The sequence below is a fragment of the Hyphococcus luteus genome (assembly GCF_002943565.1).
Lineage (GTDB): Bacteria > Pseudomonadota > Alphaproteobacteria > Caulobacterales > Parvularculaceae > Hyphococcus > Hyphococcus luteus.
In genome coordinates this window covers 293927-409269 of record NZ_PJCH01000003.1, presented here as the reverse complement: position 1 = coordinate 409269, position 115343 = coordinate 293927, and the positions used below count along the sequence as shown (strand labels likewise).

Below are 115343 nucleotides of genomic sequence, written 5' to 3'. Positions count from 1 at the left end.
TGAAAAAAGTTTAGCATGCGTTTTGCCGCCGGCGATCTTGCGTCGGCGGCGGACTGGCAAGCGTGGGTGATAATATGAAACGTAAGATCGTGGTCGTGCTTCTTGCGATTTCCATTCTAACAAGTATGACAATAGAGGCCGGGGCGATCAGTGGTTCCGGCGAGGAAGATGCAACTGCATTTGCTGCTCGCCTCGAAAAAGACCGCGTGATCTTAACGGTACCGCCTGCCGAACTGGATAAAGATTTCCTCGTCGTAAGAGCAGGGATTGGCCAAAAGCTTGTGCGCTGGGTTCGCGAGGGCGACAAAATATTACTCATTGCGCCGATAGTTGAGAAATCGATAGGTCGTGACGCCCACGTCGGCGTTAAACTCAGAAATGACCTTTTTGATGCATGGCGGCCTTCCATATTGGCGACCTTTCCGATCCGTACGCAGAGTAAAAAAATTGGATACGAGATCGATGTAACGGACCTTTTCTTGAAACGGATTGAAGGGTTGCCTTCTATAGAAGGCGTGATCGATTACGATAAATGCAGGGTAAACAAAGTTTTTTCTTACAAAGGGTTGGTTGAAATACGCGCGACGATGACGCGTTCAGCAGCAGGTCTTATAAAATATGACCGGGACCGCTACGAAGAGGAACCGCTTACCATATCTGCATTTTGGAGTTTTCTGAAATTGCCGGAAACGCACATGCGACCCCGGCTATACGATACACGCATGGGATTTTTTTCCGATGCGTGGGACTTGAGAAGTCCTGTGTCTCCAGCTGGGATTGCGAGATGGCGGCTGGAAAAGAAAGATTCCGGACAAAGTCTAAGCGAGCCAAAAAAGCCGATTGTATTCTATTTCGCAGAGAATACCCCCGCATGGATGAAGCCTTGGCTAAAGGCTGGAATTGAATCCTGGCGAAAAGGATTTGAGGCTGCGGGGTTTAAAGACGCGGTGATCGTGCGGGATACGCCTGATAACGGTGCAGAATTTGACGGGCGCAGTATGCGTTACTCCGTTGTAAAAGTCAGGAATAGAGAACACTTCTGGCGATATCGGGACCCACATGATGAAGCGAGCGGTGGCGGAACCGTGGATGTGGTTATCGATCCACGCAGCGGAGAAATCTTGAAAGCAGATATTATTGTAACTGCGCCGCACGAATTGATGCAAAATCTTTATTTTGCCTTGTGTGGTGTTTTGGATTCCAGGGCGCGACGCGCGCCTTTTCCCGAATCATTGGAGGGAGCGTTCTTGCAAAACACCGCCGCCCATGAATCGGGGCATGCGTTTGGTATCATCGATGGAAATTATGGTGAATTTGTCTACCCGACGGAAAAATTGCGCGATAAAGAATGGCTATCGCGTATGGGCTTTACCCCAAGCGTGATGAATTACTCGCGCTGTAATTATGTTGCACAGCCGCAAGATAAGATTCCGGCTGAATACCTGCTTCCCAGAGTGGGTCCGGCCGATATTCACATGATCAAATGGGCCTATACACAGTTTATTGAAGCGGATAGCTGGCAGGATGAGTCGCCGTTTCTTGAGGCGATTATCAAAGAAATGAAAGCCAAGCCATGGTATACTTATATTGAAGGTCGAAGAAGCAATATCCCGCAGCGATACCATAATGCGGTCGATAGCGATGATCCTGTTATGGCGACGAAGCTTGGCCTCAATAATCTGAAAAATGCAATCAACAGGCTGCCGGAGGCCACGCTGCATGAAGGGGGCGGGCAATTCCTCCTTGAGCAGATGTATTTTGACGCTACTGGCTATTGGGTGACCCTGATGAGTCACGTCGCGACTTTGGTCGGCGGTTATACGATCGCCCCCAAAAGCGCGACTGAGCCTGGTCCGGTCCACACCCCCATTCCGGCAGAACGACAGCGTGAAGCCATGGCCTATCTTGGCGAGGCGGCCTTTCATACGCCTGCTTATTTGATAAATCCTGCAATCTCTAACCGATTTGAGCCCCCTCTAGGTAGCGTCGATCATGTTGTCGGCCTGCAATCCCGTGTTTTGAAGGGGCTTGTAAGATATGAGCGGTTGAAGGCTCTGGTTGAATTTGAGCTTTCCGCCCCAGCGAATGTCGATATTTACAGTCAGGAGGAATTTTTGACCGATGTTCGGCATGCGATCTGGTCGGAGCTCGGAGATGAAAATGCCGAAATTACGGCCTATCGCCAGCAGCTTCAAAAGGAGTACCTCGCGGTTCTTGATCAACTATTCAAATTCAGAACAGGGGACAAATCATATGCCGTGGTTGCGTTTGCCATTCATAGTGATCTCAAAAGCCTGCGCCATGATTTGGATCGTGCGTTGCAACAAGCGCGCGATCGGAAAAGACGTGACTACTTGGAATATGTCCTCGCTGAACTAGATTTGATCTTGGCTGCGAAGCGGTAGCACCACTAATCTAATCGGAAAAGCTTCGAGATCGTTCTCAGAACCGATTGCACCCCCAAGACTCGCACATGGCGATTCAATTCGTCCTATAAGCTAATTAGGAGGCACCGGCGGCAGGCGTACCAAGCGAGGCGCCAATAATTTTCGTCACTAGGCATGTAGGGCTCTCTCACGCTAAAAAATGCATTAACACGCCGATATTTGGCATCATGTTAGAATATGGCTTCGCTCAAAAAAATGCCCTGTAATATTGTTTATTGTGTCAGAGAGGTGCAGTCCATGTTCGCAGCGAGTTCAAATGGCATTTGAAGAGTGGGATACTATAGTGCCAATCATACGCTGACGCATTTGCCACCTTAATTTTTTTTCGAACAATTATTTCGATTAAGGGCTCAACCTGTCGGATAGCAAGTCATTTACAAACGTTCCAGAAATAAACGAACAGTTTGCGCGCTCGTGTAGGCCGCACACCGTTGCCAAGTGTCATCTTTGTCTGGGCCTGCAAAATCGCACGCTGATTTCATTGATATGACTTCCGGACGCGGCTGACGAGCTTCTCGGGCTGCGCCATACACCCCATATGTTTCCATATCGACGCCGCATAGATCGCGATGATGCTTTCGTATCTCGGAAATTACCTCATCATCGGCGATCACGGCAGACCCTGAAGCCATAGGACCGACAACCATTGAGAACTTCTCAAGACCACCACCATCCCAACCGTCAATAATAGAACGGACTGTCGAAGTATCTTGAGACAATATTTCGAAATGTGAACGTAAATCACTTTTGATTGGAAGGTGATGAGGGGAAACAGCGAAACGTTCTGGTACTTTGCTCGAGTCAATCTTTCCGCATTACGGCGTCGCCGTCGCAATCGACGATGCGCTCGACGCGACTTTCCTCGACATCCTGCGGGAGGTCGATAAACGTTTTTCGCCCGTGCCGCATATTTCGTCACAGACTGCTGCAACGACCTACGCCCGCCCAGGCGGTTACCGGGTTGACGTACTGACGACCAATCGCGGGAAGGACCGCGGCGCCCCCCGTCACGCTGCCCAGCCTTAAGACTGACGCAGCCCCACTACGATTCCTCGACTTCCTCTTAAAAGAGACAGTCCAGGCGGCAGTGCTTAGCAAGACGGGCGTTCTGATCAATGTACCGACGCCTGAACGATATGCGGTTCACAAGCTTATCGTTTCAACTATGCGGCATTCGGCAGGCGAAAGCGCGGCCAAGGCCGACAAGGATGTTGCACAGGCGGCGACGCTGATCGAAGCATTCTCGATCAAGCGCCGTCTTGACGATTCCAACGAAGTTCTTCGCGAGACGAAAAAGCGCGGCGCCGGTTGGCGCGAACGTCTGCAAACAGGCACAAGCCGCCTACCGGAAAAGATAAGGGCTCTTTCAACACCGCTTACTTGATATCTGAATGTATCCGTGCGTGAAGAGGAGGCAAGCTTGCGAAGCAGCGCCCGTTACGTAACTGCAGAAAATATTTGATCTCGCTACTGACAAACATCCGCAAACGTGGTATAGAGTATGCAAAATCTGGAACTGTATCGCTTCAACGATTTCAGATTTTGGCAGATTGATTGGTACACGTTATTTCTGCAAAGCGGTAGGAAATTGATCGAAAACGTAAAGCCATGACGCGCGATTCCGCCCCTGGGCACCATTTCCACAGACTTTTACCGCCGCGAGAGCGATCCTGGTCTTCCAGCAGGGCCGCCGAGAATTTCATGACCAGCGGCAACGGCGCGACGCTCTCCTATGATGCGGCGGGCCGGCTCTACCAGACCTCGAAATCGGGCTTTACGACAACGCGCCGGCTCTATGCCGGCGACAAGCTTATCGCGGAATATAATACGGGCGGAACCGTGCTGCGCCGTTACGTCCATGGCGCGGGCGGCGACGCGCCGATCGCCTGGTATGAAGGGACGGGGACGTCCGACCGGCGCTTCCTGATCCCGGACGAGCGCGGCTCCATCGTCGCGATCACCGATTCCTCAGGCGCCGTCACCGACGTCAATGCCTATGACGCCTACGGACAGCCCGGCGCGAACAATACCGGCCCCTTCCAGTATACGGGCCAGGTCTTCGTCGAGGAGGTCGGCCTCTATTACTACAAGGCCCGCTGGTACAACCCGGAGCTCGGCCGCTTCATGCAGACCGACCCCATCGGCTATGGCGACGGCATGAACATGTACGCCTATGTCGGCGGCGATCCGGTGAACGGCGTCGATCCGAGCGGGCTAAGCGACAAAAAGCAGAATACACAACCGGATGATCCCGTAGGCGCAGACCTTTGGGAATTTGTGACTAACTCTCCTGGCGCGAATGTTTCGTGCAGCGGGCAATGTAACAGATCGCCGCGAGTATTGCGTGGTGGAAGCGCCGGCGCCGTGGGTCCAAAAGTTATCGGTCACGTTTTTATTGGTAACGCAGTAGTAGGTGATGACGCAAAATGGCTTACGCAAGATCATCTTGTCGTCACAGCTACTCGAAAAAGGCCAATCTTCGTAATGCCTTTTCTATCCTATTCAACTTCTCAAACTTATGCTAGCGCAAGCGATGGCAGTACTGAAGCGATCGGTATTGAGCCTTGCGTGACTGCGGTTGAATCTTGTTTAACGGCTCGATTAGAAACAGGCGGGCCAGGGGAAAGGCTTTATGGGGAAGTAGAAGGTGGAGGAGTGATGGGGGGGCCTATAAGCGGCAGAAACAATATAGGAATTCCTATTCGTACCGTTGGGTCCGTTGATATAATGGGAGACATAGTTGATGCTGGCGGGGTGATTGTAGGCAGCTTCTCTGTAGGTGTGAGTTACGGCGCATTCGGCTCCACTGCTTTTTCTGTGCCTGCGGCATGGAATGGCAAAGCATATATTTGGCAGCCGAAGCAATCGAACCTGTGGAAGGTTTCAGTTTTTAGCTCAAAATTTACATTACCCGGAACAACCGTCCGCTTGCTTGGAGTGAAATGAGCAATGTTAAAATCATATACGCTTATTTCTACAGCTTTTCTTCTTTTGGTCTGCGGAACAATATATTCTTGCGCGAACGAACAGAGGTTGTTGGCTTCTCCTAATCCACTGGCGGCAGAATTGTCAGGAGCGAAATATGTATTAATCCGCAATACAGAATATTGTTCGCTGCGCGTGATTTTTAATAATAAAGGCGTAGATTCGAAAGATGTTTTTTATGATAACATTTCATTCTTCTCGAAAAATCTTCCGGGCACGATATTCAATGCTGATCACAAAAACCTAAACCAGTTCCGCATTTTGCTTTTGGACGCGTGCACGGAAAACAAAGGGGAAATCGAGGAGATAAGAAAGGTATTAGCACAGCGTTTCTCTAAAGTAGTATATGAAGAAGAAAAATGTTCTACCGTGTCGTTGCAGCGCGACGAGGCGTGTCTTTGGGGGAGTCCGCATGATGACGAGGTTGTAGCCGATGCGCACTTTCTAAAAGCTTCAATTGAAGAAAGACTCAACGTGCTTGGTGGCGAAAGTCAGCAACAATGTACTGTTCATTTGGAATACCGAAAAAAACCCAATCAAGATTTTTCGCAGGCAGAAGCGGTTAAAATCAGAGACTCCGTCAATACATTAACGGTATTATCGGAGCTTTACGCATTTCCGGTATTATTGGTCGATTATCAAAATCGCTCGATTAGAATACTATTCTATGCGGACTGTGAATTTAAGGCGTTTTACACAAAAAGGCTGCTTGAAGTGGCCCGAACGATTGGTCAGGATGATTTACTTCACGAGTATCACATGGTCGTGCGCTAATTTTGGAGGAAGGCGATATTTAACGCTTTTTAACTCCAAACTCCTTAGCAACGTCACTCGATAACTGCCTGTCGGAATATGCAGCTGTGCACTTGACGAGACCCCGATTGTTCCCCGTCAGCGTGTGAGGGACATTTGAGGATTTTTGCTTAGGGAGGATTTCTGGTTCATCGTAGCCCATCGAGGGAGCGAAGATGAAACAGCAATCCGGGCCGCATGAGACGGCTGAACAGCACGTAAAGAATATTCGCCGCGCGACGCGGAAGAAATACTCGACCGAGGACAAGATCAGGATCGTCCTGTCGGGCCTGCGCGGGGAGTATTCAATCGCCGAGTTGTGCGGCCGCGAGAACATTGCGCAGAGCCTTTACTACACTTGGTCGAAGGAGTTCCTCGAAGCTGGCAAACGCCGTCTGTCTGGCGATACCGAGCGCCAGGCGTCGACAGGTGAAGTGAAAGACCTACGCGCTCCCGGCGCGAACAATACCGGCCCCTTCCAATATACGGGCCAGGTTTTCGTCGAGGAGGTGGGCCTCTATTACTACAAGGCCCGCTGGTACAACCCGGAACTCGGCCGCTTCATGCAGACCGACCCCATCGGCTATGGCGACGGCATGAACATGTACGCCTATGTCGGCGGCGATCCGGTGAATAGTGTGGATCCAAGAGGCACTGATGAAATCGTTGTGACCGGGACGCGTAGAAATTACACAGGCAGCTTTGGTGGCCCGGGCGCGTCAAGCAGCGGTTATGCTCCAGGGTCGCTTGCAGTGGAAACGGCGGGGCAGGATGGCGTTGACAAGATAATTGTTAGAGTTAAGAGACGTAAAAGGAGCAGTGTCGCATCCTACTCTCCGCCGAATTATAACTCCAGCGATAGATCAGAAGACTCGGAGTGCGCGAGTTCGCCTTATTTGCCAGGCAGCATCCCTGGGGGACTAATTGCCAAGGTAATTGGAAATTTTTTAAAACAAACGTTCGTACTTCAAGGCGATGTTATAGCTGGAGATGTGGTAGAAGGTGAGTTAAGTGTCTTGGGAATTTTTGATATTGGCGGAGGAATAGATAGCGGGAGTGTGCGCTTTTCAGGTGGAACAGAGGGCTTTAGCTTTACTTCAAATAGGGGGGGTACCTCACAGGGCAGGCTTTATCTGGTGATCTCCCGTTTCCAAACGGCGGGACTGTGGCGTATGGGGCGTCAGGGCCTGTAACGACAAGAAGTAGCTTCCCTTTCTTAGGTGTTTCGGAAGTGCCGAACGAATTTTCCACTTCTGTTGACAATTTAATCGGTTTAGACGTAGGTGCGGCCGCTATTTTAGGTGCACATCTTCGTGTTGGTTTCGATCTGGACAAATATGAAGGTTTGAAACCAAATTGTGATTAAGAATCGTAGAAAGGTCGGTTTTGAGGGGCGTGTAATCGAACGAGGTTTTGATGGCTTCAGTTATTGTAACTATATTTTGCTTCATTTTCTATGTTTTGATGAGCATTCTTCACGCTTCATTTCAAGAAAGTAGCGTATTGCTTATATTTTGGATAATTTCACTTTCTTTGCCAATGCCGCTATATTATTATTGGTTTGCGAGAATTAATCTGGCCACACCAGATGATTCTCGACCGCTTTTTCTGGGGTTGCAGTATTTTCAAGTTTTAGGACTGCTTTTGATTTTACTTCTTATCGGGGGAAATATACTGGGATTTTCAATGTCAATTAGCGTGCCGGATGAGACTCAAATTGGGATTCTTCTAAATGTTTTGTCTTTTTTGTTTGTCTGGTGCTTCTTAGCTAATGCATGGCAATCAAGCAGCCGACTCGGAAAATTTTCCTCCAATAAAGAAACCCGAAGAGCTAACCGACAAATATCAAACTTTCTTTTAATTTTACTTCTACCATTTTCCGTCTTTTATTTGAATAAAGTAATTGAGCAACAAGCAAGGCTGTCGGCTGGTTGAGTGCTGAACTTGATCCGGGGTCGTCGGTGGCGGCCTTCGGCCGTAGAGCGGGTCTTTGTCCGCCGTTTTCGATGGCGCCTTGCGGAGTGGCTCTGCCTATAGCTCGGTCAGGCGCTTCGCGTCGCGTAGGGCGGGCTTTAGCCCGTCAATCACATTCGGTCGCCGGGATGGCGCGGCTTCCAGTCCTCCGGCGAGCTATTGATTGGCCTGCCGACTTCCCTTTTCCATTCCTTGTATGTCTTAGGGCCAGTCGCCGGGCTCATCGGCGAGGCCATGCTTGACCGGATTGAAGTGACGATAATCACTATGCCGGTCAGGATCGCCGCCATCGCGGACAGACCTCGAAATCGGGCTTTACGACCACGCGCCGGCTCTATTCGGGCGGCGCGCTGATCGCGGAATATAATACGGGCGGAACCGTGTTGCGCCGCTATGTGCATGGCGCGGGCGTTGACGAGCCCATCGTGTGGTATGAGGGCGACGATGCGTCCGACCGGCGCTTCCTGATCCCCGACGAGCGCGGTTCTATCGTCGCGATCACAGACTCGTCAGGCGCCGTCACCGACGTCAACACTTATGACGCCTACGGACAGCCCGGCGCCAACAATGCCGGGACGTTTCAGTATACGGGCCAGGTTTTCGTCGAGGAGGTGGGCCTCTATTACTATAAGGCCCGCTGGTACAACCCGGAGCTCGGCCGCTTCATGCAGACCGACCCCATCGGCTATGGCGACGGGATGAATATCTATGGATACGTGTACGGAGATCCAATTAATCTCACTGATCCATCCGGCAAATGTCCGTGGTGCGCAATCGGAGCGGGAATCAGCTTAATTCTCGAAGCAAGAGCGCTTGGCCGAGATGGCGTCAGCCCGCTATCTGGGCAGGGATTGACGCGGTTAGCGATTGCCGGAGCTACAGGGTTTGTAGGAGTTGGCGCCGGCGGGCTAATTGCGAGAGCCGGAATTGGCGTTGCTGTAAGGGCCACGAGCGGCGCTATAGGCGGCGGGGTCGCAGGCGCGATTGCGGAGACCGGGCTTCAAATCAATCAAGCCATAGGCGGCAACGGGTTTGATGTTGGCGAAGTGGGAGAAGCTTTCAATATAGGTTTCGTTTACGGGGGTGGCGCTGGTGCGTTGCTTGCCAAGGCACCAGCCTCTGCGGGAACATTGGTTTCGGCGATTGGTGCTTACCTTGAAGCGCTAACTAATCTACTCATTGACAATGCGTATGGCGAGGAAACACCGGGAACCAATGTAGAAATACATGATATACAGACTTTCGACCCAGAACTTTATAATCGTGGCTATTATGACTCACAACTCTATGGTTGGTCATCAAATTTGTGGGTGACTGTAAGGAATAATCAAATATCAGAGGAGTCGAAACGTAAGGGGCGTTTAGCTGGCTCATCCACAGTTGAAGACATTCCAACTACAAACTCTAGCTTTAGTGGGGGATTGATTCGTTCACATCGGAACATCAACCATCATTAGGGAGCCAAATAAAAAGCCTTTTTTAAGAGTGTGGCATCTTATGTGGCCGGTTCAATGAGACAACCTCATTGTTACATGAATAAAGGCTGCACTATATTACGGCTACGCTATCGAGGTTTCGCTGGCTCCTGTAGAAGCGCAAATTCAGGGCAGGTTCTAATGGCTGGAATTGATTGATCATGAATCAAAAAAACAAAAATTCAATCCTAATACACCTACTAAAAGTCCTTGTGGTTTGTGTGCTGTTTTTCGTGCTGGGCCTGTTTTTTGGTATGCCGCTTATAAAATTGGTGATCGGTTTCCTATTAATTATGGTCATCGCCGGCGTTTATAACTTTCTGTATTTTAACGGATTTTTAGAAAAGCGTAACAGGAAAGATTAAGGGGTCCGCGCAACGGGTGGCTCTAGTCAAGCTCTTCGCGAAGCGTAGCAACTGTTTTGCTCAAGCGGTTCTGGTTTCGTAGTTTCGTTCGTCTCTGATGATGGCGTTGATCTGTGTAAGGAGTCGTCTGGCGCAAGCGATGATAGCGACCTTGAAGGGTTTTCCGGCGTCGTCGAGTTTTCGTCGGTAGGCTTTCAATTCGGGGTCATGCCGGCTGGCGATGAAAGCGGCGGCGTATAAAGCGCGCCTGACCTCGGCCCGCCCGCCCCATATCATCCGCTTGCCGCGCATCTGGCCGCTATCGCAGGCATGCGGCGCGAGACCGGCGAGGTTGGCGATGGCGCGACGATTGATGCGGCCGAGTTCCGGCAATTTCGCCAGGAGCGTTGCGGCGACGACGGGCCCGACGCCGGGAACGGAACGCAGCTGCTCATTGCGTCGCTTGAGGCGGCTGCAGGTTTCGATATGCGTTGCGATATCGGTTTCGATCCTGGCAATGCGGTTCGTTAGCACCGTGATCAGACTGGCGATATCTTTGACGATGAAGGCGTCCGTCGCCTTGACCCGACCCCTTTGAACGCAGCCGTCCGAAGGTAGTAAAATGGCTGCATCAAAGGAGAAGAGCGATGTCGGGAAAGCGATATTCACCCGAAGAAATCATATCGAAGTTGCGTGAGGCGGAAGTGTTCTTCGCAGAGGGCGTCAAGGTCGGGGAAGTGATCCGCCGGCTGGGCGTCAACAAGATCACATATTACCGGTGGCGCCAGGAGTATGGCGGGATGAAGGTCGAGCAGGCCAAGGTCTGAAGAGCGTTTGGTGTACAGCCGAAATTCGGGATTTCGAACCCCAAAAACGACCTTACCTTTCAAGGCTTTAGGTGCATTTTGTAGTGGTAAAAAAGCGATGGCGCACCGGAGCGGGTGAAAAGGGGAACTGGGTGGTTTTGAAAGCAAGGCTATTATGACTTTGACGTCTGCTTTTTTTTCTTTTTGTCTATCAACACATCCTGCTGCCATTTGCTGGGTTTCTTATCGGTGCGATGAATGCAGCCGGCCCAACAGCATGGGCGTTTTTGCCCATCGAGGAGTTCCTCAACAGTCCGCTTGATCCGCCTTGAGCGCGTCTTTTCTTGTTTGGCGTCTTCAACCCAACAAATAAATTCATTTCTGGCGATAGGCGTCAGGTTTTCCCAGAGGTCCGTAATTTCTTTTGTTTCGGTCAGCGCATTGACCAAGTCAGTGGGAAGTTCGTGTACCAGACCGCCTGAAATTTTCGTTCTCATATATACCGACTATCAAATATGCCTTACCGGTCAATCATCTGCTTTGGACTATAAACGACCATCAAATCCGAACAGTTCTTGGCTGTTTCTATGGTGATCCAAAAAGCTTTGGAAATTCAGTTGGTTGAAAAGATGGCGCACCGGAGAGGGTGAAAAAAGTACTGGGAAGCGGTGCAGAAACGGACTTTAGAAACTGCATAATGCCTGATTGGCGCAACCTTTGTTTGTATTATGCCGATATTTTCACGTTTGCGACGAGTAAAGGGCGGCTTTCCCCAGTTTTTGTTGGAAAAATGTACAATTTCATGCTTCAAAAAAAGCTAGCGTTTCGATGGGGTATGGAGGGAGATTGCATCATGAACCGATTTACGATTGCCGCGTTTGGCGCCTTGTCGCTTAGCCTCTTGCCGACGGCGGGGTCAGCGACTTTTGTCAGCCTTGGGGACTGCACTGGCGCAGTCAGCTGCTCCGTGACGGATACGCCGCCCAATCCTGTAACGACGAACCCGAACGACGGTCAGCTTCTCGCCTGGAATGAAGTCCAGAATTTCGTTCTGACAGAAGATCTGCGCGTTGACCGCGTCTTCGACACGACGGCTTCTTTCGTAGAAGATGCCGGCGGCGGCGATTATTTTATCAAGGCTGGCACGATCGTTTCCAGTCACTATCTGCAATGGGATCCGGGCGAAGGCAGCTCATCGACCATAGACACGACTATTGCTCTCGATTCTCAAATCTTCGCTTTTATAACGGCGGACTCTAACCTCTTCGCCAGCGATTTCCTCGGCCTGCCGGGCCTCGACTATAATGACTTCAGTCTTCGCGGGCTGGAGTCTGGCGACACGACGGATTTTAACGGTCTGGCTGTTGACATAAATTGGACTGCCGGCAGCCCGGGCGACTGGACGCGCCTCATCACGGCTTATTCGCCGGGCGGTGTTTCTGAAGTTCCGCTCCCGGCTGGTGCGCCTTTGATGATTACTGGCCTTGCGGCGTTTGGTTGGTTCAAACGCAAGCGCAAATAAGCAAAAAGCCGCCTTTTGGAGATGAGCACGTCGACAAGGCGCGCTTTTCCGTAAGGCGGCAATACGCATGCGTCTTTATCAAGGCGCTTCACTTTGCCTGTTGCGGTTCAAGAAAAACCTAGAGAACTCAGTAGATTGAGTATGGCGCACCCGTGAGGATTCGAACCTCAGACCCCCAGATTCGTAGTCTGGTGCTCTATCCAGCTGAGCTACGGGTGCTGGCCGGCCGCTTAGGCGCGGAAGCGCGGGTTTAACCCCAAGCGGGCGGCAATTGCAAGCGCCCCCTGGCGATCTCTTCGTCTTTCCTTCACCCGGCTGATTTGCGGCGGTTTTTCCCGCTTCACGCCCTGCCGGAGAGTGCGTTCCGCCGCCGGGCGCAGGGCGGGCCGATTGCCGCTGTCCGGCCATAGGGGTCGAAAGACGGGACGGCCTCGCGTAAGAATGTTGCGGTAGCGAAGATGAGACAGCGGGGCGGGCGATGACAATCGACATGAAACGGATCTGGGCGGCGGGCGCATTGACGCTGGCGGCGGCAATGACGGCCGCCTGCAGCCGCGAGGCGGCGCCGGAAAAAGAGGCCGGGACAGAAGCGCAGGCTGCGGCCGCCGCCGCTGCGGACGTGCCGGTGGAAACGGGGCGCTGGTTCATCGCCGCAGCGAACCCGCATGCGGCCGAAGCAGGGGCCGCGATCCTCAAAAAGGGCGGCTCGGCGGTGGACGCCGCGATTGCGACCGAGACGGTGCTGGGCCTTGTGGAGCCGCAATCCTCCGGCCTCGGCGGCGGCGCCTTCATGCTCTATTACGATGCGGCCAGCGACACGCTCGAGACCTATAGCGGGCGGGAAACCGCGCCCGCCTCGGCGACGCCGGAGCGCTTCCTCAAGGAAGACGGAACGCCGATGGGCTTTTACGACGCGGTGGTCGGCGGCATTTCCGTTGGCGTGCCGGGCGCCGTGCGCATGCTGGAAATGGCCCATGAGGCGCATGGCGCGCTGCCCTGGGCGGAGGATTTCGAAGCGGCGATCGCGCTTTCCGAGGAAGGGTTTGAAGTCTCGCCCCGGCTCAACGGCTTGTTGGAGCGCATTCCGCGTCTGAAACAATTGCCGGCGGCGGCGGCTTATTTTTATGACGAAGAGGGCAATCCGTGGCCCGTGGGTCACGTCCTGAAAAATTCGGCTTACGCCGAAACGCTGAAAACCGTTGCTGAGGGCGGCGCCGAGGCGTTTTACGAAGGGCCGATCGCCGAGGCGATTGTCGAGGCGGTGAACGGCGGGCCGCAGCCCGGCGGCATGACGCTCGAGGACCTCAAAACCTACACGGCGGAAAAGCTTGATCCGGTCTGCGGGCCTTACCGCGCCTATCAGGTCTGCTCCATGGCGCCGCCGAGCTCCGGCGGGGTGACGCTGGTGCAGATTCTGTCGCTCCTGGAGCCTTTCGACATGGCGGGCGCCGGGGCCGGGTCCATCGAGGCGCTGCATCTTATTTTCGAGGCCTCGCGGCTCGCTTATGCGGACCGCAACCAGTATCTCGCCGATAACGAGCATCTCTCCGACGAGGGGCTGTCGCCGGAGGCGGTGATCGCCGGGCTTTTGAACCCGGCCTATTTGCAAGCGCGCGCCGCCCTCATCGACAAGACGAAGGCCGCCGAAAGCGTCGAGCCGGGCGATCCGTCCGCCTATGACATTGAAGACGGCGCCGGCCAGTGGAAGCGCTACGGCGCCGACGCCTCGCCCGAACCGCCCTCGACCAGCCATTTCGTGATTGTCGATGTTGAAGGCAATGTGGTGTCGATGACGGCGACGGTGGAATTTGCTTTCGGCAGCCATCTGATGGCGGCGGGCATGGTGCTCAACAATCAGCTTACGGACTTTTCTTTCCTGCCGGTGCGCGACGGCAAGCCGGTCGCGAACGCGGTCGCGCCGGGCAAGCGCCCGCGCAGCTCCATGAGTCCCAGCATCGTCTTCGATGAAAACGGCGAAGTCTGGTCCGCCGTCGGCTCGCCCGGCGGGCCGGCGATCATCGGCTATGTGGCGAAAACCATTATCGCCATGATCGATTGGGACATGTCGGCCCAGGAGGCGATTGAATATCCGAATGTCGTTTATCCACGCGGCGCGCCGCTCCTGGAAGAGGGCGGCTTCGACTCGCAAGTGGTCGAAGGGCTGAAAGCCATGGGCCATCCGGTTGAAGTGCGCGGGCTTAATAGCGGCGTCCATGCGTTCAAGCGCCTGCCGGACGGCTCTTTCCAGGGCGGCGCCGATCCGCGCCGGGAGGGAATATGGCTCAGCGGGACGTTGGAAACAGAATAGGTTCGCTTTGCGCTAATCGTCCTGCGGAAGGCGGAGACGGAAGGCCGCGCCTTCCTCGTCGCTTTTATGCAGCGTCAGCGAGCCGCCATGGGCCCGCGCGATCTCTGCGGAAATCGCAACGCCAAGGCCGGAGCCGCCGGGTTTTTGCGATCCCTTGAACGGCTCGAACAGCTCTTCCTTGGCGTGGTCGGGCAGACCCGGCCCGGTGTCGGCGATGGTGATCAGGATATCGCGCCCGTCGATATCGACGTCGATGCTGACCTTTCCAAGGTCGTCTTTGTCTTCGTCGTTCGCCGCGCCGGTCATCGCCTCGATGGCGTTGCGCACGAGGTTGAACAACGTGCGGTAAAGCTGCGTGCGGTCGGCGATGAGGGTGAGGTCTTCCGGCGTGTTGTTTTGCGCCGTCACGCCCATGGCCGCCGTGTCCTCGAAGACTTCCTCCACAAGCTCGTGCAGAACGATGGGTGACTTTTCGAGCATGCGCGTTTCCATCCGCCCATAGGTCAGCGTGTCCCGGCTGAGCCCGATGGCGCGGTCGAGCGCCGAAATGAGGCGCGGCGCCAGCTTGCGAACGCTTGGGTCGTCGGATTTGGCGAGCCGGTCCGACATCAGCTGCGCCGAGGCGAGAACGTTTCTGAGATCGTGGCTGATCTTGGAGATGCCGGCGCCGAGCGCGGCGAGGCGGCGCCGCTCGCCCAGAAGCCCGCGCACGCTTTTCTCCATGGCGGCGAGGCTTTCCTCCGCCGCGCCGATTTCATCGCTCCGCCCGGACGGCGTCAAAATGCCTTGCGCGTTTTCGGGATCGGCGTCGAAAGCCATGATATTGGCGGTGAGGCGTTTCACCGGCCAGACGATGATGCGGTTCAGCGCCCAGTAAACGAAGCTGGCGGTGAGGGTCGAGATGATGAGCGAGAGGAGAAAGATGTTGCGCGCATAGGAAAGCAGGTCGTCGCGCAGCGCCCCTTGCGACACGATGATGTCGACGGTCTGGCTGGGCGCGAATTGCGGCGCGCCGGTCGCCTGAATCAGATGATCGCCGCTTGACAGCATGGTGCCCCAGGCATTGGCGATCAGGTCGAACCAGTTTTCGCTGGTAAGGTCCACGGTGACAATGTCCGGCGCGCCATGGGGATTGATTTCCGGGGCCAGGATCAGCATGCGCATGTCGTCGCTGTTGATGGTGACGCCGAGAATGTTCGCGGTGTTGAAGAGCCGGCGCACCAGGGTTTCGTCCGCCGCGGCTTCGCGCGGGCCCTCAAGCGCAAGGCTTGCGAGATAGGCTTCCTCGAAGCGCAGATTGAACCAGTCGCGCCGCTGTTTGGCGATGGACGGGACCAGCACCACGAATTCCGCCACGAATACGAAAACGATCGTCAGCAGAAGCAGTTTGGTCGAAAGCGATCGTTTGGCGATGGCGGACATGAGGCTCTAATCGAAAATTGAAAGCAGAGAGATAAGCCTTCGGGCGCCCGGCGAAAAGAGCTTGTCGGCGTACCAGTCCCCGGCGGCGCGCTTGCTGGCTTCCCCGCGCGTGGGATAGGGCGCAATCATGGCCGTAAAGTCGCGGATTTTGAGCTTCGAGGAAAGGGAGAGGACCCAGGGCTGAAGAAGGTCGCCGGCGTTATGGCCGACAATGCTTGCGCCCAGGATGCGGCCCTTTTTATCGGTCACGGCCTTGACGAAGCCTTCGGTTTCGCGCTCGGCCTCGGCGCGGTCGTTCTTGGCGAACGGCCAGCGCGCGATCCTTACCTCGCCATGGCGCTCGCGCGCCTGCGCTTCCGTAAGGCCGACATGAGCGAGTTCGGGGTCGCAATAGGTGACGCGGGGGCTGAGATGTTCGTTGTTTTTCGCGGGCGTCTTGAAGAGGATGTTCCGGATGAGAATTGAGGCGTGATAGCCCGCCACATGCGTGAACTGGCGCCCGCCCGCGACATCGCCCGCCGCATAGATGCGCTTGTTCGTCGTCCTGAGGCGGTTATCGGTTTTCAGTCCCTTGTCGTCATAAGCGACATTCGCCGCTACGAGATTCAAACCGTCGACGACGGGCTTGCGCCCGACGGCGATCAGCAAATGCGAGCCGTCGATCTCGCGCGCGCCGATGGAAATGCTGACGCCGCTTTCCGTCTTTGAAATTTTCTCCGCTTGCGCATCTTCGATAATCTCGACGCCTTCCCGGACGAGACGCGCGCGCACGACCTCCACACATTCGGGATCCTCGCGGCCTAAAATTCGGCCGCCCTCGATGATCGTGACTTTGGCGCCGAGGCGGGCATGCGCCTGCGCCATTTCAACGCCGATAGGCCCGCCGCCGATGATGATGAGATGATCGGGGCGTCTGCGGTTTTCGAAGATGGTTTCATTGGTGAAGTAAGGGACGTCCTCAACGCCCTCGATGGGCGGGATGAACGGCGTCGAGCCTGTCGCGATGACGAAGTGCTTTGCTTTGACGGCCGCATCGCCGGCTTTGACTTCGCGGGGGCCGGTAAACTCCGCATGCGCGCGCAAAACCGTGACGCCGAGGCCTTCGAAGCGCTCCTGGCTGTCGATGGGCGCGATCGCTTCGATGACGTCGTGCACGTGTTCCATGACGGCGGCGAAATCGATGTCGGGCTCGACGCTGGCGATCCCGAATTTCTCCGCCTCGCGCATCGCCTGCGCGCGCGCTGCGGCGGCGATCAGCGCTTTTGACGGCACGCAGCCTGTATTGAGGCAGTCGCCGCCCATGGCGCCTTTTTCAATGAGCACGACCTTGCGGCCGAGCATGGCGGCGCCCGCCGCGACGGAAAGCCCGCCGGAGCCTGCGCCGATGATGCAAAGATCCGCCTTGATGGTCCGCGTCATGATTGCTCCGCCTTCGGGACGGCTTTGCGTTTGAGGAAAACGGGGATCAGCGCCAGCACGATAAGCCCGATGATCGGGGTCAGGACTTCCGGTTTCAAAAGAACGCCGGAAAGGGAAATGTCTTCGCCCGCGTCAAGTGTCGCGCCGGCGCCCGCGCCGATGCTTGCATAGACGAAAGAGCCGGGAATGATTCCGAAAAACGTGCCGACAAGGAAATTACGCAAGGATACGCCCATCAGGCCCGCGGCGATGTTCACCGCCCAGAACGGAAAGACCGGCGCCAGGCGCAACACGAACATGTAGGAAAGCTCGCCTTTTCGAAAACCTTCTTCCATGCGTTTGGCGAACCCGCCGGCGCGTTTTGACAGAACGTCGCCGAGCGCGGTTTTCGCCGCGAGGAAGATGATCGTCGCGCCGAGGGTCGCGGCGAAAACGATGAGCGGCGTTCCCGGCCACAGGCCGAAAAGGAAACCGCCGAAGATGGTGAGAATGCTGGCGCCGGGAAAGGAGATCGCCACCGCCGCCGCATAGACGATAAAGAAGACCGCCATGGTCTGAAACGGGTTGGCCTCGACCCAGGCGCGCAAGGCCTCGCGGTTGTCCCTCAGCGCATCAAGGGTGAAATAGCGCTGGAGCCCCAGGGCGAAAAAGAAGGCGAGAGCGGCGGCGATGATCAGCAGCGGCGCGGCGCGTTTCATCAGGCTGTGGGCGGGGGAGGTCTCGGACATGGGCGCTCTTTTTAAGGGAGAAAACGGGCGGGTCTCACAGAATCAGCGGCAGGACGAGCATAGACCAGCCATAAGGCCCTTTGCGGCCCTTTCTAGCGAAGGCGAAGGCGATTGCGACTCACGATCGCCGGGAAGGCGGTCACAAGACCGGGAACAGGACCTGTTAGAGGAGGGGTCCCTGAGGGCGAAATCGTCAAAATCGGCTGGAAAGGCGCTGGATATGGCCCCGCACGGTGTTGACGTCAGGCCGCCGCCGGTCTATCTCCCCGCCTCTTGTTTGACTGCTGAAGAGCGGCGCGCGCCGCGATTCCACCCGTCTTGAGGACTTGAACCATGAAACGGACCTTCCAACCGAGCCGGCTGAAGCGCAAGCGCCGTCACGGCTTCCGCGCGCGCAAGGCGACCAAGGGCGGCCGCAAGGTGCTGGCCTCGCGTCGCGCTAAAGGCCGCAAGCGGCTCTCCGCTTAAGCGCTGGCGAAAAACTTACAATCAAATCAATCAGATAGCGTCTCCGGCGCGAGGATTCCCATGGGCGTCATCAAAAAACGCCGGGATTTTCTGGCGATGCGCGGGGCGGCTAAAGCCCATGCGCCGTCATTCCTGATGCTCGCCCGGGAAAATCCCGAAAACGGCCCTGAAAGCCGGCTCGGGCTTACCGTCACCAAGAAACTGGGCGGCGCGGTGGTCCGCAACCGCATCCGGCGGCGCCTGAGGGCCGCGGCCCGGGAGGTTTTCCCGGCCCATGCGGCCCCGGGGACCGATTATGTTCTGGTGGCGCGCAAGGCGGCTTATGCGCGCAATTACGCTATGCTGCTTGACGATATGAAGCGCGCCCTTTTAAGGCTCTCGCGCAGCACTACATAACAACGAATGGCGCGGGGCGAGGGCGCTCGCGGGCTTTCAGCAATTCATCGGGATTTTTCATGGACCGCAATGTAATCTTGGCGATTGTCCTCTCAATGGGCGTGTTTCTGGCTTGGGATTTTTTCGTTCTCTCGCCCCAGCGCGACGCCCAGCGGGCGGCGCAGGCCGAGCAGGCGACGCAAGAGGCCGAAGCTGAAGCCCAGAGCATGGACCCGAATATCAGCGGTCTGACGGATGAAAAGGCCGCGCTTACGGTCGAAGAGGCGATTGCAAACTCCACAGCGCGCGTGCCGATCAAGACGCCCACCCTTGAAGGGTCGATTAATCTGAAGGGCGGACGCCTCGATGATCTGAAGCTGATGCAATATCACCAGACCGTCGATGATAAGAGCCCGCCAATCCGCCTTTTAAGTCCCGCCGACACGGAGCATGGCCATTACATGCAACAAGGATGGGCTGTCGGCAGGGACACAGCCGCCCATGCGCAATGGACCGTCGCCGAAGGCGATGTCTTAACCCCGCAAACGCCGGTGACGTTGAAACGCGAAAGCGGCGGCGTTGCTTACGAGAAGACCATTTCGGTCGACGATAAATATATGTTCACGGTGACCCAGACCGTGACCAACACGTCCGGCGACTCCAAAACGCTTCTTCCTTACGCGGCGGTGGTCCAGAGAAACATGCCGCTCGATTACATCCATCGGATGATTCTGCAGGAAGGCCCGCTTGGCGTCATCGGCACGAAGCTTTACGAACGCAAATATAACAAGCTGAAAAAGAACAAAGACGCCAAGATCGAAGAATCCGGCGTTGGCGGCTGGGTCGGCATCACCAATAAATTCTGGCTTGCGGCATCCATCCCGCCGGCGGATGCCGAGATCAAGGCGACCCTCGCCAATACAAGCAAGACCGACGAACCTGTTTTCCAATCTTATTACGAGATGAAGCCGGTAACGCTCGAACCGGGCGAAACGCAGACCATGCAGTCTTATATGTTCGGCGGGCCGAAGGACGTCGATCTTCTGCAGTCCTATGAACACAAGCCGGAAAACGGCGGTCTTGGGATTTACGATTTCGACAAGGCGGTGGACTGGGGACACCTCTTTTTCCTCACCCGGCCGATTTTCTATACCCTCAACTTTTTCGGCGATACGATCGGCAATTTCGGCGTCGCCATTCTTCTTCTCGTGCTCATCATCAAGCTCATTTTGTTTCCCTTGGCGAACAAGGGTTATGAGTCCATGTCGAAGATGAAAAAACTGCAGCCGGAAATCAAAAAGCTTCAGGAACGGTATGAAGACGACAAGATGAAGCTGCAGCAGGAGATGATGGCGCTCTATAAGAAAGAGCAGCTCAATCCCCTGGCGGGCTGTCTGCCGATCCTGTTGCAGATGCCGATTTTCTTCGCGCTCTATAAAACGCTCTTCGTCACAATCGAGCTGCGCCACCAGCCTTTTCTTTACATCAGCGATCTCTCGGCGCCGGACCCGACGACGATTTTCAATCTCTTCGGCCTGTTGCCTTTCGATCCGACCGTGCTGCCGATTATCGGCGGGCTTTTGGGCATCGGCTTTCTGCCGCTGTTGATGGGCGTCGCCATGTGGTTCCAGACCAAGCTGAACCCGCCGCCGGCGGACCCGGTGCAGGCCCAGATTTTCGGGCTGATGCCGTTTGTCTTCGTCTTTATCTTCGCGTCTTTTGCGGCGGGTCTTGTGCTCTACTGGTTCTGGAACACGACGCTCGGCATTTTCCAGCAATGGTACATCATGAAGAAAAACGGCGTGAAGGTTGAACTCGGGCAAAGGCTGAACCTGCCCTGGGCCAAGAAAGACGCCGCCGCCGGCGACGCGAAGGCGAAGTGACGCAAAGCGACGACTTTACGCCTGAAGAAATCGAGGCCGGCCGGCTGTTGTTTGCGCGGCCGGCCGTTTTCATGCTCGGCGTTGTCGATCTCGACAGCCTGCCTGATGAAGGCCCGGCGGAAGTCGCCTTCGCCGGTCGCTCCAATGTGGGCAAGTCGACGCTTTTGAATGCGCTTGTGGGCCAGAACGGCTTGGCGCGCGCTTCGAACACGCCGGGCCGCACGCGCGAGCTCAATTATTTCGACATTGAAGGCCGCTTACGCCTCGTCGATCTGCCGGGCTATGGCTATGCGAAAGCGCCGCGCAAGGATGTGGCGCAATGGACGGCGCTGACCCGGGACTTCCTGCGCGGGCGCTCCGTGCTGCGGCGCGTCTGTCTGCTGGTCGATTCGCGTCATGGGCTGAAAGCCGGCGATCTGGAGGTCATGGATATTCTCGACGAAGCGGCGGTGAATTATCAGATCGTCCTCACCAAGACCGACAAGATCAAGCCGACGGCGCTTGCGCATTTGATCGACGCGACTGGAAAACAGATTGAGAAGCGGCCGGCGGCGCATCCGGTGATTCGCGCCACCTCCGCGGAAAAGGGCGACGGGATCGACCTTTTGCGCGCCGAACTCGCCGCGCTCGCCGTTCAGTAAGCTTTTGTTAACCTCGTCAGCGCGAGCTAGGGGAATGACCGACGCCGCCGACAGCGATGACAGGATGCTTTCCCATTGGCGCGATGCTTTTGCGCGCCATCTGAAATCGGAAAAGCGGGCGAGCGCCTATACGCAGCGCAATTACGGCGCGACGCTGGAGCGCTTCGATGCGTTTTTGAGAGGGCATATCGGCGCCGCCGCGACGCTCGATCATCTCGCTGCGCTCGAGACGCGGGACTTTCGCGCCTTTCTCGCCGAGCGCCGCAATGAGGGCCTTTCGCCGCCGTCGCTCAAGCTTGAGCTTTCGGCGCTCAAGACCTTTTACAAGTTCTTGAAAAAGCGCGCCGACATCGACAATGACGCCATCGCCGTGATGCGCGGGCCAAAAGCGAAAGAACGCCTGCCGCGCCCGGTGAACGAGGCCGACGCCGAAGCGCTGATCGAAGCGGCGCAAACGCAAAAAACGTCCGTGCGTAAAGAAACATGGGAGCAGGCGCGGGACGCCGCGCTGATGACCTTGCTTTACGGGGCGGGCCTTCGCATTTCCGAGGCGCTGTCCTTGCGCTGGGGCGATGCACCGCTTGGCGAGACTTTGCGCATCAAGGGCAAGGGCGCGAAGACGAGGCAGGTTCCGGTGGTGCCGGCCGCGCGCGAGGCGGTGGAAGCTTATCGGAAGCTTTGCCCTTATGGCGGGGAGGCGGACGGGCCGCTGTTTTTTTCGACGCGCGGCAAACCTTTGAGCGCCACGCTTGCCCAGCGCACCATGGCGAAACTGCGGGCCGCGCTTGGCCTGCCGGATTCGGCGACGCCGCATGCGTTGCGCCACGCCTTTGCGACGCATCTTTTATCGGCGGGCGGGGACTTGCGCGCCATTCAGGAGCTCTTGGGCCACGCCTCGCTCGCCGCGACCCAGCGCTATACCAAGATCGACCGCGACAACCTCATCCGCGCTTACGACAAGGCGCATCCGCGCGCCTAGAAATAACAAGGTTTAAACCCCGTATTTCGCCTTATAGGTTTTCATGTCGCGCTTCAGCTCCGGCAAGAGGATGTAAAGCGCGATGATGTTCGGAATGCACATGCCGAACAGCATGGAGTCGATGAAGTCGATGATCGACGACAGCGACACCGCCGCGCCTGTGGAGAGCGCGAGACACAGCGAAATCTTGAACAGAACGTCCACCTTCTTGGTGTCGCCGAAGAGATAGGCGGCGGCCTGCGCCCCGTAAAACGCCCAGCTGACGAGCGTCGTGAAAGCGAAGAGGACAGAGGCGGCGAGAAGGATGTAAGGGAACCAGGCGAAAGCGCTGGCGTAAGCGGCGGAGGTGATTTCGATCCCCACGGCGTTCTCGGCGTAAAGATATGGCTCATAAGCGCCGGTGACGATGACGACGAGGGCGGTGATCATGCACACGACAATCGTGTCGATGAACGGTTCGAGCAGCGCCACATAGCCTTCGGTCAGGGGTTCGTTGGTCTTGACGGCCGAGTGCGCGATCGCCGCCGAGCCGACGCCCGCCTCGTTTGAATAGGTGGCGCGCCTGACGCCGTTGATCAGCGCGCCCACAAGGCCGCCGCCCGCCGCGTCCAGGCCGAAAGCGCTTTTGAAGATGGTTTCGAAAGCCGCAGGCACATGGTCGATATTCATGAAAATGATGATCAGCCCGGCGCCGAGATAAACGGCGCCCATGATCGGCACGAGGAGGCCAGTCACCTTGCCGATGCGTTTAATGCCGCCGAGCACCACATAGGCGACGCCCGCCGCCATGATGACGCCGAAGGTGACGGGAATGTCGATCCCCGTGACATTGGCGAATTGCGCGTGGGACTGGTTCACCTGCAGGATGCTGATCGATCCGCCGATGGCCATGACGGCGAAAAACATCGCCGCCGCCTTGCCCAGCGTTTTCATGCCGAGGCGGCGGAAGGCGTCCTCGATGTAGAACATCGGCCCGCCGAGCGTCGAACCGTCGGGCCGCACCTTGCGGTATTTCACGGCGAGGGCGCATTCGGCGAATTTCGACGACATGCCGAAAAAGCCGGCGACGATCATCCAGAAAACGGCGCCCGGCCCGCCGAGCGCGATGGCGACGGGGACGGAAGCGATATTGCCGAGGCCGACCGTGCCGGAAAGGGCGGAAGAGAGCGCCTGAAAGTGCGAGATTTCGCCATGGGCGCCCTGCTGGTCCCGGGGATTGAGAATCAGCGACCAGGCGTGGCGGAAGCCCCTGATATTAATGAAGCCGAAAGAGACGGTGAGGATCAGCGCCGCGGCCATCAGCCAGATCACCACCAGCGGCAGCGAGACGCCGAAAAAGTCGATGGAATAGAAGATAATCGAGGAGACGAAATCGCTGACCGGCGAGAGGAAATTATCGATGCGGTCAGCCAGGCTGATCTGGGCGTCGGCCATGTAATATCCCCGATTGGCCGCGCGCCGCGGCGGAACAAGCGGGGCAGTCTAGCAAGATCGTTTGTGTTGTCACTTGCGGCGTTTAGGGGCCTGCCGCCTGACGGGGCGCCGCCTACAGGCCGGCGAGGGCGGTGTCGAGGTCGCGCTTCAGGTCCTCAATATCCTCGACGCCGATGGAAAGCCGCACCAGCGAATCGTCGAGCCCCATCTCCTTGCGCCGCTCCGGCGGGATCGAGGCGTGGGTCATGATGCCCGGATGCTCCACAAGGCTTTCGACCCCGCCGAGGCTTTCGGCGAGGGTGAAAAGCTCCACGCGCTCAAGCATGGTCTTGGCCGCATCGAGCCCGCCCTTGAGGAAGATCGTCGCCATGCCGCCGAACGCGCTCATCTGGCGTTTTGCAATCTCGTGCCCCGGATGGGATTCAAGGCCCGGATAGGTGACGCGATCGATAGCGGGGTGGGTCTCCAGCCACTCGGCGAGCGCCAGCGCGTTGGAAGAGGAGCGCTCAAGGCGCAGCGCCAGCGTCTTCAATCCGCGCAGCGCGAGAAAGGAATCGAACGGGCCCTGAATGGCGCCGACGGAGTTCTGCAGAAACCCGATACGGTCGCCGAGCTCAGCATCGTCGACGACGAGGACGCCGCCGATGACGTCGGAATGGCCGCCGAGATATTTCGTCGCCGAATGCATGACGATATCGGCGCCGAGATCGAGCGGGCGCTGGCAATAGGGCGAAGCGAAGGTGTTGTCGCAGCCGACCGTGATCCCGTGTTTTTTCGCGATCTTGGCGATCGCCTCAATGTCGACGATTTTCAAAAGCGGGTTGGTGGGCGTTTCGAGCCAGACGAGTTTCGTTTCCGGCGTGATCGCCGCCTCGAATTTCTCCGGGTCCGTCAGGTCCACATAGGTGAAGGACAAATTCGCCGACTCGCGGCGCACGCGTTCGAACAGACGGAAGGTGCCGCCATAGACGTCGTCCATGGCGACGATGTGCGAGCCAGCCGGAAAAAGCTCCAGCATGGTGGAGATCGCCGCCATGCCCGAGGCGAAGGCGAAGCCGCGCGCGCCGTTTTCAAGATCGGCGATGCAGCGCTCATAGGCAGCGCGCGTCGGGTTCGTTCCGCGTGCGTAGACAAAACCTTTGTGGACGCCGGGGCTTTCCTGGGCGAAGGTCGAGGTCTGGTAGATGGGCTGCATCACCGCGCCCGTGGTCGGGTCATGCCTCTGGCCCGCATGAATGACGCGTGTTGCGAAAGCGGGGCGGTTTTTCTTGTTGTCGTGCATGGGGCTGTCCTTCAATCTCATGAGGGACTTAGCCCGCGCGCCAGCGGATTTCCAGCGGCCCGGAAGAGCCGCCGGAAAGACGCCATATTATCGCTCTCAGCCTTTCTGGACCGCGATTTTCTTCGTTTTGGCTTCAAGTTCCGGCGGTTTCGGCAAGGTGAGCTTCAAAACGCCGTTCTTGAATTTCGCCTCGATGGCGTCGGGGTCCACGTCGAAAGGCAGCGACATGGAGCGCTGGAAGGAGGCGTAGGCGCGGCGCGAGACGCCTTCCTTTTCCTCCTCGTCCTTGCGTTCGCCGCGGATGGTGAGGAGGTTGTCGTTAAGCTCCACATCGATGTCGTCTTCCGCAACGCCGGGAAGTTCGGCCTCGACTTCAAGGGCGTTGCCCTTGTCTTTCACGTCCACATGAATGGCGCGCGCGCCATTCTCGCCCGCCGAAGCGAACAAAGAGCGCGAGCCGAAATCGGAAAAGAAATCGTCGAACAGCCGGTTCATCTCGCGGTGAAGCTGGAAGAACGGCTCGTCCGCCCCTTCCGACAGGGCCGGCGCGTTGCGATTGCGATTGAAAAGCGTAAGCGGTCTGAACATGACATTGTCTCCTTTTCGTCAAACCGAAACAGACAACGTCAATCGGGAACGCCAACCGGGCGAACTCCCGTTGACGACTGAAAGATAGAAACGCGCCGAGCGCCGTCAAGTGCGGCGTTTTCGTCGCGGCTTAAAAAGGCGCTTACGCCTGGCGTTTCAGGCGCACCAGCGTTTCGTCGAGGGCCTGGAGAAAGCGCGAGCGGTCGGCTTTCTGGAACGGGGCCGGGCCGCCGCCAGCGCCTTCGGCCCCGGCGCGCAAATCCGCCATCAGCGCGCGCGCCGCGATGGCGCCGCCGATGGAATCTTTCGTGAAGGGCTCGCCGCGCGGGTTCAGAACCGCGGCGTCTTTTTTAAGGCAGCGTTCTGCAAGGAGAATGTCGGCGGTGACGACGACGGCGAGGGGGTGGGCGAGCTCCGCCACATGGTCGTCGGCGGCGTCATAGCCGTCCGTCACCGTGACTCGGGCGATCAGCTCGTGTTTGGGCACGCGGATCGGCTGGTTGGCGACGACCGTCACCGGCGTCTCATGGCGGAAGGCGACCTTGTAGATCTCTTCTTTCATCGGACAGGCGTCGGCGTCGACCAGGATTTCAACGGGGCGGCTCATGGCCTGCTGTCGTGCCCCTAAAGACGGCCCCGGTCAACGTCTCCGAAACGGGCCGGCTAGTCGCCGGCGCGCCAATAGGCGATCCAGCGTTTGGCGAGCGCCTTCGGTTTTTCCGCGCAGAGCGCGGCGCCCATGTCGAAAGCTTTCGCCTCGAGCGCTTCGCGGCGGGCTTTCAAAAGTCCCCGGAACAAGTCGCCGGCGGCGCCGTCGGCTTTGAGCGCGCCGTTTTCTATTTTTTCTTCGAAGACGACGATGTCGTGGTGGTCGCCGAGAATGTCCGACAAGGCGTCGGCGGCGTCGGCTTCCGCCTCCATCAAAGGCGGCCAGGCCCGTTTTAAAAGGCGCGCGTGATACCAGTGATATTTGACGCGCTTGCGCCAGTCATGGAGCGCTTCGCCGGTGCGTTTGTCCTCAGCCTCGGCCATGGCTTTGACGGCGCGGGCGTAGGTTTTTTCAACGCCGCCCTCGACGGCGTCGGCGCCGGCGCACTCGATGGTCCAGCCTTCGGCGCGTTTGCGCGCGGCGAGCATGGCGGCGCGAAACCGGGTCAGGTTTTCGCCGACCGCGTCGTCGTCGAGATCGTCGCGTCTGTCTTCCAGCTGGCGGCGAATGGGGGCGAGGGCGTCCGCCTCGAGTTTGTCTTCGAAATGGCCGGCGATGCGGTCGAAAGCCTCGATCATCGCCGTCCGGTCGCGCGCGTCGGAGAGAAGCCGCGCCGCGTCGCGAAAGGCGGCGTTTTCCTTGGCGTAGGCGGGAAAGCCGGGCCGCACGAGGCGGATGAGGCCGCGCAGCTTCTTGCAGCGCTTGCGGACCTGGTGAATGGCTTCCGCACGCTCACGGGTTCCGAGCTCTTCCAGCGCCTTGTCGATCTGCGAACAGGCGATGCGCCTCAGCCCCTTTTCGAAGGGTTTGTCGGAATGTTTGAACGAATAAGCCATGTCTTGCCAATGCGGCGAAGGGCGTCACGGTTCCCGATTATCGCGAGGCTAGCTTAACACTTCGTTCTGGACGTCTTTCGACCAGCCCACAAAGACCTGGGTGGGCCCTTTATCTATAATGGTTTCGATGACCGGGCGCTTGATCAGGGTTGGGTGCTCGGCCATCAGGGCGAGGGCCTTTTTCTCGGTGATCCCGGTCTTTTGCGCCTCGTCAAGGTTGCGCCAGGTGGTGGAGCTTTTGTTCAGGAGCTTCTCCCAGCCGGCGGCCTTCGCCCAATGCCCGACTTGCATCTTTGTCGGCGGCTCTTCGCGAATGTCGTGAAACGCATAGCGCACCTGCGCGCCGTCCAGCGCTTTCTTCGCCTTCCGGCATGTGTCGCAGTTTTTGAGGCCGTATAATTCCATCACGCCACCTGAAGCCGCAGATAGTTCAAGAGATCAGACCGTGTAATCAGCCCTTCGAATTTCCCGTCATTCAACACGACCGCCACATGGCCCTTGGCGAAGATGGGGAGGAGCGACTGCATGTCCTGCTTCGCCTCGACGGTTTCGACGCGATAGGTCATGGCGGATTTCACCGGGTCCTTGAACTTGTCGCGGTTTCTGACAATGGCGAAAAGCAAGTCTTCTTCATCGAGCAGACCGACAACGCCGCCGTCTTCGTCGAGCACCGGCAATTGCGAGATGTCGTAAAGCTTCATGCGCCCGTAAGCCTGCATCAGCGTGTCGTCGGGCTTCACCGTGATGGTGGCGTGTTCGGAATGGCGCCGCGAGATAAGGTCGGTGAGGTCGTCCTTGGGCGGGCGCTTCAAAAAGCCCTGATCGTACATCCAGTAATCGTTGAACATCTTGGAGAGATATTTCTCGCCCCGGTCGCAGACGAACGCGACAACGCGTTTCTTCTCCTTCTGCTCGCGGCAATATTTGAGCGCCGCGGCGAGGATCGTGCCCGAAGAAGAGCCGCCGAGAATGCCTTCTTTCCGGAGCAGCTCGCGCGCGGCTTCGAAGCTTTCTTTGTCGGTGATGTCATAGGCTTTTTTGACATGAGAAAGATCGGTGACGTCGGGGATGAAATCCTCGCCGATGCCTTCCACGAGCCAGGAGCCGACCGCGTTCGGCGGCGCGCCCTTGTTGACGAAATCCGCAAGGATCGAGCCTTCCGGGTCGGCGAGAATGATTTCGGTGTCAGGCGATTTCTTGCCGAAGAAATGCGACAGCCCGCTGATCGTGCCGCCCGAGCCGACCCCGGCGATAATCGCGTCCACGTCGCCGTCGAGCTGGCCGTAAATTTCCGGGCCCGTCATGTCTTCATGGGCCTGCGGGTTTGCTTCGTTCGAGAACTGATTGACATAAAAGGCGCCGGTTTCTTCGGCGAGGCGCGCGGCGACGTCCTGATAATATTCCGGGTGCCCCTTGCCGACGTCCGAGCGGGTGAGGCGCACATCGGCGCCGAGGGCCTTCAGGTGGAAGATCTTCTCCTGCGCCATCTTGTCGGGCACGACGATGATGATCTTGTAGCCCTTTTGCGCGGCGACAAGCGCCAGGGCGAGACCGGTGTTGCCCGCCGTCGCCTCGATGATGGTTCCGCCCGGCTCGATCTTTCCGGCTTCTTCAGCGGCCTCGATCATGGCGATGCCGATGCGGTCCTTGATGGAGCCGCCGGGATTGGACGATTCGAGTTTCAGATAGAGCTCGCAAGGTCCCGTATCGAGAGCCGAGACCTTCACCATCGGCGTCTTGCCGATGCTTTGCAGGATATTGTCGTAAACCGGTCCGTAGGGCGTTTCGCGCATTTCGAGCGCTCCTCAATGGCTTTCGAGCGCGGCTTAACCCATAGCGATCCGCCCCTGCAAGGCGGGGCATCATCGGGCGCCGGCGCGCTTTAAATCGCGGATAAAAAAGCGCGCAGGGTGCAGCGCCTGCAGGATTGTGCTGTCCACAGGCGCGCCCGAAAGCGCGGCGGCGAGAAGCGCAGCGGCGTAAGGCGCGGTGACGAGCCCGCGCGAGCCGAGCCCGGTCAGAACAAAAAGGCCGGGGCGCAATTCCCCCGGCGGATAATTCTTGCGCTTGCCGGTTCTGAGATCGTCATAGGCGCCGCCGTAAAAGCCCCAGTCGGGCAAAGGTCCGCAAACGGGCAGGCGGTCCGGGGTCGTGCAGCGGACGGAAGCGCGGGGGCGCGACGCGTCGGCTGCAAGCGTCGATGCAAAATCGGGAAGCGCACGCGCCATGGCGGCGATATTCGACCCGGTCGCCTCTTTCGTGAAACGCGCCTTGGCGCCGATGGCGCCGATGGCGGCGGGGGCGTAGGTTGCGCCGATGATCGCGCCGCCGCCTCTTTCACCGAATTTGGGGCAAGGCGCGGCGTAAGGGCCGAAAGCATGGGCGTTCGCCGGCGGCGCGGCGTCCGGGAACCAGTCGACCTGTCCGGCCGAACCGCCGAGGGGCAGGGTGCGCGCCTCGGCGAAACGCAAAGCGTCGAGCCCGTTGGCGATGACGACGCCGTCAAACTCTTCTCGGCTCTCATCCGTGATGACGCGCCATCCGTTTTCGGTCTGCATGAGGCGGCGGACCCGTTCGGCGATGAGCGGCGCATCGCCGAGAAGCGCGGCGACAAAACCGGGCGGGTCGACGACGCCTCCTTGCGGGAAAAACAGGCCTTCCTCGCGCCGCGCCATCCAGCCTTCCGGCAGCGCGCCTTGCGCCAAGAGCTTCTCCTGCCGCGCGCGCTCTTTCTCGCCAACGGCGTGAAGGAGAACGCCGCAGGGCTCGAAAATCCCGCCGCCAACCTCTTTCAGAAGCTTCACGGTATGGAGATAGGAAAGGGCGTGAAAGGCGCCGGCGGGCGTGTCGCCGACATCGAGACGCGGCATCACGAGACCCGCCGGGTTTCCCGACGCGCCTGACGCCGGCGCCAATGCTTCGTAAACGGATGGATTAAAGCCTGCCGCCTTCAGCGCATGAGCGAGACTGGCCCCGGCGATCCCGGCGCCGATTACCGCAATGCGCGCGCCGGATTTCAGCGGGGCGCCTTCTGTGAACCACGGCGCGCGTTTTGTCTCGTCGGGCGGGGCCGTGATGCGTCCGGCCAGCATTTGTTTTTTGCGCCCGAAGCCCGGCCGCTTCTCCCAATCGAAACCGGCGGCTTCGAGGGCGCGGCGCACGCCGCCCGCGACCGTGAAGGTTGCGAAACTGGCTTGCCGCTTCGACAGTCTTGCAAGTTCTTTGAAGATGTCTTCCGACCACATGGCGGGGTTTTTCGCCGGTGAGAAACCGTCAAGGAACCAGGCGTCGACGCCGCCTTGGGTTTGTGACAATCCGGCCAGCGCGTCGCCGTAATAAAGCGTCAGGGAGACGTCGCCGAAGGCGATATGATGAAAGCCCGGATGGGGCGGCGGCAGCTGCTCGCGCATCCGCGCGGCGAGCGGTTCGAAGTCTGGCCAGGCCTCATGCGCCCGGGCCATGTCGCCGGCGCTTAAGGGAAAGGCTTCGACAGAGAAGAAGGAAAGTCGCGCGCCTTCAGGCTTTTCCGCCTTGTTCCAGGCGGCCCAGGCGCAAAGAAAATTGAGCCCCGTGCCGAAGCCGAGCTCGCCGATGGAAAAGCGGGGCGCATCGAACCGCGCCGGCAGGCCGTTTCCGGCAAGGAAGATATGCCGGGTCTCCGCCGCGCCGTCGCCGGAAAAATAAACATCGTCGAACCCAATCGAACGCGGCGCCAAAAAAAAGGGCGCGTCCCCGTCGCCAGGCGCGCCCCATTCGATCGCCGCTTCATCCATGTGCTTGCCGCCGCTCATGGGCGGCAAGCCTTAAACGAATCCGGCGAAGATGTCTTCCTTACGCTTTCACCGAAAACGGGAAGAATTTCTCGAACGCTTTCATATTCGCGAAGGGAAACTCAACCGGCGTCATGGTTTCGCGTGCGGTTTCGACCGTGGTTTCGGCCAGCTCCTGGGCGCGGGCCATGCGGGTCTCGAACAATTTCGTCCAGTAGGACTGTTGAACCGCCATTACGTCGGTCAGCGTTTTTGCTTTGCCGAGATCGGACGCGAATTGCACCGCGCTCGACATTTCTTCCTGAGCGGCTTCCATCAGGCTGGCGTTGGTTTTCGCCGCGCAATCCTGAACGGTTTTCATGCGGGTTTGCGCGGTTTCGGCGATCTCTTCAGCCTGTTCGCGCATTTCATCGAAGTTGCCGGTGAAAGACGACATCATCGTCTCGAACTGCTCTTTCGACTTCTCGACCCATTCGGCGCCGGTGGAAAAGGACATCACGTCCGATAGATCCGGCGTTTCGACGGTCTTCGTTTGGGTCTTGGCGGCGGGGGCTTTTTTCGCCGCGGTTTTCGTCGTCGTCGCCATAAAGGCCTCCTACATATCTCCCTGGACTGGCCGCAAATGTTGCGGCGCAGCACGGGCGGTATACGGCCTTTTGTGCGGCGCAACAAGAGGCCTGTTGGGTTTTCTCCCACCATTCTCAGGCGCAGCGGCGCGGGCGCGCTCGCGTTTCCGCCCGTTCCAGGCAGGTCATTGAATTCTATGGAATTTTTAAGGCAGGACGGCGGCCGGTCCGGGCGAAGGCTAGCTTGTGAGGGCTGCCAGCATCGCTGCAGAGGCGTAGCCGTCGGCCGGAAGGCCCGCCTGTTTCTGCCAGGCCCGGAGCGCCCGTTTGGTGCCGGCGCCGATGATTCCGTCTACGGGACCGGGGTCGAAGCCGCGGTCTTTCAGCGCCTGTTGCAGGGCTTTGCGTTCCTCCAGCGAAAGCGGCCGGTCGTCCCGCGGCCAGGTCTGGACCACTTCGCCGCTGCGTCCGGCGATTTCCTCGCTGAGGAGCGAGACCGCGAGCGCATAGGCGGTGGAGCGGTTGTATTTCAGGATGGCGTCGAAATTTTCGAAGACGAGAAAGCCGGGTCCGCGCGCGCCGGCGGGCAGGATGAGCCGGCCGCGCATATTCGGATCGACGCGCTCGAGAATGCTCGGCCCCCGCGCCGCTTCGACGCCGCCAGCGGCCCATTCGACGGCGGCCTTTTTAATATTGTTGTCGGCGAGGGCGTAATCGAAATCTTGCGGCAGGATGACCTCAAGGCCCCAGAGCTCGTTCGCGCGATAGCCCGAGACGCTCAGATAATTGGCGGTGGAGGCGAAAACGTCGCCGAGATCGTTCCAGATATCGCGCCGCCCGTCGCCGTCATGATCGACCGCATAAGAAAGATACGTGGTCGGAATAAATTGCGTATGACCCATGGCCCCCGCCCAGGAGCCTTTCAACTCGTCGCGGGCCGCATAACCATGCTGGATGATTTTCAAGGCGCCAATGAGCTGGCTGCGGCCATAGCCGGTGCGCCGCCCTTCAAAGGCGAGGGTGGCGAGCGCCTGGATCGCATCATAGTCGCCCATGATCGCGCCATAGGAAGACTCAAGCCCCCAGATCGCAGCGACGATTTCAGCGTCGACCCCATAGGCGTTTTCGATAAGCGTTAAGAGCGAGCGGTTTTCGTTATATTTCGCCCGGCCGTTCTCGATGCGCGTTGTCGAGAGCGCGCTGTCGAGATAGTCCCAGATCCCGCGGGAGAATTCCGGCTGATTGTCGTTGAGCTCGTAAACGCGCGGGTTCACCGTGAGGCCCGTCAGCGCCTGATCGAGGACCGCATCGGAAATCCCGGCGGCCGAAGCCTCCGCCCGGAAGCTCTGGAGCCAGCGCTGAAAATCGCCCGGCTCGGCGAATGCAGGCGCTGCGGCCAGGAACGCCGCCGCCAGTCCAGCAAGGCTTCTTGTGAGCCAGTTTTTCATGCCGTCCCCCATTTTCTCACGCGAATCAAACAATCGGCCAAAAACCATAGGGCCAAAGCAATATTCAAACCCTAACGGCCCCGCAAGGCCGGATTATGGCAAGCTTTGCGAGCCGCGGTCCGGCAGGCTAGATTGCATTAACGATTGGGGACGCCCGCGCGTTCCCCCCGCGCAATTATATAAGGGATACCCCCATGCTTCAGCGTTTCGTTTTTTCCGCCGCCGCCATTTCCATGCTGGCGCTCGCCGCAGCCTGTTCCCAGGAAGCGCCGCCCGCTTCGCCGGACGCCGAAGCGCAGGCGCCGGCGGCCGAAGAGACGGCGGCGGAGGCAAAGGCGGCGAGCAAAGACAAGCTTGAAGCCATGCGCGCGCAATTCGCCGTCGTCGACATGGATGCGGACACCTCCTTCCTGACCGATGAACAGCGCCAGGTCGTCAACAAGCTCAACCAGGTCGGCAATCTCATGTCGGAGATTTACCTGCGCCAGCGCAGCGAGATGAATCCCGAATGGCGCGCCGAGATCGCGGCGGGCGGCGACGAGCTGCTGCTTGAAATGTTCGACCTGCATTTCGGCCCCTGGGACACGCTCGATCACAACAAGCCGTTCTATGGCGACCAGGAAATGCCCGAAGGCGCGGCGTTCTATCCGGCGGACATGACCAAGGAGGAATTTGCGAAATGGGTCGTCGACCATCCGGAAGACGAGGAGGCGTTCACCAGCGGCTACACCGTGATCCGGCGCACCGAGGACGGCGGGCTCGAAGCCATTCCCTATTCGGAATATTACCGCGAATGGCTTGAGCCGGCGGCGGCGCTGATGCGCGAGGCGGCGGCGATCACCACCAATGAAAGTCTCAAGAAGTTCCTCACTCTGCGCGCCGAAGCCTTTCTCACCGACGATTACTATGAATCCGAGATGGCGTGGATGGATCTGGAAGGCCCCATCGAGGCGGCGATCGGGCCTTACGAGGTCTATACGGACAATCTCTTCGGCTACAAGACGGCGTTCGAAGCCTTCATCACCATCAAGAACCCGGAGGAAAGCGCGGCGCTCGCCAAATACAAGGATTATCTGCGCGACATGGAGGCGAACCTGCCCGTCGAGGAGTCCTACAAGAATTTCAAACGCGGCTTCGAATCGCCCATCGCCGTCACCTATCAGGTGCATGGCGGCGGCGACAATGTGCCGGGCGTCCAGACCATCGCCTTTAACCTGCCCAATGACGAGCGCGTGCGCGAGGCGAAAGGCGCCAAGAAAGTCCTCCTGAACAATGTCCTCGGCGCGAAGTTCGAACGCATCCTCGCGCCCATGGCCGAGGATATCCTCGTCGCCGACCAGGCGCCGCTCTTGATGAAGAAATACATGTCGGGCGAGACTCTGTTCCACGAGCTGTCGCACAGCCTCGGGCCGGGCACGATTGTCGTCGACGGCGAAGAAACGACGGTCAGTGCAAGATTGCAGGAGCTCTATACGATGACGGAGGAAGGAAAGGCCGACGTCATGGGCGCCTATAACATCCTTTACATGATGGAGCGCGGCGAGCTTCCCGAGGCGGAGAAAAACAACTTCCTCGCCACTTATTTTGTCGGGCTGTTCCGCGCCATGCGCTTCGGCATCAACGAGGCGCACGGCAAGGGCGCGGCGTTCCAGTATACTTACTTCAAGGACGCTGGCGCATTCACGGTGGAAAGCGGCAAATACCGCCTCGATTTCGCCAAGCTGGAACAGGCGATTTCGGATCTGACCCGCGACATCGTCGTCATTCAGGGCGACGGCGATTATGAAAAGGCGAAGGCGTTTCTGGGCGAGTACGCCAAGCTCGACGCAAATGCGCAAAACGCCATCGCGTCTCTGACGCATCTGCCGGTAGACATTCAGCCGGTTTACGAGGATGAGATTTAAACGCTGAACCATGCCGCGGGATCCCGGCTTTCGCCGGGATCCCGCGGCGGCTATGCGGCGCCAATTCTGGATCCCCGCCTGCACGGGGATGAGCGGAGGGGATTATGTACAGACTCGTTGTCTCGTCTTTAAGCTTGGGGCTGCTCATGGGTGCGGCCCACGCCCAAACGTCAGACCCCGCCCATCTCTCTCTTGTCGCCGGCTACAAGGCGGCGTTCACCTGTTCGGCGCATTTCAATGCGGGCCGCAGCGTGGAGCAAATCGCCGGCGACGAGCTGCACCGCATCTATCCCGGCTATCGCGAGGCCATGGCGGCGCTTCCAGACGCGGTGATCGATGAAGACGCCAAAACCGTTTCCGTTTCCTATGAAGGCGGCGCGCGCATCGCCGCCTGGCGCCCTTATCTCGGCTGCGCGCAATTGCCGACCATGGCGTCTATGGACGTCGCAGACGATCTGCCGGTCATTGCGGCGAAATGGGACCGCGCGGAGCCGGAACCGCTGGCGGAGAATCTCAGCGACGATCCGGCTTTGTTCGAAACGGTCGACGCCGCCTTCGATCGCGCGACTTACGGCGAGGGAACGGAAACGACCGCCATTCTTGTCGTGAAGGACGGCGCAATCGTCGCGGAGCAATATCGCGAGGGCTTTGACGCCCAAACGCCGCAGCGCACATGGTCGGTTGCAAAATCCATCGCAGCGACGGTGATCGGTGCGGCGGTGGAAGAAGGGATCATCACGACGGACGAACCGGCGGGCCTTGAAGCGTGGTCCTCGCCCGGCGATCCGCGCGGCGCCATCACGCTTGAAAATCTCCTTCACATGTCGAGCGGGCTTACTTCGTCTGCGGCGGGCAACCGCACGGACGATATTTATTTCGGCGGCGGGCGCGTCGTCGATCACGCGATCACGAACCGTCTTGTCGCCGAGCCCGGAACGCGCTGGCGTTACGCCAATAACGACACCATGACGGCGATGCGCGCCCTGCATGAGCGCATGAAGAACGACAAAAAGTTTCTCGAATATCCGTTTAAAAAAGTGCTCAATCCCCTCGGCATGAACCACACTTTTCTGGAAACCGACTGGAACGGCGACTTCGTGATGTCGAGCCAGGTCTGGACGACGGCGCGCGACCTTGCGCGGATCGGACTTCTTTATCTGGGCGACGGCGTCTGGGAAGGCGAACGCATCCTGCCGGAAGGCTGGGCCGATTATGTGGCGAGCCCCGCCCCGGCGCAGCCGCCAGCGACCCGCGACGACGGCTCGCAGATTCCGGGCTATGGCGCGCAGTTCTGGCTTTTCGGCGAGCGCCACGGCCTGCCGGAAGGGAGCTACGCGGCCATGGGCAATCGCGGGCAATATCTGATGATCACCCCTGCGGAAAACATCCTGATCGTGCGCCGCGGTTTCGACGATGGCGGCGGCTTCGACATTGCGAAATTCTCCGCCGATGTGCTCGCCGCGCTGGATGAATAAGTCTTAAGCGAGGCGGATGCAGCCTGCGCCCGCGATCCCTTACGAAAGTCAGGGACGTCTATATCCATTCGCCAGTAACGGCGGATGCGCCGCCTGCCTATTTCCCGCGCTCAAAAGAGAAAAGGGAAACATCATGGCGATATACAGAAAAAACCCGCCACAGCTCGGCGAGGAGATATTCCTGACCGACAGCGGCATGGAGACCGACCTCGTCTTCAATAAAGGGTTCGATCTCCCATATTTCGGGGCTTTCATGCTCTTGAAAGACCCGAAAGGCCGCGCCGCTATTCGCGACTACTGTCTTGAGCATGCGTTGCTTGCGAAACGGCGCGGCCTTGGGTTCATCTTCGAAAGCGCCACTTGGCGGGCGAGCCCCGACTGGGGCGACAAGCTCGGTCTTGATCGGGCGGCGCTGGAAGCGGCGAACCGGGATGCGATCGCTCTCGTAGAGGAAGTTCGCGACGAAGCGGCGCTTGAAACGCCCTTCGTGATTTCCGGCAATCTCGGCCCGCGCGGCGACGGCTATCAGCCGGGCAGCTTGATGACGGCGAAGGAAGCGGAAGACTATCACTCGTTCCAGGCGGAGATCCTCGCCGATACTGCGGCCGATCTCGTCACCGCGCTCACCATGAACAATGCGCCGGAAGCGATCGGCGTCGCGAATGCTGCAGCGGCGGCGGGCATGCCTTGCGCGATTTCCTTCACGGTTGAGACGGACGGGCGTTTGCCGTCCGGTCAGCCGCTCGGCGAAGCGATCATGGAAACGGACTTCGAGGCGCGCAAGGCGCCGGCCTATTACATGATCAATTGCGCGCATCCTGCGCATTTTACGTCCGTATTGCGGGAGGGTGGCGCGTGGACGCCGCGCCTTCGGGGCCTGCGCGCCAATGCGTCGAAGTGCTCTCACGCGGAGCTTGACGAGGCGGAGACGCTGGATGACGGCAATCCGGGCGAACTTGGTCTTGAGAATGCGGCGCTGAGACGTCTCGTTCCGTCGCTGACAATTTTCGGCGGCTGCTGCGGCACCGATCTGCGCCATGTAGCGGCGATCGCCGCCGAGCTCGGCCGGATGGAAAAGGCGGCTTAGCCGGCCGTCCTGGCGAGCGTCACTTTCGAACCCGGCTTGCGCCCGAGCTTTTCGGAAATCCACACGCTCGTCTCGATCAGCGCGTCTAGATCGACGCCGGTGTCGTAACCCGAGCGGGCGAGGGAGTAGATCACGTCCTCGCTCGCCACATTGCCGCTCGCGCCTTTGGCGTAAGGGCACCCGCCCAGTCCGGAGACGGAAGAGTCGAAAACGGCGACGCCCTCATCGAGGGCCGCCCAGATATTGGCGAGCGCCTGTCCGTAAGTGTCGTGGAAATGCCCGGCGAGGGCTTCGACCGGCACGGCCTTGGCGACGGCGCGGATTAGAGCCTTGGTTTCTTCCGGGGTTCCGACGCCGATGGTGTCGCCGAGGGAAATTTCATAGCAGCCCATTTCATAGAGCGCCGCCGCGACCGGAACCACCTGCGCCGGCGAAATCTTGCCTTCGTAAGGACAGCCCAGAACGCAGGAGACATAGCCGCGCACGCGAACGCTGTCCGCCTTCGCCGCGTCGATAACGGGACGGAAGCGCTCAAGGCTTTCCTCGATTGAACAGTTGATGTTTTTCTGGCTGAAGGTCTCCGACGCGGCGCCGAAGATCGCTACCGTGTCGGCTTTCGCGGCGCGCGCGCCCTCATAACCTTTCATATTCGGCGTCAGGACGGGATAGGAGACGCCGGCTTTGCGCTTGATCGCCGCCATCACCTCTTCGGTCGCCGCCATCTGCGGCACCCATTTCGGCGAGACAAACGCGCCGGCTTCGACATTTTTCAACCCGGCGTCAGCGAGCCGTTCGATCAGTTCGACCCTGGTCGCGACATCGACGACCTGCTTTTCGTTCTGAAGCCCGTCGCGCGGGCCCATTTCGACGATTGTGATTTGTTTGGTCACGCGCTTTCCTCGAACTCCACCAGAAGCTCGCCGTCTTTCACCTGATCGCCGGGCTGGAACTTGTACGCTTTCACGATGCCGTCGAAGGGCGCCTTGATGGCGTGCTCCATTTTCATGGCCTCCATGACGAGGAGCGGCTTGCCCGCCTCGACCGCATCGCCGACCTCGGCCGAGAGCAGCGTCACGACGCCGGGCATGGGCGCGGTGAGCGAGCCTTCGCTGGAATGATGGGCGGAAATGCCGGCCAGCGGGTCGGGGAAGGCGATATCCCAATGATCCGCGCCGATCCACACGCGCAAATGATCGCCATGAGGCGCCGCGAAAGCCGTGACGTTGTCTCCCTCGACGGCAAGGCGCATGGCGCCGTCTTCCGCTGTTCCGAAAAAGGAAAACGTGACCGGCGCTTTCGGCTCGCGGCCTTCGCGGCGCGCGGCGGCGGAGGCTTCGGGTTCGAGCGTGGCGTTGAATTCGTCGCCCGTTTTCGAAAGCCGGAGAAGGGCGGCGGCGCCCTCATGCTCAATCCACATCACTTCATGGCGCGGGCGGTTGAGGCGGAAGCCGGTGAGCGCCCCCCATGGATCGTTGTCGTTGCTGGCGTAGGTCCCGCGCTTCCACAGCGCCGCCGCCGCCCATTGCTTCGGCCCCGCCGGGTGTTCCGCGAACAGCGCTTCTTCATGCTCCTCGATGAATTTCGTCGAGACGTCGCCCGCGATGAAATCGGGCTCGGCGGCGAGGGCGTGCAGAAACGCCGCATTGGTCTCGAGCCCCGCCACCCGGGTTTCGGCGAGCGCCGACCGCATGGCGCCGAGCGCCTCTTCGCGCGATTGCCCATAGGTGACGATCTTGGCGATCATCGGATCGTAGAAGGGCGCAATCTCCTGGCCCTCTTCGACGCCTGAGTCGATGCGCGCTGTATCTTCAGGCAGGCGCAGCGTCGTCAGCGTTCCGATGGAGGGTGCGAAATTCTGGTTTGGGTTTTCCGCGTAAAGCCGCGCCTCGAAGGCGTGGCCTTTTTCGGTGATGTCGTCCTGCGCGAGCGGCAGGCCTTCACCAGCGGCGATGCGCAATTGCCATTCGACGAAGTCCTGGCCAGTGATCATTTCTGACACCGGATGCTCCACCTGAAGCCGCGTGTTCATTTCCATGAAATAGACGGCGTCATTGTCGGCGTCGTAAAGAAACTCGACCGTGCCCGCGCCGCGATAATTGACGGCCTTGCCGGCGTCGACGCCGGCTTTCAAGAGCGCGGCGCGCGTGTCGGCGGGGAGGTCCGGCGCCGGCGCTTCCTCGATGACTTTCTGATGGCGTCGCTGCACGGAGCAGTCGCGCTCGAACATGTGGACGACGTCGCCCTTGCCGTCGCCGAAAATCTGCACCTCCACATGGCGCGCGCGGGTCACATATTTCTCGATCAGGAAGCGGTCGTCGCCGAAGGCGGATTTCGCCTCGCGCTGCGCGGAGACAAGCGCGTCTTCAAGGGCGCTTTCCTTTTCGACCATGCGCATGCCCTTGCCGCCGCCGCCCGCCGTCGCTTTCAACAGCACCGGATAACCGATGCGCTCCGCTTCGCGTTTGAAGGTCTCCACCGACTGGTCCTCGCCCTGATAGCCGGGCGTCGTCGGCACATTGGCGGCTTCCATCAGGTCTTTCGCCGCCGATTTCGAGCCCATGGCGCGGATCGTTTCCGCCGTGGGGGCGATGAAGACGATCCTCGCTTCATCGAGCGCGTCAGCGAAGCCGGAATTTTCCGACAAAAAGCCGTAGCCGGGATGCACCGCCTCGGCGCCCGTCATTTTGCAGGCGTCGATGATCTTGTCGGCGACGAGATAGCTTTCCGCCGCCGCAGAAGGGCCAATGTGAACGGCCTCATCGCAGGCTCTGACATGCGGCGCGTTTTTATCCGCGTCGGAATAAACGGCGACGGTTGCGACGCCCATCTTCCGCGCGGTTTTCGCGACGCGCACGGCGATCTCTCCGCGATTGGCGATCAGGATTTTCTTGAACATGGCTCAGCTCACTGCGTCGAAAGCGGGGTGATAATGAATGGTGCGGATGTCTTCCGGCGAGACGCCGTCCAGGTCGTCATCCTCCGGCGCGATGATGCGGAAGGCGTCGCCGGCGTCGAAGCCGGCCCAGGTAAATTTGCGTTTCGCCGCCGGCTCGAACCCGAAGCGCTCGTAATAATCAGGGTCGCCGAGAACGGCGATCAGCCGCGCATTGTTTTCGCGGCAGAGTTTGAGGCCTTCCTCGACAAGCGCTGCGCCGATCCCCTGATTCTGGTGGTCGGGCGCGACGGCGAGCGGCCCGAGGCCGAGCAAAAGCCCGGAAAGCTCCGGCTTGCAGGTCACGCTTGTGAAGGCGCAATAGCCGACGGGGACGCCGCCGATCTCCGCCATGCGCTCGAACCTGATGGCATGTTCGTCCCAAAGCCGCTTCACGAGCTCGGCTTCGTCCTTGCGCTTGAAGGCGCTGGCGATGAGCGCGGAAACGGCCTCGCGGTCTTCCTTTTTCACCTTGCGGATGAGGAGCCCTAAGGTCATTCAGTCTTCAGCCAATTGGGTTTGCGTTTTTCGAGGAATGCGTTGACGCCCTCCTTGCCTTCATCGCTGGCGCGGGTCTTGGCGATCATGCCGGCGGTCTCCTCCATCACCGCATCCCCGAGCGGGCGATAGGCGACCTTGCCGATCAGTTCTTTCGCCAGCGCTTGCGAATGCGGCCCGCAGACGAGGAGGTCGCTAAGCATTTCTTCGAGCGCGTCATTGAGTGCGTCTGCGTCGACGACCGTGTGCAGAAGGCCGATGCGCTGCGCTTCGGCCGCGTCGAAGCGTTCGCCGGTGATGAAGAGCCGGCGCGCCTGGCGCACGGTGATCGCCTGAATGACGAAAGGCGAGATCACGGCGGGGATGAGGCCGAGCTTGACCTCCGACAAGGAAAAGAACGCCGTGTCGGCGCCGATGGCGATGTCGCAGGCGGCGATGAGGCCAAGCCCGCCGCCCATGGCCGGGCCGTTGACGAGCGCCACGGTGGGTTTGGGCGCATGATAAATGGAGGAGAGCATGTGGCCGAGGCGGCGCGCGTCGTCCTTGTTCTCCGCGGCGGAATATTTGGCGGCGCGCTGCATCATGTTGAGATCGGCTCCGGCGGAAAAGGCCTTGCCCGCGCCGGTCAGCACGATGACGCGCACATTCGGATCGGCGTTCAGCCGGCCAATGGCGTCGCAGATGCCGCCGACAAGCTCTTCGTTGAACGCATTGCGGATGTCCGGCCGGTTCATGGTCAGCCGCGCGACGCCGCGCTTGTCGATGGTGGTGATGAGAACTTGTTCGCTCATATTTCAATCCTGGTTGTCTTTGTAGTCATTCGATTTCCGTCTGCGCCATGATTCCAAAAACAGGTTTGCAAGGCCGAACCAAAGCAACAGAAAGATGAAAGCAGCCGTGAAAAGCGGATGGAAAAGAGCGATGACTGTATCAACCCTGTTTTTCCCGCCACCGAAAATCACCATGGCGGCGGCGATGGCGACGGCAACGAGCATCCCCCGAAAAAATGCATGTAACCGCCAGCCCATTGTTTTCCTCACCTCACATCCTGAACACGCCAAAGCGCGTTTCTTCGACGGGCGCATTCATCGACGCCGACAGGCACAAGCCTAACACGTTCCGCGTCTCGGCGGGATCGATAATCCCGTCATCCCAGAGCCGGGCGGAGGAGTAATAAGGCGAGCCCTGTTCTTCATAGCCTTCGCGGATCTTGGCCTTGAATTTCTCTTCGTCCTCGGCGCTCCATTCCTCGCCTTCGCGAAGGCCGTCGCGTTTGACGGTGGCGAGAACGCTCGCCGCCTGTTCGCCGCCCATCACGGAAATGCGCGCATTCGGCCACATGAACATGAAGCGGGGCCCGTAAGCGCGCCCGCACATGCCGTAATTCCCGGCGCCGTAAGAGCCGCCGACGACGACGGTGAATTTCGGCACGGCGGCGGTGGCGACAGCGGTGACAAGCTTGGCGCCGTCTTTGGCGATGCCGCCTTCTTCCGCCGCGCGGCCCACCATGAAGCCGGTGATGTTCTGCAGGAAGACCAGCGGGATTTTGCGCTGGCAGCAAAGCTCGATGAAGTGGGCGCCCTTCTTGGCGCTTTCGGAAAAGAGAATGCCGTTATTGGTGAGAATGCCCACCGGAAACCCGTGCAGCCGCGCGAATCCGGTGACGAGCGTCGAGCCGTAAAGCGGTTTGAACTCGTCAAATTCGGAGCCGTCCACGAGACGCGCGATAATCTCCTTCGCGTCATAGGGCTTGCGCCCGTCCGCCTCGACAACGCCGTAAAGTTCTTCGGCAGGATAGAGCGGGGGCCTGGGGTCGGCCATGATGACGTCGCCAAGCTTCACCCAGTTGAGGCGCCCGACGATCTGGCGCGCGAAACCAAGCGCATGGTCGTCGTCTTCGGCGAGGTGGTCGGCGACGCCTGATATGCGCGTATGGGTGTCGCCGCCGCCGAGATCTTCGGCCGAGACGACTTCGCCGGTCGCGGCTTTGACGAGCGGCGGGCCGCCGAGAAAAATCGTGCCCTGTTTCTTGACGATCACCGCTTCGTCGGACATCGCCGGGACGTAAGCGCCGCCCGCGGTGCACGAGCCGTGAACGATCGCGATCTGCGGGATGCCTTTCGACGACATCTGCGCTTGATTGTAAAAGATGCGGCCGAAATCGTCCTTGTCCGGAAAAACCTCGTCCTGCATGGGCAGGAACGCGCCACCCGATTCGACGAGATAGACGCAAGGCAGGCGGTTTTCGAGCGCGATCTCCTGCGCGCGCAAATGTTTCTTCACCGTCATCGGGTGATAGGTGCCGCCTTTGACCGTCGGGTCGTTGGCGACGATCATGCACTCGACGCCCGCGACCCGGCCGATCCCGGCGACGACGCCGGCGCCCATGACGTCGCCGGTGTACATCTCCCAGGCGGCGAATTGCCCAATCTCGAGGAAAGGCGCGCCCGGATCGAGAAGCCGGTTCACTCGCTCCCGGGCGAGAAGCTTGCCCCGGGCCTTGTGACGTTCGTTGCGCGCTTCGCCGCCGCCCTCGGCGACCTTGTCCATATTGGCGTGAAGATTGTCGACCAGCGCCCGCATCGCCTTGGAATTGGCGGCGAAACTGTCCGATCGGGGGTCAATGGCGGTCGTGAGTACGGGCATGTTTTCCGGCCTCTTTTCGGATTTTGCGATATATAGTGCAAATTCCGGTTGTCCGACAATACGAAAATCTGATAAAAAATCTCCTAAATGCTCAAAACCCGCCATTTGGCGGGCCCTGACCCTATTTTGGGAGGATACAGCTCATGCGCGCCAACAGCCGGCTTTTCATGAATTTCGGACTCGATCCGATGATCGAGGAAATGCGCGAGGTCGTGGGACGCTGGGTCGACGATAAGCTCAGCCCCCGCGCCGCGGAAATAGACGAGAAGAATCTCTTTCCCCGGGACCTCTGGCCGGAGTTGGGGGAAATGGGCCTTCTCGGAATCACCGCCGACGAAGACTATGGCGGAACCGGGCTTGGCTATCTCGCCCATTGCGTCGCCATGGAGGAGATCTCGCGCGGCTCGGCTTCCGTTGGGCTTTCCTACGGCGCCCATTCCAATCTCTGTGTCAACCAGATCAATCTCAACGCCTCGAAAGAACAGAAACAGCGTTACCTGCCGAAGCTGATCTCCGGCGACCATCTGGGCGCCCTCGCCATGTCCGAACCCGGCGCCGGCTCCGACGTCGTCTCCATGAAGCTGAAAGCCGAGAAAAAGGGCGACCGCTATATTCTGAACGGTAACAAGATGTGGATCACCAACGGCCCCGACGCCGATGTCGCCGTGGTCTACGCCAAGACCGATCCGAAAAAAGGCTCACGCGGCATTTCCGCCTTCATTATCGAAAAAGACTTCAAAGGTTTTTCAACGGCGCAAAAGCTCGACAAACTCGGCATGCGCGGCTCGGATACGGGCGAGCTTGTGTTCGAAGATTGTGAAGTGCCCGCCGAAAACCTCATCGGAGAAGAAGGCGACGGCGTGCGCATCCTGATGAGCGGCCTCGATTATGAGCGCACCGTCTTGTCCGCCGGCTCGCTCGGCATCATGCAGGCGGCGATGGACGTGGTGCTGCCTTATGTTCATGAGCGCAAACAGTTCGACAAACCCATCGGTGAATTCCAGCTCGTCCAGGGCAAGCTCGCCGACATGTACACCACCATGAACGCCTGCAAGGCCTATGTTTACGCCGTCGCCGCCGCCTGCGATCGCAAGGAGACGACGCGCCAGGACGCCGCCGGCTGCATCCTTTATGCGGCCGAAAAGGCGACGCAGGTCGCGCTCGACGCTATTCAGCTTCTCGGCGGCAACGGTTATATCAACGAATATCCGACCGGGCGCTTGCTCCGCGATGCAAAACTCTATGAAATCGGGGCCGGCACCTCTGAAATCCGCCGCATGCTGATCGGCCGTGAATTGTTCGCCGCCAGTGCATAAGCATAAGTTGAGTGAGTGAAAGCATGACCAACGCCTTCAAGCCGCTGGAGCGCGAACCGGCCTATCTCAAGGTCTTCAAGGCGATCGAAGCGCGCATCACCGACGGGTCTTTGAAAGACGGCGCCTTTCTGCCGACCGAAGGCGAGCTGTGCGACCAGTTCGGCGTCACCCGCTCCACCGTGCGCGAGGGGCTTCGACTGTTGGAGCAGACCGGGCTGATCGTTCGCGGGCCCGCCAAGAAATTTTACATCAGGCGGCCCGACTCCGCCGATATCGCCGCGGCGGCGAGCAAGAGCTTTGCGCTGGGTGGCGTCACTTTCCGCGAAGTCTGGGACACGCTGGCGAGTTTTTATCCGGCGGCGGCCAAGCTTGCGGCGACGCGCCTTTCCGATGACGACATCGCGCAATTGAAAGCCGTGCGCGCCGCTCTCGAAGCCGCAGGCGCGAAGGACCATGAGGCGACCGTCGCCGGGGCGGTGGAGTTTTTCCAGCATATCGCCCGCGGTCTCGACAACCGGGTCATGCTGGCGCTGTTGCAATCCCTGAACCTGATGATCGGCGAAAGCCTGCGCCATGTCATCGCCGGGGCGCCCCAGGCGAAAGACCGCATTTCAAGCGCGCAAGAAAAGCTGATCGAAGCGTTTGAAGCCGGGGACGAAGTTCGCGCCGGGGAATGGATGGCCAAACATATTGACGACTTGAAGCGCGGCTATGACGTCGCCGGCGTCGATCTCAACGAGAAGATATAAGCAATCCGCTCATCCCCGCGCAGGCGGGGATCCAGTAAAGCCGATTGCCGGGCCTAAACGATCAGCTTCTCAAGCGCCGTTCTGAACGCCGCCGGCAGGCTGGCGGGCCGCCGCGTCTCGCGATCCACATAGACATGGGTAAAGCGGCCTTCGGCGGCGGGCGCATCTTCGCGTTCTTTGAAAATCGCCAGCTCATAGGTCACCGACGAATTGCCGATGCGCGCCACGCGCAGACCCCCCTCGAGCTTTTGCGGGAATTCCAGCGGCGCGAAATATTTGCAGCCCGTTTCGACCACGAGGCCGATAATCTCGCCCTGATGAATATCGAGCGCGCCCGACGCGATCAGATACTCGTTCACGATGGTGTCGAAGAGCCCGTAATAAACGACATTGTTCACATGGCCGTAAATGTCGTTGTCGGCCCAGCGGGTCTGCAGCGGCAGAAAATGTTTGTAATCGGCGCGGGCGGTTTCGGTCTTCATGCGGATTTCTTCCAGGCGCGTTTGAAACTGTCGAAATAATCGCGCGCGGCGCGTTTGGAAACGCCAGCTTCCGGCGCGAGCTGGAAGCCGTGATAAGCGCCGGCATAGACCTCGAGGTCGACAGGGACGCCGGCGGCGGCGAGGCGGCGCGCATAATCCATGTCTTCATCGAGAAAGAGGTCGAGCGCCCCAATGGCGATCCAGGCCGGCGCCAGGCCTTCAAGGTTTTCGGCGCGCGCTGGAGAAGCGTAAGGCGTTTGCGGCACCGTTTCCCCAAGATAAGACGCCCAGCCGAACCGGTTTTTCTCGCGCGTCCAGAAAAATTCGCCGACGAGCGGGTCGCGCGGGGCTTCCGGCGTGCCGGTGCGGTCGTCGAGCATGGGGCAGTTCAGGTGCTGCGAGCAGACAGGATAAGCGCCTTCGTCGCGGGCGCGTTGCGCGAGCGCCGCAGCGAGCCCGCCGCCGGCGCTGTCGCCGGCAATGGAGATGCGTTTGGCGTCGACGCCGAGCGCGTCCGCGTTTTCATGAATCCAGCGAAGCGCCGCATGACAATCGTCCAGCGGCGCCGGAAAGGGATGTTCCGGCGCGAGGCGGTAATCGACGGAAACGACGACGGCGCCGAACTTTTCGGAAATAGCGGCGTTCGTCGCCTCGGACATTTCCGGGGCGCCGACCACATAGCCGCCGCCGTGAATATGGAGGAGCGCCGGCGCCGGCCTGGCGTCTTTCACCGGCGTATAAACAAGAACGCGCACATCCGGCGCGCCTGACGGACCCGGAATCTTTTCTTCCCGCCGTTTGACGTCCTGATCCGTCATGGCGCGCAGGGCAAACATCTCTTCTGAGCGCGCGCGGGTTTCCTCAAGCGTTTCTCGATTGAGCGGCGCGTCGGGAAAGGCGTCGAGCAGCGCCAGCAATTCCGGATCGACGAGCGGTCGCGAAGTCATGCGTTATTTCTTCCTGTTCTTGACGGGAATGACAAGTTTAAGTCCCGACCAGGTCTCGTCGATGGCGCAGACCTTGATATCCACAAGGCCTGTTTTGAGCGCTAGCGCGCGCACGGTGTTTTCAGTGACGGTGGAGGGAACGCCCGAGGCTTTCTTCGGCCAGGAAACCCAGATCAGGCCGCTCTGCGCCAGCGCCTTTTTCAAGGCGGGCAGGGCGGCATTGAGCGCGGTTTCGCTCGCCGTAAAAAAGTGAATGTAATCGTAAGGCCCGCCGCTGATTCCGCGCGGCGTCTTTACCGCTTTGACCCGACCCCAGTTTTTGAAACCGGAAAGCTCTTTAACAGTTTCAGGAATGGCGACCAGCAGCGCCGCCTGACCGTCCTTGACGCCGAGCTTTTTCAAAAGCGGCGTTCCGGAATAGCCGGCCGTCGTCACAGGACTTCCGTATAAAGCGCGAGCGCGTCGTCATAGGCGACGTCGCGCGGATTGTTCTTCATCAGCCGTTCGACTTTCACCGCATCTTCGGCGAGCTTCGGCAATACATTGTGCGAAACGCCCACATCCGAAAGGCGGCTTTTCACGCCTGTCGCAGCGCAGATTTCGGTCATCTTGGCAACGAACGCCTCAGCGCGCGTCGTAAAATCGCCTGTGTCGTTTGCGCCGATGACATCGCCGAGCTCGGCGTAAAGCGGCGCGGCCTCGGGAATGTTGAAACGTAAGACCGGCGCCAGCATCAGCGAATTGGCGAGCCCGTGCGGCACATGGAAATGAACGCCCAAAGGGTAAGCCATGGCGTGCACGGCGGCGCAAGGCGCGTTGGCGAAGGCCTGTCCCGCAAGCAGCGCACCCAGGAGCATCGCCTCGCGCGCCTCCACATCGTCCGGCGCATCGCAGGCGCGCTGAATGTTGGCGGAGAGAAGTTTCAGCGCCTTGGCGGCGAGGGCGTCGGAGACCGGGTTTTTCTTGTGTTTGGTCGTATAGGCTTCGATGGCGTGGACCATGGCGTCGATGCCGGTGGCGCTGGTCACATGGCGCGGCTTCGACAGGGTGAGCGAGGCGTCGAGCACGGCGAGATCGGCGTAAAGCTGCGGGCCCAGAACGCCCATTTTCTGGTCGTCTTCCGTGGTGATGACGGCGATATTGGTGACCTCCGATCCGGTGCCGGCGGTGGTGGGGAGAAGCGCGAGCGGAACGCGCTCGCCCTTCGCATGGTCGATGCCGTAAATTTCCTCGAGCGTTTGCGAGGAATTGATCAGTATGGCGATGACTTTCGCCGTGTCCATGGAGGAGCCGCCGCCGAAGCCGATGACGCCGTCGGCCTTATGGGCGCGCGCCGTCTCGACCGCGCCCTTGACGACTTTCGCCGGCGGATCCGCCTCGACGCCGTCAAAGAGGGCGTAATCGAGGCCCGCTTTCTCGAGGCCTTTCAGCGCGCCGTCGATCAGCCCGGCGCCGACGACGCCCTTGTCGGTGACGACAAAGGGACGTTTCATGCGCGGTTTCACGATTTCGCCGAGCCGCGCTGCGGCGCCGGTTTCGAAGATGATGTTGGGGACGGTGTCGAAAGTGAAGTTCATGTCTTCTCCGCTCATCCCCGCGAAGGCGGGGATCCAGGAAAAATGGAATGGATTCCCGCTTGCGCGGGAATGTTCGGTGGGCGAGGCGGGGTCAATGAAACCTCACCAGACGTCCCGGCCTTGCCTTCGTCACTTCGTCATTGGTGATCACCTGTTCGCCCGCAACGAAGGTTGCGCGATAGCCGGAGACGGGCTGCAGCAGGCGCTGACCGCCGGCGGGCAGGTCTTTCACCATGCGTGGCGGTCCGAGATGGAGTTTTTCGTGGTCGATCACGTTGATGTCGGCGCGCATCCCAACTTTCAAACGCCCGCGATCTTTGAGCCCCAGATAATCGGCGCCGTCGGCTGTGAGCATCTGCACCGCGCGCGAAAGCCCGATGCGGTCATGGTCGCGGTCGCGGCACCAATGGGTCAGCAAATAAGTCGGAAAGCTGGCGTCGCAGATCGTCCCCACATGGGCGCCGCCGTCCGACAGGCCGGGCAGGGCCTTCGGGTGCGTCAGCATTTTATGGACATTGTCGTAATTGAACTCGGTGTAGTTATAGATCGGGAAATAGATGAGCTGTTTGCCGTTCAGTTCCAGAAGCGTGTCGTAAAGTTTCTCCATGGCCGAAACGCCGTCGCGGCGCGCCTCCGCGCCGAGAGACTTATCCTGATCCTGCTCGTAATCGGGGTCTTGACCGAGACGGAAGAACTTGTTCGCCACAAGCTCGATGGCCGCGATCATGGTGTCGGCGATGGGCGGCACGGAGGAGCCGGGCCCGGCGAGCTTCACCGGCGTTTCGGCCAGGCATTTTTTCTTGAATTCAGGGTCGCGCATGATCGCCACGCGCTCTTCCAGGGGCTTGTCCTTGATGGCGATATAGCTCGGCTGCGCCATGATCGGGTGGAAGGTGCATTGCAGCCCCTGAAAGACGCCGATGGCGCGAGGCGCCACCTGCACGTTGAAGTCGATCCCCTCGGCATTGAGGCGCTCGGTTTCCTTGAGGATGCGCGTCCAGTCGTTCGGGGCCATGTCGCGCTGCATGAGGGAGATGGAGGCGGGCTTGCCGCCCCCGGCGCGCACGAAATTCTCGACGATCTTGAACTCGTCGTAAAACTGGTCGCCCTCGCGCTCGAGATTGAAGTCGTTGACGATCTGCAAGACGCCATGATCGAGATCGGCCAGCGCGCCGGCGAGCGCCGTCAGTTCTTTCTCGCTCGCTTCGGCGCTCGGCGTCCAGTCGCCGTCCGCCGTGCGGTGAATGTCGGTGCGGCCGATGGAAAAGCCGGCGGCGCCCGCCTCGATCGCCTCGCGCACGATCTTTTTCATGAGCGCGATGTCGTCGTCGGTGGCCTCTTCGAAGGCGCTGGCGCGCTCGCCCATGGCGTAGACGCGCACCGGGTCGTGGCCGATCATCACGCCGAAATCGATGGTGTGCTTCATGGCGTCAATGGCGTCCATATAGTCGGGAAAGCTCTCCCAGTCCCAGGTGAGGCCCTCGTGAAGCGCCGTCCCCGGAATGTCCTCAACGCCTTCCATGAGGCGCACCAGCCGGTCGTGGTCGGCTTTTTTCACCGGCGCGAAGCCGACGCCGCAATTGCCCATGATGATCGTCGTCACGCCGTGATTAACGGAGGGACGCAGTTCCTCGTCCCAGGAAATCTGGCCGTCATAGTGAGTGTGAAGGTCAATGAAACCCGGCGTCACGATCGCGCCATCGGCGTCGAGCGTTTTCTCCGCCGCGCCGTCGCAGGCGCCGATCTCCGCGATTTTTCCGTCTTTGACGGCGATATCGGCGCGCAACGGCTCGCCCCCGTCGCCGTCGTAAATCAGGCCGCCGGTGATTTTGAGATCGAAAGTCATGAACGTTTCCTCGAGTCTATATATCTGTAGAGGGCGATCATAACGCCGCCGGAAAAGAAGTGCCAAACGCCCCATACAGCGGCGATGGCCGCCGCGCCGCTGAGCCCCTTGAGCTGCGCGAGGAGAAGGACGATGGCGAGTCCGGCGTTCTGGATGCCGACTTCGAAGGCGAGGGTGCGTCGCCGCGGCGCGCTGGCGCCGAGGAGACGGCCTGACAGGGCGCCGAGCGCGAAAGCCGCGCCGTTATGCAGCATGACAGGGATCAGGATCAGCGCCCAGGCCGGGAACAGCTCCGTCGCCAGCCGCCACACGCCGTTGATCACCACCACGGCCAGCATGGCGGCGCCGAAAAGCGCCAACGGCTTCCTGAATTTCTCCGCCGCCGCCGGAAAGAATTTCGCGCCGACCATGCCGAGCGCCAAAGGCGCGGCGAGCATGAAGGTCGTCTGGATGATGAAGGCGACGCGGTTGAAGTGGATCGCATCAAGCAGCGCCGCCGTCGGCGGATAGAGCTGCGACCAGAAAAGAATGGCGGCAGGCGTCCAGATCGCGGCGACGACGCTGGAGCCCGCCGTGAGCGAGACCGAATAGGCCGTATCGCCGCGCGCGCTCCAGGTCATGAAGTTCGAGACATTGCCGCCCGGACAGGCGGCGACGACGATCATGCCGAGCGCGATGGACGGATGGGGCTCGAGGATCGTGACCAGCCCCAGCGTCATGGCGGGAAGCCCAATGAGCTGCGCCGCGAGCCCGCCCCAGAAGAGTTTCGGGTCCGTGCGCAGGAAGGAAAAATGCTCGGGCCTTAGCCCCAGCGCGATGGCGAAAATCATGATGACGATCGCGGCGGCGAGAAGCCCCTGCGACGCAGGCGTGAGCGCGATCGTCAGCTGGTCCAGTGATTCGGGATTCATAAGGGGTCAGTAATAACCCCAGATGAGCAGTCTGCTTATAATTAATAGCAGTGCGAGCCCCGCCCAGAAGGTGAGCCGGGTCCGAAGCGCGCCGTACCATTTCGGAAAAAGACCGGCATTCACCGCGTTGAGATCGCGCATCAGGAGATAAGCGAGGAGGACGAGAATAACCACATGGCGCCAGACCGCCCCGAGATAGAGGGAAAAGACGCCGTCGGGAATGATCGCGGCGAAGGCGGCGAGCGTGATCAACTGGCCGGGCACGAAGGATTCGCGAAGCTTCTGGGCGGGCGCTAGGCTCGTGCCCGCGCCGGCGCCGGCAAGATAAGCGACGATGACTGCGCCATAAACGAGCGCAATCTGGTGAAAGCCGAGCGCGACGCGCGGCGCCAGGACGGTCGGGCTCGCCCAGAGCGCGGCGGCGGCGATGAAAAACGGCGCAAGGCCGTAAAGGCCGAGCTTCGTCATTTCCGCCTGTTGACGGTTTTTCGCCATGATCGCCCTCCCGAAACGCAAACCTTTGCCCCCGCGTCCTGCGGAGAATAGACAAAAAGGTCATTTCCGGAAAGCGAGACTCGCAATCCAGCCGGCGAGAAGCGACAGCACAACGCAGAAAATCCCATAAGAAATGGGTTTTGAATGGGCGAAGTCGTAAATGCGCCGCTCAAGTCCGGCGCGGTTGACGGCGAGCGCCGTCACGTCGGAACCGATCATTTCGCCATTGCGAAAGAGGTAGACGGCGACGTCGTATTCGCCCACGGGCGTATTGGCGGGCAGGCGGGCGTCGATTGTGAAAAGCGCGCCTGTTTTGAAGGCGACCCCTTGCGTGCTGGCGTGATAGAGCCCGATCGCTTCAGCTTCGCTTAAGAAAGCGTTGCGAAAGAGGCCGGCTTTCTCCGCAGGCGCGGCGACATGATTTTCGATGGGAATATCGATATAATCCGCATCGAGACGATATTCGGCCTGCAAGGGAAGCGGCGCGATGTCGTCAACGGGCCGGGTCGAGTAAGTGAGATAAAGGCCGGGCGCCGGTCCGACCGTATGCGCAGGGCCGGGCGTCCAGATCAGATTGTTCTTTTGCATCTGGCGGATTTTAAAACGCGCGTCGGGGCCGCGAATGACGGAGATCATGTCGAGGGTCTGGGGATCATCGACGCCTGTGATCGCGCCGAAGAGGAGAAGGCGCGCGCCTGCGAAGCCGGCGTCGACCTCCACAAGTTCGTCGGTGAGCGCGATTTCGATGTCGGCGGCAGCGGCGTTGGTTGCAAGAGCGCATAGCGCGAGGAGAAGCGTTCTCATTGCGCGCCCTCCACTATGAAGAAAGAGGCGGGCGGCAGGGCGAGCCCGATCAACAACCGGGCGCAGACGGCGAGGACGATGAGCGCGAGGAGCGCCCGCAACTGCTCGCCTTTAAGTTTCATCCCGGCGCGCACGCCGAACTGCGCCCCGATGACGCCGCCGAAAACAAGCAGAAGGCCGAGGGCGATGTCCACCGTCTGGTTTGCGGCGGCGTGGAGCAGCGTCGTGATCGCCGTGACGAAGATGATGTGAAAGAGCGAAGTGCCCACCACGACATTGGTCGGCATGTTGAGAATATAGAGCATGGCCGGGACCATGATGAAGCCGCCGCCGACGCCCATGACGGCCCCGATCATGCCGATGAGAAATCCCAGCGCGATGGGCGAAAGGGGGCTGATGTAAAGCCCTGACGTGCGAAAGCGCATGGGGAAGGGCAGCGCCGCCAGCCAGGCCGGGCTGCGCCGTTTTCTGACGGGACGTTTCGTATCTGTGGAGCGAAAAAGCGTGCGCACCGATTCCGTCAGCATCAGCCCGCCGATGGCGCCGAGAAAGACGACATAAGAAACGGAAATCACCGTCTCGATCTGGCCGGTTTTCAAAAAGGCGCGGAACAAAAAGACGCCGATCGCCGATCCGACGGCGCCGCCGGCGACGAGAAACCCGCCCATCTGAAAATCGACGGTCTTGCGTTTGATATGGCCGAGCGCGCCGGAAACGGAAGACGCCGTGATCTGCACCGTCTCGCTGCCGACTGCAACGGCGGGCGGAATGCCGTAAAAGATAAGCAGCGGCGTCATCAGGAAACCGCCGCCGACGCCGAACATGCCGGAGAGAAAACCAACCGCCGCCCCCATGGCGATCACGACAAACGGATCGACGGGCATCTCCGCAATGGGGAGATAAAGCTGCATGGGAGTTACGCCGGATTGAGGAACGCAAGAAGACGCGGTGCGGTCCTTATAGGCGCGCGAAGCGGCGGGGCGCAAGCAAGAGGCGAGGGGCGGCTCAAGCCGCCCATTTAATTGACTGCGGCGGAGGCGTTGGCGCTTTCATCCGCAGGCTTGGCGGTCCAGGCTGCAACGCGCGCGTCGATATCCGCGCGGGCTTCCGGCGACAGGGCGACGCCGACGCCGGCGGCGAGCGGCTGGGCCTGATTGTCGCCGTTCCGGGCGGCCAGCGAGTACCAGTAATAGGCCTTCGCCGCATCCTGGACGGAAGAGGCGCCGTCATCGCTCGGGTGGTAGATCGCGCCGAGATTGTACTGGGAATCGACAAGGCCGAAATTCGCCGCCTTTTCGAACCAGGCGATGGCTTCGCGCGGATCGGCCGCGCCGCCGTCGCCGCGCGCGGTCATCACGCCGATGCGGTGCATGGCGAGCACATTGCCGCCATTGGCGGCGCGGCGGAACCAGACGCGCGCCTGGCCGAGATCCTGCTCGACGCCCTGGCCGGTTTTATAAAGCTCGCCGAGCTGCAATTGCGCCGGCGGGAAGCCAAGCGCCGCCGCATCCTGCAGCTTGGCGACGGCGCTCATGGCGTCTTCTTCCGTCTGTGCGGCGGAAAGCGCGTCCATGCTTTCAACATAAAGCGCTTGCGGGTCGATGGCCGGCGCTTGCGGAACCGTGGCGAGGCTTTCTTCGCTCGCCGGTTCTTCCGCCGTCGCGTTCGACGGGCTTTCCGTTTGCGCTGCGGGCCGCGCCGGGGGCTCCGCCGGGTTGAAGATGAAATCCTTCATGAGATAAACGAGCGCCGCAATCGCCAGCACGATGGCGAGGGCGAGCGCCATGGTCAGCGGGCGCGCCGAGGCGGTGGATTGCAGCGTTTCAAGCGCGGCCCGGTCGCCATTGCCGCGCGGCGCATCCTCATCGTCGAATTTGATGCGCTCATCGGCCGGTTCCGGCGCGCGGGTTTCGTCTTCGTCGTTGCTTTCCTTTTTGCGGCTGAGCCTGGCGCGCGCGGAAGACAGCGCTGCGGCGATCTTGCCGAAGCGTCCGCGCGGGCTTTCGTCCTCATCGTCCTCGAAACCGGCCGCCGCCGCCGGGGCTGGCGAATGAGTTTGAGACGGGGCCGTCGCTTCGGCTTGTTTCGTTTCTTCGGTTGTCGCCGGGGCGGCTTTCGGCGCCTCGGCTTTGAGGCCGGCTTCGGCGGCGCGTTTCTGGCGCGCGCGCGCGGCGAGGATGGCGCGCTGTTTTGCGGTCAATTGCGAGCGGCGCGGGCGGCGTTCTTCGGATTCACGTTGTTCGGCGGCTTCGCGGGCGCGGCGGCGCGCGGCCTGCACCATGTCTTCTTTGGGGGCTTCGGCGGGCGCCGGCGCTTCGCCTTTTGCAGCGCCGCCTCCCGACATGCCTTCGGAGAGAGAGGCGGTGTTGGGCGCTTGCGTGTCTTCCTCTTCGCCGCTTTCGCCATCCTCGTCCTCCTCGGCGAAAAGCGCGCTGATATCGTCGTCTTCGTCTTCGTCTTCTTCTTTTTGAGTCTCCGCTTCGTCGGCATAGCTTTCGCCGGCAAGGGCGCTGCGCACTTCGGCGAGCAGGGACCGGGCGTCTTTCGATGCTTCGTCGTCGCCGTTTTCCGTTTCGTCGGCGCTGACCGTGATGTCGCCTTCCTCGCTCGCCTCAGCGGCGTCGTCGTCAAGCTGGAAGCTGAAATCGTCAGCGGCTTCGTCTTCGCTTTCCTCCTCGATTTCATCGGAGAACGCGAATGGATCGGTTTCGGGCTCCGTTTCCTGCGCGGTCTCGGCGTCGGCTTCGGACTCGATGGCGCTGACCGCATCCTCGATTTCTTCGGCGACGTCGCCCGGATCTTCGGTGACGATTTTCGGCGCGGGCGCGCGCCTGAGGGCGACGGCGGGCTGCGCGTCCGGGGTTTCGGCCAGCGCCTCGTCGATCTCGGCGGAAAGATCGACATTGTCGTCTTCCGCTTCGGCTTCCGCGGCGGGGGGCGTCTCCGCCGCAGCCGGCTCCGCCGGAGTTTGTTCCGGAGCATGATCAAGCGCTTCGAAGCGTGCGTTCAGGGTTTCGAGCGAACGCTGGAGCTCTCCGAGACGGTCGTCGGTTTCGCGCCGGGCTTCGGCGAGTTTCGCTTCGACGTCCTCAGCGCCGGCGCCGCCGCTTTCCTTGTTCAACTCGGCGCGGACTTCGGCGATCGTGTCGGCGACTTTCTGCACGCCGTCGGCGCTGCGTTTTTCGGCCGCCTCGATCTGGCCGGACAACTTGGCGATTGCGCCTTCCATGGCGCGGATCTGGTCGCCGCCGCGCTTGATCTCGTCGCCCAGAACACGCAGGCGCGCGCCGGTGCGCTCGACAAATTCAGGGTCGGCCGACTCTGACGCTTCGCCTTTCAGGCTTGCGGCCTCTTCGGCGATGCGTTCGGCCCGGGTCACGCGCTCGGCGAGGCTTTCGATCGTGGATTTCAGCGGCCCCAGCTCGGCGGGTTCGCCGCCGCCTTCGCCGACGCGGTCGAGGCGTTCGGCGAATTCCTGAAGCTGGGCTTCGGCGGAATCGAGACGGGTCAGCGTCGTGCGCTGGGCGCTGTTGAACTGGGTCGCCACCTGCGTCACGGCTTTTTCGAGGGCTTTCAAGGCCTCGATGCGCTGGCGGTCGTCGCCGGCGCGTTCAAGCTTTTCAATACGCTGGGCGAGATCCTGATGCGTGCCTTCGCCGGGCTTGACCCGTTCCAGACGCTGCACGCGCTCGACAAAGCCGCCCATATTGCGGGACAGCTCGGCGACGGCGGCGTTGTTTTTGGTTTCAGCCTGCGCGACCCGGTTGCGCAGGTGCTCCATCGCCGTAACCAGGTCTTTCAGCTTCAGGCCTTCCACGTCGCCGCCGGACATGTCCGGGGCGCCGCCTTCCGCCTGGCTGTAAATCATCTGGTTCAGCCACTCGCCGACCGTCATGCCTTCCCGGCGCGCGGCTTCCTTCGCCGTCTCGCGCGCGTCGCGTTCAATACCTTTAACGCTCCAGGGCGCGTTCGATTTCATGGCTTTCCACCGTAGTTCGCTGAGGCGACTTCCCCTCCCGCCGGCCTGGCCCGATGCGCGTCCGCATCTTAGTCCGCCAAGTCCAACAGGTCACCGTTAAGCTGCTTCGCGGGGGCCGCAAAGCCTTAAGCGGACAGGAAAAAGCCCCGATTCTTAATGAAAGGTTAATACCGATTCGCAAGGCTTAGGGGCCCTAGACGCCGGACCGGGGAAAACCAGTCGGCGGCGCGGCGCGAGGGCCGGCCGACGGGCCTCAGGCGGCGTCTTCGGCGGCGGCGCGCATCCAGTGGATGACCCTGTCTTTCAGGCGGGCCGCCGAGATCGGCTTGGAGATGTAGTCGTCCATGCCCGCGGCGAAACATTTATCCTTGTCGTCTTTGAGAGCGTGGGCGGTGATGGCGATAATCGGCGTGTGCTGGCCGCTTTCCGCTTCGGCCTCACGGATGGTTCTGGCCGCGTCGAAGCCATTCATATCCGGCATGGAAATGTCCATGAGAATGATCGCCGGGGCGTGTTCGGCGTACATGGCGAGGGCTTCGCGGCCGTTGACGGCGATCTTGAAGCTCACCCCGGTCTCTTTGAGAATGTGGGTGAGAACGAGGCGGTTCACTTCGTTGTCTTCGGCGACAAGGACGTCGAGACCGCCGGAGGACGCCGGTTCTTCGGGCGTGGTTTCCGTTTTCGGCGCAGCGGCCGGCTGCGGCGCCGGCGCGTCCCCGGCGGGCTCCTCTTCCTCCGTCTTTGCGCTCGCGCTTTTCTGCAGCACGCGAATGATCGTGTCGAACAACAGGCTCGACCGGGCGGGCTTGGTGAGATGCGCGTTCACCCCAAGCGACAGGAAACTGTTTCCGGAGGCTTCGTCCACGGAGGTCAGCATCACGATCGGCAAAGTTTTGAACGCCGGGTCGGCGCGCAGGAGCGTCGCCACATCGGCGCCGGTCATGCCGGGCATGTGATAGTCGAGGATAAGCAGATCCGGCGTCGTCCCGGCGGCGACTTGTTCGCGCAGGCCTGAAAGTCCTTCATGCCCGTTTTCATAGAGCACGCATTCATAGCCCCAGCCGGTCAGCTGTTCGTTGAGAATCTTGCGGTTGACGTCGTTGTCGTCGATGACGGCGATGCGCGCGCCGGAAACGTCGACCGGCGCGGCGGCGGGTTTTTCTTCGCCTTCATGAACCGGCAGGGTCACCGTGAACCAGAAGGTCGATCCTTCGCCTTGCTTGCTTTCGACGCCGATTTCTCCGCCCATCAGGTTGACCAGGGACGCGGTGATGGCGAGGCCGAGGCCGGTGCCTTCATGTTTGCGCGTGGCGCTGTCGTCGGCCTGATTGAACTTTTCGAAAATGCTGGCGCACTTGTCTTCCGGAATGCCGATGCCGGTGTCCTCGATTTTGAAGGTCAGCTTGTAGCCTTCCTCGCATGGCTCGCCGGAAAGGGCGGCGAGGATGTGGCCTTCGTCGGTGAATTTGGCCGCATTGCCCATGAGATTGGTGAGGATCTGGCGCAGCCGCCCGGCGTCGCCCACAAACATCGCCGGCAAGTCCGGCTGAATGCGCACGGCGAGTTCGAGGTTCTTGTCGCTGACGCGCGAGGATATCAGCACGGCCACATCCTCGATCGCCTCGGCGATGGAAAACGGCGCCGGATGCAGCTTCATCTGGCCGGCGTCGATTTTCGAAAAATCGAGGATGTCGTTGATGATCGTCAGGAGCGCTTCGCCGGATTTCAGAATAGTCGAGGCGTAAACCGACTGCGTGTCGGTCAGGTCCGTGGCGCACAAAAGCTCGGCCATGCCCATGACGCCGTTCATGGGCGTGCGGATTTCGTGACTCATATTGGCGAGAAACGCCGCCTTCGCCCGTTCGCTCGCTTCGGCCTTCTTCTGCGCGTTCTTCAGCGCAGTGACGTCGGTATAGGTGACAATAATAGTGTCGTTGCCGCAGTCCATCGCTTCGATCACGAGATGGCGTCCGTCTTCCAGCGCCCAGGAGCGGCGGAAGCGGCCGTTGTCGTGAATCTTCCGGATCACTTCGGCCTTCATTTCCTCGATGCTCAAGTCTGTGTCAGACAGGTGCGTCGACAGGATCGCCTCCATCATCGCGCTCCAGGGCGTGCCGGCGGCGGTGACGCCTTCGGGAAGGTCATAGAACTCGGCGAGATGGCGGTTGCAAAAAAGAAGCTTGTCGTTTTTCACGACATAGAACATCTGCGGCATTGCATGAATTGCATTGAGCACCATGTCATGCTGCTCGATGAGCGCCGCGAGCGCCTCGCGGTCGCGCATCAGGAGATCGATCTCCGCCTGCCGCTGCTTGTTCATAAGAGCGCTTCCCATCAGCGGCCCTTTGGGGCCGTCTTTGCGCAGCATTATGCTTTCGAAAACCTTTACGTTCGGTAAGGGCGCGGCGGATCGGCCTGAAATGCTTTGCGCCCTTGAACCGGGGGAGGCGGAGACCTTAATAAAGTCTTGCCGCGCAGGGCTCCTGCGAACGGCCTCGCCCGAGGCTTCGGCACTGCGATTTGCTGGTGTTTTTTCGGGCGAGGACGGGCAAAATGGCGAAACCGCGCCGCCAAAAGCCGGCCAGGGCCAGCCTGCAACTGCGATCACCGAAAGCCGAGGGAACAATGACCACCTACACCGCGCCGCTCAAAGACATGCAGTTTGTCCTCAACGAAGTGCTGCAGATCTCCAAATATTCAAATCTCCCGGGCTTTTCAGAGGCGAGCGAGGACGTGGTCGAGGCGATCCTCGAAGAGGGCGCGAAAATGGCCTCGAACGTCCTCCACCCGATCAACCAGTCCGGCGACAAGGAGGGCTGCACCCGCCATGAGGACGGGTCGGTGACGACGCCCAAGGGCTTCAAGGAAGCCTATGAGATCTACAAGCAGGGCGGCTGGCAGGGCCTTTCCTTCGATCCCGACTATGGCGGTCAGGGGCTGCCCTACATTCTCGCCGTGGCGGTCTCGGAAATGGTCTCGGCGGCGAACATGGCCTTCGGCATGTATCCGGGCCTCGCCCGCGGCGCCGCCGACGCGATCCACGCCCACGGCACCGACGAGCAGAAACAGAAATACCTCCCCAACATGATCGCCGGCGAATGGGGCGGCACCATGAACCTCACTGAACCTCATTGCGGCACCGATCTGGGACTTCTCAAGACCAAGGCGGTTCCGCAGGGCGACGGCGCCTACAAGATCACCGGCTCCAAGATTTTCATCTCCGCCGGCGAGCACGACCTCACCGAGCAGATCATCCATCTGGTGCTCGCGCGCATCGAAGGCGCGCCGGAAGGGGTGAAAGGCATCTCGCTTTTCATCGTGCCGAAATATCATATCAACGATGACGGCTCGCTCGGCGAGCGCAATGGCGTGATGTGCGGCTCCATCGAAGAGAAGATGGGCATTCACGCCAATTCCACTTGCGTTCTCAATTACGACGATGCGACGGGCTATCTCCTCGGCGAGGAGAACAAGGGCCTGCGCGCCATGTTCACCATGATGAACGAGGCGCGCCTCGGCGTCGGCCTGCAGGGGATGGCGATTTCCGAAGTCGCCTATCAGAACGGCGCGGCTTACGCGAAAGACCGCCTGCAGGGACGCGCGCTCACCGGCCCGGAAGAGCCGGAAAAACCCGCCGACCCGATCATCGTGCATCCGGACGTTCGCCGCATGCTGATGGATCATAAAGCGTTTACGGAAGGCGCGCGCGCCTGGATGTACTGGTCGGCGCTTTACGGCGACTTGCAGAACGTGTCTGAAGACGAAGCGACCCGTCAGAAGGCGGACGATTATATGGGCCTGATGACGCCGGTCCTGAAGTCCTATCTCACCGACCGGGGCTACTGGCACGCCACCAACGCCCAGCAGGTCCTGGGCGGCCACGGCTATATCCAGGAATGGGGCATGGAGCAGTTCGTGCGCGACGCCCGCATCGCCATGATCTATGAAGGCGCGAACGGCATTCAGGCGCTCGACCTCGTCGGCCGCAAGCTGCCGAAGGACGGCGGGCGCGCCGTCATGACCTTCTTCGCCGAGATCGACGAATTTGTGAAAGACCATGAAGGCGATGAAGATATGAAGCCCTATGTCGAGGGGCTCGCCGCGGTGAAGGCCGACATGGTCGAGGCGACCCAATGGTTCATGGCGAACGCCATGCAAAATCCGAACAACGCCGGCGCCAGCTCCATGGATTATCTCGGCCTGACGGCGCTGACATGTCTCGCTTACGCCTGGGCGATGTCGGCGAAAGCCGCGCTCGAGAAAAAAGACTCGAGCGACGATTTCTACAAGAACAAGCTCATGACCGCGAAATATTTCGTCGATCGCGTCCTGCCGGAGCGCTCGGCGCATCTTGCGAAAATCAAATCCGGGTCGGAAGCGATGATGGCGCTGCCGGCGGAGGCGTTTTAACCGCCGCGCCCCATGCAAACGCTTCTGTTCGATCTCGGCGGGGTCGTCGTCGATTATCGCGGCCCCGAACGTCTCGCTGCGCTGTCTAAGGGCGTCATGTCGGTTGCGGACGCGCATGCGGCGATGTCGGCGTCGGACAATCTGCACGCTTTCGAACGCGGCGAGGTTTCGCCTGAAGGCTTTGCAGAAAAGGCGGTCAGGGAATGGCGTCTCGACCTGCCGCCGGCGGCGTTCATCGCCGATTTCGAAACCTGGCCGGAGCGCCTCTATCCCGGCGCGAAAGAGGCGATCGAGGCGCTGAAGGGCGGGGCCCGGCTTGCCTGTCTTTCCAATATCAACATTCCGCACTGGCGCCAGGCCGAAGTCCTCGGGCTTGCCGGCCTTTTCGAGCACGCTTTCCTCTCCCATGAAATGGGATCGCGAAAGCCGGAGCCTGCGATCTATGAAAAGGTTCTTGAGGCGCTGAACGCGCCGGCGGAGACGATTGTTTTCTTTGATGATGTTCCGGCCAATATCGCCGCGGCGCGCGCAGCGGGGCTTGAAGCGCACCATATCGTCAAGCCGGAGACGCTGGCGCCCGTTCTGAAACAGATCGCACGGAATTGAGTCTCGTTTTAAGCCTGTTTTTAGGGTCGGGCGGCTTCTTTTCAGAGGAGAGGCGGCAGCCCTTTTTCAGCTCTCATGAATGTGAAATGCGCAGCGTCATGAAGACCTGCGTCCTATCCAAATGTTCATCCTGGAGGCGCGGCGCATTTAAGGAGTCTTTAAGGAGCGGCTCCTATCTCATGGCGCGCGGATGAAATTGAATTTGCGTGCGTTTCATTCCGCAGCCGTGCTGTTGCTCCATTTAATGAAGATGCGTTTTCGAACGCTTATGGAGTGATGAAATGACCAAAAGACCCTACCAGTTTGAACTTGTGGATGACAAAGGCATCCAGGTGAAGCGCGTTTCGCTCCGCTGCACCAATCTCGACGCCTATGACCGCGCCGTGCGTCTGCTCAACGAGACGCCGGAAGCGGCCGCGGCCTTCGGATTTGAAGAAAAAGGCCACGCTGTTCACGCCGCCTATCGCGGCTAGGCCTGTCGCCCGTCTCAGGGGCGGCGGCGCTCTGTGGGCGCGAATCGTTGCTTTCTCCCTCTTCCCGGCGTTCGCAGATTGCCGTCGGCGCCGAAAGCGATAGGATGCGCTTTTTCCGGCGGCTTTCGCGCGGGAATATCAGGGAAAGAGGGGCGTTAAATGCGTTTTACGATCTTATTGGCCATGGGCGCGGCGCTGCTCGCCGGTTGCGGCGGCCAGGAACCGGCCAGTCATGAACCGGCGGCGGTCGAGACGGCGGCGAACGACGTCGCCGCGGAAACCGAGCGTCTCAATCAATGGTTCGCCGCGCGCTATGAAGAAGAGCTCGATTTCAGCCCGATCACGCGCACTTTTCAGGGCGACAAGAAAGATTACGACAAGATCGACGACATGTCCGAGGAAGGACAGGATGCGCAGCTCGAATGGCGTCGTGAGACCGTCGAGGATCTGAAAGCGAATTTCGACCGGGCGAAGCTGACGCCGGAGGCGCAAACCTCTTACGACGTCTGGATCGATCAGTATGAGCGCGCCGCCGCGGAAGCGAAGTTTCGCCGCAGCGACTATGTCTTTACCCAGATGAACGGGCCGCAGGCGTTTCTCGCACAGTTTCTGATCGCCTTTCACAAGGTCGACGACGCTTCCGACATGGAGGCCTATATCGCCCGGATCGGCGGCGTTTCCCGCGCGCTCGGACAATTGCTGGACACGGCGCAATTGAACGCCGAAGCGGGCGTCAGGCCGCCGCTGTTCGCTTATGAAAGCGTTATTGAACAGGCGCGCGGGCTGATTACGGGCGCCCCTTTTGAAGGGGAGGGCGACAGCCCGGTCTGGGCCGACGCCAAGGCGAAGATCGACGCCATGGTTGAGGCCGGAACAATCGACGAGTCGAAAGCCGACGACTTAAAGGAGCGCGCGAAGACGGCGCTGCTCGAAGACTGGGCGCCGGCCTATCAGGAACTCATCGACTGGTTCGAGGAAGACAAAGCGAACGCCGCGACAACCGCGACCGGCGTCGGTTCGAATCCGAACGGGGAGGCTTATTACAAAATGCGCCTCGCCAATTCGACGACGACCGACATGAGGCCGGAAGAAGTCCATCAGCTTGGCCTCAGCGAAGTCGAGCGCATTCACGCAGAGATGGAGGCGATCAAGGAAAGCGTCGGTTTTGAAGGAACGCTGCAGGAGTTTTTCAAATTCATCCGGGAGGACGAGCAGTTTTTCTATCCGAACACCGATGAAGGCCGCCAAGCCTATATCGACGCCGCGACGGCGCATATCAATTTCATCAAGGAGAAACTGCCCGACTATTTCGGCATTCTGCCGAAGGCCGACCTCGTGGTGAAGCGGGTGGAGCCGTTTCGCGAGCAGCCGGGCGCCGCGCAGCATTATTTTCCCGGCACGCCGGACGGCTCGCGCCCGGGGGTCTACTACGCGCATCTCATCGACATGACGGCCATGCCGACCCCGGAGCTGGAAGTCATCGCCTATCATGAAGGCATCCCCGGCCATCACATGCAGATTTCGATCGCGCAGGAGCTGACAAGCGTTCCGAAATTCCGCACGCAGGCGGGCTACACCGCTTACGCGGAAGGCTGGGGGCTTTACGCCGAAAAGCTCGCCAAGGAGATGGGCGCTTATAAAGACCCTTATTCCGATTTCGGGCGCCTGTCCTCGGAGATCTGGCGGGCGATCCGCCTCGTGGTCGACACGGGGCTTCACGCGAAGGGATGGACGGAAGAAGAAGCCGTTCAATACATGTCGGAGAACTCTTCAATCTCGGAAGGCCAGATCCGGTCGGAAGTGCGCCGTTACATCGTTCTTCCCGGCCAGGCGACGGCCTATAAGGTGGGCATGCTGAAAATTCTGGAGCTGCGCGCAAAAGCGAAAGCCGAACTCGGCGACAAGTTCGACATCCGCGGCTTTCACGACACGGTGCTCGGCGGCGGCGCGCTGCCGCTCGACATTCTCGAGCGCCGAGTCGACGATTGGGTCGCCGACCAGAAGGACGCCTAAGTCCCGGCGGGCGTCCTTGCGCGCGCCCTTATGCGCGCAAGGACGCCCATTCCGGCTTCCGGTCGAACAGCTTGGCCACATAAGGACATTGCGGATCGACGCGCAGCTGGTGTTCCTTCGCATCGGCGACGGCGCGTTCGGTCAGCTTGCGGGCGATGCTCTTTCCGCGCGCTTCCGGCGGCGTAAAAGTGTGATCGATGACCATCACATCGTCATCGTTCAGGGTGTAGGTAAGTTCGGCCTCGCCGCCGGGAACGCTCGCTTTGTAACGTCCGACGCCGTCTTTTTCGTAGTGCAGGATTTCAAGCGTGTCGTCTGTCATGGCTCGTCCGTTGTAAATAATTAACACGCACCATACATGAGAACAGACAGCATTGACCGCCAGCCGGTTCCCTTCAAGATTTTTTGATCGGCAAGGACGCCGGGTCAAGGGTTTTCAGCTCGCACTCCCAGACCGTGATGACGCGCCAGCCGAGCTTTTCGAGCGCTGTTTTGTTCTTTTTATCCCGGGCCTTGTTGCGCGCGATTTTCTCGCGCCAGTAGTCGGCGTTCTGTTTCGGCTGCCGGTTCCCGCGCTTGCATTTGTGGCCGTGCCAGAAACAGCCATGGACGAAAATCACGGTTTTGTATTTCGGAAAGACGAGATCCGGCTTGCCCGGCAGGTCCTTGACGTTGAGGCGGTAGCGATAGCCCAGCGCGAAGAGCTTTTTGCGCAGCGCGATTTCGGGCTTAGTGTCGCGGCCCTTGACCGCGCGCATGACCTCCGAGCGTTTTTCCCTGGTGAAGACGTCGGTGCTTTTTTTCTGCGTCACGCCGCGCTGCGCGTCTTTGCGGCGCCGAGCACCGGCTCGAAGACGGTCTCGGCGAGCCAGGCGACAACGGAAACGCAGACGCCGTCGCCGGCAAGCTTCAGCGCCGCATTGGCGCTTTGCGGCAGGCGGTAGTCGTCGGGTAGGCCCATGAGCCGCGCCGCCTCGCGCGGATTGAGAAGACGCGAGCGGACTTCGCCGTTCTCAATGGCGAAAACTATCTGGCGTGAAGACCCGCCGGCGGGCGTGCGCAAACAGCCTGCCAGTCCGTCGAAGCGCGCCTCCACGCGCTGCACCGTCTCGCCGTTTTCCTGGCGGGTTCGGCGGAAAGCCGCGCCGGCGCGCCGCGCGCCATGCTCGATCAGCTTGTCGATGCGCGCGCGCTGATGCGGCGCCATCATGGCGATGAGCTTTTGCGTTTGCTCCGGCGCATGCCACTCGGGCGCGTCCCAGTCGATGATCTCCGACAGGCGCATATTGCGGCCGGCCCGCGGCGCGGACGCCAGCCAGAACCAGCGCGCCTTGGCCGAAACGGGCAGCGCTTCCTGCGCGGCGAGAAGCGCGGGCGGCGCCATATCCTCTTTCGGCGGACGATCCGCCGCGGGTGGAGCGAGATCCGGCGCGAAACCCAATATGAAAAGCCGCGGCCGCGATTGCGGCGTGAAATATCTGGCGTCGATGACGGCGGCGGTGACGGCGTAGCCCGCGCCGGCAAGGCACTCGGCGACGCAGGCGAAGTCGCGCCCGCCATTCGATGTGAGAAGGCCGGCGACATTTTCGATGGCGATGATGCGCGGGCCGCAGCCTTGCGAGACGAGCCCTTCCATCAACGACCAGAACGGAAAAAACGCGCCCGACCGCGCCGCGCTCATGCCGCCGCGCGCGCCGGCGAGCGACAAATCCTGACAAGGGAAAGAGCCCCAGGCGAGATCGGCCCGTTCCTTCGGCATGTCGTCGAGAGAAAGGGCGGCGATGTCGCCTTCGACGAGATCGCTTTTGCCGAAATTCGCAGCGTAAGCGGCGCATTTTACCGGATCGAGATCATTGGCGAGAAGACAGCGCCACGAACGCCCGAGACCTAGCCGCGCCATGCCGCCGCCGGCGAAAAATTCGAGAAATGTGTTTTGCGCGCGCTTCATCTTTGTTTGTCTCGTCCCGGCGCCCGATCACCGCTTTAATCATCCGTATACGCAAATCATCTGCATACGCAATGGTTCGCCACAATTGCGACACGATTGCCGTGTTTTCGCCTTAATTCAAGCGCTTATCGCAACATCGTGTGCATGTTTGCATTGACGTGACTCAGTCACTGCCGCAGATTGCCTATGGGCGCTAGGGGGCCTCGCTTTATCGACAAGGAGAGGCGAATGCCCTTGATGGAATCAGGACCATTGTCGGTCTTCAAACATGGGGCGGCGGCGATATTCGCCGTTGCAATGGCGGCGCTTTCAGCGCCCGCTTCCGCCGCGACGCAGTCTGCGACCGGCGTTTCAACAACTTCAAGCGATGGCGCGTCTCTTATGCAAGTCGCCATGCTCGACGACCGGGACCGTCACCGTCGCGAAGGACGGCGTCATGAAGGGCGACGGGACGGCGCGCGCAATGCGCGCCGTAATGAAGGGCCGCGCGGGGCCATGCGCGAGAGAAACGGCGCCGCCCGCCGCGGCGCCGATGACGGCGGGCGGCGGGATCGCGCGCGCGGTTCCGACCGACGGCGCGCGGCGGATAATGACAGAAGCCGCCGCCGGGCGGCCAATAATGACCGCAGCCGCCGCGCAGCCGGCGATGACCGTCGCCGCCGCACGGCCGACAATAATCGCCGCCGGGACGGGGCGGGCCAGCGCCGCGATAACGGCCAGCGCCGGGTTGCGCAGAATAATGACCGCCGCCGCGATAATGCGCGCAGAGATGACGACAGGCGCCGCGACGGCGCGCGAAGAAATGGCGATAAACGCCGCGACGGCGCACACAGAGATAGACGCCGCGACAGCGCCCACAAAGGCGGCGACCGCAGCAGGGACGGCGCCCGGGATCGGGACAGGCGCCGCGACGGTTATCGCGACGGACGCCGGGACCGGCGTTACGCCGACCGGCACAAGCGCCGTGATTCTTATCGCAGCGGACGCAGAGACGGACGCCATGACCGCTATCGCGACGGGCGCCGCGACCGCAGTTACGCCGACCGGCGGCACCGCCGCAGCGGGGCCTACCGCCATCCGCGCGTGCGCTATGGGGGGCGTCATTACCGGCATGGTCACGGCCCCCGTCGCGGTCACGGCTATTGGTGCTCAAGCCACCATACCTTCCACTATTACGGCAGCTATAATCCAATCGGCTGGGCTTATGTGAGCTTCGGCTGGGATCTTTACAGCTGGTCTTACATCGGCGATTGCGACGTCGTTTCCCAGACCTTCTATCGCCGCGGCCGCCGCTATCAGGAAGTCGCGCTCCTGTGTTACGATCCGTGGGGCTATGGCTATATCAAGCGGGGCAGCCGCCGGGTTTACCGCACCTATTAGGGAATGATCCCGAATAGGCGAAACGGCGCCGCCCGGGCTCGGCTCTGGCGGCGCCGCTTCGTTTTGCACAAGGGTGATTCGTCTCCATTGACCGGCGGCCCCGACTCTAGCGATGAAGACAGGTCACTCGCTTGTCTTTGCGACAGTTTCCGCCGGGGCCGATGAAACGCTGTTTATCCATTTTCGCGCTATGCGCCGGTCTTGCGGCGCTCGCGCCGCCGGCTTTGGCGAGCCCGGACGCGCAAGGGCTCGAAGACGTCCAGGTGGGCGAGCGCGAGCTGCAAACCCGGATCGCGCTTATCTGCGAGGGAAACTGCACGGTGGAAAAGCGCGGCGGCGCGGACTTCTTTGTGCGCGGCGTCGCCTCGGACATGACCCTCGATTTGACGGCGCGAAGCCAAAACATCACCGGCTTTTCCATGCGTCGGGAGAATAAGGGCAGCGCCCTGCATGTGAAAACGCGGCGCATTCTCGAATACGCCAACGCCAAGCCGTGCAAGATCTCGGGACGCGCTGCGACCTGCATCGACATGTTCTTCGCCGACGCCGAGCCGTCGAAAGCGCAGCTCAAAACGCCGAGCCTCGCCTCGAACCAGGCCTCCAAACCGGCCCCGAAAACATCTGAAAAGACGCAGGAAACGAAAACGCAGAAAAAACCGGCGCCGCAACTGGCCGCGAAACCGGCTTTGCGGGAAAGCGCGCCGGAGCGTCTGTCGCGCTTCGCCTCGCTGGCGCCGCCCGAGCGGCTTCAGCCCCCCAAGCCGGCCCAGCTCGCCAGCGTGCGGCCCGTGCAAAAGCCCGTGGAAATGTCTAAACCGGCAATGCGTGATGAGCGGACCCTGTCGGCGCCTTTGCCGGCGCCGGCCAAAAAGCCCTTCAACTACGCCGAACAGGTGGAAAAGCTGCTCGGCAAAAAATTGACGCCGGGCTTTTGCGGCTCGGCCAAGGCGACTCTGCAATCCGATCCCTGGGCGCTCGACGCCATGGTCAATGTGGGCCTGTGCGAGGCGGCCGCCGGCAACGCCGAGGAAGGCGACGCGACCTTGTCGCGGCTTCTCGAATACACGCCCGACAATTACGAAGCCTATGTGGGCCGCGCGCTGATCGCCATGCAGGCGGGCGAGAAAAGCGTCGCCCGGCGCTATTTCCAGAACGCGCTCGACGCGCCGCCGCCGATCGAGGAATCGACCCGCATCGTCCGCGCCATGCAGGCGCTGTAAGCCAACAAGCAGACAGGCAGAAGGGCCGGCGCTGGTTGCGCTGCGCCGGCCCTCCCGTCATCGGAACGGCAGCGCCGCTCCAATTCTCCCCCGACAGGGGTGAGTGTTAAGAGCCGCTGCGCGCAGCGAGCATGTCCGCAACCAGCGCGGTGTTGACGCCCTTGGCGGCTTTCAGCGCAAGCGCCTTATAGCGCTCGGGATCGGCGACGACCGTGTATTCGCTCTTCGAATTCGATCCCATGCCGGCGCCGAGCGCTTTGGAAAGCCCGACGGCGAGGGCGTTGTTGCTGGAATCGGTCTTGGCGACTTCGGCGAAGGCTGCGTCCGTGCCTGCCCAGCCCTTCGTTTGCCAGCTCGCCCAGCCGTCGGCGTAGCGGCCCTTTTTCGAATAGACAAGGTCTATCTTGGTGGCCGGATCCACATGGAACAGGGCGCCGCCTTCGACGCGCGCCTTGCGCGCGAACATGGCGTTGCCGGAGCTTTCGGTCTGCGCAAAGCCGAGGCTGAGATTGGGAAACAGGAGAGCGGCGTCGAGCGCGCCGCCGGCCTTGGCCATCTTGTTGCCGTTGAAGGTGGTGCGCCCCAGCGCGTTGTAATCGGAAGCGCCGAGCGCGTGCGGACCGGCGACGCGGATCCTGCCGTTGCCATTGCCGCGCTGCAGGTTGCCGTCATAGGCCGCTTCGCCCGGCAGGATTTTCTCGATGCCCGGCGCGGATTGCATGTCTTCCGCGCCGACGACGTCAAAGCCGGCGGCGGCGAGGCGCGAAACGAGATCGCTGTAAGCTTCGTCGGCGACGTCCTGCAAAACCGCGTCGTCGATCCCCGCGAGGAGCAGGGTCATGGAGGTTTTCGCGGAGTTGCGGGTGAAGCCGCCCCGGGTCGAGGCGACGGCGCGGGATTTCGTGATGGCGCCCACATTATAGCCGACGACGGCGATGCGGGGCTTTGCGGTGACGGCCTTGGCCTTGCCCCTGACCCGCTTCAGCGTGACATCGAAAGCCTCGCCGGTGATCGGTTCGGCGTCGGCGAGGCTGACGGACTCGGGCGCCGCTTCCGTATCTTTCGGGGCGACTGTCGACGCGACGCCGGAGGCGACCTGCGCCGCCTGGTTCGCCTGGCGCAGGCGCTGGGTCGAGGTGGCGAGATCCGTGGCCGAGCAGGCCGCGAGCGGCAGAATCGCCGCGGTGAGAAGAAGTTTTCTGATCATGATTTTATTCCCGTCGTTCCGATGACTGACGACGGCGCGCTCCCCGAAAAGGCGTGAAGGCCCCCGCGCCGCCGGGACAGAGCGCTAGCGCGCCGCGGCCGGCCCGCGCGTCACCCTGCGGGGTTAAAGCCTGTGGAAAAGCTTACCAGGAAAGCGCTTTTTCGATCAGCGCCAGCGTCATCCCGGGATGAAGATGGAGGAGATTGTAACCGCCATGGGGCGTCAGCTCGACCGGATGGTTGGTGCGCGCGCTCACATAATCGCGCACGAATTCCGCGCCCATGACCGGATCGTCTTCGGCGTTGAGCCAGGCGGCGCGGGCGTTAGCCCGGTCGAAATCCTCGGTCCAGTCCTCCATCTGCGCGCGCCCGTCCGCAACGAAGGTTTTCGGTCCCTGGCCGATGAGATGGGCGAGGCCTTTTTCGGCGATGGCGTAGATTTCCGGATCGCGCATCGCGTCTTCGTCGGCGGGCGATCCGGCGAAATAGTCTTCGTAGAATTTGCGATAGCCGCGGCGCTTGTAATTCGTCATGGCGATGCGGGTGATGATCTCCATCATAGCGGGCGCGTGCTTCACCGCCTGCGCGGCGATGCGCGTGAAATAATTCATGCGTCCCACATGACGTTTCTCGTCGATGGGAATGCCCGCGCCGATCATCACCATGCCCTTGACGCGTTCGCCGAGCGCACCGGCGCAGCGGAACGCATGAGGCCCGCCGCCCATATGCGCGGCCAGCAAAAGGTCTTGCGCGCCGATATGATCGATCAGCGCCAGCGCATCGCGAAGCGTTGCGCCGTTGTAGTCTTTGGCGGGACTGGTTTCGCCGAAACCGGGGCGCGACGGCCCGTAAAGCGTGACGCCGAGTTTCTTCAGTCCGTCAATGAAAGCGGCCGTGAAGAAAGGCCCGTAAAGCGAGCCGTGAAAGAAGAGGAGCGGGAAGCCGTTTGCTGCGCCATAGACGTAATAGCCGAGCGTGCGCCCGTCTTTTAAAGGCAGCGTCAAGGGCCTTTCCGTGTTGACGGGCCGGCTTTTATCGGCAGGCGGCGCCAGTGCGTGAAGCAGCGCAAGGCTGGCGCCGAGTTGCGTCACCTCGCTCATTTTCGCGCAGCCGGACTTTCTGAGGATCGCTTTCGCCTGCGCCTTCACCGTTTCCGCTGAGCGTCCCCGCGCCCTGGCGATCTCGCTCTGGCTTTGGCCGCGCAGATGACCGGCGAGGGTTTCGGTCTCCGCCTGCGTCAGGCCCATGGCCTTGCCGACGAAAGTCACCGCTTCCTGCGTCCACTCCATATGCGACAGCGATATGTCGAGGCGCGCCTCCGGCCCTTCGCCATGACGGCGGCAGAGCGCGGCGGCGGACTGGCGCGTGTCTTCGTTCGTCAGGATGACGACATTGTCCGCGCCCGCATTGTGAAGACTGTCGGTCAGCTTGCGTTTCGACGCATGATCGAGATCGAGCGCGCCGATCTCTGCGCCGGATCCAATGAAAGTTTTTGCGGCGGCGTTGGCGCCGACGATGCGCCCGCCGGCGCCGAGCGTGAAATGCGCATGAGGATGCGCCGGCGCGCCGCCGGTTCGCCCGCCGGCCCCGCATCCAGCCCGGTCGAGCAGCGTTTGGATGCGCGCCATGTGCGGCGCCAGCTTTTCGTCAAGGGCGAGAAGGCGTGGCGCGATCGGCGCGTCCGTTTCCGGCGCAAAGAAAACCCCGCGCGCAGCATCCATCACATCCTGAAAACGCTCGGGGCGGTCCGGCGCGTCATAAGCCTTGTCGAGAAAATCGATCAGCGCGCCGGACTGGGCGGCGAGGCTATCGGGCGGAGGAGAGGACAAGGGCGCAACCGAACTTGAGAATACCAGGGAACGCCAAGGCGCGCCCCCCGTCCATTTTTGGGGAAGAATGCGTTATGAGGCAAGCATTATCACATTTCGGAGGGCGCGCGCCTTGTTTCTTGCCCTAAAACGCTGCGGCGCATAGCGTTTACGCCCATTATTCAGGAGAGGATTTCATGGCGAACCCCATCAAGATCATCGGCGCGTCCTTGTCGCAGAATGTCAGAAAGCCGCTGGCCGTCGCCCATCATCTGGGCCTTGACGTTGAATCGGTCATGGCTGCGCCCGGCGACGACACGATCAAGGCGGCGAACCCCTCAGGCCGCATTCCGGCGATGGACGACAATGGTTTCCATCTTTCCGAATCCGTCGCCATCATGATCTATCTGGCCGGCAAGGCGGGGAACGCTCTTTACCCGGAAGATGTGCAGACGCGCGCGCTGGTCAATCAATGGTTGTTCTGGGATGTCGCGCACTGGACGCCGGCTTATCAGCCGATCCAGTTCGAGCGCGCGATCAAGCCGATGCTGGATATGGGCGATCCCGACGAAACCGTGGTTGCGGCCGCGCTCGCGAAGTTCGAGCGTGAAGCGACGCTCCTGAACGCTGCGCTCGACGGCAAGGACTGGCTGGGCGGCGGCGAACCGACGCTCGCCGATTTCGCAGCCGGGGCCGGGCTCACCTACGCTGCGCCCATGGAGCTTCCGCTCGATGATTATCCCAACATCAAGGCCTGGAACGGGCGCGTCATGGGCCTCGAAGGCTTCAAGAAAACCGCGCAGGGCCAGTAGGGCTGCTTGACTGGAGAGGCGTTTTCCGGTGCAACCGCCCGGAGAACGCCGCTCGCGCGAAACCAGCCGCCGGAAGCCCCATGGCCGACAAGAAAAACAAGTCTTTTCAGGATCTCATCCTGACGCTTCAGAATTACTGGGCCGATCAAGGCTGCGTCATCCTGCAGCCCTATGACATGGAGATGGGGGCGGGGACCTTTCACCCGGCGACGACGCTGCGCTCGCTCGGACCGAAGCCCTGGAACGCGGCCTATGTGCAGCCCTGCCGGCGCCCCACCGACGGGCGTTATGGCGCGAACCCCAACCGCTTCCAGCATTATTACCAGTTCCAGGTGGCGCTGAAGCCGAGCCCCGACAATATTCAGGAACTTTATCTCGGCTCTCTCGACGCCATCGGCGTCGATCGCAGCGTTCACGACATTCGTTTCGTCGAAGACGACTGGGAAAGCCCGACGCTCGGCGCCTGGGGTCTCGGCTGGGAGGTCTGGTGCGACGGCATGGAGGTGACGCAGTTCACTTACTTTCAGCAGGTCGGCGGTTTCGACTGCCGGCCGGTGACCGGCGAAATCACTTACGGGCTCGAACGCCTCGCCATGTATGTGCAAGGCGTCGATAACGGCTTCGATCTCGTTTATGGCGGCGCCAAGCCCGACGGGTCGCCCTTCACCTATGGCGACGTTTTTCACCAGAACGAAGTCGAACAGTCGGCTTACAATTTCGAACTCGCCAACACCGAGATTCTCTTCCGCCAGTTTAAGGAGGCGGAGGAAAACTGCATGGCGATCATCGAAGCCGGCAAGAAAGACGGCAAAGCCTATCCGCTGCCCGCCTATGAGCAGTGCATCAAGGCCTCGCATCTTTTCAATCTCTTGGATGCGCGCGGCGTCATCTCCGCAACCGAACGCCAGTCCTATATCTTGCGGGTCCGGACGCTCGCCAAGGCCTGTTGCGAGGCGTGGCTCGAAAGCCCGCAAGGCGCGGGCGAGGGCGCCGGCGTCGTCGACTACGCGGACGCCTGAGGCCATGAGCGTCGCGCTGCCCCTTAAAGGCGGATGCCAGTGCGGGGGATTGCGCTATGAGATAAGCGCCGCGCCCGTCACCGTTGCGGGCTGTCACTGTACGAACTGTCAGAAGATCGGCGGCGGCGCTTTCGCCGTCAACGCCATGGTTGCGGAGCCGTCCTTTCGGTTCATCGCCGGCGAGCCCAAAGAGATCGAATGGACCTCCGACGCCGGCAACCGGCGCATCGGCTGGTTCTGCGGCGATTGCGGCTCGCGCATCGCCCACGGTCATAAACCGGGGACCGGCATTTTCAGCGTTCGGGCCGGAACCTTGGACGATGCGTCATGGGTGCGCCCCGCCGGCCATATCTGGGTGAAAAGCGCGCAACCCTGGATCGTCTTCGCCGAGGACGACATTCTAAGCGACAAACAGCCTGCGGATTTCAACGCGCTCGTGCAGCGTTTTCGCAGTTTCGGCATCTTCCCTCAATAGGCCGGGTGCGGAAGAATTCGCGGGCGCAGCATCGATTGTGCGGCGCACGGATTTTTTCCGCATTGCCGCCTGGCGCCGGCGCGCGGTAAAATCCGTCGAGACCAACAGAGGGAGGGTCATCATGCCCAGAATACTCGGTTTGAATCTTGTCGGCGTTCTCGTTGCGTCCATTGTGTTCTTTCTGATCGGATGGGTCTGGTACGGCATGCTGTTTCAGGAAGCCTGGATGGCGGCGGAAGGGATCACGATGGAGGCGGCGGAAAGCGAAAGCCCGGTCTGGATGGCGAGCGGATTTCTGATCACCCTCCTGCAGGTGATCGGGATCGGGCTTATCCTGAAATGGAAAGGCTCGGCCGGGCTCGGCGGCGCCGTCGCCACCGCCTTCGCCTTATGGTTTTTTCTGGCGCTTCCAATGTGCAGCTATGCTTATATCTATGCGGCGCATAATTCGACTTTGCTGCTGATCGACGCCGGTCATCTGCTCGTCGGCTGGGTGGTTTCCGCCATCGTGCTCGCCTTGATAAAATAGCCCCGCGGCGTCATTTTAGGAAAAGGGGCGGCTTTGGCGCCGCCCCTTTTTCTTTGCCGTCATATGTTCGGGGAGTCCCATGGCGTTGACCGCGCCCAAAAGAAAAAGCCAGAGGAAACGCAGGAAGAAAAAAGCGCCCAAGACCCGCTTTGCGTTTTACCTGCGCGCCGGGCTGATCGGCGTCGGCGCGCTCTTTGCGGCGAGCATTGTCTGGGCCGGGTATTACGCCGTCGCCGCGCCGCCGGGCACGCTTTTGATGCTGCAGCGGAAACTGAGCGGCGACGTCATCATCCATCCCTGGACGAGGCTTGAAGATATCTCGCCCAATCTCGTCACCGCCGTCATCGCGGCGGAGGACACGCGCTTTTGCCTTCATAACGGCATCGATTTCGAGGCGATCGACAAGGCGCTGGAAGAGGCTGAAAACGGCAAACGCCTGCGCGGCGCCTCGACGATTTCGCAGCAGACGGCGAAAAACGCCTTTCTCTGGAATGGCGGCGGCTGGGTGAGGAAGGGCGGCGAGGCGTGGATGACCCTGCTTATCGAAACCTTCTGGCCGAAAAAACGCATCATGGAGGTCTATCTCAACATCGCCGAATGGGGCGACGGTCATTTCGGCGCAGAGGCGGCGGCGCAGGCGCGGTTCCACAAAAGCGCGAAAGACCTCAGCTCTTACGAGGCGGCGCTTCTCGCCAGCGTCCTGCCGAACCCCCATGACTGGCGCGTCGACCCGCCGGGGCCTTATGTGCGAAAACGCGCCGGCACGGTGCGCGCCCGCATGCATCAGGTGCGCCGCGACGGGCTCGACGCCTGCGTTCTGAAACACCAATAGGAGGCCTCAAGATGAGCGTGATGGTGATTGCCTGTTACAGGCCGAAACCGGGCAAGGACGCCGAGCTTCTGGCGCTTATGAAAACCCATCTGCCGACCCTGCGCGCTGAAGGCCTTGTGGGCGAGGGGCCGGCGCTCTGCGGGCGCGCCGGCGACGGAACCTTTGTGGAGGTCTTTGCGTGGAAATCGCAGGAGGCCATCGACGCCGCTCACGAGAATCCGGCTGTGCAGGAAATGTGGGGCGCCTATGCGGAGGTCTGCGATTATGTGACGATCGGCGACCTCGCCGAGGCGAAGCAGATGTTTTCGCCCTTTACGCCTGTCGATCTGTCATAACCGGGCGAGCCTCGCCGGGAAGGAATGCGAACCATGATAAGACTGAGCTTATTGACAATAGTGACGGCGGCGCTCCTCTCCGCCTGCTCGACCGAAGGCTATCAGCCTTACGCGACGCGCGGCCTCAATACGGGGCAAACCGAGAACTATGATGAGTTCACGCTGAAACGCACGGCGTGTTACGGCTTCTGTCCGGTTTACGAAGTGCGCGTCGACGAGCGCGACGTGCTGGTTTTCAAGGGTGAGCAATTCGTCAAGGAAGACCAAGGGACGGTGAGCAAAAGGCTTCCCGAGGGCTCGTTTAAAAAGCTGGTCGAAATCGCCAGGGCGCATGACTTTTCGTCTTATGACGCGGCCTATCCCAATGCGGACGGAAGCAATTGTCCGCAGCGCGCGACGGACATGCCGAGCGTCATTGTCTCTTACGACGCGAAAAAGCTTTCCCATTCCGTCAGCCTTTACCAGGGCTGCATGGGCTTTGACGGGCGCGAACGCCTCGACGAGATGATTCTCGAGATCGATGCGGTGCTGGACCTCGACGATTTCATCGGCCCGCGCGAGGCGTTTTACGGCGCTGAGGAAAAGTCGCAATGACCCGCACGACTTCCGCGCGCCACACTGACATTCTCAACGGTTATAAAGAAGGGGGCTCGCGCTTTAACGACTGGGCGCGCGAAAAGCTCGGCGAATTCACGCTCCTCGACTGGTCCTGGGGCCATATCAAAATGCGCTGGGAGATCGACGACCGTTTCGTCATGCCCGACGGGGTGATGTTCGGCGGCCATATCGCCTCGGTCGCCGACCATGTGGCGGGCCTTGCTGCCATGACGGTGCTGACCGCCGACAAGGAGCGTTTCCGCACCTCGCGGCTCGAGACGAATTATTTCCGGCCCCTCACCATGCCCCTGGCCATGATCGAGGGGCGGGTTGTAAACGCCGCCAAGACCCTCATCCATGTGGAGGCGGATTTTAAGAACGCGCAGGAAAAGCTCGCCGTCCGGGTGAACGCCGTGCAGGTCCGGCGGATGACCGGCTGAGGCCGCTTGCCGCGAGCCCTAACCCCCCGGATTTTAGGGGGCGCATTTTTTTAACGGAAAACCGGTTCCCACTTTTCCTAAAAATGCTCTAGAACGCGCTCCCATGCCCGAATTGCTCCTAGAACTCCGTTCCGAAGAAATCCCCGCGCGCATGCAAGGGAAAGCCGCCGCCGATCTCGAAAAGGCGGTGAACAAGGCGTTGCTCGACGCCGGTTTCATGCCCGAAGGGGTGAAAGCCTTCGCCGGGCCCCGGCGGCTGACCCTCGTGGCGGACGGCCTGCCCGCGCGCCAGCCCGACAGGCGCGAGGAGAAAAAGGGCCCCCGCGTCGGCGCGCCGGAAAAGGCCGTGGAAGGGTTCTTAAAATCCGCGGGGCTTGCCTCCCTCGACGAGTGTGAGCAGCGCGAGGACAAAAAGGGCGCCTATTGGGTGGCGGTGATCGACCGCAAGGGCGCCCTGACGAGCGATCTCATCGCCGGGTTCGTTCCCGATATCGTGCGCAATTTCTCATGGCCGAAGTCCATGCGCTGGGGCGACGGCGATTTGCGCTGGGTGCGCCCGCTTCACTCGATCCTGTGCGCCTTCGACGGCGAGGTGATCCCGTTCGAGATCGACGGCATCGTCGCCGGCGACGAAACCCAAGGCCACCGCTTTCTGGCGCCGGATGTCATCCAGGCGCGGTCTTTCGAGACTTATGCGGCGGCGCTGAAAAAAGCCAAGGTCGTTCTCGATATTGATGAACGAAAAGAGATGATCGCGAGCGACGCCGCGACGCTCTGCAAGGCGCAGGGGCTGGAGCTTGTCGAGGATCAGGGCCTCTTGAACGAGGTCGCGGGCCTCGCCGAATGGCCGGTCGCGATGATGGGTTCGTTCGACGAGAAATTCCTCACCGTCCCCGACGAGGTGCTGACGGCTTCCATGCGCGGACATCAGAAATATTTCTCCGTGAAGGACCCGAAGACCGGCGCGCTCGCGAACAGGTTTGTTTACGTCGCCAATATCGAAGCCCCGGATGGCGGCAAGGCCATGCGCGAGGGCTATGAGCGCGTCTTGACCGCGCGGCTTTCCGATGCGTGGTTCCTTTACAATCAGGATCTGAAAACGCCTTTGGCCGAGCGTGCCAATAATCTTGAGGATGTCAAATTTTTTGCTGGCCTTGGGTCTATCTTCGATAAATCAAATCGTATCGTTCGCATGGCAACTTATATCGCACCGCTTATAGGTGCGGATAGAGAACTTTGTGATCGAGCTGCATGGTTGTCAAAAGCTGATCTCGTCACCGGCATGGTCTACGAGTTTCCGGAACTGCAGGGCGTCATGGGCCGCTATTACGCGTTGGAAGAGGGCGAGCCCGAAGAAGTCGCGAACGCCATCCGTGATCACTACAAGCCCGCGGGGCAGGACGATGAGGTTCCGACTGCGCCGGTCTCCATCGCCGTCGCGCTCGCCGACAAGATCGACACCCTAACGGCCTTCTGGACGATCGATAAGAAACCGACCGGCTCAAGCGATCCCTTTGCATTAAGACGAGCGGCTTTGGGCGTCATTTCGCTGATCTTGACCTCTAATATCCAGAAGTTTCGGTTAGGTCACAAATTGGCGGATATGATTTTCTGGCTTTTAGAAGATTTAGAAGTTGAGCAACTCAACAAATCAATTGAGCCAGCATATTCTTTGCCACCTGAGTTGGCAGATAGAGTATTGGTAGAAGAGTATGCAGAGCGCGTTCACAAAGAGATACTTTTCGATGATGAAAAGCGTCGAAAAAGAGCAGAACGCACCATTGAACTAGCCAAAGACCTACTTTCCTTTTTCTATGATCGATTCAAGGTCTATCTCCGCGATAAGGGCCACAAGCACGACCAGATCGATGCGGTGCTGACCGATGCGGAGGGCAATCTTCAGGACGATCTGGTTCTCATCGTCGCAAAACTAGAGGCGCTCGCGGACTTCCTTAAAACCGATGACGGCGCCAATCTCGCGGCGGCTTACAAGCGTGCGGCGAACATCCTGAAGGCCGAAGAGAAGAAAGACAAAACGCCCGCCGACCCGAATGCGGTGGAAAAGGGCGCGCTTGCCGAAAAAGAGGAAAAGGCGCTGTTCGCCGCGCTGAAAGACGCGGAGGCGACCGCCGAAAAAGCCGTGGCGGGTGAAGATTTCGAAGCGGCCATGTCGGCGCTGGCGAAATTGCGCAAGCCCCTCGATGCGTTCTTCGAAACGGTGACGGTCAACGCCGAGGACGCGAAACTGCGCGCTAATCGCCTGTCGCTTCTCGCACGCCTTACCGCCGCCACGGCGACAGTCGCCGACTTCTCCAAGCTCGAGGGTTAGTCATGGCCGATGACGGCAAGAGCGTCGAGCTTTACCGCATGGAGGGCGATCCCTTTCGCTCCGTCTGTGCACGCCTTAAGCAAGACGAGTTTACGATCGATACGCAGGACATGGGCGAGCTCGTCAAAAAGATTTACGACGACGGCGATTACGAGTTCTGGACCAACGTCCCGAAAGAGGCTTGGGGCGATCTTCTCTTTGCGCTGGCGCAGGAGTTTTTTACCGGCGAGGCGAACGCCACCGACCGCCTGCGCGACATCTGCGAAAAACACGGCGTCAAACACAAGCGCGGCCATTGGGCCTAGAGTAGCTTATAAATTCACCTCCCCCTTGAGGGGAGGTCAAAATCGCGGAGCGATTTTGGGTGGGGGTAAGAAAGCCGGCGACTGACGTTCTGCCTGTCTAGCTATTGCTCACCCCCTCCCGAAATCAGAGATTTCGACCTCCCCTCAAGGGGGAGGTAGGATTTCCCGCCTGTGGCGATATAGTTGTTCAATGGCCAATGAACGCGCGCGATCATTGCGGAAAAATCAGACGGATGCGGAACGCATTCTCTGGCGCGCGTTAAAAGGCAAACAACTGGATGGCTGTCGGTTCCGGCGCCAGCACCCGATCGGGCCTTATATCGCTGATTTCATATGCCTTGAGCGCAAGCTGGTTATCGAGCTTGACGGCGGCCAGCATGGTCTGCCTGAACGGGTCAAGCATGATGCGGAACGCGATGCCTGGCTTGAAGGCCGGGACTATCATGTGGCGCGGTTCTGGAATGATGAGATTTACACGAATCTTGATGGCGTGCTGGACACCGTCCTTGAGTTGTTACAGACGGGTCATGAGTATTAGAGACTAATCCTTATATCCCTTCGCGCGTTCCGCGCTCGGGAAAAACAAAAACGCCAGCATCAGGATATAGGGCGCATAGTCCCAGGAGAGGGCGAGCGCCCAGACGTCGGAAAAGATGTTGGCGTGTTTCAACACCGCATCGCGCGGGGATATGGTCGACAGGCCCGGCACGAATTCCGCATCTACTACCGATTGCCGGCGCGAGACTTTTTCCGGCTCTTCCGGCGGCGGGGGCGGGTTGAAAACCTCTCGAAAAATATCGAGCCCGCGGGCGGGGGAGAGTTCCGCCGCCGATTTCACCGGCACGGGCGGCTTTTGCAGCTTCTGCGACCGGATGAGGGATTTCAGCGCGTCCTCCACATCTTCGGCGTAGGCGTCGATGGCTCTCTTCTGGGCGGGCGTGACGCGCGCCGGTTTCGGATTGGCGCGGGCGAAGGTGTCGAGCTGCTGGTCGAGCAGGCGTTCGATGCGCTTGTCATGGCGCCAGCGGTTGAGGACGCTGACGAAATCGTTGAACGCGGTTTCGAACTCCCGGTTCCAGCGATCCACATTGTCGAAGGCGCCGCGGGCGAGAAGCCGTTTCAATTCGTCCGTGCGCGCGGTGCAGATATCCGGATCGTATGGATCGACGCCCGACGGGTCCGGCGCATCAAGAATTGCGGCGACGCTTTCTTCAAGCCCGCGATACCAGCTTGCGATGCCGATAAAGTAATCGGTGACGGCGCCGGCGCCGGCCGCGCCCGACTGCGCGCCGCCATCGCGTTCGCCTTCGGCGACGCGGGTCACGTCGTTCACCGACAGACGCAAATCCTCGAGAAAGAGATAATCGCGCTGGCGCCAGGCGGTGATGCCGGCGCATTCGCTCGCCAGCCGCTCGATTTCGTAAGTGTAGGTATGGCGCACGGCGTCGACCCCGCCGATGCCCACCACCGTCGTCCAGGTGGAAACGAAAAACAGGATCAGCGCCAGCGCCGGCACGATGATGAAAAGCTTAATCGCGCGTTCGAAGAAAAACAAAATGTCGCTCAAAAACCCGCCGCCGACATTGCGGAACCAGTCGCGGTGGCGCACGAAATCGGCGCCGCCGACCCAGATCGCCACGGCGAGGCAGAAAACGAAAGCGCCGAAGGCCGGCGGCAGGACCGCATTGCGCAGGAAGTCCGCTTCCTCCTGGGAGGTGATGAGGCCGAAGCCGATGGCCGAGCTGATGGCGCTGAAAAATCCGGCTGTTACCGCCACCACGACGAAAAGCCGGTTGAAGAGGGAAGAGCCTTCAAGCCGCCGGGAGGTCAGCGCCGCATAAAGGACGACTCCCAAAAAGGCGAGAACAGCGCTCGTCCCGGCGATGGCGGAGACGGAGAGGCCTGCAATCTCGCCGGAAAAGGCGTCCGGGGCGTCCTGCGCCAGTGCGCCGGAAAACCCGGCCGCGCCTGCCAGCATCATGACCAGAATGACGCCCCCGTTCCCCATAGCCTTCCCCGCGCGGGGAGCCGCCCCCGCTTTATCCCCTCGCGCCGGCCCCGCCGAACGCCTTCGAAAAAGGGCGCAAAAGAGGGCCGGCCGCCCAGCCTAACACGGAAAAAAATATGGTGGATAGTTGTCCACGGCATTTGCCGCGGGGCTATGCTACGTGCTTGAAAGAAATGGCCAATAGCGCCAATGCGGCAATTTCCGGCTTGGATGTTGCGCTGCGGCGCTTTATGGCAGGGCCGCGTCCCCTTCGGGGACGGGCGAAAGCAGACAAAAGCAGCGGGTTACCCGATGAGCGATAAGACAAAATGGGTTTATTCATTCGGCGCAGGACATTCGGATGGCGACGCCTCCCTGCGCAATCTCCTGGGCGGCAAGGGCGCGAACCTCGCCGAGATGGCGAGCCTCGGGCTCCCGGTGCCGCCCGGCTTTACCATCACCACTGAAGTCTGCACCGCCTTTTACGCCAATGACCGGCAATATCCCGGCGGGCTGAAAGACCAGGTCGACGCGGCGCTCGCCAAGATAGGCGAAGCGGTGGGCATGGTCTTCGGCGATAAGACCAACCCCTTGCTCGTTTCCGTGCGTTCCGGCGCGCGCGCCTCGATGCCGGGGATGATGGACACGGTCCTCAATCTCGGCCTCACCGACGAAACGGTGAAAGGGCTCGCCAAGCTCTCCGGCGACGAACGCTTCGCCTATGACAGCTATCGCCGCTTCATCCAGATGTATTCCGACGTGGTGCTCGAGGTCGATCACCATTCCTTCGAGGAGCTCTTGGAGACTTATAAGGAAGAGCGCGATTATTTCCTCGATACGGAGCTTTCCGCAGACGACTGGAAGACGATCATCGAAGGCTACAAAAAGATCGTCGCCGACGCCCTCGGAAAACCGTTCCCGCAAGACCCGCAAGAACAGCTCTGGGGCGCCATCGGCGCCGTCTTCGGCTCCTGGCGCAACGAACGGGCGGACACGTATCGCCGGCTGCACCACATTCCCGAAAGCTGGGGCACGGCGGTCAACGTTCAGGCCATGGTGTTCGGCAATATGGGCGAAACCTCCGCGACCGGCGTCGCCTTCACGCGCGATCCCTCGACGGGCGACAATCATTATTACGGCGAGTTTCTCGTCAACGCCCAGGGCGAAGACGTCGTCGCCGGCATCAGGACGCCGCAGGCGCTGACCAGGCGCGGCCGCGAAGCCATGGATGAAGACGCGCCGTCCATGGAAGAGGCGATGCCGAAAGCCTACGCCGAACTCGAGAAGGTTTTCGAAAAACTCGAAAATCACTATCGCGACATGCAGGACATCGAGTTCACCATCCAGAACGAGAAACTCTGGATGCTGCAGACGCGCAACGGCAAGCGCACGGCGACGGCCGCGCTGAAGATCGCCGTCGACATGTGCAAGGAAGGCCTTATCAGCGAAGAAGAGGCGGTCTGCCGCGTCGATCCGCATTCGCTCGACCAGCTTTTGCACCCCTCGCTCGATCCGGACGCGCCGCGCGACCAGCTTCTTACCGGGCTGCCGGCTTCGCCTGGCGCGGCGTCGGGGGAAGTCGTCTTCAATTCCGACGAGGCCGAACGCCTCGCCCAGGAAGGAAAGCCGGTCATTCTCGTGCGCATCGAGACGAGCCCGGAAGACATTCACGGCATGCACGCGGCGAAAGGCATCGTCACGGCGCGCGGCGGCATGACCAGCCACGCGGCGGTGGTGGCCCGCGGCATGGGCCGGCCCTGCGTGTGCGGCGCGGGCGACGTGAAAATCGACAAGTCGGAAACCTTCTTCACCGTCGGCGGGCGCCAGGTGAAAAAAGGCGAGACCGTCACCATCGACGGCGGCGAGGGCAAGGTTTTCGCCGGCGCGGTCCCGACCGTGCAGCCGGAGCTGTCCGGCGATTTCGCGACGCTCATGGGCTGGGCCGACAAGGTGCGCCGTATGAAAGTGCGCGCCAACGCCGAAACGCCCCATGACGCGCAGGTCGCGCGCGATTTCGGCGCCGAAGGCATCGGGCTTTGCCGCACCGAGCATATGTTCTTCGAGGCGGACCGGATCATCGCCGTGCGCGAAATGATCCTGTCGGAAGACAAAAAGGGGCGCGAGGCGGCGCTGGCGAAGCTCCTTCCGATGCAACGCTCGGACTTTGAGGAGCTTTTCCGCGTCATGACCGGCCTGCCGGTGACCATCCGCCTCTTGGATCCGCCTTTGCATGAATTTCTTCCGCATTCAGACGAAGAAATAGAGGAAGTGGCGAAATCGTCCGGCATGGATGCGGGCAAGCTCAAGGACCGCGCCCATAAGCTGCATGAGTTCAATCCGATGCTCGGCCATCGCGGCTGCCGCCTCGGGGTTTCCTATCCGGAAATCTACGAGATGCAGGTGCGCGCCATCATTGAAGCAGCCTGTTCCGTTGCGAAAGAGACCGGCGAGAAAGTGACGCCGGAGATCATGGTCCCGCTGGTGGCGAAGCGCGAAGAGCTCGCCATCCTGAAAGAGCGCATCGATGCGGTGGCGCTCGCGGTTCTGAAAGAAAAGAACGTCAAGCTCGATTATCTTGTCGGCACCATGATCGAGCTGCCGCGCGCGGCCCTGACCGCCGATGAGATTGCGAAAGACGCCGAGTTCTTCTCTTTCGGCACCAACGATCTCACCCAGACGACATTCGGCTTGTCGCGGGACGATAGCGCGGCCTTCCTGCCGGACTATCTGCGCCAGGGCATTTTCGAACGCGATCCCTTTGTAACGCTCGACCCGGAAGGGGTCGGCGCGCTCATTCATATCGCGGCGGAAAAGGGCCGGAAGACCCGTCCTGAGATCAAGCTCGGCATATGCGGCGAGCATGGGGGCGACCCGGATTCCATCCGGTTCGTGGAGGGTGCGGGGCTCGATTACGTGTCCTGTTCGCCGTTCCGCACGCCGATTGCGCGATTAGCCGCAGCACAAGCCAAGCTTGAAAAAAGCGACGGCGGCTCAACCGCCTAAACGGTTAACGATTCTGTGACCCATTGAAAAAACATTCAAAAACAATGGGTTGAAAAACCCAGTCAGGGTTAACAAAAGGTTAACAGGGGTCGATTTCGTTTGAAAACGCCCCGCCCGGGCGCCATATATCCGTTGCGTAAGCGCGCTCCCAAGGCGCGTTTTTTGCGTCATAATGAGGGATATTCCTCTGACGCGACGAGCAAGATGAGAAGACGCAAGGTGCAAGACCGGCGAGACATTCATGGGCCCGCGCCCAAGCCCGCCTTAGGGCTCGACGTGAACTGGACGCTGCGCAGCCTGATGGCTGCGGGGCTCCTGTCCGTGTGCGTTGTCGCCAGCGCCATGAGCGCCACGGTCAATGCGAGTCGCGCCGAAGAAGAGCGCAAGCGCGAGGCTGCGATCGCTGAAGAGGCCGAGCTTGTGGCCGACCTCGCCAATTACCTCGCCGCTGAGACCGCGGCGACGCGCCAGGCCATGGACGACGGCCCGCGCCTGAAGCCCGCCATGGCGATGGGCGATCTCATTGCGGCGGAAGATCCGACCGAAGGTCTCGCCTCCTTCGACTTCACCGATCTCACCGTGGCCAAGCTCGATGCGGAAGAACGCAAATGCCTGGCGCAGGCGATTTATTACGAAGCGCGCTCCGAACCGCGCATCGGCCAGCTCGCGGTTGCGGATGTCGTCCTTAATCGCGTCAAAAGCCCGGTCTATCCGAATTCCATCTGCGGCGTCGTCTTCCAGGGCTCCGAGCGCCGCACCGGCTGCCAGTTTTCCTTCACCTGCGACGGCTCCATGCAGGCGCGTCTTAACAAGCGCAAATGGAAAGAGGCGCAAGATCTTTCGGGCGCCGTGCTCGCCGGGGTCCGCGCGCCGGTCAGCCGCAACGCCACGCATTATCATGCGAGCTATGTGAGCCCGCATTGGGCGAACACGCTGACCCCGACGGCGACCATCGGCACGCACAAATTCTACAAGTTTCCGAGCCGGCGCACCGTCGCGGCGGCCCCGGCGGCGATGTAGCCGGGCCGCCGTCTCGCAGGCCGACGGTTCAGCGCTCTTCATCCGATATTGATTCCCGTCTCTCGACATTGATTTTTGTTTGTGCTGTATAGGCGCACAAAATGCGCCTTGAGCAGCGTGGGCGAATAAAAATCTTTATGCAGAGTTTTTTCGCAATACGGGTCCGTTTTTTTGGTTTCTGCGCCTGCGCGCTGGCCGGGTTTATGATCGCCGCGCCGGCGCAAGCCGCCGAACATGACGCGCAAGTTTGGACAACCGCCGCCGCCAAGCTGCGCCTTGACGAGGACTGGGCCCTGAATCTCGAAGCGCAGGGCCGTTTCGGCGACGATGTGCAGCGCCTTAATGAAACCCAGTTCAAGGCTTCCGTTCTCCGCCGGGTTGGGCCGGGCCTTAAGATCGGCGCCGGTTACGGCCACATGATCAAGAACAGGGCCGGCGGGCCGGACCGCCATGAAAACCGGATCTGGCAAGAGCTGGCATGGAAACCGGAGACCGGGATCAAGACGTCGCTTTCATTTCGCACGCGCGTGGAGCAACGCATCATCGCAGGAGATACGGGCTGGCGTGTGCGCAGTCGGCTAAAAGCAACGCGTCCTTTGGGGGAAGGCGCCTCCCTTTACGCTTATGGTTCAGAGGAAGCGTTCTTTTTTCTGAACGATGCGGACTGGGGCGCGCGCAGCGGCTTCGATCAGTCGCGCATCGGCGCCGGGCTCGGCTGGCGGTTTTCACAAATGGCGAGCCTGGAAGCGGGCTATCTCAATCGCTTCAAGCCGGCGCCGGACACTGAGGACAAAATGAATCACATCATCGCGTTGACTGTGGTGTTGCGGCCTTAACCGCCTATAGACAGATTTCCATGCCTTCTTCGGCGATCATGAAGCCCGCTTTTTCAACTCTGGCGCTTTCGGCCGCGCCCGGCCGATGCAGCGGGTTCGTATGGTTCATATGAATGAAGTGAACCTTTGTTTTTTCGCTGTCCGGAAGCTCCGCAAACCGTTCCATGGAATGGACAACGGTGGGATGCGGGATTTTCGACATGTCGCGGCCCGGCAATTCGTCGCCGGAATAAAAGGTTGCGTCGAGAAAGGCGGCCTCTACGTCTGCAATCTTGTCTTCAATACGCATTCCTTCAGCGTCCCAGTCCTCCCAGTCGTCGATGTCGGGCAGGAAGAGGACGGATTTCTCCGGTCCTTCGATGACGAAGCCGACGACTTCGGAAAACTCCTGACGGTGCGGCACGAGAAACGGCGTTACGGAAAGATCGTCGCCGATGGTTTCGGCGACGCCGTTCTCCATGATGGCGAGATAGATATTGTGAAGAACGAGCAGCTGCGACCACGGACCGTTTTGCGCGAGGAAGTCGGCCATGCGCGGCATGGCGAAAACTTCGATGTCGCGCCCGCCCGCCGCTTCGCGCCCGAACATCATTAGCCCGGCGTAATGGCCGATATGCGCATGCGTTAAAAACACGCCGTCGACGCGGGCTGGCGCATTCGTCGGCGCCGTCCTGTTGAGGCGGTGAAGCTGCTCCTTGATGTCGGGCGTTGCGTCGAAGAGCCAGCGCTTCGGCTTGTCGCCGCGCCGGTCGACGAGCGCCAGCGACGTCGCCAGCCGGCGTAACGAAGGATCGTCCCAGGCGGGGTCGTTCGGATTGCCGATCTGCGGCTTGCCGGCGTCCTGCGCAACGCCGAGAACGATCAGCGAAACGTCGCATTGCGGCGCCGAGACGCTGGGTTCGTCCTGCGCGCAGGCGGCGAGAAAGAAAGCGGCGGCGAGGGCGGAAAGCCATTTCATGGTTGAAAACGATAACCGAAACCGCCGCCGATATCGATATGAAGGGACAGGCTGCTTTTCAGGAGGCTGTCCTCAGTTCACGGCGGATGATGACGAATTCCGCCGGCTTCAGGGGCGCAAAGCCGATTTCGACATTGCAGACGCCGCGGTCGATGTCGGCCTGCGTCGTGGTCCGGTCGCAGCGCACGAAATAGGCTTCCTTGGGCGTCGCGCCCGTGAAAGCGCCCTTGCGGAAGAGAACCTGCAGGTAATTTCCAACCGCCATTTCGATCTGTTTCCAGAGCGGTTCTTCATTGGGTTCGAACACCGTCCATTGAAGGCCGTCATCGAGGCTTTTCTCGATGAAAAGGGCGGTTCGGCGCACGGGGATGTATTTCCATTCAGGATCCGTCGAGAGGGTGCGCGCGCCCCAGAGCACGGGCCCCACATTGGCGAAACTCCTGATCGCGTTCGCGTTGGCCTGGTTCAGGATTTCGTTGTCGGCGCTGGAGAGCGCGGCCGTCGGCGTCGCGCCGCGGACCGTCGCTTCCATGCCGGCCGGCGCTTTCCAGACGCCGCGCGCCGCATCGATGCGCGTAGCGATCCCGGCGGCGGCGGCGCTGGCGGGAAGGGTCGGGACGACGCCGGCCACTTGCAGGCGCGGCGCATAGATGGCTGCATTCGGATGATTGATGCCGAGCGCGCCGAGCCAGTCCGCGATGAAGCCGTTCGCGTCGAAACCCGGACCGGCTGGCGCATCAAGAAGCAGCATCGCTTTTTGCTCTTCGGCGAGCAAAAGCGCTTCGCTGTACACGATTGAAGCTTCGCCTGCGGCAAGGGCCGACGCCGGTGGCGCGCAGATGAAATCGATATTGAGTGCGGCGCCTCCAAGGAAGCTGCGCACGCCGCCCGCATCCGGCGCGCCCAGTATGGAGGCTGGGCTGGCGTCGCCGATGCTGGCGATCAGCGCCTTCCGGCCGCCATTGCGGAAATAAAGCGCGACCGTTTCAAGCGCCGCTTCGCTGGCGCCAGGCAGGGTTCCGAAGTGGGTTTGGAATTGTGAAAGGCTGGTGACGGTTTCGAGCGCGCCGCCGCCAAAGACATCGATGAAAAGCGTTGCGGAGGTTTCCGGCTCCTGGATGGGGCGCACGCCCGACGGGATTTCTTGCACATAAACGCCCGGCGACAGCACGCGCGGAGAGACGGTTTTTCGTGAGGGGCTCGGCTGTTTGGGATTTGACTGCGCAAAAAGCGGCGTCGCGGCGCCGGACGCAAGCCCGCCGAGAAACAGCCGGCGGTTCAGCTTGTTGATACGGTTCATCCATCTCCCCCCGATGACTCGATAAGATACGAGCCTAGCATGAATCCGGCGGCGGGCCGAATGCGGGTCAGAGAAAATCGAGACCGAGATCGAGCGTCGGCGCCGAATGGGTGATCCAGCCCGAGGAGATGACGTCGACGCCGGTTTCCGCGATGGCGCGCACGGTTTCCAGCGTGACATTGCCGGACGCCTCGAAAACCGCGCGGCCTTTATTGATCTCAACGGCGCGTTTCAGGTCCGCGGGCGTCATATTGTCGAGCAACACGACATCGGCGCCTGACGCCAGCGCTTCTTCGAGTTGGCCGAGCCCGTCCACTTCGATCTCGATCTTGACCATATGGCCGACGCCTTTGCGCGCGGCGGCGAGGGCCTTGGCGATGTCGCCGGCGGCGGCGATGTGATTGTCCTTGATCATCACTGCGTCGTAGAGGCCGAAGCGGTGATTATGCCCGCCGCCGCAGCGGACGGCGTGTTTTTCAAAAGCGCGCAAGCCCGGCGTCGTCTTGCGGGTGCAGACGATCTTGGCGCCGGTTCCCTTGACGGCGTCCACAAGCGCGGCCGTGGCCGTGGCGACGCCCGACAGATGACCCATGAAATTCAGCGCCACGCGTTCGGCGGACAATATTCCGCGCGCCGGGCCTTCGATGGAAAGAACGGCGTCGCCTTTTTCGACGCGCGCGCCGTCGTCTTTTTCAATGGAGACCTCAATGGCGGGGTCGGTCAGGCGAAAGGCGGCGCGAGCAGCATCAACGCCGGCGACGACGCCGGGCTTTCTCGCCGCGATGACGGCTTTGGCCTTTGCATCCGCGGGGATGGTCGCATTGGTGGTGATGTCGCCGGCGTCGCCGAAATCCTCTTTCAGGGCGCGGGCGACGGCGTCTTCAACGATCAGCGGGGAGAGACGGTCGATCATGCGTCGTCCTCTTCTTCATCGTCATAAAGAAGCGTCGCCGCGATTTCCGTGTGATAGGGCTCGCCATCCGCTTCGGGATAGTCGCTGCGGAAATGGCCGCCTCTGGATTCTTCGCGCGCGAGCGCGCCCTGCGCGATCAGCTCCGCGGTGACGAGCGCGCTTTTAAGGCCGCTGGTCATGTCGGGGCTTTCCTGCATTTCGTGAATGAACTCGAGAAGATCGGCGAGGCCCTCGCCATTGCGAATAAGCGCCGCATGGTCGCTCATGGCGGTTCTTAGTTTCGCCATCTCTTTCGCGGGCGCCGGTTTCGAGGCCAGCTCCATGCGGTCTCCGGGCGCGCCCGCGCCTTCGGCGCTGTCGATCTCCGCGTCGCGCAACTGATCGGCGATGCGCCCGCCGAAAACGATGGCTTCAAGGAGGGAGTTGGAGGCGAGGCGGTTGGCGCCGTGAACGCCGCTGGAGGCGACTTCGCCTACGGCCCAGAGCCCGTCGACGCTGGTCTTGCCGTCAAGGTCAGTATAGACGCCGCCCATATGATAATGCGCCGCCGGGGCGACGGGCATCAAGTCCGTGCGCGGATCGATATCCGCCGCCTGGCAGGAGGCGAAAACGGTGGGGAAGGTATCGGGAAATTTCGCGCCGATGGCTTCGCGCGCATCGAGAAAGGCACCGCGTCCGGCCTTGATTTCCGCCTCGACGGCGCGGGCCACGATATCGCGCGGCGCAAGGTCGGCGCCCGTGTGATAGCGCTCCATGAAAGGCGCGCCGTCTTTGTTGACGAGCCGTGCGCCGTCGCCGCGCAGAGCCTCGGTCGCAAGCGGGGCGGGGTCGAGGCCGATGTCGAGCGCCGTCGGGTGGAACTGCACGAATTCCGGATCGCGGATGACGGCGCCGGCCCGCGCGGCGAAAGCGAGGCCGTGTCCTTGCGCCGGGGTCGGGTTGGTGGTGACGGCGTAAAGCCCGCCGAGCCCGCCGGTCGCCAGCACGGTCTCGCCATAGTCAAAGGCTTCGCGTTCGCCGGCTTCCGGGTCGTAAATCAGCGCGCCGCCGACAACGCCGTTATCATCCAGCAGCAAGTCTTCGACGACGATCCGTTCAAGGATGGTGATGTGCCCGGCGCGGCGCGCCGCGTCGATCAGCGCCTCCATGATCGCCGCGCCCGCCTGGTCGCCGGTGGCGTGAACGATGCGGTCGCGGCAATGGGCGGCCTCGCGCCCGAGTTTCAGATTGCCGTTTTCGTCTGTATCGAAGCGGACGCCGATGCGGATCAGGTCTTCGACGGCGGCGGGCCCGCCAGTTGCGAGAATATGCGCGGCTTCCGGATCGACGAGCCCGGCGCCCGCCTGCATGGTGTCGGCGAAGTGAAGGTTCGGCGTGTCGTCAGGGCCGACGGCGGCGGCGAGGCCGCCCTGCGCCCAGGGCGTCGCGCCGCCCTTGCCGAGCGGACGCGCGGTGACCACGGTCACGGGACGCGGCGCCAGCTTCAGGGCCGTGTAAAGCCCCGCGACGCCCGCGCCGATGATGAGGATGTCGGATTGCATGAAATTATGTCTGCGACATGCGCCGTTTACCTCTCCCCATCGGGGAGAGGTCGAAATCGCTGGCGATTTCGGGTGAGGGGGAAGGGAAGCTGCTTTTGATTATCAGCATCTCTACCCCCTCACCCTAACCCTCTCCCCGATGGGGAGAGGGGATTTGCATCGCGCTTGGTTTGACATCGTTTATATTCTCAAACCCGCGCCTCGATCGCCGCGACTTCGGCCGGGTGAAGATGGCCGTACATGGACTGGCGTTTCAGCGGCAGGGCGATCATCCGCTCGATGGGCTTGCGCGCCTTTTCGATGATCTCCGGATCGATTTCGACCTTGTGCTCCATGGTCTGAAGCGAACGCAGGATGCCCGGCAGGTCGATGCGCTTCATATGCGGGCAGAGATTGCAGGGCCGCACGAAATTCACTTTCGGGTTTTCGAGCGCGACATTGTCCGACATGGAGCATTCGGTGATCAGCACCACGTTTTTCGGCTGGTTCTCTTTTACATAGTTCGACATGCCGCTGGTCGAGCCGGCGAAATCGGCTTCCTCGAGCACCTCCGGCGGGCATTCGGGGTGGGCGAGCACGACGACGCCCGGATTGCCTTCACGGATTTCGCGGATGTCTTCGGCGGTGAAGCGCTCATGCACCTCGCAGGCGCCGGCCCAGGTGACGATCTTGATGTCCGTCATGGCGGCGACGTTTTTCGCCAGGAACTGGTCGGGGATGAGGATCACCGTGTCCGTGCCGAATTCTTGTGCGGCATGTTCCACGACCTCGACGGCGTTCGACGAGGTGCAGCAGATGTCAGTCTCGGCTTTGACGTCCGCGGTGGTGTTCACATAGGTGACCACCGGCACGCCCGGATATTTCTGTTTCATGAGGCGCACGTCCTCGCCGGTGATCGAGGAGGCGAGGGAGCAGCCCGCGCGCAGATCGGGGATCAGCACGGTCTTTTCCGGGGCCAGGATTTTCGACGTCTCGGCCATGAAGTGGACGCCCGCCTGAACAATCACGTCCGCGTCGGACTTCGCGGCCTCCTTGGCGAGCTGCAGGCTATCGCCCGCGAAATCGCCGACGCCGTAAAAGATCTCCGGCGTCATGTAATTATGCGCCAGGATGACCGCGTTTTTCTCTTTCTTGAGATCGTTGATCGCGGCGATGTAAGGCGCGTGGACACGCCACTCGACTTCGGGAATGAGCTTCGCGACCTTCGGATAGAGGTGATCCGTTTTGGCTTTCACCGCGTCCGTATAGGCAAGGGGCGCATCCACCCGTTCGCCAATCACAGGTCCAGAAGAATCCGGCATGTCATCGCCTCCCGTTTTTCTCTTCGCCTGATTTGACGCCAGGCATTGCCGCCGAGGATTATGCTCAACTAGAGCATATATAGGGCGGAAAAATCAGCCCGCAAGGGCTGTAAGGCCGTGAACCTAGTGAAAATCCGCGTCCGGTCAATCAACCGTCACGCAATCACGCCTCATGCGGCGCGCAATGGCGGCAGCCGCTTCGCAATCTGTGGAAAAATCCGAGTCAGAAGCGCCTTTATGTAAGCCTTGACTTACGCATATAAGGGATTATATGGGTAAGTCATGACTTACGAAATGAAATTCGAGGCGCTGGCGGTCCCCACGAGGCGGGCGGTTTTCGAAAAGCTCCGGGCGGGCGCCCTGTCGGTGAACGAAATCGCAGGCGGCCTGCCGGTGTCGCGACCGGCGGTCTCGCAGCATTTGAAAGTGCTCAAAGACGCGGGGCTGGTGGCCGAGCGCCGCGACGGGGTCAAGCGCATCTATCGTCTCGATACGGACGGAATTTCCGAATTGCGCGATTATTTCGACCGGTTCTGGGGCGATGCGCTCGATGCTTACAAGCGCTCGCTGGAAGCGAAAGACGCATAAGGGAGAGAGGGAACATGGCCGTAACAGACACAATCGAACCTGTCGTTAAAACCATTACGCTGAACGCGTCTGTCGAAAAGGCGTTCCGCCATTTCACCGACAATATACACGCCTGGTGGCCGCTCGCCACGCATTCGCTCTCAGCAGAGAATGCACAGTCCGTCGTCTTCGAAGCGCGTCCGGGCGGGCGGATTTACGAAATCGACAAGGACGGCAAAGAGCGCGATTGGGGCGTCGTTAAAGCGTGCGATGCGCCGTCCCGCCTGGTCTTTTCCTGGGTGCTGGAGAATCCGGCGGGCGCCACGGAAGTCGAAGTCCGTTTCGCCGATGAAGGCGCAGGCAAGTCGTCGCTGACCCTTATTCATCGCGGCTGGGAAAACCGTGAAGACGGCGCGAAATGGCGCAAAGACTATGACGGCGGCTGGGACGGCGTGCTCGGGAAATACGCCGCTGCGCTTAGCTGACCATCATGTTTATTCGGACGGGCGGCGCAGGCGCGGAATGGCGAGGCCCGCGGCCGCCCGGTCCTTGAGGCCTTCCCGGTCGACGCGGAAGAGGGCGGCCGGCCGGCCGCCGGTTTCGCCCGTCATTTTGCCCGTGGCCTCGACGAAGCCCGATTTCTCGACGCTGCGCCGGAAATTCTGTTTGTGGAATTTAAAGCCCACAATCGTCTCCACCGTGCGCTGGAGCTGCAGGAGCGTGAAGGTCGGCGCCACCATTTCGAAAATCACCGGGCGGTATTTCAGCTTGCCGCGCAGGCGCCCGATGGCCGTCGCCAGAATGCGCCGGTGGTCGGAGATCATGGCGAGGCCGGTTTCCGGCGACCCTGTTTTTTCATCGCCCCGGTCGCGCAAGGCCTCGATCACAAGTTCGGCCTCATACATCAGCTCATAGCGGTCGAGGGTGCGCTCTTCCTCCCAGCCGAAACCGTCGAGCCCGAAAGCAATGTTGACGCGGGCCTGCCGTGTTTTTTTCTGCTCCTTGCCGGTTGCGCGCCCGGCCCAGGCTTCAAGGCCCGGCATGATCAGCTCCCGGAGGATCGCCGGCTCGCCGCCGCGCCAGTCCTCCCAGGGGAAAAACGAATACCAGTCCGCCCACAGCGCGTCTTCGGCGTGAAGATCGGCGGGCGCGGGGGCGAGGGCGAGATAGCCGACGGAAACGACGCGCTCTCCGGCGCCGCCGGCCAGCGCCGCGGCCGGGGCTTCGCGGCCCTTGTCGCCGAACGTGTAGAGCTGCTCCACATAGCCGAGGGAAACATGGGTCTGGCGCTCCACCCATTCGCGCACGCCGATTTCGAAGGTGCGGTGGCGTTCCGGGTCGAAAGGGCCATAGGGCAGCGCCAGGTCGCGTCCATGGCCCTGTCCCGGCCCGTCCGTCGGGGCGCGCACGCAAAGGACTTTCGGCCGGTCGCCGTCGACGACGGCGATAACGGCGTTTAGCGCAATGGCGACATTGGTCGCGAGCGACGGAGCGGGCGTTTTCCTCACACCCCCGTCTATGGCGGATTTACGGGGCCACAGGCAAGGTCACGATGGGCGCGCAGACGGTCGAACAGCACGGGCAGAGATCGAGAATGGCGCCGATCATGCGGTCCTCGCGGCCGAGCAGCCGGTCGGCCTCGGAAACCAGAAGCACGTTCGGGTCGGCGTGGGGGGCGGCGGCGCGCAGCCGCGCGGCGATCTTTTCCTCGCACATCTCCGGCTCGCGCACGCACATGGCGATATAGGCGATGGCGGTGGAGCGGGCGACGCCGCGATGGCAATGGATGAGGAGGTTTTCCTCCGTCGCCGCCCAAGATTTCAAAAAGGCGATGATGGCCGGCGCCATGTCTGTTTCGCTTGTCGCGGGGTCGAGCCTTAGATGGCGCTCCTCGGAAAGCTTTTGAAAGCGGTCGGGCGCTGCGTCGCCGCTATCGAGGATCGACACGACAAATCCCGGGTCGCAATCTTCGCACGCAGCGGGGGCGGCCTCGAGGGAACTGATGACGAGTTTGGGCATGCGAACGCGGGTGTCTTAACCTTTCCGGCCTGTTTGGGGCGATTTCGCCATGCAAGATAGGCTTTTCGGATCGGTTATGGAATGCGCCGGCCTCTCACAGCCGCTTGAAATGCCGGATTTGTGACGCCGCCGCGCTCTTACGCAGCGCCGTCTTACGCCGCCCGCCCTGCGTGTTTTTGGTAAAGTTCTGCAAAGCGCTTGAGATACGCCTCCTGCGCTTCGAGGGTGGTCATGGCCTTCAGCGTCAGCGGCGTCACGCCGCGCGGGGAGCCGAAAAATTTCTCGGCCTCGTTGCGCTCGAACCCGGCGATCTGCACGGCTTCGAAATAGGCCGAGGCGCGGTCGGCGCGCTTGATCAGTTTCTCGATCGTCTCGGGCAGATGCGCCGGCAGTTCGAAGCGCAGATGGATCGCCTGCATCAGCCGGCTTTCGATATCCTTGTAAGGGCCGCCGAGCTGCGCCTTGAAGGGCGAGATCATGTCGCCGATGACGAATTCCGGCGCGTCGTGAAGCAGCGCGGCGAGCCGCCACTTCACCGGCCAGCCGGGTTTCAACTCGTTGCAGAAATTTTCGACGATGAGCGAATGCTGCGCGACATTGAACGGGATGGGCCCCTTGGTCTGGCCGTTCCAGCGGGCGACGCGCGCAAGGCCGTGCGCGATGTCTTCGATCTCCACATCGACCGGCGAGGGGTCGAGAAGATCGAGCCGGCGTCCGGAAAGCATGCGCTGCCAGGCCCGGGGCGGGGCGTCATTTGCGGAGGCGGCTTTGCGCGCCATGAGAGTCCTTTCGCGGAAGGCGAGGTCGATGGGGCGCATCGCCTAGCAAAGGCGCGCAGCGCCGGCAAGGCGGCGTGAAAACGCCCGCCGACGCGACGAACCGCGGCTTTCTTGCGCCGGGGCGGCTTGAGGCGAGAGCCGGCAGCGCCCATTATCATGCAAGTAAAGGCGTATCGCAAAACACCGAAGAAAAGGCGGACGGCGCGCCGTCCGGAAAAGGGGTGCGGATATGACGACTTCCGATTATGGCGAACCGGCGCGGTCCGGCGGCGCGGCGTGGATTTTAGCGCCCGTGATTTTGATCTTGTTTCTCGGCGCGGCCTTGTCCGTCGGCGCCTATTTCTACAGCGAGCCGCAATTGACGCTTGCTAAATCGCTCGCCGCCGGTTTCGGCGGGCTTGCGGGTATCATTGTCGGACTGATCGCCGCGGTTTTCGGTTTGCTTGTCGGCCTTGTCGGCGCGCTGATCGGTCTCGTTGCGGCGGGCGGTGCAGTGGCGGTGACGCTGTTCATCGTGGCGTCCCCGATCATCGCGCTGGTTTTGATTTTCCTGCTCATGCGGCGGCCGAAGTCTGACTGTCCTGACCCGGCGGCTCACCGGTAAACACGGGCGGGAACGCAAAAAAAACTGGAAACGAAAAAAAACCGCCCATCGTGATGGGCGGTTTTTGATTCGGTCATCGGTGATCTGTTTTGGCGATCAACCGTTTTCCGGGCTGAACTGAAGCGAACGGCGCTGGGAGTTGGAGAGCGGATCGCCGACATTCTTGGCGTCGTCTTCCCATTGCTGGCGCGTTTTGCAGATCTTGCGGGCGAAACGCGTGCCGGTCGTCTTCTCCTTACGGCAGACAACCTCGCTCATATCCACGTCCGTCGCTTCCGCCGTCTGGGTCGGCGCAGCGGTGTTTTCCGCATAATTGGCTTGGTCGGCTGTCGTGGCGCAAGCCCCCAAAAGCAGCGCGCCTAACGCGCCAGCCAGAACTGAATATTTCATAATCTCTACCTTCGTGGTTAACAGATCCCCGTCACGAACGCGCAACATATCTGCTCGCGCTCCGGATTTCTAGGGCGGTTGCTGGTATTTGCTTCAGCTCAGGCTATTCCCCGTCTTTGGCTGGATTTCGGAGTATTTGAGCCTGGCAAGTCTCGCTTTGGTTCATCACAAGCCGGTGACAGCGCCGTCAGTTCTCGGGCGTATCGTCTTCCGTTTCTTCAGCCGGCTTTTTCTTCTTGCCGAAGATGGCGTTCAGCCCCTCATTGATCAGGGCGTCTTCGGTCGAGGGCTCGGCGCTCGCTTCTTCCTCGCCCGCCTGCGGCTCATCGGTTTTTTTCTTCTGTCCGCCAATGATCCCTTCGAGGATCTGCCGCGCCGGATCCTGTTCACTTTCTTCGCCGTCTTCTTCCTCTTCGCCTTTCTTGTCTTTCGACAGGACGTTTTCGAGCGTGCGCTGGAAGCCTTTTTTCGCCAGCGCCTCGGCGTCGACGCCGATGGTCGGCTGGGAGAAGGTGCCGCCGATTTTCACCGGCGCCTGAAACGCGCGCCCGCCTTCGCCGTCAATGGTCGTGGTCGCGCGCGGCGACAGGCTGATATTGACGGTCTGCTCGGCGAGATTGACCGTGCCTTTGCCGGTCATGGTGAGATAGGGCCCGTTGAGGGAAATCGTCGGCGCGTTGACGAGCCCGTCGGTGATCGAAAAGTCCGACAGGAATTCGGAAAAGTCGGTCTGCTCGGCGGGGCCGCGCGCTTTCGAGACCGCGCTTTGCAGGGCGGCGAGATTGAAGCCTTCGGACAATTCGCCCGCCGCGCGCACCATGGCGGCGATATTGACGCCTTTGATCGCGCCGTCGGCGAGGTCGAAGCCGCCCGAGCCGTCGATGGTGCGCATGATCGCGGCCTGACTCGCGCCGGAGGCGGTGAAGTTCAGCTTGAACGAGCCGAGCCCCAAAAGATTGTCGGTCTTCATCAGATCCGTCGTGAAGGGCTGCGCCTGCACCGAGCCGACATCGAAATTGCCGGCGAAAGAGGGCGTCGCCCCCCGCGCATTCACCACAAGCCGGCCGGAGCCTTGCCCGCCATACATGGAAAGCTCGGGGATCTGCGCCGTCATGCGGCCCTGATCGATGGTCAGCTTGATGCGGCTTTCGCCGAATTCGAGATCGTTGATCAGGATTTCATTGGTCGAAATATCGAACTCGGCGTCGATATTGTTGAGGCTTGCGAAATCCATGGGCGCTTCGGACCATTCGGGAAAGCCTTCGTCGCTTTGCGCCGGGGGCGGCATATAGGGCCGGAGGTCCAGCTTGTCCGTAGACAGAACGCCGCTCGCTTTCGGGCGCGCTCCGGACCAGTCGAGCGCCAGCGCGCCTTGCGCTTCGATCTTGTCGAAAACAATCGACGTGTTGTCGAGACGCATCTGCGTGTCGGTCCCGTCGATGTCGCCTTTCACCGACAGATTGTCGAAACCCGGCGCGTCGGCGAGCTCGGTCCCCACGAGTGCGGCGAAAGCCGGCAGGTCCGGCGCGTCGAGCGTCGCGGGGCCGGAATAGCGCAGCCCGTCCTTGGTCGCGATTTCAAGATCGGCGCCCGCCGAGGCCTCGCCGATATCGAGATTGAGTTTCAAGTTGCCGGGCTTTTTCTCCATGACGGCGGCGAGGCTCGTCAGCACCATGTCGATTTTCGCCGGCTCGCCCTGGAACGTAAGGCTTCCCTTCGCCTCCAAAGGTTCGGAAAGGCTTTTCAACACGACGGACAGATCCATGTCCTCGAGCGCATAGCTTGTTCCCGCAGCGGCGTCCGTGTAACGCGCCGCGCCGCCCTCGATGCGCACGTCGCCGAGTTTCAGATCGCGCAGCTGGCCGCTGTCGCTCTCGCTGCTTTGGCTTTCCTCCTGCGGCGCTTGCTCGGCGCTGGCGAGGTTCCAGTTGACGGCGCCGTCCTGCGCGCGGATGAGCTTGATGTCGGGGCGCGTCAGGACGAAGCGGTCGATCTCCACCGATTTCGACAGAAGCGGCAAAAGCTTGACGCCGATATCGGCTTCCTCGACGCGGGCGAGATACTCGCCCTCGAAGCCTTCTGCGTTGGCGATGACGAGGTCTTCCACGTGAAACGCCGTGCGCGGAAAGATCCGGAAGGAGAGATTGTCGCCGATCGTCACCTCGCGCCCGAGCGCGGCCGAGGCCTGGGTTTCGATCCGCCCCTTGAAGGCGGCGACCGGGATCAGCCCCGGCAGGAAAAGGAGCACCGCGAGGAGGAGGGCGGCGAGGGCGATGAGGATGAAGACGATGCGGTTCATGGGTCGGCTCTTTTAAATAGCGGCGTTAAGGGCTCGCGCTGGCGGTCAGTCGTAATCAGCAGCGCTTCGGCCCTTTGGGAAAGGCCTTTCCCCCGCCAATTGTTCCCTGGGCCCGTATATAGCGCCGGAATATGGCGCCCGTGTAGCGGGGTTGGCGTATCGGGGCCAGCATAGCGGGGGATTGTAACCGGGAATCGCCTGCTGAGTCCCCGCATTCGGGGAGGGGTTGTTGGGGATAACGTCAATTTGAGGAGATTGTTAAGTCGCTGAATGAAAAAGCGGAATAAGCATCTATTGCAAAGCGATTCGGCACAACTTATGTAACGTGTTGAGAGTCAATGGAAATTTATTCATATGATTGACTCGGCGATATGTTTTAGTTCCAACTAGTTGCGGGAGAGGAGGTTGTTTATCCATGGCAAATAACCGGGTCTATCCGCTTTGGCTGGTGAATACCTTTTTGGACAAGTACGGTGCCAATGGCGATATTTCTCACATGAAGGCGCAAAAGCTTGCCTATCTAACACATGGTCATTGGCTCCAGACACACGATGAACCATTTTTGAGTGAGAATCCGCAAGTCTGGACCTACGGACCAGTATTTTCGACGCTTTACCAAGATCTCAAAGATTACCGTAATGAGATTATATCTCATCCGGTTGTGTTTGCCTTTGATGACGATCCGGAAAACCCTACTCGGGTTACTGATCCAGAAATTGTTTCCGTAGTTGAGAAAGTCTGGAAAAAGTACGGGAAGTGTTCAGGCACTTCTCTTTCAGATTTAACTCACGCCCCAAACTCCCCCTGGAGCGAGATGGCAAAAAAGTACAATTACCGAGTGCCTAAAGGTTTGGAAATTCCAGTTGACCTCATCAAAAAGCACTACCGGACGCAAGTTCCGTCTTTGGACTAGGGACAAGCAAGATATCCTTACTCTTGACCGCACTCCGACGGGTCAAGAGGAGGCTCAATATCTATTTGGTAATGCGCCCGATGACCCATCAGAATTGAATGCGCTTCTTGATGGAAGCGAGCGTATTCAGGATATGGGCGAGCGTAGAATTTTTGCTGACCGTGCATTTGCCTTGACGCTAATTTGGGTAGTGTTTCTTATTGTTTTTCCATTCGTACAAATGTGGGCACGCGGCAAGGGCGGCGGGTTGGAGCAAGCAGAGTTTATTACAGTAGTCACAACGACAACCACTGCCGTATTTGGTTTTTGGCTCTTAGTTGGTCGTTATCTTTTTCCAAGGCGCTAGAAAGGGGCTGACATCAAGCAACGCTTTAACCGGCTTTTGAAAGCGATGGCGCACGGCGAACTGGTCTCGAAAACGCTTGCATAAGGATCGCGTGACTAGGTCATCTTTCGAAAATTCCGCCGAGTGTAAAATCTGAGCAGCATTCGGCCGGCCTCCGAATCGATTTGCGTGAGCCGAGGGCGGGAGGCCGCCCTTTCAGCCGCCCAAATTGAAAGCACAAAAAAAGAACAAACATGATTTTATGAATATAAACAGCAATTTATTTCTGTTGCCAAACGAGAACAAAGAGCGTACATTCGCGCCTCATTGACAGGGGAGGCCCTTGTCAGGCAACGGAGGCGGAGATGATTAAAAGCGGCTTGCGCGTAGTGGAGGCGGACGGCATGGACAAGACGAAAGCGCTGGAATCGGCGATTTCCCAGATCGACAAGGCGTTCGGCAAGGGCTCGCTGATGCGCCTCGGCGACCGCGAGGTGGTCGACATCGAATCGATCTCCACGGGCTCGCTCGGCCTCGACATCGCGCTCGGCATTGGCGGGCTCCCCAAGGGCCGCGTCGTTGAAATCTACGGGCCGGAAAGCTCGGGCAAGACGACGCTGGCGCTGCATGTCGCCGCCGAAGCCCAGAAAAAGGGCGGCACCGCCGCCTTTGTCGACGCCGAACACGCGCTCGATCCCGTCTATGCGCAAAAACTCGGGGTCAATCTCGACGAACTGCTGATTTCCCAGCCCGACACCGGCGAACAGGCGCTTGAAATCGCCGACACGCTGGTGCGCTCCGGCGCCATTGACGTGCTGATCATCGACTCGGTGGCGGCGCTGACGCCGCGCGCCGAACTCGAGGGCGAAATGGGCGACTCGCTGCCCGGCCTTCAGGCGCGCCTGATGAGTCAGGCCTTGCGCAAACTCACCGGCTCGATCTCGCGCTCCAATTGTCTCGTCGTCTTCATCAACCAGATCCGCATGAAGATCGGCGTCATGTTCGGCTCGCCGGAGACGACGACCGGCGGCAATGCGCTGAAATTCTATTCCTCCGTGCGCCTCGACATCCGCCGCATCGGCGCGATCAAGAACCGCGACGAGGTGACGGGCAACCAGACCCGCGTCAAAGTCGTGAAAAACAAGGTCGCCCCGCCCTTCAAGCAGGTCGAGTTCGACATCATGTATGGCGAGGGCGTCTCGAAAATGGGCGAGCTGATCGATCTCGGCGTCAAGGCCGAAGTGGTCGAAAAGTCCGGCTCCTGGTTCTCTTACAATTCGGAACGCATCGGTCAGGGGCGCGAAAACGCCAAGCAGTTCCTGCGCGACAATCCCGATATGGCGGCGCAAATCGAAGCCGCCATCCGCGCCAACGCCGGCCTCGTGGCCGAGGAAATGCTCACCGGCAATGAGGGCGGCGGCGAGGAAGACGCCGCCGCCGAAGCTTCCTGATCCGGCTTCCCCCGCGCCCGTCCGTTTTCGGGCGCGGGATTTGTTTCCAGGAAACAGGGTTTTGCGTCTCATCGCGCGGTTGTGACGCCGCCGGTCCCCGCATGGCTGCGCATGGCGCTTTTCTCTTGCCCGCGCCGGGGCGAAGATGAATGCGCGAGAAAACAGCCTGCCGGATCAATTTTCAATCATTGAAAAGGAGAGAGACATGATTGGTTATGTGACGCTGGGGACCAACGGCCTGGAGAAATCGGCGACATTTTACGATGCGCTGCTCGCCGAACTCGGCGGCAAACGGATGATGGAGACGGACACCTTCATCGCCTGGAGCGCCGCGCCCGGCCAGCCCGGCGTCGGCGTCATCAAGCCTTATGACAGGAACGCCGCAACGCCCGGCAACGGGACCATGGTGGCGCTCGCCTGCGACAAGCCGGAGACCGTGGACCGGGTCTATAAAAAGGCGATCGAGCTCGGCGCCAAGGACGAGGGCGCGGCGGGCCCCCGCGGCGAGACGTTCTATGGGGGCTATTTCCGCGATCCCGACGGCAACAAGCTGAACGCCTTCTGCATGACCCAGAGCTGACGGGAGAAACTTATAGGCCCCGGCGCGGGCCGGTTCCTCAAACGCCCGCCAGCGCCGCCGCCCAGACGCCGCCTAGACGGGGCGCGCTCATCAGCTTAAGACCTTCGCCGCGCCGGCGCCTTCAACGGAGCCGGCGCGGTTTCTATATGGATATGAGGCCCTTGCGGGCGGCGGCCGCTCCCTTGGAAGGGGCCGCGCAAAGGGCGAAAGAGGCAGGACCCAGATGACGTCTTTAAAGGACATCCGGTCGCAATTTCTGGATTTCTTCGCCGCGCGCGATCACCACATCGCGCCGTCGGCCCCGCTCGTGCCGCAGAACGACCCGACGCTGATGTTCGTCAACGCCGGCATGGTGCCGTTCAAGAACATCTTCACCGGCGCGGAAACCCGCGACTATGTCCGCGCGGCCTCCTCGCAGAAATGCGTGCGCGCCGGCGGCAAGCACAACGATCTCGACAATGTGGGCTACACGGCGCGCCATCACACCTTTTTCGAGATGCTCGGCAATTTCTCCTTCGGCGATTATTTCAAGGAAGAGGCGATCGACGCCGCCTGGACGCTCGTCCATAAGGAGTTCGGCCTTCCCGCCGACAGGCTGACGGTCACGGTTTATCACACCGATGACGACGCCTTTGATCTCTGGCGCAAGATTTCGGGGCTGCCCGAGAGCCGCATCATCCGTATCGCGACGAACGACAATTTCTGGGCCATGGGCGACACCGGGCCGTGCGGTCCGTGCTCGGAAATATTCTACGATCACGGCGATCACATTCCCGGCGGCCCGCCGGGCTCTCCGGATGAAGACGGCGACCGCTTCGTCGAAATCTGGAATCTCGTCTTCATGCAGTTCGAGCGCCACGCCGACGGGCGCGAGGTCGAATTGCCCAAGCCGTCCATCGACACCGGCATGGGGCTCGAGCGCATCGCCGCGGTCCTGCAAGGGGTTCACGACAATTACGATGTCGATCTCTTCAAAACCCTGATCGCCGCGTCGGTGGATTTGACCGGCCGCCCGGCGGAAGGCGCCGACAAGCCGGCGCACCGGGTGATCGCCGACCATCTGCGCGCCACGAGCTTCCTCATCGCCGACGGCGTCGGCCCGTCCAATGAAGGGCGCGGCTATGTGCTGCGCCGGATCATGCGCCGGGCCATGCGTTACGCCCACGGGCTCGGCAGCCGCGATCCGCTGCTGGCGCGCCTGGCGCCGCTGCTGGTGCGCGAAATGGGCGGCGCTTTCCCGGAGCTGCAGCGCGCCGAAACCCTGATCGTCGAAACCCTGCGGTCCGAAGAGGAAAAATTCCGCAGCCTGCTCGACCGCGGCCTGAAGCTCCTCGACGAAGAAACCGCGAAACTTGCCGACGGCGCGCCGCTCCCGGGCGACGCCGCCTTCCGGCTTTACGATACTTACGGCTTCCCGCTGGATCTCACGCAGGACGCGCTGCGCCGCGAAGGCCGCTCGGTCGATGTCGAAGGGTTCGACAAGGCGATGGCCGCGCAAAAGGCCGCGGCGCGCGCCGCCTGGGCCGGCTCCGGCGACACGGCGGATGAAAGCGTCTGGTTCGATCTGAGATCGGATCACGGCGCCACGGATTTCCTCGGCTACATCCATGATGCGGCCGACGGCGTCGTGCAGGCGATCGTCGTCGACGGCAAGCCGGTGGAGACCGCCAAGCAGGGCGACAAGGTCGAAATCATCGTCAACCAGACGCCGTTTTACGCCGAATCCGGCGGCCAGGTGGGCGATGCGGGGACGATCGCCACCGATGACGGCGCCGAGATCGTCGTCGACGATGTGAAAAAGCGCGCCGGCGTCCTGCACGGCCATATCGGCACGGTGAAAAAAGGAACGATCCGCACGGGCGAGAGCGTTCACCTTGCGATCGATGTGGCGCGCCGCGCGCGCATTCGCGCCAATCACTCGGTGACGCATTTGGCCCATGCGGCGCTGCGTGACGTACTGGGCGATCATGTGGCGCAGAAAGGCTCGCTGGTCGCGCCGGACCGCATGCGCTTCGATATCACGCATCCGAAAGCCATCACGCCGGCGGAAATCGCGCAGGTCGAAGCCCGCGTCAACGCGGTGATCCGCCAGAATACGCCCGTCGAAACGCGCATCATGCCTTATGACGACGCCGTCGCGTCGGGCGCGATCGCGCTTTTCGGCGAGAAATATGACGACGATGTCCGTGTGCTGACCATGGGCGATTCATTGGATGAGCCGGGCAAGCCTTATTCGGTCGAGCTTTGCGGCGGCACCCATGTGCGCCGCGTCGGCGACATCGCGCTGTTCAAGATCATCGGCGAAAGCGCGGTTTCCGCCGGCGTGCGCCGCATTGAGGCGCTGACCGGCGAAGCGGCGCGGGCCTATCTCGAAGAGCAGGCCGCCCTCGCGCGCAAGGCCTCGGACGCGCTGAAGACCACCGCCGAGGATTTGCCGGCGCGCATCGAAGCGTTGGTCGCCGAACGCAAAAAGCTCGAACGCGAGCTCGCCGAAGCGAAAAAGCAGATCGCCCTTGGCGGCGGAGGCGGCGCGGCTTCCCAGGAAGAGGAGGTTGCGGAAATCGCCGGCGTCAAATTCATGGGGCGCGTGCTCGAAGGCGTCGCGGCGAAGGACCTGCGCGGGCTTGTCGATCAGGCCAAGAAGAAAATGGGCTCAGGCGTCGCCGCTTTTATCGGCGTCAATGACGGCAAGGCGGCGCTGGCCGTGGGCGTTACGGACGATCTGAAAGACCGGCTCTCCGCTGTCGACCTCGTGCGCGCCGGCGCCGAGACCGTCGGCGGCAAGGGCGGGGGCGGGCGCCCCGACATGGCCCAGGCCGGCGGACCGGACGGCGCGCGCGCCTCCGACGCGATCAAGTCCATCGAACGCGCTATGGGCGCTTAAAATCGGCCGGAGAAGGCTAGTCGCGGATGTGGACGTCGCCGCCCGACGATTCGTCCACATTGGTTTTCTGCGGGCCGCCATAGACGGTGATGTCGCCGCCGCTCGATGCGTCCGCTTCAAGGCTTTGTGACGCATAGATCGTGAGATCGGCGCCGGAGGAGACGTCGGCGATCGCATCCGCGCATTTGAGGTCTTCCGCTTCGAGATCGGCGCCGCTTGAGCCGTCGGCTTTCAGCATCCCGCACTCGCCGCTGAGTTCGGCGTCGGCGCCGCTTGAAACCGAGACTTTGAATTCGCCCGCGTCGATGCCGGTAGCGACAATGTCGGCGCCGCTGGAAACGTCGACGCCTTCAAGCGAGGGCATGGTGATGTAGACCGTCGATTGATGTCTCCGGCCGAAAGAAAACAGGCCGCGGTTGCTTTTGCGCCCGACTTCAAGCGCGTCGCCGTCGAGTTCGATGCGCAGCCGTTCAAGCGCTTCCGCATCGCCCTCGGCGCGGATTGCGTAATTGTCGCCGACCGTGATCTCCACATCGACCCCGGCGGAGGCGTCGACCATGGTAAAGCCGCTGAAATCGTAATTGCGGGTCTCTGCATGGGCGGCTGTGACGGCGAGAACGGACGCCGCGCAGGCGCTGGCGATGACTGTTTTTTTCATGGGGTCCCTTTCCTTTTTTTCCTTGAAGCCGTTGACCGGCTTTCTTGATAAGCCGGCGTCAGTCGTTGCTTGCGGAGACCGGCGCTTTGAGCTTGATCCGCCCGCCGGAAGAGCGGTCGATATTCACCCGCTCCGGCGCGCCGAAAACCGACATGTGCCCGCCGCTTGAGGCCTCGCCCACAAGAACGCGCAAGACTGAAACCTCGCCATGACCGCCGCTGGAGACGTCCACATTGACTTTCTCGCAGGTGAGCGCGCGCGCCTCAAGATTGGCGCCGCTGGAAATGTCGATCACGCAATCGCCGCCGCGCCCGTCGACGGTCACGAAAGAGCCGCTTGAAAGATCGGCCGTGAAACGGCCCGCGTCGATATTTGACAGCGTTGAATAGGAGCCGGCCGAGGCGTCGATGCCGTCGATTTTCGGCGCGGTGACAATAATCTTGTAATCGTTTTTCTTCTGATGCCAGCGCAGGCGGTTCCATTCCCGCGACAATTTGAGAACGCCGTCTTTCACCTCGATTTCAAGCTCGCTGAAATCGCCGGCGTCGCTCTCGACGGCGACGGACTGAACGCCGCCGGCCGCAGCGACGAGATGCAGGCCGGTCGAGATGTCGATGCTCTCGAATTCGGGAAGGTCGTAGGTCTTGGTCTCTGCCGCCGCAGGCAGGGCGACGAGGTTTGCCGCAAGGCTGAGCGCGATGACGGGTCGATACATAATGGCTCGGCTCCTTTGAAGGGGTGGACGCAAAACGCCCCTCGCGCCATTCATGCTGCCATGGCGGGCGCGGGAAGGCGAGCCATATGCGGCGAACCGCCCTGAATCTGCGGGGAAGGGCGGAACGCGCTGATTTTCCGAAGGGTTTTAGGCGTTCGAAAGGGCTTTCTGGAAGTTTTCGTCGACCTTTTCGAGGAAGCCGGTGGTGGTGAGCCATTTCTGCTCGGCGCCGATGAGGAGCGCGAGATCCTTGGTCATGTCGCCGGACTCGACCGTTTTGATAACGGTCTCTTCGAGGGTCGTGGCGAATTTGATCAGCTTGTCATTGCCGTCGAGTTTGCCGCGGTGGGCGAGCCCGCGGGTCCAGGCGTAGATCGAGGCGATGGAGTTGGTGGAGGTCTCTTCGCCGCGCTGATGGGCGCGGTAGTGACGGGTCACCGTGCCGTGCGCGGCTTCGGCCTCCACCGTCTTGCCGTCGGGCGACATCAGGACCGAGGTCATCAGGCCGAGCGAGCCGAAGCCTTGCGCCACTGTGTCGGACTGCACGTCGCCGTCATAGTTTTTACAGGCCCAGACATAGCCGCCGGACCATTTCAGGCACGCCGCCACCATGTCGTCGATAAGGCGGTGCTCATAGGTGAGGCCGGCCGCGTCGAACTTTTCTTTGAACTCGGTCTCGTACATCTCCTGGAAGAGATCTTTGAACCGGCCATCGTATTTTTTCATGATGGTGTTCTTGGTGGAGAGGTAGAGCGGGTATTTGCGTTGCAGGGCGTAGTTGAACGACGCGCGGGCGAAGTCGCGGATCGACTCGTCGAGATTGTACATGCCCATGTAAATGCCGGAGGCGGGCGCGTCGAAGACCTCTTCCTCGATGACGTCGCCGTTTTCGCCTTCCCATTTCATGGTCAGCTTGCCCTTGCCGGGGAACAGCATGTCGGTGGCGCGATACTGGTCGCCATAGGCGTGGCGGCCGATGATGATCGGCTGGGTCCAGCCCGGCACCAGGCGCGGCACGTTGCGGATGATGATCGGCTCGCGGAAGACGACGCCGCCGAGAATGTTGCGGATCGTGCCGTTGGGCGAGCGCCACATCTTTTTAAGGCCGAATTCCTCGACCCGCGCCTCGTCCGGGGTGATGGTGGCGCATTTGACGGCGACGCCGTATTTCTTGGTGGCCTCGGCCGCGTCGACGGTGATCTGGTCGTCGCTGGCGTCCCGGGCCTCAATGCCAAGGTCGAAATATTTCAGGTCGATATCGAGATAGGGATGGATCAGCTTGTCCTTGATCATCTGCCAGATGATGCGGGTCATTTCGTCCCCGTCCATCTCAACGATCGGGTTATCGACTTTGATTTTTTGCATGGAATTTCCTACCGGACATTTAGGACGCGCTGGAAGGCGCCGGCGCTGGAGATTAGACTGAATGGGTGTTGCGGGGGCTCTTAGCATCGGGCGGGCCCAAAAGAAAAGAGCCTGCCGGAACAAGTGCGCCGGCGACGGGAATTTCCGAGGTCATGACAAAAAAAACGGATGAAAAGCACTCCGGAGCGGCGCGAATCGCCCGCCGGGACGGGCGGGGCGACGTCAAGCCGGCCCCGCTTTTCGTGCTGGTCGAGCCGCAGATGGGCGAGAATATCGGCGCGGCGGCCCGGGCGATGCTCAATTTCGGGATTTCGGGCCTCCGGCTGGTCAATCCGCGGGACGGCTGGCCCAACGAAAAGGCCGGCGCCATGGCGGCGGGGGCGACCCTCGTCGTCGACCGGGCGCGGGTGTTCGAGACGACGCGCGAGGCCCTCGCCGATTGCAATTACGTCCTGGCGACGACGGCGCGGTCGCGTGAAGCGCTCCTGCCGGTGCTCGCCCCGGCGGCGGCGGGGGCCGAGCTCAAATCCCGCATCGATCGCGGCGAGCGCTGCGCTGTCCTGTTCGGCGGCGAGCGGTCAGGTCTCGCCAATGACGATGTGATGCGCGCCGACGCCATTGTCTCCATTCCGGTGAATCCTGCCTTTGCGTCGCTTAATCTTGCGCAGGCGGCGCTGATTATCGCGTATGAATGGGCGAAGGCCGAAGGCAGGACGGCGCCGCCGTCGGAGCTTGAGGCGACGCTTCCGGCCTCGCGGGAGAATTTCGAGCGCTTTGTCGCGCATCTTGTCGGGGAGCTCGAGAAGACCGGGTATTTCTTTCCGGAGGAAAAGCGGCCCAATATGGAGCGCAATCTGAAAGTCGCCTTCATGCGGGCGGGGCTGACGGAGGGCGAGGTGCGCTCCCTGCGCGGCGTCATCAAGGCGCTGGTGAAGGGACGCAAAGATTGAAGGGGCGTTGAATGTTGAGCGCGGGCGCGAAAGGAGCGGGGACGATGATGACAGGAATGGCGAGGGGGCTTGCGGCGGCGGTGATGCTGTTCGCGGCGGCGTGCTCGGACAGCGGGGAGAAAGCCCCCAACACGCCTGCGCAAACCGACGCGCCGGCGCGCTATGACGTCATCATTGAAGGCGGGACGGTCTATGACGGATCCGGCGCGCCGGGAGAGGCTGCCGATATCGCCATCGCCGGAGACCGCATCGCCGCGATCGGCGATCTCGACGGCGCCTCCGCTGAAACCGTTATCGACGCCGAAGGCCTCGCCGTCGCGCCGGGCTTCGTCAACATGCTCTCCTGGGCGGTCGACGATCTCATCGAGGACGGCCGCAGCCTCGGCGACATTTCCCAAGGCGTGACGCTGGAGGTTTTCGGCGAGGGCGTTTCCTACGGTCCGTGGTCGGAGGAAATGAAGGCCCAGGCGAAAAAACGCCAGTCCGACATCAAATACGACATCGAATGGACGACGCTGGGGGAGTATCTTGAATATCTGGAAGAGCGCGGCGTTTCTCCCAATGTCGCGTCTTTCGTGGGCGCGACCACCTTGCGCGCCTCGGTCATCGGCTATGAAAACCGCGAGGCGAGCCCGGAAGAACTGGAAGAAATGCAAGGCATGGTGCGCGACGCCATGCGCGAAGGCGCGCTCGGCGTCGGCTCTTCGCTCATCTATGCGCCGGCGAATTTCGCCAACACCGAAGAGCTGATCGCGCTCAACAAAGCCGCCGGCGAATATGGCGGCATGTATATTTCCCATATCCGTTCCGAGGCGCAGGAGCTTCTCGAAGCCATCGACGAGCTCATCGAGATCGCCGAAAAGGCGGGCGTGCCGGCGGAAATCTATCACTTCAAGGCGAGCGGCCAGTCGAACTGGGACAAGCTCGACAAAGCGATCGCAAAGATCGAAGCCGCGCAAGACGCGGGGCTGAAGATCACCGCCGACATGTACGCCTATCCGGCGAGCTCCACGGGGCTCGACGCGGCGATGCCGCTCTGGGTGCAGGAAGGCGGTTATGAAAAATGGGCTGAGCGGCTGAAAGCCCCGGAAGTCCGCAAAAAAGTCTCCGAGGCGATTCTCAATCCGTCGGAAGATTTCGTCAGCGGGATTGCGAATGCGGGCGGACCTGAAGGCGTCCTTCTTGTCGGCTTCCGCAATCCGGACTTGCGCAAATATATCGGCAAGACCTTGGCCGAAGTCTCAGAAGAGCGCGGCACGCCTTACCCAGAAACGGCGATGGACCTCGTCATCGAGGACGGCAGCCGGGTGCAGGTCGTCTATTTCTCCATGTCGGAAGACAACATCAAAAAGAAGATCGCGCTGCCCTGGGTCAGCTTCGGCTCCGACGGGGGCTCCATGGCGCCTGAAGGCGTCTTCCTCGAGCAGAGCACCCATCCGCGCGCTTACGGCAATTTCGCCCGGGTCTTCGCCAAATATGTGCGCGAGGAAGGCGTCCTCACCATCGAAGAGGCCGTGCGCAAGCTGACCTCGCTGCCTGCGGGCAATCTGAAGATCAGGGACCGCGGGATGCTGGCGCCGGGCTATTACGCTGACGTCGTCATCTTCGATCCTGAAACGATTCAGGACAAGGCGACCTTCGCCGACCCGCACCAGCTCGCCGTGGGCGTTGAAGACGTTTTGGTCAACGGCGTGCTCACCATCGAGGACGGCGAGCACACCGGCGCGACGGCGGGCCGCGTCGTGCGCGGGCCCGGCTGGGAAGGCTGGAGCGAGGCGGCTGACGATTAGCGCGCCGAAGCGAAAAGGACGCCGGTTTGGCTGAAAAACTGGTCATTGAACGCATCGAGCATGCGGATGCGCTGCATCTGCATCGCTTCAAATATTACGACTTCGCCATGGCGGCGTTCGTGGCGATCCTCATCTGCTCGAACCTCATCGGCGCGGCGAAACAGGCGCAATTCTTCGAGCTTCATATCGGAAGCTGGAATGTCGGCATGTTCGGCGCCGGCATTCTTTTCTTCCCTTTGTCCTATGTGCTCGGCGACGTCCTGACCGAAGTTTATGGTTACGCCCGCGCGCGGCGGGTCGTCTGGGCGGGCTTTGCGGCGGTCCTGTTCATGGCGTTCATGGCCTGGGTGGTGGTCGCCATTCCCCCGGCGCCGGGCTGGGGCGGACAGGAAGCTTATGAAATGGTGTTCGGCCTCACCCCGCGCATTGTGTTCGCCTCGATCCTGGCCTTCTGGGCGGGCGAGCTTTCCAACGCCTTCGTCATGGCCCGGATGAAAGTCGCCTCCGGCGGCAAGCATTTGTGGCAAAGGACGATCGGATCGACCGTGGTGGGGCAGGGCGTCGACAGCCTGATTTTCTATCCCGTCGCGTTTCTGGGGACGGCGGGCTGGCCTGTCGCGTCGGTCGTCACCGTCATGATCACCAATTATGTCCTGAAAGTGCTTTGGGAGGCGGTTTTGACGCCGGTGACCTATCGCGTGGTGGCGATGCTGAAAAAAGCCGAGGGCGTCGACGTCTACGACACGGATACGGCCTTTACGCCTTTCTCCATCCGGTCTTAACTGGCGACAGCCGCAGGGGGCGGCCGGGGTATCGGGGGCGTTTCATGTTCGACAAGCTGTTCAAGGCCAGGCGCCGGGACGAGACCAAAACGTCCTATGCGGCGCTTTACGAGGCGCGGGCGAAAGAGAAAAAGCCGCGGCCTTCTCTCGACGAAGACGCGCTCGACTATCACCGCCAGGCGCCGCCGGGCAAAATGGAGTGCGTGCCCACCAAACCCATGTCGACGCAGCGCGATCTCTCGCTCGCCTATTCGCCGGGTGTGGCCGCCGCCTGCCGCGAAATCGAAAAAGACAGCGCCGCCTTGCGGATCTACACCAGCTGCGCCAATCTCGTCGCCATCGTCACCAACGGCACGGCTGTCCTCGGGCTCGGCGATATCGGGCCGGAAGCGGCCAAGCCCGTCATGGAGGGCAAGGCGGCGCTCTTCAAACGTTTCGCCGGCGTCGATGCGGTGGATCTGTGCGTCGATGAAAACGACCCGGGAAAGCTCGCCGATCTCATCGTCGCCGTGCAGTCCGGTTTCGGCGGGATCAATCTTGAAGACATCAAGGCGCCGCAATGTTTCGAGGTGGAGCGGCTCGCCCGCGAACGCACGAAAATTCCGGTCTTTCATGACGACCAGCACGGCACGGGCGTGTGCGTGCTGGCGGGGCTTTTGAATGCGCTGACCTTGAGCGGGCGCAAGCTCGCCGACATTAAGATCGCTGTCTCCGGCGCGGGCGCCGCGGCCATCGCCTGCGTCGAACTTCTGATCGCCGGCGGGGCGAAAAAGGAAAACATTCTGCTCACGGACAGTACAGGCGTCGTCTATGAGGGCCGCAAGCAAGGCATGTCCGGCCAGAAGGCGACTTACGCCGTCAAAACGAAAAAGCGCACGCTCGCCGACGCGGTGGAGGGCGCGGATTTCTTTCTCGGGGTTTCCCGGCGCGGGCTTCTGACGCCCGCCATGGTCAGAACCATGAACGCCGAGCCGATCATTTTCGCCCTCGCCAATCCCGAGCCGGAAATCTGGCCAGAAGACGCGGTCGAAGCCGCGTCTGGCGCCATCGTCGCCACCGGGCGCTCTGACTATCCGAACCAGGTCAACAATGTGCTCTGCTTTCCGTTTCTTTTCCGCGGCGCCCTCGACGTTGCGGCGAAGACCGTCACCAAAGGCATGACGCTCGCCGCCGCCAAGGCCATCGGCGCCGTGGCGCAGATGGAGACGCCGCAGTCGGTGCGCGCCGCTTACCCGGATGAGACATTCGAGTTCGGGCCGGGCTATATCCTGCCGAAAGCCTTCGATCCGCGGCTCCTGCCGGCAGTGGCCGCCGCCGTGGCCGAAGCGGCGATGAAAGAAGGCGTCGCCGCCGCCCCGATCCGGGACATGGGCGCTTACCGGGCGCGGCTCGAAAAACTCGCCCTCGCCCTGCAGGCGCTCTAAGAGCCTGACCGAAAATCTGGCAATGGAGCAAAAATTACGATGATCAGACGTCAGCCGACCGCAGCACGATACGCCGCCAGGCTCTTATTCTTTCGTTTTAGAGCCCGAGATGCATCGTTTTCCGGCTGGCGAACGTCTGACAAACCCTCATTTGCATGGTTGTGGTGAATATCCGTTCGGGCTCTAGGCTGCGCCCCGCTCTTGAAGAGGGGATGCAACAGACGGTAAACTAATCAGTGTAAAAAGGCGGGCGCATCAAGAGCCGCCACCCCTTAAGGGAGGGGCCCATGACTGACGGTTGCAATGGCTGACGATCACAGAACCCGTCTCGACGCCGCCGCGCCGGTTTTGGCGAAGACCGGCAAGGGCCCGCGCATCGCCATTCTCGGGGCCGGCTTTTCCGGCATGGGCATGGCGATCCGGCTGCGTCAGGAAGGCTTCGAAAACTTCGTCATCTATGAAAAGGCCGACGAAGTCGGCGGCACCTGGCGGGAGAATGTCTATCCCGGCATCGCCTGCGACGTGCCCTCGCATCTCTACTCGTTTTCCTTCGAGCCCAACCCGCACTGGTCGCGGCGCTTTTCGCCGGGCGGCGAGATCTGGGACTACATGAAGGCCTGCGCGCGCAAATACGATCTCTATCCGCGCATCGCTTTCGGCAAAAAGGTGACCGCCATCCGCCATGACGGAGCCGAATGGACGGTCGATTTCGCAGACGGCTCCTGCGTGACGGCGGATTACGTCGTCAGCGGCCTTGGCGGGCTGCACGAGCCGAACGTGCCGGACATTCCCGGCCTCGACGCTTTCAAGGGGCCGATGTTTCACACCGCGCAATGGCGCCAGGATGTGGATTTGACGGGCAAGCGCGTCGCCATGATCGGCTCGGCGGCGAGCGCCATTCAGGTCATTCCGGAGATCGTCGACAAGGTCGCGCATCTCGACGTCTATCAAAGAACGCCCAACTGGGTGATGCCGCGCCAGAGTTACGCCTATCCGAAATGGCTGCAGGGGCTTTTCGAAAAAGTCCCGCTTCTCGCGCGCGCTTATCGCGGGTTTTATTTCACGCTTCTTGAATGGCGGTTCAGCGCGTTCAAAAAGAACGAGAATTACGTCAAGGGTCTTGTCCGCAAGACCTTCAAAAAGCACCTCGAAGAACAGGTCCAAGATCCCGACCTGCGGGCGAAGCTGACCCCGGCTTACGAGGTCGGCTGTAAGCGAATCCTGATCTCGGACAACTATCTGCAAGCGATCCAGAAAGACAATGTCGATCTCGTCACCGACGGCGTCGCCGAAATCACGGAGGCGGGCGTCAGGACGAAAGACGGCCGGGAGCGTTCGGCGGATGTCGTCATCCTCGCCACCGGGTTCAAACCGTTCGACATCCTGGAATCGATCGATGTTGCGGGTCCTTCCGGCCGGAGCCTGCGCGAAGCCTGGAAAGACGGCATTGCCGCGCATCGCACGATCGCCGCGCCGGGCTTTCCGAATTTCTTCATGCTGCTCGGACCCAATTCCGGCCTCGGACACAACTCTGTCGTGCTGATGATCGAGGCGCAGGTGAATTACGTCATCGACCTCATTCGCCGGGCCGGGGAGGGCACCCTGATCGAGCCGCGCGAAGAAGCGGCGAAGGCTTACGACGATCGCATTCAGCGCGATCTGCAGGAGCGCGTCTGGGCGACCCGTTGCGGCGCCTGGTATGTGGATGAGAATGGCCGGAACTTCACGCTCTATCCGCACAATGTGCGGACTTACCTGAAAGAGATGAAGCGGCCCGACTTTTCCGAATACAGCGTCCGCGCCGCCGCCCATTGAGCGCGGGTTAATGGTGAATTTTCGCGCATAGGTTGAGGGCTTAAATAGGTGCGCGCAAGCGGCGAGCAGTTGCGCATTGTTTGCACATATTTTCCGGCCGTTAGCGCTGAAAACCCCTTGCGAAAGGGCTTTCTTCGTGGTTTTTCTGGACGGTAGTAACTGTTTTGTCCAGGGGGACTAAAGTGATCAAGAAGCTCGTATCAATCGCGGCTGCAACAGCGGCGCTCGGCTATGGCGCGGCCAATGCAGCAGCCGTGAACTGTTCCGATGGAACACCGGATGTCAGCGGCAACGTAACGCCGACGTCAGCCTGCCAGTATTCGAATTCGGCGACGAATGATTCCGAGGCGGTCGTGAATTCCGAAATGTTTTTCGGATACGACGACTGGACTTTCGACGCGAAGGACGAAGCCGATAATGGGTTCGGCGCGGTCGATGAAGGGCCCGATACGGTCGGTCTTATCATCGAGGGAGACTCCGAGTTCGGCAGTTGGGAACTGACAGGGCTCAGCTCTCTCGACGGGCTCGATGTCATGCTTGTCTTCAAAGACGGCCAGACCGCTCTTCCGGGCGTTGTCGTCGCCTATC

At 60.9% G+C, this 115343-nt stretch carries 104 protein-coding genes, 1 tRNA gene and 3 pseudogenes (1 of these 108 cut by a window edge); 55 read left to right on the top strand and 53 right to left on the bottom strand.

Annotated features, from left to right (window positions below):
- The first annotated feature begins 74 nt into the window (after positions 1-74).
- The 8 genes and pseudogenes from CW354_RS04520 to CW354_RS04485 all read left to right on the top strand — a co-directional run bounded on the left by CW354_RS04520 (position 75) and on the right by CW354_RS04485 (position 9655).
- Entirely contained in the window at positions 75-2405 is a 2331-nt protein-coding gene (locus CW354_RS04520) for a zinc-dependent metalloprotease (protein WP_104828847.1), read from the top strand.
- An 834-nt stretch (positions 2406-3239) separates the two neighbouring features.
- Positions 3240-3831 (top strand): annotated as a pseudogene (locus CW354_RS04510) (GSU2403 family nucleotidyltransferase fold protein).
- Between the two features lie 317 nt (positions 3832-4148).
- The gene (locus CW354_RS04505) at positions 4149-5393 is read left to right on the top strand and encodes an RHS repeat-associated core domain-containing protein (RefSeq protein WP_207764661.1); all 1245 of its coding nucleotides are present in this window, start codon (positions 4149-4151) and stop codon (positions 5391-5393) included.
- Positions 5394-5396: 3 nt separating this feature from the next.
- Positions 5397-6206 carry a hypothetical protein gene (locus CW354_RS04500; RefSeq protein ID WP_133162175.1) on the top strand — a complete coding sequence of 270 codons (810 nt, stop codon included), beginning with the start codon at positions 5397-5399 and terminating at the stop codon, positions 6204-6206.
- A gap of 194 nt (positions 6207-6400) precedes the next feature.
- Positions 6401-6673, top strand: a pseudogene (locus CW354_RS23775) (transposase); the annotation flags it as partial.
- A complete protein-coding gene (locus tag CW354_RS04495; protein ID WP_104828926.1) occupies positions 6659-7417 on the top strand; it encodes an RHS repeat-associated core domain-containing protein in 759 nt (252 codons plus the stop codon). The pseudogene CW354_RS23775 and the gene CW354_RS04495, both read left to right, overlap by 15 nt.
- A 223-nt stretch (positions 7418-7640) precedes the next feature.
- Positions 7641-8159 carry a hypothetical protein gene (locus tag CW354_RS22955; RefSeq protein ID WP_133162174.1) on the top strand — a complete coding sequence of 173 codons (519 nt, stop codon included), beginning with the start codon at positions 7641-7643 and terminating at the stop codon, positions 8157-8159.
- A 419-nt stretch (positions 8160-8578) separates the two neighbouring features.
- Positions 8579-9655, top strand: a complete 1077-nt coding sequence (locus tag CW354_RS04485) for an RHS repeat-associated core domain-containing protein (protein WP_207764659.1) — start codon at positions 8579-8581, stop codon at positions 9653-9655.
- A gap of 443 nt (positions 9656-10098) precedes the next feature.
- Here CW354_RS04485 and CW354_RS04475 read toward each other — a convergent pair.
- Positions 10099-10599 (bottom strand): annotated as a pseudogene (locus CW354_RS04475) (transposase); the annotation flags it as partial.
- A 65-nt stretch (positions 10600-10664) separates the two neighbouring features.
- Here CW354_RS04475 and CW354_RS04470 point away from each other — a divergent pair.
- Positions 10665-10844 carry a transposase gene (locus CW354_RS04470; protein WP_104828925.1) on the top strand — a complete coding sequence of 60 codons (180 nt, stop codon included), beginning with the start codon at positions 10665-10667 and terminating at the stop codon, positions 10842-10844.
- A gap of 152 nt (positions 10845-10996) precedes the next feature.
- Here CW354_RS04470 and CW354_RS04465 read toward each other — a convergent pair whose 3' ends face one another.
- Entirely contained in the window at positions 10997-11320 is a 324-nt protein-coding gene (locus CW354_RS04465; protein ID WP_104828838.1) for a YdeI/OmpD-associated family protein, read from the bottom strand.
- 149 nt (positions 11321-11469) lie between these two features.
- Here CW354_RS04465 and CW354_RS04460 point away from each other — a divergent pair, with 149 nt between their 5' ends.
- A complete protein-coding gene (locus CW354_RS04460) occupies positions 11470-12345 on the top strand; it encodes a VPLPA-CTERM sorting domain-containing protein (RefSeq protein ID WP_133162173.1) in 876 nt (291 codons plus the stop codon).
- A 142-nt stretch (positions 12346-12487) separates the two neighbouring features.
- Here the strand turns inward: CW354_RS04460 and CW354_RS04455 are convergent.
- Positions 12488-12564, bottom strand: a tRNA-Arg gene (locus CW354_RS04455).
- Positions 12565-12823: 259 nt separating this feature from the next.
- Between CW354_RS04455 and ggt the strand changes: the two genes are divergently transcribed.
- Positions 12824-14653, top strand: a complete 1830-nt coding sequence (ggt, locus tag CW354_RS04450) for a gamma-glutamyltransferase (RefSeq protein ID WP_207764658.1) — start codon at positions 12824-12826, stop codon at positions 14651-14653.
- A 12-nt stretch (positions 14654-14665) separates the two neighbouring features.
- Here ggt and CW354_RS04445 read toward each other — a convergent pair whose 3' ends face one another.
- Genes CW354_RS04445 through CW354_RS04435 form a run of 3 tightly spaced genes read right to left on the bottom strand, consistent with a single transcriptional unit; the run spans position 14666 to position 18222 of the window.
- A complete protein-coding gene (locus CW354_RS04445) occupies positions 14666-16075 on the bottom strand; it encodes a sensor histidine kinase (RefSeq protein ID WP_104828836.1) in 1410 nt (469 codons plus the stop codon).
- A gap of 6 nt (positions 16076-16081) precedes the next feature.
- Positions 16082-17494 (bottom strand): dihydrolipoyl dehydrogenase family protein, encoded by a 1413-nt coding sequence (locus tag CW354_RS04440; protein WP_104828835.1) that lies wholly within the window; start codon positions 17492-17494, stop codon positions 16082-16084.
- Positions 17491-18222: a TVP38/TMEM64 family protein gene (locus CW354_RS04435; protein ID WP_104828834.1), complete on the bottom strand. Its 732-nt coding sequence runs from the start codon at positions 18220-18222 to the stop codon at positions 17491-17493. The genes CW354_RS04440 and CW354_RS04435 overlap by 4 nt, the downstream gene beginning before the upstream one ends.
- A 333-nt stretch (positions 18223-18555) precedes the next feature.
- Here CW354_RS04435 and rpmH point away from each other — a divergent pair, with 333 nt between their 5' ends.
- From rpmH to CW354_RS04410, 5 genes are read left to right on the top strand one after another with little or no spacing between them, the layout of a single operon-like run.
- The gene (gene rpmH / locus CW354_RS04430; RefSeq protein ID WP_104828833.1) at positions 18556-18690 is read left to right on the top strand and encodes a 50S ribosomal protein L34; all 135 of its coding nucleotides are present in this window, start codon (positions 18556-18558) and stop codon (positions 18688-18690) included.
- Between the two features lie 60 nt (positions 18691-18750).
- Positions 18751-19086, top strand: a complete 336-nt coding sequence (gene rnpA / locus CW354_RS04425; RefSeq protein ID WP_104828832.1) for a ribonuclease P protein component — start codon at positions 18751-18753, stop codon at positions 19084-19086.
- Positions 19087-19145: 59 nt separating this feature from the next.
- Entirely contained in the window at positions 19146-20948 is a 1803-nt protein-coding gene (yidC, locus tag CW354_RS04420; RefSeq protein ID WP_104828831.1) for a membrane protein insertase YidC, read from the top strand.
- The gene (gene yihA, locus CW354_RS04415) at positions 20945-21589 is read left to right on the top strand and encodes a ribosome biogenesis GTP-binding protein YihA/YsxC (protein ID WP_104828830.1); all 645 of its coding nucleotides are present in this window, start codon (positions 20945-20947) and stop codon (positions 21587-21589) included. Before yidC ends, yihA begins: the two co-directional genes overlap by 4 nt.
- A 34-nt stretch (positions 21590-21623) precedes the next feature.
- The gene (locus CW354_RS04410; RefSeq protein ID WP_165793518.1) at positions 21624-22568 is read left to right on the top strand and encodes a tyrosine recombinase XerC; all 945 of its coding nucleotides are present in this window, start codon (positions 21624-21626) and stop codon (positions 22566-22568) included.
- 12 nt (positions 22569-22580) lie between these two features.
- Here the strand turns inward: CW354_RS04410 and CW354_RS04405 are convergent, their stop codons facing one another.
- The 10 genes from CW354_RS04405 to CW354_RS04360 all read right to left on the bottom strand — a co-directional run bounded on the left by CW354_RS04405 (position 22581) and on the right by CW354_RS04360 (position 33201).
- Positions 22581-24002, bottom strand: coding sequence for an alanine/glycine:cation symporter family protein (locus CW354_RS04405; RefSeq protein WP_104828829.1), 1422 nt, complete (start codon positions 24000-24002; stop codon positions 22581-22583).
- Positions 24003-24114: 112 nt separating this feature from the next.
- On the bottom strand, positions 24115-25284 hold the full coding sequence (locus CW354_RS04400; RefSeq protein WP_207764657.1) for a cystathionine gamma-synthase: 1170 nt from the start codon (positions 25282-25284) through the stop codon (positions 24115-24117).
- Between the two features lie 96 nt (positions 25285-25380).
- Positions 25381-25872 (bottom strand): Hsp20/alpha crystallin family protein, encoded by a 492-nt coding sequence (locus CW354_RS04395; RefSeq protein WP_104828827.1) that lies wholly within the window; start codon positions 25870-25872, stop codon positions 25381-25383.
- Positions 25873-26014: 142 nt separating this feature from the next.
- The gene (locus CW354_RS04390; RefSeq protein ID WP_104828826.1) at positions 26015-26479 is read right to left on the bottom strand and encodes a YaiI/YqxD family protein; all 465 of its coding nucleotides are present in this window, start codon (positions 26477-26479) and stop codon (positions 26015-26017) included.
- A gap of 56 nt (positions 26480-26535) precedes the next feature.
- Positions 26536-27417 carry a CHAD domain-containing protein gene (locus CW354_RS04385; protein WP_104828825.1) on the bottom strand — a complete coding sequence of 294 codons (882 nt, stop codon included), beginning with the start codon at positions 27415-27417 and terminating at the stop codon, positions 26536-26538.
- Between the two features lie 48 nt (positions 27418-27465).
- On the bottom strand, positions 27466-27822 hold the full coding sequence (locus CW354_RS04380; protein WP_207764656.1) for a Spx/MgsR family RNA polymerase-binding regulatory protein: 357 nt from the start codon (positions 27820-27822) through the stop codon (positions 27466-27468).
- Positions 27822-29210 (bottom strand): pyridoxal-phosphate dependent enzyme, encoded by a 1389-nt coding sequence (locus CW354_RS04375; RefSeq protein WP_104828823.1) that lies wholly within the window; start codon positions 29208-29210, stop codon positions 27822-27824. The genes CW354_RS04380 and CW354_RS04375 overlap by 1 nt, the downstream gene beginning before the upstream one ends.
- Positions 29211-29279: 69 nt before the next feature.
- A complete protein-coding gene (gene mnmC / locus CW354_RS04370) occupies positions 29280-31208 on the bottom strand; it encodes a bifunctional tRNA (5-methylaminomethyl-2-thiouridine)(34)-methyltransferase MnmC2/FAD-dependent 5-carboxymethylaminomethyl-2-thiouridine(34) oxidoreductase MnmC1 (protein ID WP_104828822.1) in 1929 nt (642 codons plus the stop codon).
- 40 nt (positions 31209-31248) lie between these two features.
- The gene (locus CW354_RS04365) at positions 31249-31773 is read right to left on the bottom strand and encodes a phasin family protein (protein WP_104828821.1); all 525 of its coding nucleotides are present in this window, start codon (positions 31771-31773) and stop codon (positions 31249-31251) included.
- Positions 31774-31992: 219 nt separating this feature from the next.
- Entirely contained in the window at positions 31993-33201 is a 1209-nt protein-coding gene (locus CW354_RS04360; protein ID WP_104828922.1) for a lytic murein transglycosylase, read from the bottom strand.
- Between the two features lie 194 nt (positions 33202-33395).
- On the opposite strand from CW354_RS04360, the gene CW354_RS04355 reads away from it, so the two are divergent.
- From CW354_RS04355 to CW354_RS04345, 3 genes are all read left to right on the top strand, one after another.
- Entirely contained in the window at positions 33396-35105 is a 1710-nt protein-coding gene (locus CW354_RS04355; protein WP_207764655.1) for a dipeptidyl-peptidase 3 family protein, read from the top strand.
- A 104-nt stretch (positions 35106-35209) separates the two neighbouring features.
- The gene (locus tag CW354_RS04350; RefSeq protein WP_207764654.1) at positions 35210-36580 is read left to right on the top strand and encodes a serine hydrolase domain-containing protein; all 1371 of its coding nucleotides are present in this window, start codon (positions 35210-35212) and stop codon (positions 36578-36580) included.
- 133 nt (positions 36581-36713) lie between these two features.
- Positions 36714-37667, top strand: coding sequence for a homocysteine S-methyltransferase family protein (locus CW354_RS04345; RefSeq protein ID WP_104828820.1), 954 nt, complete (start codon positions 36714-36716; stop codon positions 37665-37667).
- On the opposite strand, the gene CW354_RS04340 is transcribed toward CW354_RS04345, so the two are convergent.
- From CW354_RS04340 to CW354_RS04315, 6 genes are read right to left on the bottom strand one after another with little or no spacing between them, the layout of a single operon-like run.
- Positions 37664-38557, bottom strand: coding sequence for a hydroxymethylglutaryl-CoA lyase (locus tag CW354_RS04340; protein ID WP_279303118.1), 894 nt, complete (start codon positions 38555-38557; stop codon positions 37664-37666). The genes CW354_RS04345 and CW354_RS04340 overlap by 4 nt on opposite strands.
- On the bottom strand, positions 38554-40563 hold the full coding sequence (locus CW354_RS04335; RefSeq protein WP_104828819.1) for an acetyl/propionyl/methylcrotonyl-CoA carboxylase subunit alpha: 2010 nt from the start codon (positions 40561-40563) through the stop codon (positions 38554-38556). The genes CW354_RS04340 and CW354_RS04335 overlap by 4 nt, the downstream gene beginning before the upstream one ends.
- Positions 40564-40566: 3 nt before the next feature.
- A complete protein-coding gene (locus CW354_RS04330; protein ID WP_104828818.1) occupies positions 40567-41097 on the bottom strand; it encodes a GNAT family N-acetyltransferase in 531 nt (176 codons plus the stop codon).
- Positions 41094-41888, bottom strand: a complete 795-nt coding sequence (locus tag CW354_RS04325; RefSeq protein ID WP_104828817.1) for an enoyl-CoA hydratase/isomerase family protein — start codon at positions 41886-41888, stop codon at positions 41094-41096. The genes CW354_RS04330 and CW354_RS04325 overlap by 4 nt, the downstream gene beginning before the upstream one ends.
- Positions 41889-41891: 3 nt before the next feature.
- Positions 41892-42125, bottom strand: a complete 234-nt coding sequence (locus tag CW354_RS04320) for a hypothetical protein (protein WP_133162172.1) — start codon at positions 42123-42125, stop codon at positions 41892-41894.
- 13 nt (positions 42126-42138) lie between these two features.
- On the bottom strand, positions 42139-43743 hold the full coding sequence (locus CW354_RS04315; RefSeq protein ID WP_104828918.1) for a carboxyl transferase domain-containing protein: 1605 nt from the start codon (positions 43741-43743) through the stop codon (positions 42139-42141).
- 167 nt (positions 43744-43910) lie between these two features.
- On the opposite strand from CW354_RS04315, the gene CW354_RS04310 reads away from it, so the two are divergent.
- Both CW354_RS04310 and CW354_RS04305 read left to right on the top strand, forming a co-directional pair.
- Positions 43911-45059: an isovaleryl-CoA dehydrogenase gene (locus CW354_RS04310; RefSeq protein WP_104828917.1), complete on the top strand. Its 1149-nt coding sequence runs from the start codon at positions 43911-43913 to the stop codon at positions 45057-45059.
- Between the two features lie 23 nt (positions 45060-45082).
- Positions 45083-45808 (top strand): FadR/GntR family transcriptional regulator, encoded by a 726-nt coding sequence (locus CW354_RS04305; RefSeq protein WP_104828815.1) that lies wholly within the window; start codon positions 45083-45085, stop codon positions 45806-45808.
- A gap of 53 nt (positions 45809-45861) precedes the next feature.
- Here the strand turns inward: CW354_RS04305 and CW354_RS04300 are convergent, their stop codons facing one another.
- The 11 genes from CW354_RS04300 to CW354_RS04250 form a co-directional block, all read right to left on the bottom strand.
- Positions 45862-46290: an acyl-CoA thioesterase gene (locus CW354_RS04300; protein WP_104828814.1), complete on the bottom strand. Its 429-nt coding sequence runs from the start codon at positions 46288-46290 to the stop codon at positions 45862-45864.
- Complete coding sequence (locus CW354_RS04295) at positions 46287-47237, bottom strand: alpha/beta hydrolase (RefSeq protein WP_104828813.1); 951 nt, start codon at positions 47235-47237, stop codon at positions 46287-46289. Before CW354_RS04295 ends, CW354_RS04300 begins: the two co-directional genes overlap by 4 nt.
- Positions 47238-47240: 3 nt before the next feature.
- Entirely contained in the window at positions 47241-47672 is a 432-nt protein-coding gene (locus CW354_RS04290; RefSeq protein ID WP_104828812.1) for a DUF3052 family protein, read from the bottom strand.
- Positions 47669-48814, bottom strand: coding sequence for an iron-containing alcohol dehydrogenase (locus CW354_RS04285; RefSeq protein WP_104828811.1), 1146 nt, complete (start codon positions 48812-48814; stop codon positions 47669-47671). Before CW354_RS04285 ends, CW354_RS04290 begins: the two co-directional genes overlap by 4 nt.
- A 91-nt stretch (positions 48815-48905) precedes the next feature.
- On the bottom strand, positions 48906-50660 hold the full coding sequence (locus CW354_RS04280; RefSeq protein ID WP_104828810.1) for an N-acyl-D-amino-acid deacylase family protein: 1755 nt from the start codon (positions 50658-50660) through the stop codon (positions 48906-48908).
- Positions 50657-51571, bottom strand: a complete 915-nt coding sequence (locus CW354_RS04275; protein WP_104828809.1) for a bile acid:sodium symporter family protein — start codon at positions 51569-51571, stop codon at positions 50657-50659. The genes CW354_RS04280 and CW354_RS04275 overlap by 4 nt, the downstream gene beginning before the upstream one ends.
- 6 nt (positions 51572-51577) lie before the next feature.
- Positions 51578-52066, bottom strand: coding sequence for a DUF3429 domain-containing protein (locus CW354_RS04270; RefSeq protein WP_104828808.1), 489 nt, complete (start codon positions 52064-52066; stop codon positions 51578-51580).
- A 60-nt stretch (positions 52067-52126) separates the two neighbouring features.
- Entirely contained in the window at positions 52127-52870 is a 744-nt protein-coding gene (locus CW354_RS04265; RefSeq protein WP_104828807.1) for a TIGR02186 family protein, read from the bottom strand.
- The gene (locus CW354_RS04260; protein ID WP_104828806.1) at positions 52867-53781 is read right to left on the bottom strand and encodes a sulfite exporter TauE/SafE family protein; all 915 of its coding nucleotides are present in this window, start codon (positions 53779-53781) and stop codon (positions 52867-52869) included. Before CW354_RS04260 ends, CW354_RS04265 begins: the two co-directional genes overlap by 4 nt.
- Before the next feature lie 107 nt (positions 53782-53888).
- On the bottom strand, positions 53889-56849 hold the full coding sequence (locus CW354_RS04255; protein WP_104828805.1) for an SEL1-like repeat protein: 2961 nt from the start codon (positions 56847-56849) through the stop codon (positions 53889-53891).
- Between the two features lie 253 nt (positions 56850-57102).
- Positions 57103-59169, bottom strand: coding sequence for a response regulator (locus CW354_RS04250; RefSeq protein ID WP_165793517.1), 2067 nt, complete (start codon positions 59167-59169; stop codon positions 57103-57105).
- A 305-nt stretch (positions 59170-59474) separates the two neighbouring features.
- On the opposite strand from CW354_RS04250, the gene CW354_RS04245 reads away from it, so the two are divergent.
- The 4 genes from CW354_RS04245 to CW354_RS04230 all read left to right on the top strand — a co-directional run bounded on the left by CW354_RS04245 (position 59475) and on the right by CW354_RS04230 (position 64351).
- Positions 59475-61259 (top strand): acyl-CoA dehydrogenase C-terminal domain-containing protein, encoded by a 1785-nt coding sequence (locus CW354_RS04245; RefSeq protein ID WP_104828803.1) that lies wholly within the window; start codon positions 59475-59477, stop codon positions 61257-61259.
- Positions 61260-61271: 12 nt separating this feature from the next.
- Entirely contained in the window at positions 61272-61865 is a 594-nt protein-coding gene (locus tag CW354_RS04240) for an HAD family hydrolase (RefSeq protein WP_104828802.1), read from the top strand.
- A 281-nt stretch (positions 61866-62146) separates the two neighbouring features.
- On the top strand, positions 62147-62338 hold the full coding sequence (locus CW354_RS04235) for a hypothetical protein (protein ID WP_104828801.1): 192 nt from the start codon (positions 62147-62149) through the stop codon (positions 62336-62338).
- Positions 62339-62497: 159 nt separating this feature from the next.
- Positions 62498-64351 carry a DUF885 domain-containing protein gene (locus CW354_RS04230; protein WP_104828800.1) on the top strand — a complete coding sequence of 618 codons (1854 nt, stop codon included), beginning with the start codon at positions 62498-62500 and terminating at the stop codon, positions 64349-64351.
- Between the two features lie 28 nt (positions 64352-64379).
- Here CW354_RS04230 and CW354_RS04225 read toward each other — a convergent pair whose 3' ends face one another.
- The 4 genes from CW354_RS04225 to CW354_RS04210 form a co-directional block, all read right to left on the bottom strand.
- Positions 64380-64673, bottom strand: coding sequence for a GNAT family N-acetyltransferase (locus tag CW354_RS04225; RefSeq protein WP_104828799.1), 294 nt, complete (start codon positions 64671-64673; stop codon positions 64380-64382).
- Between the two features lie 73 nt (positions 64674-64746).
- Positions 64747-65163: a very short patch repair endonuclease gene (locus CW354_RS04220; protein ID WP_104828798.1), complete on the bottom strand. Its 417-nt coding sequence runs from the start codon at positions 65161-65163 to the stop codon at positions 64747-64749.
- On the bottom strand, positions 65160-66299 hold the full coding sequence (locus tag CW354_RS04215; RefSeq protein ID WP_104828797.1) for a DNA cytosine methyltransferase: 1140 nt from the start codon (positions 66297-66299) through the stop codon (positions 65160-65162). The genes CW354_RS04220 and CW354_RS04215 overlap by 4 nt, the downstream gene beginning before the upstream one ends.
- Positions 66300-66659: 360 nt before the next feature.
- Entirely contained in the window at positions 66660-67376 is a 717-nt protein-coding gene (locus CW354_RS04210; RefSeq protein WP_133162171.1) for a hypothetical protein, read from the bottom strand.
- A 6-nt stretch (positions 67377-67382) separates the two neighbouring features.
- Between CW354_RS04210 and CW354_RS22950 the strand changes: the two genes are divergently transcribed.
- Together CW354_RS22950 and CW354_RS04200 are read left to right on the top strand one after the other, a co-directional pair.
- A complete protein-coding gene (locus CW354_RS22950; RefSeq protein WP_133162170.1) occupies positions 67383-67679 on the top strand; it encodes a hypothetical protein in 297 nt (98 codons plus the stop codon).
- A gap of 161 nt (positions 67680-67840) precedes the next feature.
- Positions 67841-68899 (top strand): tetratricopeptide repeat protein, encoded by a 1059-nt coding sequence (locus tag CW354_RS04200; RefSeq protein ID WP_133162169.1) that lies wholly within the window; start codon positions 67841-67843, stop codon positions 68897-68899.
- 106 nt (positions 68900-69005) lie between these two features.
- Here the strand turns inward: CW354_RS04200 and CW354_RS04195 are convergent, their stop codons facing one another.
- Both CW354_RS04195 and CW354_RS04190 read right to left on the bottom strand, forming a co-directional pair.
- Positions 69006-70106, bottom strand: a complete 1101-nt coding sequence (locus CW354_RS04195) for a hypothetical protein (RefSeq protein ID WP_104828793.1) — start codon at positions 70104-70106, stop codon at positions 69006-69008.
- A gap of 142 nt (positions 70107-70248) precedes the next feature.
- Positions 70249-71934: an alpha/beta hydrolase gene (locus CW354_RS04190; RefSeq protein WP_104828792.1), complete on the bottom strand. Its 1686-nt coding sequence runs from the start codon at positions 71932-71934 to the stop codon at positions 70249-70251.
- A 176-nt stretch (positions 71935-72110) separates the two neighbouring features.
- On the opposite strand from CW354_RS04190, the gene CW354_RS04185 reads away from it, so the two are divergent.
- The 11 genes from CW354_RS04185 to CW354_RS04135 all read left to right on the top strand — a co-directional run bounded on the left by CW354_RS04185 (position 72111) and on the right by CW354_RS04135 (position 80124).
- On the top strand, positions 72111-72725 hold the full coding sequence (locus tag CW354_RS04185) for a glutathione S-transferase family protein (RefSeq protein WP_104828791.1): 615 nt from the start codon (positions 72111-72113) through the stop codon (positions 72723-72725).
- Positions 72726-72805: 80 nt separating this feature from the next.
- Positions 72806-73744, top strand: coding sequence for a glycine--tRNA ligase subunit alpha (locus CW354_RS04180; protein ID WP_104828790.1), 939 nt, complete (start codon positions 72806-72808; stop codon positions 73742-73744).
- Positions 73745-73748: 4 nt separating this feature from the next.
- Positions 73749-74219, top strand: coding sequence for a GFA family protein (locus CW354_RS04175; RefSeq protein ID WP_104828789.1), 471 nt, complete (start codon positions 73749-73751; stop codon positions 74217-74219).
- Positions 74220-74340: 121 nt separating this feature from the next.
- Positions 74341-74748, top strand: coding sequence for a DUF1761 domain-containing protein (locus CW354_RS04170; RefSeq protein ID WP_133162168.1), 408 nt, complete (start codon positions 74341-74343; stop codon positions 74746-74748).
- Positions 74749-74827: 79 nt separating this feature from the next.
- Positions 74828-75580, top strand: coding sequence for a monofunctional biosynthetic peptidoglycan transglycosylase (gene mtgA / locus CW354_RS04165; RefSeq protein ID WP_104828787.1), 753 nt, complete (start codon positions 74828-74830; stop codon positions 75578-75580).
- Positions 75581-75591: 11 nt separating this feature from the next.
- On the top strand, positions 75592-75915 hold the full coding sequence (locus tag CW354_RS04160) for a putative quinol monooxygenase (RefSeq protein WP_104828786.1): 324 nt from the start codon (positions 75592-75594) through the stop codon (positions 75913-75915).
- 33 nt (positions 75916-75948) lie between these two features.
- Entirely contained in the window at positions 75949-76509 is a 561-nt protein-coding gene (locus CW354_RS04155; protein ID WP_133162167.1) for a DUF6438 domain-containing protein, read from the top strand.
- Positions 76506-76952, top strand: a complete 447-nt coding sequence (locus tag CW354_RS04150; RefSeq protein WP_104828784.1) for a PaaI family thioesterase — start codon at positions 76506-76508, stop codon at positions 76950-76952. Before CW354_RS04155 ends, CW354_RS04150 begins: the two co-directional genes overlap by 4 nt.
- A 103-nt stretch (positions 76953-77055) precedes the next feature.
- Positions 77056-79281 carry a glycine--tRNA ligase subunit beta gene (glyS, locus tag CW354_RS04145; RefSeq protein WP_104828783.1) on the top strand — a complete coding sequence of 742 codons (2226 nt, stop codon included), beginning with the start codon at positions 77056-77058 and terminating at the stop codon, positions 79279-79281.
- A 2-nt stretch (positions 79282-79283) separates the two neighbouring features.
- Positions 79284-79586 carry a hypothetical protein gene (locus CW354_RS04140; RefSeq protein WP_104828782.1) on the top strand — a complete coding sequence of 101 codons (303 nt, stop codon included), beginning with the start codon at positions 79284-79286 and terminating at the stop codon, positions 79584-79586.
- A 190-nt stretch (positions 79587-79776) separates the two neighbouring features.
- A complete protein-coding gene (locus tag CW354_RS04135; protein ID WP_104828781.1) occupies positions 79777-80124 on the top strand; it encodes an endonuclease domain-containing protein in 348 nt (115 codons plus the stop codon).
- Positions 80125-80127: 3 nt separating this feature from the next.
- Here CW354_RS04135 and CW354_RS04130 read toward each other — a convergent pair whose 3' ends face one another.
- The gene (locus tag CW354_RS04130; protein ID WP_104828780.1) at positions 80128-81594 is read right to left on the bottom strand and encodes a hypothetical protein; all 1467 of its coding nucleotides are present in this window, start codon (positions 81592-81594) and stop codon (positions 80128-80130) included.
- A 291-nt stretch (positions 81595-81885) separates the two neighbouring features.
- Here CW354_RS04130 and ppdK point away from each other — a divergent pair, with 291 nt between their 5' ends.
- From ppdK to CW354_RS04115, 3 genes are all read left to right on the top strand, one after another.
- Positions 81886-84576: a pyruvate, phosphate dikinase gene (ppdK, locus tag CW354_RS04125; protein WP_104828916.1), complete on the top strand. Its 2691-nt coding sequence runs from the start codon at positions 81886-81888 to the stop codon at positions 84574-84576.
- 204 nt (positions 84577-84780) lie between these two features.
- The gene (locus CW354_RS04120) at positions 84781-85596 is read left to right on the top strand and encodes a cell wall hydrolase (RefSeq protein WP_133162166.1); all 816 of its coding nucleotides are present in this window, start codon (positions 84781-84783) and stop codon (positions 85594-85596) included.
- Positions 85597-85799: 203 nt separating this feature from the next.
- Complete coding sequence (locus tag CW354_RS04115) at positions 85800-86432, top strand: DUF2490 domain-containing protein (RefSeq protein ID WP_165793516.1); 633 nt, start codon at positions 85800-85802, stop codon at positions 86430-86432.
- 4 nt (positions 86433-86436) lie between these two features.
- Here CW354_RS04115 and CW354_RS04110 read toward each other — a convergent pair whose 3' ends face one another.
- From CW354_RS04110 to nadA, 5 genes are all read right to left on the bottom strand, one after another.
- A complete protein-coding gene (locus tag CW354_RS04110) occupies positions 86437-87390 on the bottom strand; it encodes an MBL fold metallo-hydrolase (RefSeq protein WP_104828777.1) in 954 nt (317 codons plus the stop codon).
- Between the two features lie 58 nt (positions 87391-87448).
- Positions 87449-88690, bottom strand: a complete 1242-nt coding sequence (locus CW354_RS04105) for a phage tail sheath family protein (RefSeq protein ID WP_207764653.1) — start codon at positions 88688-88690, stop codon at positions 87449-87451.
- A 67-nt stretch (positions 88691-88757) separates the two neighbouring features.
- Positions 88758-89603, bottom strand: a complete 846-nt coding sequence (gene nadC, locus CW354_RS04100) for a carboxylating nicotinate-nucleotide diphosphorylase (protein ID WP_104828775.1) — start codon at positions 89601-89603, stop codon at positions 88758-88760.
- Entirely contained in the window at positions 89600-91144 is a 1545-nt protein-coding gene (locus CW354_RS04095; RefSeq protein ID WP_104828774.1) for an L-aspartate oxidase, read from the bottom strand. The genes nadC and CW354_RS04095 overlap by 4 nt, the downstream gene beginning before the upstream one ends.
- 188 nt (positions 91145-91332) lie before the next feature.
- A complete protein-coding gene (gene nadA, locus CW354_RS04090) occupies positions 91333-92445 on the bottom strand; it encodes a quinolinate synthase NadA (RefSeq protein WP_104828773.1) in 1113 nt (370 codons plus the stop codon).
- Between the two features lie 282 nt (positions 92446-92727).
- Here nadA and CW354_RS04085 point away from each other — a divergent pair, with 282 nt between their 5' ends.
- The gene (locus CW354_RS04085) at positions 92728-93033 is read left to right on the top strand and encodes an ArsR/SmtB family transcription factor (protein WP_104828772.1); all 306 of its coding nucleotides are present in this window, start codon (positions 92728-92730) and stop codon (positions 93031-93033) included.
- A 14-nt stretch (positions 93034-93047) separates the two neighbouring features.
- A complete protein-coding gene (locus CW354_RS04080) occupies positions 93048-93497 on the top strand; it encodes an SRPBCC family protein (RefSeq protein ID WP_104828771.1) in 450 nt (149 codons plus the stop codon).
- Positions 93498-93506: 9 nt separating this feature from the next.
- On the opposite strand, the gene CW354_RS04075 is transcribed toward CW354_RS04080, so the two are convergent.
- From CW354_RS04075 to CW354_RS04065, 3 genes are all read right to left on the bottom strand, one after another.
- Entirely contained in the window at positions 93507-94520 is a 1014-nt protein-coding gene (locus CW354_RS04075; RefSeq protein WP_104828770.1) for an NUDIX hydrolase, read from the bottom strand.
- Positions 94521-94539: 19 nt separating this feature from the next.
- Positions 94540-95031 carry a tyrosine phosphatase family protein gene (locus tag CW354_RS04070; protein ID WP_104828769.1) on the bottom strand — a complete coding sequence of 164 codons (492 nt, stop codon included), beginning with the start codon at positions 95029-95031 and terminating at the stop codon, positions 94540-94542.
- 152 nt (positions 95032-95183) lie between these two features.
- On the bottom strand, positions 95184-95810 hold the full coding sequence (locus CW354_RS04065; protein ID WP_104828768.1) for a YfbR-like 5'-deoxynucleotidase: 627 nt from the start codon (positions 95808-95810) through the stop codon (positions 95184-95186).
- A 229-nt stretch (positions 95811-96039) separates the two neighbouring features.
- On the opposite strand from CW354_RS04065, the gene CW354_RS04060 reads away from it, so the two are divergent.
- Entirely contained in the window at positions 96040-96414 is a 375-nt protein-coding gene (locus CW354_RS04060; protein ID WP_104828767.1) for a hypothetical protein, read from the top strand.
- 96 nt (positions 96415-96510) lie between these two features.
- Here CW354_RS04060 and CW354_RS04055 read toward each other — a convergent pair whose 3' ends face one another.
- On the bottom strand, positions 96511-96804 hold the full coding sequence (locus CW354_RS04055; protein ID WP_104828766.1) for a hypothetical protein: 294 nt from the start codon (positions 96802-96804) through the stop codon (positions 96511-96513).
- A gap of 187 nt (positions 96805-96991) precedes the next feature.
- Positions 96992-99103 (bottom strand): AsmA family protein, encoded by a 2112-nt coding sequence (locus tag CW354_RS04050; protein WP_104828765.1) that lies wholly within the window; start codon positions 99101-99103, stop codon positions 96992-96994.
- A gap of 415 nt (positions 99104-99518) precedes the next feature.
- Between CW354_RS04050 and CW354_RS04045 the strand changes: the two genes are divergently transcribed.
- The 5 genes from CW354_RS04045 (at position 99519) to alaS (ending at position 105256) form a co-directional block, all read left to right on the top strand.
- Positions 99519-100016, top strand: coding sequence for a Panacea domain-containing protein (locus tag CW354_RS04045; RefSeq protein WP_104828764.1), 498 nt, complete (start codon positions 99519-99521; stop codon positions 100014-100016).
- Positions 99967-100362, top strand: a complete 396-nt coding sequence (locus tag CW354_RS22945; RefSeq protein ID WP_133162165.1) for a hypothetical protein — start codon at positions 99967-99969, stop codon at positions 100360-100362. The genes CW354_RS04045 and CW354_RS22945 overlap by 50 nt, the downstream gene beginning before the upstream one ends.
- Positions 100363-100706: 344 nt before the next feature.
- Positions 100707-101792, top strand: coding sequence for a recombinase RecA (gene recA, locus CW354_RS04040; RefSeq protein ID WP_104828763.1), 1086 nt, complete (start codon positions 100707-100709; stop codon positions 101790-101792).
- A gap of 205 nt (positions 101793-101997) precedes the next feature.
- Positions 101998-102372 (top strand): VOC family protein, encoded by a 375-nt coding sequence (locus tag CW354_RS04035; RefSeq protein ID WP_104828762.1) that lies wholly within the window; start codon positions 101998-102000, stop codon positions 102370-102372.
- Between the two features lie 223 nt (positions 102373-102595).
- Complete coding sequence (alaS, locus tag CW354_RS04030) at positions 102596-105256, top strand: alanine--tRNA ligase (RefSeq protein ID WP_104828761.1); 2661 nt, start codon at positions 102596-102598, stop codon at positions 105254-105256.
- A 16-nt stretch (positions 105257-105272) separates the two neighbouring features.
- On the opposite strand, the gene CW354_RS04025 is transcribed toward alaS, so the two are convergent.
- From CW354_RS04025 to CW354_RS04015, 3 genes are all read right to left on the bottom strand, one after another.
- Positions 105273-105914, bottom strand: coding sequence for a head GIN domain-containing protein (locus CW354_RS04025; protein ID WP_104828760.1), 642 nt, complete (start codon positions 105912-105914; stop codon positions 105273-105275).
- A 58-nt stretch (positions 105915-105972) separates the two neighbouring features.
- Positions 105973-106629, bottom strand: coding sequence for a GIN domain-containing protein (locus CW354_RS04020; RefSeq protein ID WP_165793515.1), 657 nt, complete (start codon positions 106627-106629; stop codon positions 105973-105975).
- A gap of 147 nt (positions 106630-106776) precedes the next feature.
- Positions 106777-107994 (bottom strand): NADP-dependent isocitrate dehydrogenase, encoded by a 1218-nt coding sequence (locus CW354_RS04015; RefSeq protein ID WP_104828758.1) that lies wholly within the window; start codon positions 107992-107994, stop codon positions 106777-106779.
- A gap of 152 nt (positions 107995-108146) precedes the next feature.
- Here CW354_RS04015 and CW354_RS04010 point away from each other — a divergent pair, with 152 nt between their 5' ends.
- The 6 genes from CW354_RS04010 to CW354_RS03985 all read left to right on the top strand — a co-directional run.
- Positions 108147-108944 carry an RNA methyltransferase gene (locus tag CW354_RS04010; RefSeq protein WP_104828757.1) on the top strand — a complete coding sequence of 266 codons (798 nt, stop codon included), beginning with the start codon at positions 108147-108149 and terminating at the stop codon, positions 108942-108944.
- Between the two features lie 44 nt (positions 108945-108988).
- The gene (locus CW354_RS04005) at positions 108989-110734 is read left to right on the top strand and encodes an N-acyl-D-amino-acid deacylase family protein (RefSeq protein WP_207764652.1); all 1746 of its coding nucleotides are present in this window, start codon (positions 108989-108991) and stop codon (positions 110732-110734) included.
- Between the two features lie 26 nt (positions 110735-110760).
- Positions 110761-111516, top strand: coding sequence for a queuosine precursor transporter (locus CW354_RS04000; protein WP_207764651.1), 756 nt, complete (start codon positions 110761-110763; stop codon positions 111514-111516).
- 44 nt (positions 111517-111560) lie between these two features.
- Positions 111561-112940 carry a malic enzyme-like NAD(P)-binding protein gene (locus tag CW354_RS03995; RefSeq protein ID WP_104828756.1) on the top strand — a complete coding sequence of 460 codons (1380 nt, stop codon included), beginning with the start codon at positions 111561-111563 and terminating at the stop codon, positions 112938-112940.
- Between the two features lie 303 nt (positions 112941-113243).
- Positions 113244-114755, top strand: coding sequence for a flavin-containing monooxygenase (locus CW354_RS03990; RefSeq protein WP_104828755.1), 1512 nt, complete (start codon positions 113244-113246; stop codon positions 114753-114755).
- Between the two features lie 182 nt (positions 114756-114937).
- Positions 114938-115343, top strand: partial view of a VPLPA-CTERM sorting domain-containing protein gene (locus CW354_RS03985; protein WP_104828754.1) — the 5' portion only. It continues 191 nt past the right edge of the window; the window shows 406 of its 597 coding nt (coding positions 1-406); the start codon lies at positions 114938-114940; the stop codon falls past the right edge of the window.

Bases quoted from the DNA above. Each gene is read 5' to 3' on its own strand.
- CW354_RS04520 (WP_104828847.1), top strand. From the start codon at position 75: ATGAAACGTAAGATCGTGGTCGTGCTTCTTGCGATTTCCATTCTAACA.
- CW354_RS04505 (WP_207764661.1), top strand. From the start codon at position 4,149: ATGACCAGCGGCAACGGCGCGACGCTCTCCTATGATGCGGCGGGCCGG.
- CW354_RS04500 (WP_133162175.1), top strand. From the start codon at position 5,397: ATGTTAAAATCATATACGCTTATTTCTACAGCTTTTCTTCTTTTGGTC.
- CW354_RS22955 (WP_133162174.1), top strand. From the start codon at position 7,641: ATGGCTTCAGTTATTGTAACTATATTTTGCTTCATTTTCTATGTTTTG.
- CW354_RS04470 (WP_104828925.1), top strand. From the start codon at position 10,665: ATGTCGGGAAAGCGATATTCACCCGAAGAAATCATATCGAAGTTGCGT.
- CW354_RS04465 (WP_104828838.1), bottom strand. From the start codon at position 11,320: ATGAGAACGAAAATTTCAGGCGGTCTGGTACACGAACTTCCCACTGAC.
- ggt (WP_207764658.1), top strand. From the start codon at position 12,824: ATGACAATCGACATGAAACGGATCTGGGCGGCGGGCGCATTGACGCTG.
- CW354_RS04445 (WP_104828836.1), bottom strand. From the start codon at position 16,075: ATGTCCGCCATCGCCAAACGATCGCTTTCGACCAAACTGCTTCTGCTG.
- CW354_RS04440 (WP_104828835.1), bottom strand. From the start codon at position 17,494: ATGACGCGGACCATCAAGGCGGATCTTTGCATCATCGGCGCAGGCTCC.
- CW354_RS04435 (WP_104828834.1), bottom strand. From the start codon at position 18,222: ATGTCCGAGACCTCCCCCGCCCACAGCCTGATGAAACGCGCCGCGCCG.
- rpmH (WP_104828833.1), top strand. From the start codon at position 18,556: ATGAAACGGACCTTCCAACCGAGCCGGCTGAAGCGCAAGCGCCGTCAC.
- rnpA (WP_104828832.1), top strand. From the start codon at position 18,751: ATGGGCGTCATCAAAAAACGCCGGGATTTTCTGGCGATGCGCGGGGCG.
- yidC (WP_104828831.1), top strand. From the start codon at position 19,146: ATGGACCGCAATGTAATCTTGGCGATTGTCCTCTCAATGGGCGTGTTT.
- CW354_RS04410 (WP_165793518.1), top strand. From the start codon at position 21,624: ATGACCGACGCCGCCGACAGCGATGACAGGATGCTTTCCCATTGGCGC.
- CW354_RS04405 (WP_104828829.1), bottom strand. From the start codon at position 24,002: ATGGCCGACGCCCAGATCAGCCTGGCTGACCGCATCGATAATTTCCTC.
- CW354_RS04400 (WP_207764657.1), bottom strand. From the start codon at position 25,284: ATGCACGACAACAAGAAAAACCGCCCCGCTTTCGCAACACGCGTCATT.
- CW354_RS04395 (WP_104828827.1), bottom strand. From the start codon at position 25,872: ATGTTCAGACCGCTTACGCTTTTCAATCGCAATCGCAACGCGCCGGCC.
- CW354_RS04390 (WP_104828826.1), bottom strand. From the start codon at position 26,479: ATGAGCCGCCCCGTTGAAATCCTGGTCGACGCCGACGCCTGTCCGATG.
- CW354_RS04385 (WP_104828825.1), bottom strand. From the start codon at position 27,417: ATGGCTTATTCGTTCAAACATTCCGACAAACCCTTCGAAAAGGGGCTG.
- CW354_RS04380 (WP_207764656.1), bottom strand. From the start codon at position 27,822: ATGGAATTATACGGCCTCAAAAACTGCGACACATGCCGGAAGGCGAAG.
- CW354_RS04375 (WP_104828823.1), bottom strand. From the start codon at position 29,210: ATGCGCGAAACGCCCTACGGACCGGTTTACGACAATATCCTGCAAAGC.
- mnmC (WP_104828822.1), bottom strand. From the start codon at position 31,208: ATGAGCGGCGGCAAGCACATGGATGAAGCGGCGATCGAATGGGGCGCG.
- CW354_RS04365 (WP_104828821.1), bottom strand. From the start codon at position 31,773: ATGGCGACGACGACGAAAACCGCGGCGAAAAAAGCCCCCGCCGCCAAG.
- CW354_RS04360 (WP_104828922.1), bottom strand. From the start codon at position 33,201: ATGAAAAACTGGCTCACAAGAAGCCTTGCTGGACTGGCGGCGGCGTTC.
- CW354_RS04355 (WP_207764655.1), top strand. From the start codon at position 33,396: ATGCTTCAGCGTTTCGTTTTTTCCGCCGCCGCCATTTCCATGCTGGCG.
- CW354_RS04350 (WP_207764654.1), top strand. From the start codon at position 35,210: ATGTACAGACTCGTTGTCTCGTCTTTAAGCTTGGGGCTGCTCATGGGT.
- CW354_RS04345 (WP_104828820.1), top strand. From the start codon at position 36,714: ATGGCGATATACAGAAAAAACCCGCCACAGCTCGGCGAGGAGATATTC.
- CW354_RS04335 (WP_104828819.1), bottom strand. From the start codon at position 40,563: ATGTTCAAGAAAATCCTGATCGCCAATCGCGGAGAGATCGCCGTGCGC.
- CW354_RS04330 (WP_104828818.1), bottom strand. From the start codon at position 41,097: ATGACCTTAGGGCTCCTCATCCGCAAGGTGAAAAAGGAAGACCGCGAG.
- CW354_RS04325 (WP_104828817.1), bottom strand. From the start codon at position 41,888: ATGAGCGAACAAGTTCTCATCACCACCATCGACAAGCGCGGCGTCGCG.
- CW354_RS04320 (WP_133162172.1), bottom strand. From the start codon at position 42,125: ATGGGCTGGCGGTTACATGCATTTTTTCGGGGGATGCTCGTTGCCGTC.
- CW354_RS04315 (WP_104828918.1), bottom strand. From the start codon at position 43,743: ATGCCCGTACTCACGACCGCCATTGACCCCCGATCGGACAGTTTCGCC.
- CW354_RS04310 (WP_104828917.1), top strand. From the start codon at position 43,911: ATGAATTTCGGACTCGATCCGATGATCGAGGAAATGCGCGAGGTCGTG.
- CW354_RS04305 (WP_104828815.1), top strand. From the start codon at position 45,083: ATGACCAACGCCTTCAAGCCGCTGGAGCGCGAACCGGCCTATCTCAAG.
- CW354_RS04300 (WP_104828814.1), bottom strand. From the start codon at position 46,290: ATGAAGACCGAAACCGCCCGCGCCGATTACAAACATTTTCTGCCGCTG.
- CW354_RS04295 (WP_104828813.1), bottom strand. From the start codon at position 47,237: ATGACTTCGCGACCGCTCGTCGATCCGGAATTGCTGGCGCTGCTCGAC.
- CW354_RS04285 (WP_104828811.1), bottom strand. From the start codon at position 48,814: ATGAACTTCACTTTCGACACCGTCCCCAACATCATCTTCGAAACCGGC.
- CW354_RS04280 (WP_104828810.1), bottom strand. From the start codon at position 50,660: ATGACTTTCGATCTCAAAATCACCGGCGGCCTGATTTACGACGGCGAC.
- CW354_RS04275 (WP_104828809.1), bottom strand. From the start codon at position 51,571: ATGAATCCCGAATCACTGGACCAGCTGACGATCGCGCTCACGCCTGCG.
- CW354_RS04270 (WP_104828808.1), bottom strand. From the start codon at position 52,066: ATGGCGAAAAACCGTCAACAGGCGGAAATGACGAAGCTCGGCCTTTAC.
- CW354_RS04265 (WP_104828807.1), bottom strand. From the start codon at position 52,870: ATGAGAACGCTTCTCCTCGCGCTATGCGCTCTTGCAACCAACGCCGCT.
- CW354_RS04260 (WP_104828806.1), bottom strand. From the start codon at position 53,781: ATGCAGCTTTATCTCCCCATTGCGGAGATGCCCGTCGATCCGTTTGTC.
- CW354_RS04255 (WP_104828805.1), bottom strand. From the start codon at position 56,849: ATGAAATCGAACGCGCCCTGGAGCGTTAAAGGTATTGAACGCGACGCG.
- CW354_RS04250 (WP_165793517.1), bottom strand. From the start codon at position 59,169: ATGAACAAGCAGCGGCAGGCGGAGATCGATCTCCTGATGCGCGACCGC.
- CW354_RS04245 (WP_104828803.1), top strand. From the start codon at position 59,475: ATGACCACCTACACCGCGCCGCTCAAAGACATGCAGTTTGTCCTCAAC.
- CW354_RS04240 (WP_104828802.1), top strand. From the start codon at position 61,272: ATGCAAACGCTTCTGTTCGATCTCGGCGGGGTCGTCGTCGATTATCGC.
- CW354_RS04235 (WP_104828801.1), top strand. From the start codon at position 62,147: ATGACCAAAAGACCCTACCAGTTTGAACTTGTGGATGACAAAGGCATC.
- CW354_RS04230 (WP_104828800.1), top strand. From the start codon at position 62,498: ATGCGTTTTACGATCTTATTGGCCATGGGCGCGGCGCTGCTCGCCGGT.
- CW354_RS04225 (WP_104828799.1), bottom strand. From the start codon at position 64,673: ATGACAGACGACACGCTTGAAATCCTGCACTACGAAAAAGACGGCGTC.
- CW354_RS04215 (WP_104828797.1), bottom strand. From the start codon at position 66,299: ATGAAGCGCGCGCAAAACACATTTCTCGAATTTTTCGCCGGCGGCGGC.
- CW354_RS04210 (WP_133162171.1), bottom strand. From the start codon at position 67,376: ATGGCGGTAGGCCCCGCTGCGGCGGTGCCGCCGGTCGGCGTAACTGCG.
- CW354_RS04200 (WP_133162169.1), top strand. From the start codon at position 67,841: ATGAAACGCTGTTTATCCATTTTCGCGCTATGCGCCGGTCTTGCGGCG.
- CW354_RS04195 (WP_104828793.1), bottom strand. From the start codon at position 70,106: ATGATCAGAAAACTTCTTCTCACCGCGGCGATTCTGCCGCTCGCGGCC.
- CW354_RS04185 (WP_104828791.1), top strand. From the start codon at position 72,111: ATGGCGAACCCCATCAAGATCATCGGCGCGTCCTTGTCGCAGAATGTC.
- CW354_RS04180 (WP_104828790.1), top strand. From the start codon at position 72,806: ATGGCCGACAAGAAAAACAAGTCTTTTCAGGATCTCATCCTGACGCTT.
- CW354_RS04175 (WP_104828789.1), top strand. From the start codon at position 73,749: ATGAGCGTCGCGCTGCCCCTTAAAGGCGGATGCCAGTGCGGGGGATTG.
- CW354_RS04170 (WP_133162168.1), top strand. From the start codon at position 74,341: ATGCCCAGAATACTCGGTTTGAATCTTGTCGGCGTTCTCGTTGCGTCC.
- mtgA (WP_104828787.1), top strand. From the start codon at position 74,828: ATGGCGTTGACCGCGCCCAAAAGAAAAAGCCAGAGGAAACGCAGGAAG.
- CW354_RS04160 (WP_104828786.1), top strand. From the start codon at position 75,592: ATGAGCGTGATGGTGATTGCCTGTTACAGGCCGAAACCGGGCAAGGAC.
- CW354_RS04155 (WP_133162167.1), top strand. From the start codon at position 75,949: ATGATAAGACTGAGCTTATTGACAATAGTGACGGCGGCGCTCCTCTCC.
- CW354_RS04150 (WP_104828784.1), top strand. From the start codon at position 76,506: ATGACCCGCACGACTTCCGCGCGCCACACTGACATTCTCAACGGTTAT.
- glyS (WP_104828783.1), top strand. From the start codon at position 77,056: ATGCCCGAATTGCTCCTAGAACTCCGTTCCGAAGAAATCCCCGCGCGC.
- CW354_RS04140 (WP_104828782.1), top strand. From the start codon at position 79,284: ATGGCCGATGACGGCAAGAGCGTCGAGCTTTACCGCATGGAGGGCGAT.
- CW354_RS04135 (WP_104828781.1), top strand. From the start codon at position 79,777: ATGGCCAATGAACGCGCGCGATCATTGCGGAAAAATCAGACGGATGCG.
- CW354_RS04130 (WP_104828780.1), bottom strand. From the start codon at position 81,594: ATGGGGAACGGGGGCGTCATTCTGGTCATGATGCTGGCAGGCGCGGCC.
- ppdK (WP_104828916.1), top strand. From the start codon at position 81,886: ATGAGCGATAAGACAAAATGGGTTTATTCATTCGGCGCAGGACATTCG.
- CW354_RS04120 (WP_133162166.1), top strand. From the start codon at position 84,781: ATGAGAAGACGCAAGGTGCAAGACCGGCGAGACATTCATGGGCCCGCG.
- CW354_RS04115 (WP_165793516.1), top strand. From the start codon at position 85,800: ATGATCGCCGCGCCGGCGCAAGCCGCCGAACATGACGCGCAAGTTTGG.
- CW354_RS04110 (WP_104828777.1), bottom strand. From the start codon at position 87,390: ATGAAATGGCTTTCCGCCCTCGCCGCCGCTTTCTTTCTCGCCGCCTGC.
- CW354_RS04105 (WP_207764653.1), bottom strand. From the start codon at position 88,690: ATGAACCGTATCAACAAGCTGAACCGCCGGCTGTTTCTCGGCGGGCTT.
- nadC (WP_104828775.1), bottom strand. From the start codon at position 89,603: ATGATCGACCGTCTCTCCCCGCTGATCGTTGAAGACGCCGTCGCCCGC.
- CW354_RS04095 (WP_104828774.1), bottom strand. From the start codon at position 91,144: ATGCAATCCGACATCCTCATCATCGGCGCGGGCGTCGCGGGGCTTTAC.
- nadA (WP_104828773.1), bottom strand. From the start codon at position 92,445: ATGCCGGATTCTTCTGGACCTGTGATTGGCGAACGGGTGGATGCGCCC.
- CW354_RS04085 (WP_104828772.1), top strand. From the start codon at position 92,728: ATGACTTACGAAATGAAATTCGAGGCGCTGGCGGTCCCCACGAGGCGG.
- CW354_RS04080 (WP_104828771.1), top strand. From the start codon at position 93,048: ATGGCCGTAACAGACACAATCGAACCTGTCGTTAAAACCATTACGCTG.
- CW354_RS04070 (WP_104828769.1), bottom strand. From the start codon at position 95,031: ATGCCCAAACTCGTCATCAGTTCCCTCGAGGCCGCCCCCGCTGCGTGC.
- CW354_RS04065 (WP_104828768.1), bottom strand. From the start codon at position 95,810: ATGGCGCGCAAAGCCGCCTCCGCAAATGACGCCCCGCCCCGGGCCTGG.
- CW354_RS04060 (WP_104828767.1), top strand. From the start codon at position 96,040: ATGACGACTTCCGATTATGGCGAACCGGCGCGGTCCGGCGGCGCGGCG.
- CW354_RS04055 (WP_104828766.1), bottom strand. From the start codon at position 96,804: ATGAAATATTCAGTTCTGGCTGGCGCGTTAGGCGCGCTGCTTTTGGGG.
- CW354_RS04050 (WP_104828765.1), bottom strand. From the start codon at position 99,103: ATGAACCGCATCGTCTTCATCCTCATCGCCCTCGCCGCCCTCCTCCTC.
- CW354_RS04045 (WP_104828764.1), top strand. From the start codon at position 99,519: ATGGCAAATAACCGGGTCTATCCGCTTTGGCTGGTGAATACCTTTTTG.
- recA (WP_104828763.1), top strand. From the start codon at position 100,707: ATGATTAAAAGCGGCTTGCGCGTAGTGGAGGCGGACGGCATGGACAAG.
- CW354_RS04035 (WP_104828762.1), top strand. From the start codon at position 101,998: ATGATTGGTTATGTGACGCTGGGGACCAACGGCCTGGAGAAATCGGCG.
- alaS (WP_104828761.1), top strand. From the start codon at position 102,596: ATGACGTCTTTAAAGGACATCCGGTCGCAATTTCTGGATTTCTTCGCC.
- CW354_RS04025 (WP_104828760.1), bottom strand. From the start codon at position 105,914: ATGAAAAAAACAGTCATCGCCAGCGCCTGCGCGGCGTCCGTTCTCGCC.
- CW354_RS04020 (WP_165793515.1), bottom strand. From the start codon at position 106,629: ATGTATCGACCCGTCATCGCGCTCAGCCTTGCGGCAAACCTCGTCGCC.
- CW354_RS04015 (WP_104828758.1), bottom strand. From the start codon at position 107,994: ATGCAAAAAATCAAAGTCGATAACCCGATCGTTGAGATGGACGGGGAC.
- CW354_RS04010 (WP_104828757.1), top strand. From the start codon at position 108,147: ATGACAAAAAAAACGGATGAAAAGCACTCCGGAGCGGCGCGAATCGCC.
- CW354_RS04005 (WP_207764652.1), top strand. From the start codon at position 108,989: ATGATGACAGGAATGGCGAGGGGGCTTGCGGCGGCGGTGATGCTGTTC.
- CW354_RS03995 (WP_104828756.1), top strand. From the start codon at position 111,561: ATGTTCGACAAGCTGTTCAAGGCCAGGCGCCGGGACGAGACCAAAACG.
- CW354_RS03990 (WP_104828755.1), top strand. From the start codon at position 113,244: ATGGCTGACGATCACAGAACCCGTCTCGACGCCGCCGCGCCGGTTTTG.